This window comes from Streptomyces sp. NPDC057682 (genome assembly GCF_042799575.1).
Lineage (GTDB): Bacteria > Actinomycetota > Actinomycetes > Streptomycetales > Streptomycetaceae > Streptomyces.
This window is the reverse complement of the sequence record NZ_JBHVIN010000004.1, coordinates 366,482-480,260: the sequence shown is the minus strand read 5'-3', so window position 1 is coordinate 480,260 and position 113,779 is coordinate 366,482. Positions and strand designations below refer to the sequence as shown.

Here is a 113,779-nt window from a genome sequence, read left to right as displayed (position 1 = left end):
GGCAACATCGGCACCGTCTCCCCGGGCCGCGCCCGCTACACGATGATCTGCGCCGAGGACGGCGGCATCCTGGACGACCTGATCGTCTACCGGCTCGGCGAGACCAAGTACATGGTCGTCGCCAACGCCGGCAACGCCCAGCTGGTGCTCGACACGCTCACCGAGCGCGCCGCGGGCTTCGACGCCGAGGTGCGCGACGACCGCGACGCCTACGCGCTCCTCGCCGTGCAGGGTCCCGAGTCCCCCGCCATCCTGGCCTCGGTCACCGACGCCGACCTGGACGGTCTGAAGTACTACGCCGGTCTGCCCGGCACGGTCGCCGGGGTGCCCGCCCTGATCGCCCGCACCGGCTACACCGGCGAGGACGGCTTCGAGCTGTTCGTCGCGCCGGAGCACGCCGAGGAGCTGTGGAAAGCCCTCACCGAGGCCGGTGCCTCGCGCGGCCTGATCCCGTGCGGGCTCTCCTGCCGCGACACGCTGCGCCTGGAGGCCGGCATGCCGCTGTACGGGCACGAGCTGACCACCGCGCTGACCCCGTTCGACGCCGGTCTCGGCCGGGTCGTGAAGTTCGAGAAGGACGGCGACTTCGTCGGCCGCAAGGCCCTGGAGGCCGCCGCCGAGCGCGCCGAGAGCGCGCCGCCGAGGAAGCTGGTCGGCCTGGTCGCCACGGGCCGCCGGGTCCCGCGCGCCGGGTTCTCCGTCGTCGTCGGCGGCGAGGTCGTCGGCGAGGTCACCTCGGGCGCCCCCTCGCCCACCCTGGGCAAGCCGATCGCCATGGCGTACGTCGACGCGGCGTACGCCGAGCCGGGCACCGAGGGCGTCGCCGTCGACATCCGGGGCAGCCACGAGCCGTACGAGGTCGTGGCGCTGCCGTTCTACAAGCGGCGCAAGTAGCACCGTGGGGCGCAGGACCCCCGCGCGACGTGACGCAGTCCTGTCTCACACCGTAAGACCACCGTCCATCAGCACTCCCCCGCGTACAGGAGAATTCAGGTCATGAGCAACCCCCAGCAGCTGCGGTACAGCAAGGAGCACGAGTGGCTGTCGGCCGTCGAGGACGGTGTGGCGACGATCGGCATCACCGAGTACGCCGCCAACGCGCTCGGCGACGTCGTCTACGCCCAGCTCCCCGAGGTCGGTGACACGGTGACCGCGGGCGAGACCTGCGGCGAGCTGGAGTCGACCAAGTCGGTCAGCGACCTGTACTCGCCGGTGACCGGTGAGGTCACCGAGGCGAACCAGGCCGTCGTGGACGACCCGTCGCTGGTGAACTCCGCTCCGTTCGAGGGCGGCTGGCTGTTCAAGGTGCGCGTCGCGGCGGAGCCGGAGGACCTGCTCTCCGCCGACGAGTACACCGCGTTCTCCGGCAACTAAAGACCCCAAGGGACCACCTGATGTCGCTTCTCAACTCCTCCCTCCACGAGCTGGACCCGGACGTCGCCGCCGCCGTCGACGCCGAGCTCCACCGCCAGCAGTCCACCCTCGAAATGATCGCCTCGGAGAACTTCGCTCCGGTCGCGGTCATGGAGGCCCAGGGCTCCGTCCTGACCAACAAGTACGCCGAGGGCTACCCCGGCCGCCGCTACTACGGCGGCTGCGAGCACGTCGACGTGGTCGAGCAGATCGCGATCGACCGCATCAAGGCGCTCTTCGGCGCCGAGGCCGCGAACGTCCAGCCGCACTCCGGTGCGCAGGCCAACGCCGCCGCGATGTTCGCGCTGCTGAAGCCGGGCGACACGATCATGGGCCTGAACCTGGCCCACGGCGGTCACCTGACCCACGGCATGAAGATCAACTTCTCCGGCAAGCTCTACAACGTGGTCCCGTACCACGTCGACGACACCGGCGTCGTGGACATGGCCGAGGTCGAGCGCCTGGCCAAGGAGTCCAAGCCGCAGCTGATCGTGGCCGGCTGGTCGGCGTACCCGCGCCAGCTGGACTTCGCCGCCTTCCGCCGCATCGCGGACGAGGTCGGCGCGTACCTGATGGTCGACATGGCGCACTTCGCCGGTCTGGTCGCCGCGGGCCTGCACCCCAACCCGGTGCCGCACGCCCACGTCGTCACCACCACCACGCACAAGACCCTCGGCGGTCCGCGCGGTGGTGTGATCCTCTCCACCCAGGAGCTCGCCAAGAAGATCAACTCGGCGGTCTTCCCTGGTCAGCAGGGCGGTCCGCTGGAGCACGTCATCGCGGCCAAGGCCGTCTCCTTCAAGGTCGCGGCGGGTGAGGAGTTCAAGGAGCGCCAGCAGCGCACCCTGGAGGGCGCCCGCATCCTGGCCGAGCGCCTGGTCCAGCCCGACGTCACCGAGGTGGGCGTCTCCGTGCTGTCCGGCGGCACGGACGTGCACCTGGTCCTGGTGGACCTGCGCAACTCCGAGCTGGACGGCCAGCAGGCCGAGGACCGGCTCCACGAGATCGGCATCACGGTCAACCGGAACGCCGTCCCGAACGACCCGCGGCCCCCGATGGTCACCTCGGGCCTGCGGATCGGCACCCCGGCCCTGGCCACCCGCGGTTTCGGCGCCGAGGACTTCACCGAGGTCGCCGAGATCATCGCCTCGGCCCTCAAGCCGGCCTACGACACGGAGGACCTGAAGGCCCGGGTCACCGCGCTCGCCGAGAAGTTCCCGCTGTACCCCGGCCTGAAGAAGTAGCCGGACCGGCGCGTCCGCGCGTCCGGGAGGGGCACCGCGCACACTGAGAGGTGAGTGCGGTGCCCCGTCCCTTGTCCCCCGCTCTGTCCCCTGCTTTCCGGGCACCCCGCCCGTACCGCACCACCCGGCAGACAACGGCGTCTACCAACCCCTAGGAGTTCCCCGTGGCCATCTCGGTCTTCGACCTGTTCTCGATCGGCATCGGCCCGTCCAGCTCCCATACGGTCGGCCCGATGCGCGCCGCCCGGATGTTCGCGCGCCGCCTGAAGAACGAGGGCCTGCTCGCCCACACCGCCTCGATACGGGCCGAACTGTACGGTTCGCTCGGCGCCACCGGGCACGGCCACGGCACCCCCAAGGCCGTGCTGCTCGGCCTGGAGGGCGAGTCCCCGCGTACGGTCGACGTCGAGACGGCGGACGAACGGGTCGAGGCGATCCGCGCGACCGGCCGGATCAACCTGCTCGGCATGCACGAGATCCCCTTCGACGCCGACGAGCAGCTGGTCCTGCACCGCCGCAAGGCGCTGCCGTACCACGCCAACGGCATGACGGTCTTCGCCTACGACCACGAGGGCGCCCCGCTCCTGGAGAAGACGTACTACTCGGTCGGCGGCGGCTTCGTCGTCGACGAGGACGCGGTCGGCGAGGACCGGATCGTGCTCGACGACACCGTCCTCAGGCACCCCTTCCGCACCGGCGACGAACTGCTGCGCCTGGCCCGCGACACGGGTCTGTCGATCTCGTCCCTGATGCTGGAGAACGAGCGCGCCTGGCGCACCGAGGACGAGATCCGCTCCGGGCTGCTGGACATCTGGCGCGCCATGCAGGCGTGCGTGTCGCGCGGCATGGCCCGCGAGGGCATCCTGCCCGGCGGCCTGAAGGTCCGCCGCCGCGCCGCGACCACCGCCCGCCAGCTGCGCGCCGAGGGCGACCCCCAGACCCACGCCATGGAGTGGATCACCCTCTACGCGATGGCGGTCAACGAGGAGAACGCCGCGGGCGGCCGCGTGGTCACCGCCCCGACGAACGGCGCGGCCGGCATCATCCCGGCGGTGCTCCACTACTACATGAACTTCGCGGCGGGCGGCGCCACCGAGGCCGAGAAGGAGGACGGCATCGTCCGCTTCCTGCTGGCCGCCGGCGCCATCGGCATGCTCTTCAAGGAGAACGCCTCCATCTCGGGCGCCGAGGTCGGCTGCCAGGGCGAGGTAGGCTCCGCCTGCTCCATGGCCGCCGGCGCCCTCGCCGAGGTCCTGGGCGGCACCCCCGAGCAGGTGGAGAACGCCGCCGAGATCGGCATGGAGCACAACCTGGGCCTGACCTGCGACCCGGTCGGCGGCCTCGTCCAGATCCCCTGCATCGAGCGCAACGGCATGGCCGCCGTGAAGGCCGTCACCGCGGCGAAGATGGCCCTGCGCGGCGACGGCAGCCACAAGGTCTCCCTCGACAAGGTCATCAAGACCATGAAGGAGACCGGTGCGGACATGTCCGTGAAGTACAAGGAGACGGCCCGGGGCGGGCTCGCGGTGAACATCATCGAGTGCTAGGGCGTGTGGTGAAAGTAGCGCCCTAGGGCGCTGCTTTCACCACATGCCCCGGACCGCCCCGGGTCCGCTCCCCCCGCGCCTCGGCGGCAGGTCCGCTCAGGTGCGGGTCCAGTGCTGGTTGGTGCCGTTCCAGCAGGAGTAGAGCTGGATCCCGGTGCCGTTGGCGGTGCCGGCTCCGACGGCGTCGAGGCACAGGCCGGACTGGACGCCGACGACGGAGCCGTCGGATTCGAGGCGCCATTTCTGGTTGTCGCCGCCCCAGCAGCCGTAGATCTGGACCTTGGCGTTGTTGCCGGTCCCGGCGGCGTCGAGGCACTTGTCGCCGTAGACCCTGAGCTCGCCGGCGGCGGTGTACGTCCACTGCTGGTTGGTGCCGCCGCCGCAGTCCCAGAGCTGGACCCGGGTCCCGTCGGAGGTGGTGGAGCCCGGCACGTCCAGGCAGCGGCCGGAGGCGACGCCCTTGATCTGACCGGAGCCCGAAGGGGGCGTGGTGGAGCCGCCGTTGAGCGCGTTGAGGACGGCTGTGTAGGCGGGCTTCCTGCTGCCGTCCCCGTTGAACAGCAGCGGCGTGTCGCCCGATCGCCAGGAGTCGGTGTCGCGCACACCCCAGACGGTGATGCCGAGGCAGCGCGGGACGGCCAGGCAGTCGTTGGTCACGTCGGCGTACGTCGTGGCCGACGCGCCCTGGATGTCGAGTTCGGTGACCGCCACGTCCACGCCGAGGGCGGCGAAGCTCTGGAGCGTGGTGCGGAAGTTGCTGTTGTAGGGGCTGCCGCTGTTGAAGTGCGACTGGAAGCCGACGCAGTCGATGGGCACGCCGCGCTGCTTGAAGTCCCGGACCATGGAGTACATGGCCTGGGTCTTGGCCCAGGTCCAGTTCTCCACGTTGTAGTCGTTGTAGCAGAGCTTGGCGGCCGGGTCGGCGGCGCGCGCGGTACGGAAGGCGACCTCGATCCAGTCGTTGCCGGTGCGCTGGAGGTTGGAGTCGCGCCGGGCTCCCGAACTGCCGTCGGCGAAGGCCTCGTTCACCACGTCCCACTGGGCGATCTTGCCCTTGTAGTGGCCCATCACGCCGTTGATGTGGTCGATCATCGCCTGGCGCAGCGAGCTGCCGCTGAGGCTCTGCATCCAGCCCGGCTGCTGGGAGTGCCAGGCCAGGGTGTGGCCGCGCACCTGCTTGCCGTTCTGCACCGCCCAGTTGTAGACGCGGTCGCCTGCGGTGAAGTCGAACTGGCCCCGCTGGGGTTCGGTGGCGTCGATCTTCATCTCGTTCTCGGCCGTCACCGAGGTGAACTCGCGGGCCGCGATCGATGTGTAGGCCGAGTCGCCGAGTTTGCCCGAGGCGATGGCGGTGCCGAAGTAGCGGCCGCTCTGCGACGCCGCGGCGCCGAGCGTGCTCTCGGCGGCGTATGCGTGCGGCGGCGCGGCCAGTGCGCCGATCAGCGCGAACACGCCGACGAACAGGGCTGCCGGCAGACCGCGGAGCCTGCCGCGGCGGGCAGCGGGTGGGGGAAGGGCGTACGAGCCCATGGCTGTGCCTCCAGGGGAGAAGTCGCGGCAGGTCCGCGGGCACGACCGTTCGAGATCTCGAACTGTGACCGCCTTTTCAGACAGGGATGATGAGGCGATTGACGGTGCATCGTCAATGCTCCAGACAAAAGATGTTTCGTTTTACGATTCGAAACTTTCGAGATACCGGGGCAAGAGTCCCTGTTCAGGGACAGACCGCGGACGGAACCTTGACCGGGAGACCCCTCATTCCTACCCTTGTGGCGTCCAAGCGTCCGGGGAGTTTCCGCAAGGTTTCCGAATCTCTTCTCCCGGCAGCTGGCGCGGTGCTCCGGCCACCAGACCGATCGGAGCACCGACTTCTCGGCACACGCGGCCGCCTTCCCACGGTTCCGTCCCCGCACCCAGGGCGGCCACTCCACGGTTCTTCGGGGTCACCCCATCCCGTCCCCCAGAAGGGAAGCCCTCTCCGATGCGGAATCGCCGTCCCCACCCATTCCCCCTGAGACGCCTGCTCACCGTCCTCGTGCCCATGCTCCTCGCGGCCACCTTCCTCGGCACCCAGCCCGCCGCCGCCGCTCCGACCGTCGACCCCGACGCCTCGTACGTGCTGGTCAACCGCAACAGCGGCAAGGCCCTGGACGTCTACAACCTGGCGACGAACGACGGCGCCCGCATCACCCAGTGGACCAGGAACGATCAGAGCCAGCAGCAGTGGCAGTTCGTCGACTCCGGAGACGGCTACTACCGCATCAAGTCCCGCCACTCCGGCAAGGTCCTGGACGTCCACAACTGGTCGACCGCGAACGGTGGCCCGATCGTCCAGTGGACCGACCTCGACGCCACCAACCAGCAGTGGCGGCTGGCCGACGGCTCGGACGGCTATGTGAGGTTGATTTCGCGCCACAGCGGCAAGGCACTCGAAGTCCAGGGCGCCTCCACCGCGGACAACGCCAACATCGTCCAGTACGACGACTGGGGCGGCGCCAACCAGCAGTGGCAGCTCGTCGAGGCCGGCGGCACCACCCCCGGCGCGTGCGATCTTCCGTCGACCTATCGCTGGTCGTCGACGGGCGCGCTGGCGCAGCCCAAGCCCGGGTGGGCCTCGCTCAAGGACTTCACCGTCGCCCCCTACAACGGCAGGCAGCTCGTCTACGCGACGACCCACGGCGCCGCGGGAACGGGCAGTGCCTGGGGCTCGATGAACTTCGGCCTGTTCACCAACTGGTCCGAGATGGCCTCGGCGAGCCAGAACGCGATGTCGTCCGGCACCGTCGCTCCCTCGCTCTTCTACTTCGCGCCGAAGAACATCTGGGTGCTCACCTATCAGTGGGGCGCGGCCGCCTTCTCCTACCGGACGTCGACCGACCCGACCGACCCGAACGGCTGGTCGGCACCGCAGCCCCTGTTCACCGGAAGCATCTCCGGCTCCGGAACCGGCCCCATCGACCAGACGATCATCGGTGACGGGACGAACATGTACCTGTTCTTCGCCGGTGACAACGGCAGGATCTACCGGGCCGCCATGCCGATCGGGAACTTCCCGGGCAGCTTCGGCTCCTCGTACACCACGGTGATGACCGACACGGAGAAGAACCTGTTCGAGGCGCCGCAGGTCTACAAGGTCAAGGACCGCAACCAGTACCTGATGATCGTCGAGGCCCGGGGCGCGGACGAGAAGCGCTACTTCCGCTCGTTCACCGCGACCGGCCTCAACGGCTCCTGGACGCCCCAGGCCGCGACCGAGAGCAACCCGTTCGCCGGCAAGGCCAACAGCGGCGCGACCTGGACCAACGACATCAGCCACGGCGAACTGCTCCGCACCGGCGCGGACCAGACCATGACCATCGACCCCTGCAATCTGCAGTTGCTCTACCAGGGGCGCAGCCCCGGCTCCGACGGCGTCGACTACGGCCTCCTCCCCTACCGGCCCGGCCTGCTGACGCTTCAGCGCTGAGACGGCGTGGCGGGCCGGGCGAAGGGCCCGGCCCGCCACGTTCGCGCGGAGAGGAGCGGTTCGCCGGCCTGACGTGCGTGTCCGGTGGGCGGCGTCCCCGTGCGCCGTCGCCCCCCGGGCCCTCACGCGGGCGCGGCATACCCCCGCCCGCGGACCAGGTCGTGGACGAGGCGGGTGAAGGCGCGGGACGCGGCGCTCTCGTAGGCGTCGGTGCGGCGCAGCAGAGCGACGGTGCGGGTCGGGAGGGGCGGATCGAGGGGGACAGGAGTGAGGTGGGGGTGGTCGTGGGTGACGGCGTCGGGCAGGACGGTGGCCAGGGAGGTGCGCTGGACGATCTCGGTGAGCGCCTGGACCGAGTTGGCCTCGACCGTGATGGGGGGCGCGGCCCGGTACCGGGTGATATAGGCGTCGATATGCGTGCGGGTGGCGAAGTCCCCGCTGAGCAGGGCGAGTTCCACGTCCCCGAGGGCATCGGCCGGTAGCGGTCCGGTGGGCGCGCCCGGCCGCCGGTCGCCGGTCACGAGGGTAAGGGTCTCCTCGAAGAGCGCGGTGGCGGTGACGCCGGGGTGGTGGTCGCCCGTGAAGGCGATGCCGAGGTCGAGGACGTCGTCGAGGAGGGCCGCCTCGACGCGGTCCTGGGTCGCCTCGGTCAGGGAGAGCGTGACGCCGGGGTGGCGTGCGCGGAGTTCGGCGGCGAGCGGGCCGACGAGGTACGCGGTGAAGGTGGGCGTGACTCCCAGGCGCAGATGACCGCGCGAGAGGTCGGTGACGTCGTGGACGGCGCGCTCGCCCGCGGCGAGGTCCCGCAGGGCGCTCCGGGCGTGGGCGAGGTAGACGGCGCCGCTGTCGGTGGGCCGGACGGTGCGGCCGGTCCGGTCCAGCAACTGCACCCCGAGGGTCCGCTCCAGTTGCCTGATCTGCTGGGAGAGCGTGGGCTGGGAGATGTGCAGCTCCTCGGCGGCACGGGTGAAGTTGCCGTGCTCGGCCACGGCGAGCAGATACCGGAGATGACGCAGTTCGAGAGCGGCCATGCCCTCGACTATAGATGGCATCGATAAGGATCAGGCGCAACAGCTCTTGGACACTATAGGAGCTGGTCATGCAGGGTGGGTCCATCAGCCCGCAAGGGGCCGATCACCACCCGAGAGGAGTGACCGTGCGGAACCTCGCCGCCGGCGTCGCCCGGTTCCAGGAGGACGTGTTCCCGGCGAAGGAGGAGCTCTTCGCCCGGCTGGCCGCGCACCACGCCCCGCACACGCTGTTCATCGGCTGCTCCGACGCCCGTGTCGTGCCCGAGCTGATCACCGGAGCGGAGCCCGGCGAGCTGTTCGTCGTCCGGACCGCCGGAAACCTGGTGCCCGCGTACACGCCGGGCGCCGACGGGGTCGCCGCCGGCATCGAGTACGCCGTCGGCGTGCTGGGCGTCCGGGACGTCGTCGTCTGCGGCCACTCCGCGTGCGGGGCGATGACCGCGCTGGCCGAGGACCACGATCTGAGCGGCGCCCCCGCGGTCGCCGGCTGGCTGCGGCTCGCGGACGCCTCGGTGGCGCGGACCGGCGCCCGCGGCGACGTCCCCGCCCTGGTGCGGCAGAACGTGCTCGCCCAGCTGGCCACCCTGGCCACCCATCCCTCGGTCGCCCGCGCCCTGGCGGAGCGGCGGCTCGCCCTGCACGGCTGGGTCTACGACATCGCCACCGGCCGGGTCGAGGACCTCACCCCGGCCCCGGCCTCCGCCACCCCGGCCGCCTGAGCGGCCGCCCCCGTACTCCGCTCCGCGCACCCCCTCCGCGCGGAGCGGCCCACCCCCCACCGGAAGGAACCACCGATCATGGTGCACGCACAGTTCACGCCCACCGCCCGTGAGGCCCTGGCCGACCGCGCCGTCGAGGCCAAGATCCGCAAGGACCTGTCGTGGAAGCGCATCGCGGAGGCCGCCGGCCTGTCGACGGCCTTCACCACCGCCGCCGTCCTCGGCCAGCACGCCCTCCCGGCCGCGTCCGCGAAGGCCGTGGCCGAGCTCCTGGAGCTGGGCGACGACGCGGCTCTCCTGCTCACGACGATCCCGACCCGCGGTTCGATCCCGGACCGCGTCCCGACCGACCCGACGATCTACCGCTTCTACGAGATGCTCCAGGTCTACGGCACCACCCTCAAGGCCCTGGTCCACGAGGAGTTCGGCGACGGCATCATCTCCGCGATCAACTTCCGCCTCGACGTGAAGAAGGTCGCGGACCCCGAGGGCGGCGAGCGCGCGGTCATCACGCTGGACGGCAAGTACCTGCCGACGAAGCCCTTCTGACGGATACCGGCATCCGGCCGCCGCCCCTCCCGCCCGGGGAGGGGCGGCGGCTGCGCCGCTACGCGGAGGGGCTGTCGGTACGGGGCGACGGGGCCTTCTCCGCCGCCGGTGCCGGGACGGTCCCGGACGCCGGCCGGTCCCCGCGCCACGGAAGGAGCGGCGCGCTCGCCAGGCACAGCAGACCCGCGAGGAGCAGGGTGCCGCGCACGCCCGCCGCGGTGGCGATCAGACCGCCGGCGATCATGAAGACGGCCTGGCAGGCCTTGGAACCGACCGACCAGGACGTGCCGACGCGGGACATGTACGCGTCGGGGGTGGCGGCCATGCGGTACGTGGTGAACGAGGGGCCGAACACCCCCGCGCAGAGCAGCAGTCCGAAGTCGACCGTCACGATATAGGCCACGCCGAGGGCGCCGGAGGGCGTCAGGGGCAGCAGGACCGTCCAGAGCGTGCGCGCGGCACCGGACAGCAGCAGGACCCGGCGCGCCCCGAAGCGCCGGGTGAGCGGCGGGGCCAGGCGGGAGCCCAGCACCCCGCCCAGACACGGCAGCCCCAGGGCGAGTCCGTAGCCCCACGGTGCCAGGCCGAGGTCGTCCAGCATGAGGACGGCCATCAGCGGGGACGACATCATGACGGCGCCCCCGAAGACGAGGGCGTTGAGGAACAGCGGTCGCAGCCCGGGGTGGCCCAGGAGGAACCGCCAGCCCGCGGCGATGTCGCGGCCCGTACGGGAGGCTGCCGGGCGCTGCGCCGGGGCGGGTTCGGGTTCCCGGATGCGGCCGATACCGAGGGCCGATCCGAGGAAGGACAGCGCGTCCGCCACCAGCGTCGCGGCCGCGCCCAGGACCCCGATCAGCAGTCCGCCGAGGGGCGGTCCGGCGCTGACGGTGATCCAGTTGGTCGTCTCGAACAGGCTGTTGGCACGCAGCCTGTGCTCGGGCCGGACGAGCGCCTTCAGATGCGCCCCGCCCGCAGCGTCGAAGGCCACGGACGCCGCCGTCTGGAGGATGCCGACCGCGCAGAGCTGGGTGAACGTGAGCGCGTCGAAGGCCATGGCGAGCGGAACGGTCGCCAGCACCGCGCAGCGGACCAGATCGGCGGTGATCATGACCGGCCGCTTGCGCCGGTACTCGACGCGCACCCCGAGCGGGAGGGCGATCACCCCGCTGGCCAGCGCGGACAGGGCGGCGAGCGCGGAGACCTCGACGGGCGAGGAGTCCAGCACGAGCAGGGCGATCAGCGGCAGCGCGCCCATGCCGATCGCGCTGCCCGCCGCGCTGACGGCGTACGCGGTCCACAGCCGCCGGAAGTCCCGCCCGAGTGCTCCGTGCCGGACCAATCGAACCTCCTGGGCGAGCGGGAAAGCCGTCAGCGTACTCGGCGTTCCGCGGGCGCCCGGCCGCCGTCGTCGTCCGGGTGGCGGCCTCCACGACTCGAAAGATTTCGAATGATTGACCGCAACAATCGGAGGGGCTAGCCTGCCGCGTGGTCCGGCGGGCGCACGGACGAGATACGCGTCCGCGTCGGCGGACGCTGTGCGATTCCTTCCGTTCTCCCACTCCGCAAGGGAACACTCCATGAGCCGAAGATCGTCGCTCGTCAGCCTGATCACCGCCGTGGCGCTGGGCGCCTGTCTCGTCGCCGTTCCGCCGGCCCTCGGGGCCGGGGGCGGGGCGGAGGGGACGGAGGGGGATCCCGGCCCGGGGGCGCGGAACGCGCACTGGGTCGGGGCCTGGACCTCGATGCCGCAGCTGACGGAGCCGTCCAACATGCCGCCGGCCCCGTTCACGGGGGACGGCGCGGTGCTGACGGACGCCACGCTGCGGCAGACCGTGCACGTCTCGGCGGGCGGCGACCACATCCGGCTTCGGTTCTCGAACGCGTTCGGGGGCGCGGTGCTGCCGATCACCCGGGTATCGGTGGCGCTGCCGCGGGACGGGCGGGCCGGCACCGACGCGATCCGGCCGGGGTCCTCGCGGCCGGTGACCTTCCGGGGCGCCTCGTCGGTGGAGGTGCCGACGGGGGCTCAGGTGGTGTCCGATCCACTGGACTTCGCGCTCGAAGCGGGCTCCGAGCTGACCGCGACGGTCTATCTGGCCGCCGGTCAGGCGTCCACCGCGATCACCTCGCACCCCGGTTCGCGGACGACCTCCTACCTCCGCGCGGGAAACCATGTGACGGACGCGGCGCTCCCCGGGGCGGTCCCGACCGACCACTGGTACTTCCTCAGCGGGGTGGAGGTCTGGGCCCGGGACACCCTCTCGGCGACGGCGGTGCTGGGCGACTCCCTCACCGACGGGCGGGGCTCCACCACCAACGGCAACGACCGCTGGCCGGATGTCCTCCAGCGGCGGCTGGCCGGCGGCCCGGCGCGCACCTCGGTGCTCAACCAGGCGGCGGGCGGCAACCGGCTGCTCCAGGACGGCCTCGGCCCGAACGGGCTGGCCCGGCTGGACCGCGACGTCCTGGCGCAGAGCGGCGTCGACCGGCTGATCGTGTTCGAGGGCGTCAACGACATCGGCACGGCGGACGCCACCGGCCCGGCGCAGGAGCGGGTGGCGAACGACGTGATCGGCGCGTACGACCAGATCGTCACCCGTGCCCATGCCCTGGGCATCCGGGTCTACGGGGCCACGCTGACGCCGTTCGGCGGGAACACCGGCTACGACGATCCCGATGGCCACCGCGAGCGGGCCCGGCAGACCGTCAACCGCTGGATCCGGACCTCGGGGCGGTTCGACGCCGTGCTCGACTTCGACCGGACCGTCCGGGACCCGGCCGCCCCCCGGGCGCTGCGGGCGGAGCTGGACACCGGGGACCATCTGCATCTGAACCCGGCGGGCTACCGCGCGCTGGCCGGCGCCGTACCGGAGCGGCTGTTCCTCCCGTCCGCCCGTCCGGCGGGCTTCGGCTACCGCTAGGGCGTGCCTTCCGGCCCCGCCCAGGCCGTCCCGGCGGCCGTTCCGGTGCAGGTCCCGGGCCTCTTTGCCGGAACGGCAACAGAACTGGCGGCGGTCACGGGGCGTGGACAGGATCGGTGCCGAGCGGGCCCCGGGCCGACCGGGGGCCCGGCCGGATGCCTTGGAGGAGCCATGCCGCAGCAGTCCGTCCCCGCCCCCGTCCACCGCACCGTGCCCGGCCCGGCCGGGCGGATCCATCTGGTGGAGCAGGGCAGCGGCCCCCTGGTGCTGCTGGTGCACGGCTTCCCCGAGTCCTGGTACTCCTGGCGCCGCCAACTGCCCGCGCTGGCGGCCGCCGGATACCGCGCGGTGGCCCTGGACGTCCGCGGCTACGGGCGCTCCTCGCGGCCGGCGGGCGTGTCGGCGTACCGGATGACCGAACTGGCCGAGGACAACGTCTCGGTGGTGGAGGCCCTCGGCGAGCGGAGCGCGGTCCTCGTCGGCCACGACTGGGGGGCGACGATCGCGGCGAACTCGGCGCTCCTGCGGCCGGACGTCTTCCGCGCGGTCGCCCTGCTGAGCGTTCCGTACGCGCCGCGCGGCGGCCCCCGGCCCGGCGAGGTCTTCGCCGGGATGGGCGGGGAGGAGGAGTTCTACGTCGCGCGCTTCCAGGAGCCGGGCCGGGCCGAGGCGGAGATCGAACCCGATGTGCGCGGCTGGCTCGCCGGTTTCTACGCCGCGTTCTCCGCCGACACGATGCCCGGCCCCGACGCACCGGATCCGCACTTCGCCGCCCGCGCCGGCACCCTGCGCGAACGCTTCCCCGCCGGGCGCCCCGACTGGCTGAGCGAGGACGATCTCGACGTCTACGCGGGCGAGTTCGAGCGGACGGGCCTGACCGGCGCGCTCAACCGCTACCGGAACATGGACCGCGACTGGGAGGACCTGGCCGCCTTCGACGGGGCGCCCGTCACCCAGCCGTCGCTGTTCGTCGGCGGCACCCGCGACGCCTCCACGACCTGGCTGTCCGACGCCATCGCCGCGTATCCGGCGACACTCCCGGGCCTGGTCGGCTCGCATCTCCTGGAGGGCTGCGGCCACTGGATCCAGCAGGAGCGGCCCGAGGAGGTCAACCGGATCCTGCTCAACTGGCTTGCTTCGGCCCCGGTCCGAACCAGCCAGTCCGCCCGTACGGGCGGTTGATCCCATCCGCCCCACGCACATCTCAACTGTTCATAACTGAGCAGGTATTCGTGGCGATCATACATTTTCGGTCACCCATGGCTTCCCTCCCCCGCATACTGGGAGTTCACTGGTCGTGACGAGTGGTGACGCGGCCGCCGTGCACGTCAGGCGGCCCGCCGCCCCGGGCCCCCGCGGGGCCCGGCTCGACGACCCGGCCCTGCGGAGGAAAGAGGACAGCGATGACAGGCGCACCTCCCACGACGCCTCCCCGACGGGATCCGGCCGTCCGGCCCTGCCCTCGTGCCCGAAGAACGCCCGGGGCCCCCCACCGCGACGGCCCGCCCCCCGGGCGCTGATCCGCGCCCCGGCTCCGGCCGTCGCCCCCGGCGTCCCTCCACTCCGCACCGATCCCTCGGGTGCGCGGTTCTTCCGCGCGCCCGTTCCCTGTTCCCATCTCCGACGAGGTGCACCATGAGTAAGCTCATGCTTCCCGCATTCCATATGCCGTTCGACAGCGCGGGATGCCATCCCGGAATCCAGCAGACCAAACGGGCCGCCTGGGAATGGGCGGCCGCCGGCGATCTCGTGCTTTCCCCGGTGGCCCGGAAGAAGATGATCCGGACCCGGCCGGAACTCTGGATCTCGCTGATCTTCCCCGAGGCCTCGCAGAAGCATCTCGACCTCTTCTGCCAGTGGTTGTTCTGGGCCTTCCTCGTCGACGACGAGTTCGACGACGGCCCGGCGGGCCGCGATCCCCGCCTCTGCGAGGGCGCCATCACCCGCCTGGTGGACGTGCTGGACGGCCTGCGGGAACCCGAAGGCCCCATGGAGAACGCCCTGGCCCAGCTCCTGGCCCGCACCTGCACGGGACGGCCCCCGCACTGGCTGCGGCAGTTCCGCCGCGACACGGCCGCCTGGCTGTGGACGTACTACGCGGAGGCCGTCGACCGGGCCGCCGGCCATGTGCCCGGAACCGCCGACTTCGTACGCCACCGACGGGACTCGGTGGCCATGCAGCCGTTCCTCGACCTGCACGAGATCACCGCCGGAATCGATCTGCCGGAATCCGTCCGGAGCCTTCCCGCCTACATCGCCTTACGCAATGCGGTGGCCGACCACTCGGGCCTCTGCAACGACATCTGCTCGTTCGAGAAGGAGGCCCTGCTCGGCTACGAGCACAACACCGTCCGGCTCATCCAGCGCGACCGGGGCTGCACGCTCCAGGAGGCCGTCGACGAGGCCGGTCTGCTGCTCGGGCGGATCGCCGACCGGGTGCAGCGGGCCGAGAAGGAGCTCGTCGAGGAGATCGAGGCGGCCAGCATCCAGGGACAGCCGCGCATCGCCCTGGAACGCTGTGTCCGCGACTACCGGGGCCTCGTCCGCGGCGACTTCGACTACCACGCGCGCGCAGAGCGCTACACCCGCCCGGAGCTGACCGAGACCGACGCGCAGGACTCCCTGTCGCGCAACTTCGCGGCCTGAGCGGCGCCCCGCGCGGAATATCCCCGTCCGGCGGCACGATTTCCGGACATTTCAGCGCCGTACGCTCCCGGCTCTCCGGCCGCTCCCCAGGCGGCCGGAAAGCCGCGTTACCTGAATCAGGCCCTCCCCCGGCTCACGACCGACCGGCCGCCGCCCCGTGCGACGCCTCCCCGCATGGCCCCCCGCACCGGGCCGTGCTCTGCTGGAAGACACGCCCGACGTCCGCACGAGGGCGGGAGCCGTCCCATGGCCACCACACCGTTCCCGATGTCCGGCCCCGCACCGGACGACGACACCCGGCCGGCACCCCCGGTCCGCACCGCGTACGGCACCGTCCGCGGCACCCGCGAGCGCGGGGTGCACGTCTTCCGCGGCATCCCGTACGCGGCCGCCCCCGTCGGCCCGCACCGCTTCCGGGCCCCGGCCCCGCCCGAACGCTGGGACGGGGTGCGCGAGGCCGTGGCCTTCGGGCCGACCGCGCCCAAGCGGCCGTACGCCCCGCCGCTGGACCGGCTGCTGCCCGATCCGGAGGTGCCCGGCGACGGCTGTCTCAACCTCAATGTGTGGACGCCCGCGCCCGGTTCCGCCCGGCTGCCCGTCCTCGTCTGGATCCACGGCGGGGCGCTGCTGCACGGCTCCTCCGCCGTACCGCTCTACGACGGCGCCGCCTTCGCGCGGGACGGCGTGGTCTGCGTGAGCCTCAACTACCGCCTCGGCACGGAGGGCTTCGGACTGTTCCCGGACGCGCCCGCCAACCGGGGGCTGCTGGACCAGATCGCCGCGCTCGGCTGGGTCCGGGAGAACATCGCCGCGTTCGGCGGCGATCCGGACCGGGTGACCGTCTGCGGGGAGTCGGCCGGGGCGATCTGCATCGGCGCGCTGCTCTCCGCGCCCCGCGCCGCGGGGCTCTTCCGGCGGGCCGTGCTGCAGAGCGGCGCGCCCACCGCGCTGCCGCCGGACGCGGCCCGCCGGACGTCCGCGCTCGTCGCCCGACGCCTCGGGGTGCCCCTCACGGCGCGCGCCCTCGCGGCCGTGGACCCCGCCGCGCTGCTCGCCGCGCAGACCGAGGTGACCGCCGGGGGCTCCCCGTTGACCGGCGGGAACTCCTTCCAGCTCGTGGTCGACGGCGAGCTGCTGCCCCGCGACCCGCTCGCGGCGCTCAGGGACGGGGCGTCGTCCGGCGTCGATCTGCTGCTGGGGTCCACCACCGAGGAGTACCGCCTCTGGTTCGTGCCCACCGGGCTGACCGAACGGTTCTCCCGGACCCGGCTGCGGCTCGCGCTGTGGCGGTTCCGGGTGCCGGCCGCCACCGCCCGCACGTACCGGGCGAACCGCCCCGGAGCCACCCCCGGCGAGCTGCTCGGCGCCCTCGCCACGGACCTGCTGCTGCGCGTCCCGCTCAATCTGCTGGCCGACGCGCGGACCGGGGCGGCCGGCTCCACCCGGCTCTACGAATTCGGCTGGCCCTCCCCCGTCCAGGGGCTCGGCGCCTGCCACGGACTGGAGATCGGCTTCGTCTTCGACAATCTGGCCGGGCCCGACGCGGTGGCCCTGGCCGGGCCGGACGCCCCCCGGAAGCTGGCCGCCGCGATGCACACGGCCTGGGTCCGGTTCGCGGAGAGCGGGGACCCCGGGTGGCCGGCCTGGGACGGGAGCCGGCCGGTGATGCGCTTCGGGCCCGGCGCCCCGGCCCTGGTGCACGCCCCGCGCGACGACGAACTGCGCGGCTGGGCCCCGTACCGCTGAAGGCCGCCCGGCGCTCAGCGGGTGGCGATCCAGTGCGGATCGGGCACGACCGTCAGCACCGCCGACACCAGCACGACCGCCCCGAGGGCGGCCCCCTCGCGCAGGGCCGCGCGCCGGGCCCCCTCCGGACCGCCGTCCCGGGCCAGCCTTCGGCGCGCCGCCAGGGCCAGCACGCTGACCACGGCCATCAGCGCGAGCTTGGCCAGCAGGGTCCTGCCGTACGCGGAGGTGAACACCACCTCCGCGGGCAGCCGGCGCAGCGCGCTGCACGTACCGGTCACGGCGAGGGCGGCGTACGGCCAGACGGCCAGCCGGGCGTAGCGGCCGAGGAGGGCGCGGGCCGCGGCGGGGGCGGTGCGCCAGTGGCGCATGGTGCGGAGCACCTGGAGGAGTCCGCCCGCCCAGAGGGAGGCGGCGGTCAGATGGACGACGGTGAGGGCGGCGCCGACGAGCGGGGTGTACGCCTCGGGGTGGGCGCGCAGCGCCTCGGCGCCGACGGCCAGGGCCAGCGGTGCGGCGGCGAGCGCGGGCCGGCGGCTCGCCGCACAGCAGGCCGCGAGGGCGAAGCCGTTGGCGACGAGGAGCAGGAGCCCGCCCTCGCGGGTGCCGTAGGTCTCGACGAGGCCGAGGCCGCTGATCCGGGCCAGGCGCACGATCTGCCCGGCCGCCGCGAGCGCGCCGACGGCCGAGGCGGCGACGGCCCAGGAGGGCGGGAGGGTGCGGGGCCGGCCGGGTACGGAGCGGACGAGCGGGCCGAGCGCGAGGGCGCCGATGTGCACGGCGAGCGCCGCGAACAGGGCGGTCCGGAGCAGGACGGCGGTTCCGGCGCCGGGTATCCGCAGTTCACCGGTGCCTCGGCCGACGGCATCGGTGCCGAGCAGGGCCGCCGCCACGGCGCAGAGCGCGGCCCCCGCGACGACGAGCGCGGCCGTTCTCGGCCGCCGGCGCCCGGTCGCGGGCGCACGGGTCGGGATCATCGCCCGCTCCCCTTCCGACTGACGAGCCTGTGAAGACTCCGACTGGCAACCATGCGAAGGCCGGTCCCTGTCCATGGGATCCTCGGACGTTCACCCGGAAGAAGGCATTGCGGGACGCGCGAACGTTTCTGCGTCGCGGTGCGGGCGACCCCCGGGTTAGGTTCACCGACTGTCACCTCACCGACCGTCACCCCACCGACTGTCCTTCGGGTCCGCATCACCCCCGGCGGGCCCGTCGCTGCGAGGAGAGGCCCCCATGACCCACACGCCGGCCCCCACGGCCGCCCCCGTGCCCGCCCCGCTCCCCGAGCCGTGCGGCAGGGTGTACCGCCGCGACGGACGCACGGTGGTGGCCCTGCGCGACGAGATCGACCTCGCGACCGCCGCGCTCATCGGACCGGCCCTGGACGGGGCCACGGCACAGAACGCACCGGACCTGGTGGTGGATCTGTCGGAGGTGAGCTTCCTCGACTGCTCGGGGCTCAGCCTGCTGTGCCGGGCCCGCAGACGGGCGCTGGACCGTGATGGACGGTTCTCGCTGGTGTGCGACTGCCCGAGGATCCTCCGGCTGCTCCGGGCCGGGCGGCTGCACGATCTGTTCCGTCCGGTGGCCACTCCGGACGAGGTCTTCCGGGGGCCCGGGACCGCGGCGGCGGCCGGGACCTGAGCGGCGGCCCCCGGTGCGGCCGGGGGCCCCGGGCCTCCCGGACGCCGGTGGGTCCGGCCCGGAGGTCAGGCCTTGTTCTGCGCGGCCCAGAACTCCTCGAAGGTGAGAAGGCCGTCCCCGTTGGCGTCGTGCGAGTTGATCACGGCCTGGGCGACCGGCTCGGTGACGTAGGGGTCACCCAGCTGAGCCATGACGCTCTTGTACTCGGCGGCCGAGATCAGCCCGTCGCCGTTCAGGTCGTACCGCTCGAATGCCTTGCGCGCCGACTCGATGTCCGCCACGTTCCACCCCTTCGTATGACTGTCTGACGACGGTCAGATTATCGGGCGCCCCGGATGGCCCGTGCGGGGGCCGGTCCTCGATCATGGGTGGTCCGTCCGCCGTCCGGCGGCGGTCACCGAGCGGGGGAGCACGGAACGATGGACACGGCGGCGCTGGGGCGGGTCCTGGAGGCGGCGGCTCGGGGGCACTTCCCCGCGGCGGACGGCGGCACGACCGTCGTGCCGCAGCCGAACGGCCGGGACGCCGGGGTGCTGGCCCTGACCGCGCATTCGGTGGTCTTCCTCGACGAGGACCCGGCGTGGGTGCGCGCCACGCTGGCCGCGACCCCCGGGGACGCGCTGGCCGCGACGATGAACCCGGCGTTCCTGACCGCCCTGGCGGCCCGGACCGGCCGGCACATGAACACCATCGACCTGCTGACGGCCGCCGCCGCGCTGCCCGGCGGGCCGGAGGTGGAGCTGCGCGAGATCCGCGATCCCGAACACCCGCGGGTGGCACGGGCGATGAAGTACCGCGACGAGGTACGGGTGTGGGGCACCGAGGGCGGGGTGCTGATCCTCGGCCGCGGTGTCGCCGGGCGCTGGGAGACCGCCGTCGAGGTGGCCGAGGAGGCGCGCGGCCGGGGGCTGGGCGTCCGGCTGGCGCGCGCGGCCCGGCAGTTGGTTCCGGACGCGGTGGTGTGGGCGCAGCAGTCGCCGGGGAACGCCCGCAGTGTGCGGACGTTCCAGGCGGCGGGGTTCAGGCCGGTGGGTTCGGAGGCGCTGCTGGTCGCGGGCTGACCGGTGGCCCGGCCCCGTGCGGGCCGGGCCACCGGTCGGGCCGGATCGGGTCATGGCAGTCCGGGTCAGCGGAAGACGCCGGTGTGGCCGAGCGAGTAGCGGCCGGGCTGCGGGTAGACCGCGAGGCCGTGCGGTCCGCTGCCGACCGGGATGCGGGCCAGCTGCTTGCCGCTGGTGGTGTCGATCGCGTACACCTCGGCGTTGTAGCGTCCCGACAGCCACAGGACCTTGCCGTCGGCGGAGACTCCGCCCATGTCGGGGCTGCCGCCGTTCGGCAGGTGCCACTTCTTCGTCAGCTTCTTCCGGGCGAAGTCGAAGACGGAGACCGAGCCCTCGCCCCGGTTGGAGATGTACATCTCCTGGGCGTCGCGGCTGACGTAGAGGCCGTGGCAGCCCTTGCCGGTGTGCAGCAGTTTCGGGGTGGTGAACTTCTTCCCGTCCAGCACCCAGACGCCGTCGGCCATCATGTCCGCGATGTAGAAGGTGCCGCCGTCGGGCGAGAGCTTCACGTCCTGGGGCATGGCCCCCTGGAAGGGCAGTTTCTGCTGCCCGACGACCTCCATCTTCTCGGTGTCGACCTTCAGCAGGTCGCCGGAGAACTCGCAGGAGACGATGAAGTACCGGCCGTCGGCGGAGAAGTCGGCGTGGTTGACGCCCGCGCAGCTCACCGGCAGCGCCTTGGCGGTCTTCATGGTGTGCGCGTCGCGGAAGACGAGCTGGCGGTCCATGGAGGCCATGACGACGGCGTACTTCCCGTTCGGGGTGAAGTACAGGTTGTACGGGTCGGACACGTCGACCGTCTTTCCGGCCTTGCCGGTGGCGGGGTCGATCGGGGTGAGGCTGTCGCCGAGGTCGTTGTTGACCCAGAGCGTCTTCAGGTCCCAGGAGGGCACGACGTGCTGGGGCTGGCGGCCGACCGGGATGGTCTCTACGACCTTGTAGGTGGCGGGGTCGATGACCGTCACGGTGTTGGAGTTGGTGTTGGGCACGTAGACGCGGGAGGGGAAGTCCCGGACGACGGGCGACAGCTTGCCCGGGGCGTCGGCCGCGTAGATGTTGTGGGGGTCGAGCACCGGCGGCATGCCGGGCAGTCCGGGTGGCGCGGCCGGGGTGACGGGTTCACGACGGGCGGGGGCGGCGGCCTCCGTGGACGTGGAGTGCGCGGCCCGGTCGGGGGAGGTTCCGCAGGCGGTGAGCGCGGCGAGGAGGACCCCGCCGAGCAGGGCGGCGGTACGGGTCGTGGTGGGAGGCATCAGGTCAGCAGCTCCGTGGTCGTCACCGCGCGCAGTCCGCGGCGGTCGAGTTCGGCGAGGAGATTGGGCAGCGCGGCGACCGTGTCCGCGTAGCCGAAGTGCAGGCTCACCACCGACCCGTTGCGGATCTGCCCGGTCACCGTGCGGGTGACGGCCGCGGCGCCGGGCGAGGTGAAGTCGAGGGAGTCCACGTCGTACGAGAGGACGTGCGGGTATCCGGCACGGGCGGCGAGCCGCCGGACGAGCGGGGTGGCGTCCTGGGCCCGGGAGGGCCGGAACCAGGTGCCGATGGAGCCGGTGAGCCGGCGCAGCCGCCGGGCGCAGTCGGTGATCTCGGCGTACGCCCGGGTCTCGTCGAGCGCGGAGATGTCGATGTGGTGCTGGGTGTGGTTGCCGAGGTCGTGGCCGCCGTCGAGGACGCGGCGGGCCAGGGCGGGGTGGGCGTCGAGCCAGCTGCCGACGGCGAGGACGGTGACGCGGGCGCCGGCGCGTTCGGCCTCGGCCAGCACGGCCTCGGCGACGGCGGGGTCGCCCTGGCCGTGGAAGGTGAGGGCGACCCGGGCACGGTCGCGGGGGCCGTGGTCGATCTGCGCGGGCTGTCCGGGGAAGCGCCGGGGCGCGGGGGCGGGGGCGTGCGCACCGGTGCCGGGGGACGGCCGGGCCGCCTCCGGGGCGGCGGGGGACGCCACCGCGCGGTCGGCCGGGGCAGGGCCGGCGCAGCCGGAGGCGAGTGCCGTGACCAGGGCGGCTCCGGCACCCGCGCGCAGGGCCTCGCGGCGGCGCAGCGGTCCGTCGGGGACGTTCATACGCGGAACAGTAGAACCGCTTTGCCGGAAATCTCACTATTGGTCCGGTGGCGCCGTGGAGCCCACACGGATGCGCGCGTCCACCCTGCGGACGATCAATGAATCACTCGGGAGAATCCCGGTATGTTCAATGGTTTGCAGGCGAGTGACCCAACACACCTGCGATTCATTGCAGAAATGTCCGGTTCTTTACCTAAATGGGAGCGTTGCGGCTTTGGCGAAGGAGTCATCCGTCTGCCATAGTCGGTGACACGACCCCCTTGACCCGGGCCAGGTCGTCACCAAGCGGCCGTGAACACACCCCCACTTCACGGTCCCCCACACAGAAGCCCCCGCAGGCGCCGCACCACGGCCGTCCGGGGGCTTCTGTGCACCCGGGCGCGCCCGGCTCAGCGGTCGGAGATCCGCATCTCGAACCAGGTGGTCTTGCCGCGCGGCAGCAGATCCACCCCCCACCGGTCGGAGAGCTTGTCGACCAGAAACAGACCGCGTCCGCTGATATCCATCGCCTGGACCGGCATCAGACAGGGAAGACCGCGCGACGGGTCGCGCACCTCGATCCGGATCCAGCCCCGGCGGCGCATCATCCGTAAGCCGAAGACCCGGGCGCCCGTGTGCCGCACGGCGTTCCCGACGAGTTCGGAGACCAGCAGGACGGCATGCTCGGCGATCTGCGGGGAGAGTCCCCACTGCCGCAGCACCACGCACGAGGTGATCCGCCGGGCCGTGGCCGCGGACTCCGGACGGGACGGCAGCCGGACCTCCGCCTCCGTCGGATTTCCGAACAACTCCAGCGCTTTGAACGCCTGTTCGTCCTCGACGGCCGGCTTCATCCGTGCCGCCGTCGCGCTGCCGCGCGGTCGCGGCTGCTCCACACCCTCCAGGCCCGCCATGCACACCATCATGGCGGCACGCGGAGGCCCCGGGGGCCGTTCCGGAGGAATCCCTGACCCGGAATCAGGGATTCCGGTGTGGGCTTCAGGCATATGCCAGCGGCAGAATGCACCCCTTCGGAGCGTCCCTGAACTGCGAAAACGCCAGGCCCGACGGGCCTGGCGACGGCGGACGGAAGGCTGAGCCTTAAGGTTGCCTTAAGGCTCAGCTAATCCGCCCACACGGATGAACGCCGCCGGATCCGTTCCCCACGCGCGTTCGGCCGGGGGCGTCCGACAGGGCCCCGGGGGTCAGAGGAACTCGGCCTTGCCCGGACCGTCCTCCACGAAGCTGCGCATGCCGCGCTCGCGGTCCTCGGTGGCGAACAGCCCGGCGAACCAGGTGCGCTCGATCGTCAGCCCCGTGTCGATGTCCGTCTCCAGGCCCGCGTCCACCGACTCCTTGGCGGCGCGGAGCGCGAGGGCGGGCCCCTTCGCCAGCTTGGCGGCCCAGGCGTGCGCCTGCTCGTACACCTCGGCGGCGGGCACCACCCGGTCCACCAGCCCCATGGACAGCGCCTCGTCGGCCTTCACATGTCGGCCCGTGAAGATCAGGTCCTTGGCCTTGGCGGGGCCCACCAGCCGGGCGAGCCGCTGGGTGCCGCCCGCGCCGGGGATCAGCCCGAGGAGGATCTCCGGCTGGCCGAGGCGGGCGTTGTCCCCGGCGATCCGGAAGTCGGCGCACAGGGCGAGTTCGCAGCCGCCGCCCAGCGCGTAGCCGGTGACGGCCGCGACCACGGGCTTGGGGATGCGGGCCACCGCGGTGAAGGAGTCCTGGAGCGCCTTGGACCGGGCGACCATCGCCGGATGGTCCATCCGCTGCATCTCCTTGATGTCCGCGCCGGCCGCGAACACCTTCTCGCCGCCGTAGAGCACCACGGCCCGCACGTCGTCGCGCCGGGTGGCCTCCTCGGCCAGTTCGCGCAGCCGGTCCTGGGTGGCGACGTCCAGGGCGTTCATGGGCGGCCGGTCCAGCCGGATGGTGCCGACGCCGCCGCTTGCTTCGAGGGTTACGGTCATGCCCCGCAGGTTAACCGGCGCTCACATGAACGGGCCCGGTGCCGTTGGTCACAGCACCGGGCCCGTCCCCGTTCGGTACGGAACGACTACGCGGTCCACTCCGACCAGGCCATGTTCCAGCCGTTGAGGCCGTTGTCCGGCTGGATCGTCTTGTCGTGGGAGTTCTTGACGACCACGACGTCACCGATGAGGGAGTGGTCGAAGAACCACGCCGCCGGGGTGCTCGGGTCGCCGGCGCCGCGGCTGTCCTGGAGGCCCACGCAGCCGTGGCTGGTGTTGGTGGAGCCGAAGATGCCGGATCCGCCCCAGTAGTTGCCGTGGATGAAGGTGCCCGAGGTGGACAGGCGCATCGCGTGCGGCACGTCCTTGATGTCGTACTCACCGCCGAAGCCGACGGTGTCCCCGTTCATCCGGGTCACCTTCAGCTTCTCGCTGATGACCATCTGGCCGTTGTACGTGGTGGTCGCCGGGGCGCCCGCCGAGATCGGGATGTCCTTGATCTGCTGCCCGTCGCGGACGACCTTCATCCGGTGCGTCTCGGCGTCGACGGTGCTGACCTGGCTGCGCCCGATCGTGAAGGAGACCGTCTTGGCCTGCTTGCCGTAGACCCCCGGCCGCCCCTCGACGCCGTCCAGGTTCAGCTTGACGGTCACCTTGGTGCCCGCGGCCCAGTACCGCTCGGGGCGGAAGTCCAGCCGGTCGTTGCCGAACCAGTGCCCCTGGATGTCGACGGCGGGCTCGGCCGTCACCTTGATGGCGTTCTCGACGGCCTCGGGGTCGGTGATGCCCCGGGTGAAGTGGATCGAGACCGGCATGCCGACGCCGACCGTCGAACCGTCCTCGGGCGTGTACTGCCCGATGAAGGTGTTCTGCGGGACCAGCGTGGTGAAGGTGGTGTCCTTCGCCGACTCACGGCCCTTGGCGTCCTTGGCGACCGCGTGCACCTTGTACTTGGTGGCGGCGGCCAGATGGTGGTCCGGCACCCAGCTCGCGCCGTCTGCCGCGATCTTCCCCTCGACCTCGGCCCCCTTCGGGTCCGAGACCTTGACCGTCGCGAGCTTCCCCTGCTCGGCGGAGATCTTCAGCGCCCCGTTCGTGGCGACGGAATCGGCCCCGTCCTTCGGCACGATGTTCACGACGGCCTGCGAGGCGGCCGTGTCGTCGGACCGCGCACCGGCCTTGCCGCCCTTGCCCGCGTCGCCGTCTCCCCCGCCGCACGCCGTCACCAGCATCAGCAACGCACCCAGCGCCAGAGCCGACAGTCCGGTGGCCCCACGCCCCCGTCGCCTGTTGCCCGCCCCGGCCGATGCCCCCGATATCGGCTGCCCGTTCAATGTGGTCGTCTCCCCTCACACGGCCCGGCCGTGCCAAGGTCATGGGAGCCCTCGGGCTCCTGCCCCCGCGCGCTGCACATGCGCGCTCAGCGAAAAGATAATCACACCGACAGTGGGCATTTCGCCTCGCGAATGTCACCGTTCCGTCCCAACTCACCCCGGGAGTTCACCTGGTCGCAGCGGTGCGGACGTCCCGGGCGGTGGATACGGCGACGGCGCGGCCGTGGTGGCCGCGCCGTCGTTGCGCTCCCGCGTACGCCCCCCGAGGGGATCAGAGCGCGGAACCCGCCTTCCATCGTGCCCAGTCCATGTTCCAGCCGCCCAGTCCGTTGTCCGGAGCGACCTTCTTGTCCGGTGAGTTGACGACCTCGACGACGTCCCCGACGAGGGTCCGGTCGAAGAACCAGCCGGCCGGGGTGTCACCGCCGCCGCCCCGGACGTCGCGCAGCCCGATGCAGCCGTGGCTGACGTTCTCCGAGCCGAAAATGTCGTCGTCGGACCAGTAGTTGCCGTGCAGGAAGGTCCCGGAGTCGGTGAGCCGGATGGCGTGCGGGACGTCCTTGATGTCGTACTCGCCGCCGAAACCGACGGTCCGCCCGTCCATCCGCGTCTCCTCGTGCATCTCGGAGACGACCATCCGCCCGTTGTACGTGGTGGTGGTCGGGGAGCCCGCGGTGACGGGGACCGTCGCGACGAGCCGCCCGTCGCGGCGCACCTCCATGGTGTGCGCGGCCGAGTCCACCCGGGAGATCTGCTCCCGGCCCACGGTGAACCGGACCGTCTTGCGCTGGCTGCCGAACACCCCCGGCGCCCCCTCCACATCGCGCAGCCCCACGTCCACGGTCACCTCCGTACCGGGCCGCCAGTACGCCTGCGGGCGGAAGTCCAGCCGGGTCTTCCCGAACCAGTGCCCCACCACCTCGACCGGCGGGTCGGAGCGCACCCGGATCGCCCGCTGCACGGCCGCCCGGCGGGTGACGGGGCTGCTGAACGCGAACGAGACGATCATCCCGGTGCCGACGGTCGAGCGGTTCTCCGGCTTGAAGTAGCCGATGAAGCGGTGCTCGGGGACCACCGTGGTGAACGTGGTGTGGCGCGCCGAGCGCCGGCCCCGGCCGTCCACCGCCACCGCGTCGACGCTGTACTTGGCGGCCAGCCCCAGCCGGCCTCCCGTCCCCTGCGGGGCCCAGGACCGCCCGTCCTCGGCGATGAGCCCGCGCACCTCCTGCCGCTGCGCGTCCTCGATCCGGGTCACCCGCACACTCTCCAGCCGCCCGTCGGGGACCGACACGGTCACGCGCCGGTCGGCCGCGACGTTCCGCGCCCCGTCCTCGGGCGTGACCCGGATGGTGCCGTCCGCCTGCCCGGACTTCCCGCCGATGAGCGTGCCCGTGCCCGAACAGCCGGTCAGCACGGCCAGCGCGGCCAGTACGGCGAGCAGCGCGGCGCGTGCCGGCCCGGTCGCCGGGCCCGTCCCTGCCTTCTTCGCTACGTGGTTCACGTCCCCCCAACGACGGGGGCGGCCGGAGGGAAACGTGAGTGCGGGGCCGCTCGTGGGCAGAAGAGAGGGGACGACGACACACGGGGAGCCGCGGCCGGGACGCCACGCGCCCCCTTTCCGGGGCCGGTCCCCACGAGCCGCGGGAGGCGTGCAGGTGTCGAGCGCAGCCGAGCAGGAGACGGCCCCGAGAACGGGGCCCGGGCCGGGCGCGGGCTCCCCCGTCCCCGTGTGGCCGGGGGCCCCGATGCCGCTGGGGGCCCGGTTCCGGGTGGGCCCCGACGGGGTCGCGGGCACCAACTTCGCCCTGTGGGCGGGAGGTGCGGAGGCGGTGGAGCTCTGTCTCTTCGACGAGGACGGCACGGAGATCCGCTGTCCGCTGACGGAGCTGACCCATGAGGTCTGGCACGGCTTCGTGCCCGGCGTCCGGCCCGGCCGGCGTTACGGCTACCGGGTGCACGGCCGCTGGGATCCGTGGACCGGCGCCCGGTGGAACGCGGCGAAGCTGCTCCTCGATCCGTACGCCCGAGCCGTGGACGGGGATTTCACCCTTCCGGCCGAGGTGTACGGCCATGTGAGGGACTGGCCCGAGCAGCAGGTCGCGGACACCGTGCGCGACGAGCGGGACTCCGCCCCGTACGTCCCCAAGGGGGTGGTCGTCCATGACGACGACGACTGGGCCGAGGACCGCCGGCCCAAGACGCCGTGGGCCGACTCCGTCATCTACGAACTGCATGTGCGCGGCTTCACCGCACGCCACCCGGAGATCCCCCCGGAGCTGCGCGGCACCTACGCCGGGCTCGCGCACCCGGCCGCGGTCGGCCATCTGCGACGCCTCGGGGTGACGGCGGTGGAGCTGCTGCCGGTGCACCAGTTCGCCCACGAGGACCATCTGCTGCGGCGGGGGCTGCGCAACTACTGGGGCTACAACTCGATCGGCTACTTCGCCCCGCACGCGGGCTACTCGGCCAGCGGCACGGCGGGCCAGCAGGTCGGGGAGTTCAAGCGGATGGTGCGGGCGCTGCACGACGCGGGAATCGAGGTGATCCTCGACGTCGTCTACAACCACACGGCCGAGGCGGGCGAGCTGGGCCCGATGCTGTCGCTGCGCGGCATCGACAACCGCGGCTACTACCGCCTCCAGGCCGACGCCCGCCGGTACGCGGACTACACGGGGTGCGGCAACACCCTGCACGTGGTGCAGCCGAACGTGCTGCGGCTGATCACCGACTCGCTGCGGTACTGGGTGACCGAGATGGGTGTGGACGGCTTCCGCTTCGATCTGGCGGCGGCACTGGCCCGCTCGATGCACGACGTGGACATGCTCTCCCCGTTCCTCGCGGTGATCGCCCAGGACCCGGTGCTGCGCCGGGTGAAGCTGATCGCCGAACCGTGGGACGTGGGCAACGGCGGCTACCAGGTCGGGGCGTTCCCCCCGCTGTGGACGGAGTGGAACGACCGCTACCGCGACGCCGTACGGGACTTCTGGCGCGGCGCGCTGCCGGACGTACGGGACCTCGGCTACCGGCTGACCGGGTCGAGCGATCTGTACGCGTGGGGCGGGCGCCGCCCGTACGCCTCGGTGAACTTCGTGACCGCGCACGACGGGTTCACCCTGCGCGATCTGGTGAGCTACGAGCAGAAGCACAACGAGGGGAACGGCGAGGGCAACCGGGACGGCACCTCGGACAACCGGTCGTGGAACTGCGGCACGGAGGGCGAGAGCGACGACGCCGGGATCAACGCGCTGCGCCGCCGGCAGCTGCGCAATCTGCTCACCACGCTGCTGCTGTCGACCGGGGTGCCGATGCTGGTCGCCGGGGACGAGATGGGGCGTACCCAGGGCGGCAACAACAACGCGTACTGCCAGGACAACGAGACCGGCTGGGTGGACTGGTCGCTGCTGGAGGACCCCCGGTGGCGGGAGCTGACGGAGCTCACGGCCCGGGTGCTGGAGCTGCGCCACCGCCATCCGGTGCTGCGCAGACGGGCCTTCTTCTCCGGCCGGGCGCAGGCCCCGGACGGGCTGCGGGACCTGGCGTGGTTCACCGCGCGCGGGACGGAGATGACGGAGGCCGACTGGTACGCGCCGACCGCGACGGTCGGGCTGTATCTGTCGGGGCGGGACATTCCGGGGCGGGACGCCCGGGGCGAGCAGGTGAGCGACGACAGCTTCCTGGCGGTGCTGCACGCCGGGGCGGAGCCGGTGGAGTTCCTGCTGCCGGGGCCGCCGTGGGCGCGGGCGTACGAACTCCTGCTGGACACCGCGCGGGAGGAGCAGTCCTCCGCACCGGGCACGGTCCACCGGGGCGGTGCGGAGCTGACGGTGCCGGCCCGTTCAGTGCTGCTGCTGCGGGTACGGGAGTGACGGGCGGGGCCGCCCGGGGGATCAGCCGAGGATGCCGCGTTCGTAGGCGACGGCGACGGCGGCAGCCCGGTCCTTGGCGCCCAGTTTGGCGAAGAGATGGGTGAGGTGGGTCTTCACGGTGGCCTCGCTGATGAACAGTTCGGCGGCGATCTCCCGGTTGGAGGTCCCCTTGGCGACCAGGGCGAGCACCTCGCGTTCGCGGGCGGACAGCTTCTCGTGGCCGGGCGCGGCGGGGGCGCGGACGGCGGAGACCAGCCGGGAGGCGACGGCCGGTGAGAGCACGGTCCGGCCGTCGGCGGCGGCGCGTACGGCGGTGAACAGCTCCTCGCGCGGGGCGTCCTTGAGCAGATAGCCGGTGGCGCCGGCCTCGATGGCGGCGAGGGTGTCGGAGTCGGTGTCGTACGTGGTGAGGACGAGGACCTTGGAGCGGGCCCGGCGGCGGGTCAGCTCGGTGATGGCCGCGACGCCGTCGCCGCCGGGCATCCGCAGGTCCATCAGGACGACGTCGGGGTCGAGCCGGGCGGTCATCTCGACGCCCTCGACCCCGTCGGCTGCCTCGCCGAGCACCCGGAACTCCGCGGCCGCGGCGAACATCCCGCGCAGTCCGTCCCGTACGACGGGGTGGTCGTCGACGACGATCAGGGTGATGACGCGCGCGGGTTCCCGGTCCATGGGACGCCACGGTACGGGACGGGTCAGTGGTGCGGCACCAGCGGTACGCGGGCGCAGACGGCGGTGCCGAGCCCCGGTCCGGTCTCGACCTCGACCGTGCCCGCGATGCGTTCGGCGCGGGCCCGCATGCCGCCGAGGCCGAAGCCGCCGGTGCTCCGGCGGGCGGGCAGGGCGTGCGGGTCGAAGCCCCGGCCGTCGTCGCGCACGTCGAGGGAGACCTCGTCGTCCATGTAGGAGAGGGTGACGCCGGCGCGGGTGGCGCGGGCGTGCCGCGCCGCGTTGGCGAGGGCCTCCTCGGCGATGCGCAGCAGGGTGGCGCCGACCTCGTCGTGGAGGGGTTCCGCGGTGCCGGTGACGGTGAAGTCGGCGCGCACGCCGGTCCGTTCCGACCAGCCGAGGACGGTCTTCTCCAGTGCGCCCGGCAGGTCGTCGTGTTCCAGCGCGGACGGGAGGAGGTTCTGTACGGAGCGACGGGCCTCGCCCAGGCTGTGGCGGGCCAGGCCGGCGGCGCGGCGCAGGTGTTCGCGGGCGAGTGCGGGATCGCTGTCCTGGGTGGAGGTGGCGGCCTGGAGCTGGGCGATGATGCCGGTGAGCCCCTGGGCGATGGTGTCGTGGATCTCGGCGGCGAGCCTGCCGCGTTCGTCGGCGACACCGGCCTCGCGGGCCTGGACGAGGAGCTGGGCGTGGAGTCCGGCGTTCTCGGCCAGGGCCTGTTCGAGGCGGGCGTTGGCGGACTCCAGGGCGGTGATGGTGTCGGTCTGGGTCCTGGCCTGTTCGGCCTCCCGGTTGCCGATCTGGGCGAAGACCATGGTGAGGGTGGCGTGGACGGCCAGCACGATGCCGAAGACGACCCAGTTCATCAGGGTGGCGGGCGGCAGACCGCTGCCGGACTGCGCGCCTGCCATGATGACCGCGGTGGCCAGCAGTCCGGCCCGCATGGTCCGGGGCCCCAGCACCCGGCCGGCGTCGAAGTAGCCGAGCACGGCGTAGATGGAGAAGAAGGGGTTGCACCAGCTGAGGGCGAAGGCCAGCAGGGTGCGGACGGTGAAGTAGGCGGGGGCCGCCCAGCCGGGGGCCTTCGGGACCCGGTCCTGGTAGCGGGTCCACGCGAGGTGGAGGGCGAGCACCGCCGGGACGAGCACCAGGGCGGCCCGTACGCCCGCGTCGGTCATGACGAGCCCCCGGGTGACGGCCGCGACGGCCGTGGAGAGGGCGAGCAGGCCGTAGGGCCCGTAGCGGAAGAAGCGGTCCCACCACTGCTCGGCCGTCGTCGTCGCACTGCTCATCGGATCCCCCTCGTCCCCCGGACAGTGTGCCCCGTGCCGGCTACTCCCAGCGGAAGGTGCGGACGGCGGCGACGGCCGCGACGGCGGTCCAGACGGCGACCAGGCCGAGCCAGAGCCAGCCGGGCCAGTCGCCGGTGGCGGCCCGGTCCAGGGCCTGGGAGGCCGCGCCGAACGGGGTGACCTGCACGATCCGGCGCAGGGCGTCGGGCATGGCCTGGACGGGCACCCAGACCCCGGCGGTGAACATCATCACGAAGAAGACGACCGAGCCGATCGCGGCGGAGATCCGGGTGGTGCGGGCGACCGAGCAGACGAGCGCGCCGAGGGCCAGGACGCAGGCGACGGCGAGCAGCAGGGCCAGCGCGTAGCCGAAGGGCTGTCCGGGCAGGTCCACGCCGAAGGCGATGCGGCCGACCGCCATCACCAGAAGCGTGGAGCCGAGCGCGGCGACGCCGTGCAGCGCGATCTGCGTGCCGAGCAGCGCGGAGGGGCGTACGGGGGTGGTGGACAGCCGGCGCAGGATGCCGCGTTCGCGGTAGCCGGTGAGGACGGGCGGCATCGCCTGGAGTCCGGCCATGATCATGGCGAGGAGGACGGAGACGGGGACGTAGAGGTCGATGACGCGGCGGCCGCCGAGGTTCTCGTCGGGGTTCCGGAAGGAGGGGACCAGTCCCAGGATCGTCATGAGCGCGGTCGGGAACACCAGGATCCAGAACAGGCTGCCCGGTTCGCGCAGGAAGAGGCGGGTCTCGGCGCGCAGGACCGCGCGCATCGGGCCGGTGGCGGCGGCGCGGGGCGCGGCGGCCGGTGCGGGGGCGGGGTGCGGGTCGGTCATGTCAGGCCGCCTGTCCGGTCGTGCCGCGCGCCTCGGCGGGGGCGGGGTGTTCGGTGAGGTCGAGGAAGGCGTCGTCGAGGGTGGCCTCGGTGACGCGGAGCCGGTGTGCGGTGACGCGGAGCCGGGCGAGCAGCGAGATGACGGCGTTGACGGTCTCGTCGGTGCCGTGGATGACGAGGCGTCCGTCGGTGTCCTCGCGGGAGACCGCGCCGGGCAGGGCGGCCAGTTCGGCCTCGGGCAGCGGTGCGGAGGGGGTGAAGGCGATCGCGGTGGAGCGGCCGGCCCCGGCGATCAGCCCGGCCGGGGTGTCGAGGGCGGCGACCCGGCCCCGGTCGATGACGGCGACCCGGTCGCAGAGGCGCTGGGCCTCCTCCATGAAGTGGGTGACCAGCAGGACGGTGACCCCGCCGTCCCGGACGGACTCGATGAGCTGCCAGGTGTCGCGGCGGGCCCGGGGGTCGAGCCCGGTGGTCAGCTCGTCCAGGACGACGACCCGGGGCGCGCCGACCAGTGCGAGGGCGATGGAGAGCCGCTGCTTCTGGCCGCCGGAGAGCCGGCCGTAGCGGGTGGTCAGCCGGGTGTGCAGCCCGAGGCGTTCGGCGAGGGGGCGCCAGTCGGCGGGGCGCGGGTAGAAGGAGGCGTACAGCTCCAGGGCCTCGCCGACGGTGATCTTCGGCTGGAGTTCGCTCTGCTGGAGCTGGGCGCCGAGCAGCAGGGTCACCCGGTCGTGGTCGGTGACGGGGTCGAGTCCGGCGACCCGGACCGTACCGCTGTCGGGGGTCCGCAGCCCTCCGACGCATTCGACGGTGGTGGTCTTGCCGGCGCCGTTGGGTCCGAGGATCCCGAAGATCTCCCCCTCCTCGACGGTGAAGCCCACCCCGTCGACGACGGCGCGGCCCCCGTAGGACTTGCGCAGTGCGTCCACTTCGATGATTGCCATACGGGGAGCTTCGCGGGCCGGGCCCCGTCCCGGTATCCGCCGTAGCGCTCGGACCGGCATCGTCCGATCGGTTGACCGGGGGCTACGACCGGGGGGCTCCGGGGCTACGACCGGAGGGCCCCGGAGGCTCCGACCGGGGGCTCCGGGGATGTCGTCACGGGGGCTCCGCGGCCGGAAAAGCACGTGAACGATGTCAGTGCCGAAACGTAGGCTCGCTCCTGATGCCCGAAAAAGATGCAGTGCCCAAGGACCGGTCCGCCGCGCGTTCGCTGCTGCGGCTGTGGCCGTATGTGAGGCCCGTGCGGATCCGTCTGTCCGGTGCCGCCCTGATCGCGATCGCCGCCTCCTGCGTCGGTCTGGTGATCCCCCTCGTGCTGAAGTGGATCGTCGACGGACCGGTCGCGGACCGGGACCCGGGCGGGGTGTGGCTGGGGGCGTTGTACCTGCTGCTGCTCGGCATCGCCGAGGCGGTCCTGTTCGGGGTGCGGCGGTGGATGGTGGCGCGTCCGCTGGCCGGGGTCGAGGCGGCGATGCGGGCGGATCTCTACCGCCATCTGCAACGGCTGCCGGTGGCCTTCCACGACCGCTGGTCCTCGGGGCAGTTGCTGTCGCGCGGCACCACGGACCTGATGCTGCTGCGGATGTTCCTGGCCTTCCCGCTCACCTTCCTGCTGGTCAACGCCACCACCATCCTGGTCGGTTTCGTGATCCTGCTGCTCCAGGAGTGGACCCTCGGGCTGGTGCTGATGGTGCCGGTGATCCCGCTGGTGGTCATCTGCTCGTTCTTCGAGGCGAAGTACGCGGTGGTGGCGCGGCGCGCCCAGGACCAGGTGGGCGATCTGACGACGGTGGTCGAGGAGAGCGTGCTCGGCATCCGCATCATCAAGGGCTTCGGCCGCCACCGCAGCCAGGCGCAGGCCTTCCGCGCGCTCTCCGGACGGCTGCGCACCACGGAGCTGCACAAGGCCCGGCTCCTCGCGGGCATCTGGGCCCTCATCACGACCATCCCGGAGCTGGCGATCGGCGCGGCGCTGGTGCTCGGCACGGTCCAGGTCGCGGACGGCGGACTGTCGGCCGGCACCCTGGTCGCCTTCCTCTCCACGGCGCTGGCGCTGCGCTGGCCGGTGGAGTCGATCGGCTTCCTGCTGGCGATGAGCCAGGAGTCGGCGACGGCGACGGAGCGGTTCTTCGAGGTGATGGACGTGGCGGAGGAACGGGAGACCGCCGGGCCCGGGGACCCGGCGCCGGGCACCGCCGCGTCGCGCGCATGCGGGACCGTGACCTCGGAACCGCGGGCCGCCGCCGGGGAGTCCGACACCGGGGGCATGGTCTTCGAGGGCGTCGAGTTCCGTTACCCGGACGCGGCGGAGGACTCCCCGCCCGTCCTCGCCCGCATCGATCTGCGGATCCGGCCCGGCGAGACGATGGCGCTGGTCGGGGCCACCGGTTCCGGCAAGACGACGCTGACCGCACTCGTGCCCCGGCTGCACGAGGCGACGGCCGGCCGGATCACGCTGGACGGCGAGGACATCACCGCCATGCCGCGCGAACGGCTGCGCTCGCTGGTCTCGGTGGCCTTCGAGGAACCGACGCTCTTCTCGGCGAGTGTCGGGGAGAACGTGCTGATGGGCACGGCCGGCGGGGGCGAGGAGGAGTTGCGGGGCGCGTTGTCCGTCGCCCAGGCCGACTTCGTCCACGCACTGCCGCAGGGCACCGCGACCCAGGTCGGCGAGCAGGGGCTGAGCCTGTCCGGCGGTCAGCGCCAGAGGCTCGCCCTGGCCCGCGCGGTCGTCGGCGCCCCGCGCTTCCTGGTGCTCGACGACCCGCTCTCCGCGCTCGATGTGCACACGGAGGCGCTGGTCGAGGCCGCGCTGCGGCGGGTGCTGGCGCGGACGACGGCGATCGTGGTCGCGCACCGCCCGTCCACGGTGATGCTGGCGGACCGGGTGGCCCTGCTGTCGGAGGGCCGGATCAGCGCGGTGGGCACCCACCAGGAACTGCTGCGCGACAACGCCGAGTACGCCTGGCTGATGTCGGGCGCCGACGGCGAGGAAGGTACCGGGACGTCCCCCGAGGGCATCCCGGCCGAGGACGCACAGGACGCGCGGGGCACCGACGCCCCGGCCGGGAAGGGCACCACCCGATGACCAGCACCACGACGGGACGGCCGGCCTCACCGGACGGCGACGGGGACACCGGCGACGACGGGGCCGGTGCGCCGGCACCCCCGGCACGCGGGGACGGCGAGGCGCCCGCGACCGGCACCGGCAGGGCGGTGAAGACGGGCGCACAGGAGACGACGGCCACCGGCACCGGGAAGGCGGCGCCCGCCGTCGCGGGGTCCGGCGGACCCGCCGGTGACCCCTTCGACCGGGACGACCTGCCCGCCCCGCCCGGTGCCACGGGCGCCCTGCTGCGCTCGCTGCTGCGGCCGATGCGCGGCCGGGTCGCCCTGGCGGCGCTGTTCCTGCTGGTGCAGCAGGCGGCGGTGCAGGCCGGTCCGCTGATCGTGGCGTACGCGATCGACAGCGGGGTGCCCGCGTTCCGGGAGAAGGACTACGGGCCGCTGATCGCGGTGGCGCTCGGTTACGCGCTCTGCTCGGCCGGTGCCGGGGCCCTCCAGTACGCGTTCATCCGGGCCTCGGCCCGGGTCAACCAGGACGTGCTGCTGGATCTGCGCGGCCGGATCTTCCGCCATGCGCAGGCGCTCAGCGTGGACTTCCACGAGCGCTACACCTCGGGGCGGCTGATCTCCCGGTCGACCACCGATGTGGAAGCGCTGCGGGAGCTGCTGAGCGAGGGCCTCCAGGAACTGATCGGCGTCGTCCTCTCCTTCGTCTCCATCTCGCTGATGCTGCTCTGGCTGGACCTCGCCACGGGCGCCGTCGCCGTGCTGTCCTTCGTCCCGCTGTATCTGCTGGTGCGGCTCTACCAGCGCCGGGCGGCCGTCATCTTCGCGGGCCGGTCGACGGCGATCGCCGCGGTCATCGTGAAGTTCGCGGAGACGATGAACGGGATCCGGCCGGTCCAGGCCTTCCGCCGCGAGCGCGTCAACGACGAGGTCTTCCGGGCGCTGAACGAGACGCACGAGCGCACCAACGGCGACGCGATGCTGGAGAACGCCCGCTATGTCGTCGGCTCCCGTCTCGTCGCCAACACGGCGGTGGCCGGAATCGTGCTGTGGGGCGCGTACCGCGTGGCGTCCGGGGATCTGGCGCTCGGGGTGCTGGCCGCCGTCGTGCTGTATCTGCGCCGGCTGTACGACCCCATCGACCGGCTCAGCATGTTCCTGAACTCCTACCAGTCGGCGGCGGCCTCGCTGGAGAAGATCGCGGGCCTGCTGGCCCAGACGCCCTCGGTCCCCGAGGCCGCCGAACCCCGCGAGCTGCCGGAGCGTTCCGGTGAACTGCCGGGCCGCGAAGTCGTCTTCGACGCGGTGGGCTTCTCGTACCGTACGGGCGGCGAGGTGCTGCCCCGCTTCGGTCTGACGGTGCCGGCCGGGCAGACGGTCGCCGTCGTCGGCTCGACGGGCGCGGGCAAGTCCACGCTGGCCAAGCTGCTGGCCCGGTTCTACGACCCGACCGAGGGCCGGGTCCTGCTGGACGGCACCGATCTGCGCGATCTGGCCACGCCGGAGCTGCGGCGCGGGGTGGTCATGGTGACGCAGGAGGCGTTCCTGTTCTCCGGGACGGTCGCGGAGAACATCGCGATCGGCCGCCCCGACGCGAGCCGGGCGGAGATCGAGCGGGCCGCGAAGGCGATCGGCGCGCACGACTTCATCGCGGGCCTGCCGGACGGTTACGACACGGACGTCCGCAAGCGGGGCGGCAGGATCTCGGCGGGCCAGCGCCAACTGGTGGCCTTCGCGCGGGCGCTGCTCGCCGATCCGGCGGTCCTGATCCTGGACGAGGCGACCAGTTCGCTGGACATCCCCGGCGAGCGGGCGGTGCAGCGGGCCATGGACACCGTGCTGCACGGCCGCACCGCCGTCGTCATCGCCCACCGCCTCTCGACCGTCGAGATCGCCGACCGCGTCCTCGTCATGGAGCACGGCCGCATCGTGGAGGACGGGACGCCCGCCGAACTGATCGGCGGCACGGGCCGCTTCGCGGGCCTGCACCGCGCCTGGCGGGAGAGCCTGGCGTAGGGCGTGTTCAGAAGGCCCCCGCCCGTACGAACGCCCCGGCCGCACCCGCGGCCGGGGCGTCGCCGTGTGCACGGCCGAGGCGTCGCCCTGTACGCGCCGGGGCGTTCGCCGTGTGCGCGGAACACGCCATGCCGCCGGACCGTCTCGACTGGTGGGAACTTCCCACTTCTTCACACGCTCTTCGCACACGACACAAACGGCCCCACCCCCGCTCCTCGCTCCGCTTTCGGGATTCCGGGCCCACGGAAGGCCGTGCGGCGATGATCGGCGAAACGTCCGCTTAACGAACATGAGCCAACTGACAACGGACGAATTCCGGCCAAGTTGTTGACGCGCTCCTGACAGGACACATGTGCGGCTGACACTCTTCACCCCGTTCTGCGCTTGCCTGCTCTGCCCGGACGGTCACCCAGCCGCCGGTACCCCCCTCGCAGAAGGAGTTCCGCGTGAGATCCACGCACAGCCGTCGTACCGCGACCGGCGCCCTGATAGCCGCAGCCGCCCTCCTCGCCGTCGGCGTCCAGGGCACCACGGCCACGGCGACGCCGTCGGACCGGGCCGAGGCCGCGGCCCCCACGTCGCAGGCCCGCCCCGGCGCCCTGCCCAAGCAGCTCTCCCCGTCCCAGCGCGCCGAGCTGATCCGGGAGGCGACCGCCAACCGCGCGGCCACCGCCAAGGAGCTCGGCCTCGGCTCGCAGGAGAAGCTCGTCGTCCGGGACGTCGTCCAGGACAACGACGGCACCACGCACACCCGCTACGAGCGCACCTTCGCCGGTCTGCCCGTCCTCGGCGGCGACCTGGTCGTCAAGGAGTCCGCGGCCGGCGCCACCCAGGGCGTCTCCAAGGCCTCCCGGGTGACCTCCTCGCAGCTCAAGGCCGTCGACACCACGGCCGACATCGCCCCGGCCGCCGCCGAGAAGCAGGCCGTGGGCCTCGCCAAGGCGGACGGCTCCTCGCGGACCGCGGCCGACAAGGCGCCCCGCAAGGTCGTCTGGATGGCCTCGGGCACCCCGCAGCTCGCCTACGAGACCGTCGTCGGCGGCCTCCAGGAGGACGGCACCCCCAACGAGCTGCACGTCGTCACCGACGCGAGCAGCGGCGCCAAGCTCTTCGAGTGGCAGGCCATCGAGAACGGTGTCGGCAACACGCAGTTCAGCGGCCAGGTCACGCTGAACACCTCGGGGTCGTACAACCTCACCGACACCACGCGCGGCAACCACAAGACGTACAACCTGAACCACGGCACGTCCGGGACCGGAACGCTCTTCTCCGGCTCCGACGACGTCTGGGGCGACGGCACCCCGAGCAACCCGGAGACCGCGGCGGCGGACGCCCACTACGGTGCGGCCGAGACCTGGGACTACTACAAGAACGTCCACGGCCGGACCGGCATCAAGGGCGACGGCGTCGGTGCGTACTCCCGCGTCCACTACGGCAACAACTACGTCAACGCGTTCTGGTCGGACAGCTGCTTCTGCATGACGTACGGCGACGGCAGCGGCAACGCGGCGCCGCTGACCTCGCTGGACGTCGCGGCCCACGAGATGAGCCACGGTGTCACGTCCAACACCGCCGGTCTGGTCTACAGCGGCGAGTCGGGTGGCCTCAACGAGGCGACCAGCGACATCTTCGCCACCGCCGTCGAGTTCTACTCGAACAACTCGTCCGACCCGGGTGACTACCTGATCGGCGAGGAGATCGACATCAACGGCGACGGCACCCCGCTGCGCTACCAGGACAAGCCGAGCAAGGACGGCGCGTCCAAGGACGCCTGGTACTCGGGCATCGGCAACATCGACGTGCACTACTCGTCGGGCCCGGCCAACCACTTCTTCTACCTCCTGTCGGAGGGCAGCGGCGCCAAGACCATCAACGGCGTCAACTACGACTCCCCGACCTCCGACGGCCTGCCGGTGACCGGCATCGGCCGCGCCAAGGCCGAGCAGATCTGGTTCAAGGCCCTCAGCACCAAGTTCACCTCGACGACCAACTACGCGGCGGCCCGCACCGGGACGCTCGCGGTGGCCGGTGAGCTGTACGGCACCACCAGCGCCGAGTACAAGTCCGTGGCGGACGCCTGGGCCGCGATCAACGTCGGCACGCGTCCCGGCGGCACCGACCCCGACCCGGGCACCGGCAAGGTCTTCGAGACCAAGACCACCGTCTCCATCCCCGACGCCGGTTCGGCCGTCACCAGCTCGGTCGCCGTCACCGGGGTCACCGGCAACGCCCCGAGCGCCCTCAAGGTCGGCGTGGACATCACCCACACCTACCGCGGTGACCTGGTCATCGACCTGGTCGCCCCGGACGGGTCCACGTACCGGCTGAAGAACTCCTCGATCAGCGACTCCGCGGACAACGTCCAGACGACGTACACCGTCAACGCCTCCTCCGAGGTCGCGAACGGCACCTGGAAGCTCAAGGTCCAGGACGTCTACTCGGGCGACACCGGAAAGATCAACAGCTTCAAGCTGACCTTCTGATCCGGACGCCGGAAACGCACCACCGCTGACACGACGCGGCCGCCCGGGAGGAGCACCCTCCTCCCGGGCGGCCGCGTGCGTTCCTCAGCGCATCAGCACCCCCGCGCCCTCCGCCGCCGCCGCCGTCGGCTGGGCCACCAGCCCCAGCTCCGCCCCGTCGGCCAGCAGCCGGTGGGCGGGCAGCACCCGCACGGTGTAGCCGTACGGACCGGTGCGGTCCAGGGTGAGCGGGCCCTCGTACAGCCAGCGGCCCTCCAGGTCCTGACCGCCCGCCGGCTTCAGCGGGAAGACCTGGCTGTCGACGATCGCGTCGGCGGAGTCGACCCGGCCGGCCACCGCCTGCACCTCGACCTCGTCCGGTTCCAGCAGGCCGAGGCTGATCCGCACCCGCAGGGCCAGGGTGGAGCCCAGCTCGGCGGTGCCGCCGGAGGAGGCGTGCGGGGTCACCGCCTCGACGTGGTCGACGGCCACTCCCGGCCAGGCCGCCCTCACCCGGGCCTTCCAACCGGCCAGTTCGCGCGCGGCCTTCTCGTCCAGCGAGCGCCGGGCCAGCGCGGCCGGGGTGTACAGCCGCTCCACGTACTCCCGGACCATGCGGTCGGCCAGCACCTTGGGGCCCAGGGTGCCCAGGGTGCGGCGGACCATCTCGATCCAGCGACCGGGCAGCCCGTCGCCGTCCCGGTCGTAGAAGCGCGGGGCGACCCGGTCCTCGATCAGCTCGTAGAGCGCGCCGGCCTCCAGGTCGTCGCGCCGGTCCTCGTCCAGCGCGGCGCCGTCGGCCGTGGGGATGGCCCAGCCGAAGTCCGGCTCGAACCACTCGTCCCACCAGCCGTCCAGGACCGAGAGGTTGAGACAGCCGTTCAGGGCCGCCTTCATCCCGCTCGTCCCGCAGGCCTCCAGCGGGCGCAGCGGGTTGTTCAGCCAGACGTCGCAGCCCGGGTAGAGCTTCTGGGCCATCGCCATCCCGTAGTCGGGCAGGAAGACGATCCGGTGCCGCACCCGGGGGTCGTCGGCGAACCGGACCAGCTCCTGGACCAGACGCTTGCCGCCGTCGTCGGCGGGGTGTGCCTTTCCGGCCACCACGATCTGGATCGGCCGCTGCGGATGCAGGAGCAGCCCGCGCAGCCGGTCCCGGTCGCGCAGCATCAGCGTCAGCCGCTTGTACGAGGGCACCCGGCGGGCGAAGCCGATGGTGAGGACTCCGGGGTCCAGGACCCCGTCGATCCAGCCGAGTTCGGCGGGCTGGGCGCCGCGGCTGCGCCAGGAGGCGTGCAGCCGCTGCCGGACCTCGGTGACCAGCTGTTCGCGCAGGGTGCGGCGCAGTTCCCACAGCCGCCGGTCCGGGACCTCATCCACGGCGTCCCAGCGGCCGGGGGCGGCCGCGGACTCGGCGCGCAGCCGGTAGACCTCGGGGGCGACCCAGGTCGGTGCGTGGACCCCGTTGGTCACGGAGGTGATCGGCACCTCCGGAGGGTCGAATCCCGGCCACAGCCCGGCGAACATCTCCCGGCTCACCTCGCCGTGCAGGGTGGAGACGCCGTTGGCGCGCTGGGCGAGCCGCAGTCCCATCACCGCCATGTTGAAGACGCCGGGGTCGCCGCCCTCGTAGGTCTCGGTGCCCAGCCGGAGCACCCGGTCGGCGGGGACGCCGGGGAGTTCGCCGTCGTCGCCGAAGTGCCGGGCGACCAGCTCGCGGTCGAAGCGGTCGATTCCGGCCGGGACCGGGGTGTGGGTGGTGAAGACGGTGCCCGCCCGGACGGACTCCACGGCGGAGTCGAAGTCCAGGCCCTCGCCGGACAGCTCGCGGATCCGTTCGAGGCCGAGGAAGCCGGCGTGGCCCTCGTTGGTGTGGAAGACCTCGGGTCCGGGGTGGCCGGTGAGCCGGCAGTAGGTCCGCACCGCGCGCACCCCGCCGATGCCCAGCAGTATCTCCTGGAGCAGCCGGTGCTCGCTGCCGCCGCCGTAGAGCCGGTCGGTGACCTCGCGTTCGCCGGGGGCGTTGTCCTCGACGTCGGAGTCGAGCATCAGCAGCGGCACCCGGCCGACCTGGGCCTGCCAGATCTGGGCGTGCAGGGTGCGGCCGCCGGGCAGTGAGAGCACCACCTGGCTCGGGGTCCCGTCGGCCTCGCGCACCAGCGTGACGGGGAGTTCGTTGGGGTCGAGGACGGGATAGTGCTCCTGCTGCCAGCCGTCCCGGGTCAGGCTCTGGCGGAAGTAGCCGTGCCGGTAGAGCAGACCGACGCCGATCAGCGGGACGCCGAGGTCGCTGGCGGCCTTGAGGTGGTCGCCGGCGAGGATGCCGAGGCCGCCGGAGTACTGCGGCAGGGCCGCGGTCACCCCGAACTCGGGCGAGAAGTAGGCGACGGCGGCGGGCAGCCGCTCGCCGGCCTCCTGCCGCTCCTGGTACCAGCGGGGGCCTTCCAGATAGGCCGCGAGGTCCGCGGAGGCCTCGGCCAGCCGGTGCAGGAACGGCTCGTCCCCGGCCAGTTCGGCCAGGCGCGCGGCGGAGACGGCACCGAGCAGCCGCACGGGGTCGCACTCCGCGCTCCGGCCGGCCACCGGGTCGACGGACTGGAACAGCTCACGGGTCTCGGTGTGCCAGGACCAGCGCAGATTGCGTGCCAGGTCGCTGAGCGGTCGAAGGGGATCGGGGAGGACGGGACGCACGGTGAAACGACGAATGGCCTTCACGTATCCCACCTTTACAGGGCACGTACGGATCCGAGCGGACGCACCACGGTGTGCACCGCTCCGTCACCCTCGACGGTAGTGGCGCGCGGGGCGCACCGGCCACGGCGCGCGGACGGTCCGGACGTGCGACCCGGCGGGCGGGGAACCCGGAACCCTCCGGCCCCGTACGTCCCCCTCGCGGATCCAGACACAACCGGCACAGGCGTTATGGCCGATTCCTTCCCCTCGTGCGGCCTTGTGGGCCTTCGCGCCACAAGGAAAGCTGCCGTGTGGCGCCCGACCCACCCCGCGTGTGCCGGTTCCCCGCAGTCCCGCGCATGCGCGGCGGAGCCCGGCGCATTCAGACCGAAACACCTACGCCCGAGTAGTTAACACCTCACCGGATTGGCCCACCGAGTTCCGTGGGAAGGCTTCTCCGGTACCCGGAACGAATGCCTCCCGACCCCTGCCGAGAACGGTCCGCTCCCGTCTCGTACGCGATTCGGCCGCGGCCGTCCGGTGATCCGCCCGGCGGTTTCGTATGCAATCCGCGCGGACCCCGTGCGCATTCGTCCCTGCCCGTGCACCACACCCCACCGCGGCCATTCGAGTGCTATTCGAGTGAACGCGGACAGGAGCGGCCATGCCCACACCCCATCAGTCATCGGCGGAGCGGCTAGAAAGGACCGAAACCCCTCGTCGCGGCGCGCGCAATCCGCATTCCGCGCCGGTCGTGCGCCCTGCCGAGCCCGTGCCCCCGTCCCCAGGTGATTCCATGATCGGTCGCATTCCCGTCCTCGATGTCCGTCCGCTCGTCGACTGCGGCAGAAGGCCCGCCAAGGCCGTCTGCGGCGAGACCTTCGAGGTCACGGCGACCGTCTTCCGCGAGGGCCATGACGCGGTCGCGGCCAATGTGGTGCTGCGCGGCCCGAACGGGCGCCCCGGGCCCTGGACCCCGATGCGCGAACTGGCCCCGGGCACCGACCGCTGGGGTGCCCTGGTGACCCCGGACGCGGAGGGCCGCTGGACGTACACCGTGGAGGCCTGGAGCGATCCGGTCGCCACCTGGCTCCACGCGGCGCGGATCAAGGTGCCGGCGGGGATCGACACCGCGCTCGTCCTGGAGGAGGGCGCCGCGCTGTACGAGCGGGCCGCCGCGTCCGTCCCCAAGCGCGACGGCCGGGAGGCCGTGCTGGCCGCCGCGGACGCGCTGCGCGACACCTCCCGCCCGGCCGCCGCCCGGCTGGCCGCCGCACTGACCCCCGAGGCGGACGCGGCGCTCTCCCGCCATCCGCTGCGCGATCTGGTCACCCGCTCCCGCCCGCACCCGCTGAACGTGGAGCGCCGGCGCGCGCTGTACGGCTCCTGGTACGAGCTGTTCCCGCGCTCGGAGGGGGCCAGGACGGAGCCGGCCGCGCCCGCCCGCAAGGGCCGCAAGGGCACAAGCGCCGCCCCGCGGCCCCGGATCATCAGCGGCACCTTCCGCACGGCGGCCGAACGGCTGCCCGCGGTCGCCGCCATGGGTTTCGACGTGGTCTATCTGCCGCCCATCCACCCCATCGGCACCACGCACCGCAAGGGCCCCAACAACGCGCTCTCCGCCGGGCCGCACGACGTGGGCGTGCCGTGGGCGATCGGCTCGCCCGAGGGCGGGCACGACGCGGTCCACCCGGACCTCGGCACGCTGGAGGACTTCGACCACTTCGTCGCGACGGCCCGCACCCTGCGGATGGAGATCGCGCTGGACTTCGCGCTCCAGTGCTCCCCCGACCATCCCTGGGTGGAGAAACATCCGGAGTGGTTCCACCACCGGGCGGACGGCACGATCGCCTATGCGGAGAATCCCCCGAAGAAGTACCAGGACATCTATCCGATCGCCTTCGACACGGATATGCCGGGCATTGTCGCGGAGACCGTGCGCATCCTGCGTTTCTGGATGGACCGCGGGGTGCGGATCTTCCGCGTCGACAATCCGCACACCAAGCCGGTGGTCTTCTGGGAGAAGGTCATCGCCGACATCAACGGCACCGATCCGGATGTCGTCTTCCTGGCCGAGGCGTTCACCCGCCCCGCGATGATGCGGACGCTCGGCGCCATCGGATTCCAGCAGTCGTACACGTATTTCACCTGGCGCAACACCCGGCACGAACTCACCGAGTACGTCACGGAACTGGCCGGTGAATCCGCCTCCTGCATGAGGCCCAATTTCTTCGTGAACACCCCCGACATCCTTCCCGGGCATCTCCAGGAGGGCGGCAGGCCTGCCTTCGAGGCACGGGCGGTGCTCGCGGCGACACTCTCCCCGTCCTGGGGGGTGTACGCGGGGTTCGAGCTGTGCGAGAACACCCCGCTCCACAGCGGCAGTGAGGAGTACCTCGATTCGGAGAAGTACGAGATCCGGCCCAGGGACTGGGAAGCCGCCGAGCGGGAGGGCCGTTCGCTGGCCCCGCTCCTCACCTCACTGAACCGGATCAGGCGCCGCAATCCGGCGCTCCAGCAGCTGCGCGACGTGCACTTCCACGCCTCGGACAACGACGCGCTGATCGTGTACAGCAAGCGCTCCGGTTCGAACACCGTTCTGACGGTCGTCAACCTCGACCCGCACCACACCCAGGAGGCGACCGTCTCGTTGGACATGCCGCGACTCGGCCTCGAACGGCACGAGAGCGTGCCGGTGCGCGACGAGCTGACCGGCACTTCCTACCACTGGGGCAGGACCTTCTATGTGCGCCTAGAGCCGGGCGTCACGCCCGCGCACATCGCCGTCCTGCGACCGTCCCCGCCGACCGGAGGGTCACCCACACCATGATCGTCAACGAGCCCGTCCACGACACGTTCGAGGACACCCCGGCCAAGGACCGCGATCCCGACTGGTTCAAGCGCGCCGTGTTCTACGAAGTCCTCGTCCGGTCCTTCCAGGACTCCAATGGCGACGGCATCGGAGACCTGAAGGGACTCACCGCCAAACTGGACTACCTCCAGTGGCTGGGCGTCGACTGCCTCTGGCTGCCGCCCTTCTTCAAGTCGCCTCTGCGCGACGGCGGTTACGACGTCTCCGACTACACCGCGGTCCTGCCGGAGTTCGGCGACCTCGCCGACTTCGTCGAGTTCGTCGACGCCGCGCACCAGCGCGGGATGCGCGTGATCATCGACTTCGTCATGAATCACACCAGCGACCAGCACGACTGGTTCCAGCAGTCCCGGACCGACCCCGACGGTCCGTACGGCGACTACTACGTCTGGGCCGACGACGACAAGCAGTTCCAGGACGCCCGGATCATCTTCGTGGACACGGAGACGTCCAACTGGACCTTCGACCCGGTGCGCAAGCAGTACTACTGGCACCGGTTCTTCTCCCACCAGCCCGATCTCAACTACGAGAACCCGGCGGTGCAGGAGGAGATCATCTCCGCGCTGCGCTTCTGGCTGGACCTCGGCATCGACGGCTTCCGGGTCGACGCCGTGCCGTACCTGTACCAGCGCGAGGGCACCAACTGCGAGAACCTGCCCGAGACCCACGGCTTCCTCAAGCGGGTCCGCAAGGAGATCGACGCCAACTACCCGGACACCGTGCTGCTCGCCGAGGCAAACCAGTGGCCCGAGGACGTCGTCGACTACTTCGGCGACTACCGCGCCGGCGGCGACGAGTGCCACATGGCGTTCCACTTCCCGGTGATGCCGCGCATCTTCATGGCGGTGCGCCGGGAGAGCCGCTACCCGGTCTCGGAAATCCTGGCCAAGACCCCGGCCATCCCCAAGAACTGCCAGTGGGGCATCTTCCTGCGCAACCACGACGAGCTGACCCTCGAAATGGTCACGGACGAAGAACGCGACTACATGTACGCGGAGTACGCCAAGGATCCGCGGATGCGGGCCAACATCGGCATCCGCCGCCGGCTGGCGCCGCTGCTGGACAACGACCGCAACCAGATCGAGCTGTTCACCGCGCTGCTCCTGTCGCTGCCCGGCTCCCCGATCCTCTACTACGGGGACGAGATCGGGATGGGCGACAACATCTGGCTGGGCGACCGGGACGCCGTACGCACCCCGATGCAGTGGACGCCGGACCGCAACGCCGGATTCTCCTCCAGCGATCCGGGGCGCCTCTACCTCCCCACGATCATGGATCCGGTCTACGGCTACCAGGTCACCAACGTCGAGGCGTCGATGGCCTCGCCGTCCTCCCTGCTGCACTGGACCCGGCGGATGATCGAGATCCGCAAGCAGAACCCGGCGTTCGGACTCGGCACGTACAACGAACTGCCCTCCAGCAACCCGGCCGTGCTCGCCTTCACCCGGGAGCACGGGGACGACCTGGTGCTGTGCGTGCACAACTTCTCGCGGTTCGCGCAGCCGACGGAGCTGGACCTCAGGTCCTTCAACGGGCGTCATCCGGTGGAGCTGATCGGCGGGGTGCGCTTCCCCGCCATCGGTCAGTGGCCCTATCTGCTGACGCTCGCGGGACACGGCTTCTACTGGTTCCGGCTGCGCAAGGACGCGCCGCCGAGCTGATCCCGCACGACACCATCCAGGCCACGGGCGGGGCGGTTTCCGCCGTCCCGCACGGGGCACCCTTCCCCTCATATCGAGCGCTTCCGCACCCTTCCTGGATCTTCCCGGCGTTTCGATCACTCCGCGTCGAGTCCGTACGGACCATCCTGACCCGACACGTCCCGCACAGCCGGACAGCCCATGCCGCAATCCGGGACACTCTTCGCATCCTGTGGTGTGCCCGGGGAAAGGACGCGATGCCATGTCGGAGGCTGCATCCGCTCAGGTCACCCTGGCGAACAGCACAGCCCTGCTCCCCTCCCTGGGGCCTCTGCTGCACTCATGGCTGCCCCGGCAGCGGTGGTTCGCGGGCAAGGGGCACCCGATCACCGCCTTCTCGCTGGTCTCGGCGACCGAACTGCTGCCCGTGGCGGCGGACGGCGGTCCGGGGCTCCTGCACCTGCTGGTGCGGGCCCACCAGCCCACGATGCCGGCCCAGCCCCCGGCCGACTGCTACCAGCTGCTGCTCGGGGTGCGCGCCGCACTGCCCCCGCTGCTGGCGCCCGCCCTGATCGGCCGCCCCGACCACGGCCCGCTGGCCGGACTCACCGTCTACGAGGGGTTGCACGATCCCCGGCTGGCCGCGCTGCTGCTGGAACGGTTGCGCACCCCCGGCGGCCTCGGCGCCCTCAGCTTCGCGCGGGCGGCCGCCGTCCCCGCGGGTCTGGCCCCCCGGGTGCTGGACACCGAGCAGTCCAACTCCTCGCTGGTGTACGGCGACGCCTACATCCTCAAGGTATTCCGCCGGGTCTTCCCGGGCACCAACCCGGATCTCGAACTGCCCCTCGCGCTCGCCCGCGAGGGGTGCGGACGCGTCCCCGCCCCGGTCGCCTGGTTCGAGGCGGCAGGGCCGGAGCGGCTGACGCTGGGGGTGCTCCAGCCCTTCCTTCGGGACGCCGAGGACGGCTGGCAGCTCGCCCTGCGCGCACTGGCCGCCGGGGACGACTTCACCGCCGAGGCGTACGCCCTGGGCCGGGCCACCGCCGAGGTGCACACCGCGCTGGCGGCGGCGCTGCCCGCCCCGGCGCTGCGGCGCGCGCAGACCGGCCGGCTGGCGGCGGCGATGGTCCACCGGCTGGAGAGCGCCGCGCACGCGGTGCCCGAACTGGTGCCGTACGTCCCCGGGCTGCGCGCCGCCTTCGACGCCCTGGCGGCGGGCGGTGCGGGGACCGGCCGGCCCGCCCAGCGGGTGCACGGCGATCTCCATCTCGGTCAGACCCTGCGCGGGACCGACGGTTTCTGGTCACTGATCGACTTCGAGGGCGAGCCCTCCCGGTCGCTCGCCGAACGCCGCACCCCGCAGCCGCCGGTGCGCGACATCGCCGGAATGCTCCGCTCCTTCGACTACGCGGCCCGTTCGCACCGGCCCTGGAACCCCGCGTGGGCGGCCCGCTGCCGGACCGCGTACTGCGACGGCTACGCCGCGTCCGCCGGCGTCGACCCCCGCGGCGAACCGGAGCTGCTGCGCGCCCACGAGACCGACAAGGCCGTCTACGAAGTGGTGTACGAGGCACGGCACCGGCCCGACTGGCTGCCGGTGCCGATGGCCGCGATCCGGCGCCTGGCCGGAGCGGACGCCGAACCCGCCGAACCCGTCGAAGCGGATACGGAAACCGACTGAGCCGTCCGGCGTCCACTGCCCCGCACCGCCCGGCGTCCACTCCCCCACCCAGCCCGGCGTCCGTCTTCCCACTCAGCCCACCCACGTGTTTCCTTCGCCCTCACCCCCGAGGAGGCCGTCCCCGTGACCGCCCGCAAGCCGTCCCGCAACGTGCCCGAGCCCGTTCCGCCCACCCCCGAGGCCCCGCTCCCGGCGGAACCGGCCGAACCCGCCGTGGCCACCGCGACCACGGCCACCACCGCGACGACGGAGCCCCCGGCGGCGGAGGCCGTCGCGACGAGGGCTCCCGCCGCACCGGCCCGGCGGGGGAAGCGGGCCGCACCGCCCCGCCCGCGCCGCGCCGGCGGGCAGGGGGTCCGGCCCGCCCCGGCGCTCGACGCCGGGGACCGGGCCCGGCTGCTGGCCGGCGAGCACCACGCCCCGCACGATCTGCTCGGCGCCCATCAGATCCGCGGCGGGGTCGCCCTCCGGGTGCTGCGCCCCTTCGCCCGGACGGTGACCGTGCTCGCCAAGGGGCTGCGGACCGAACTGCACGACGACGGGGACGGGCTGTTCTCCGGGCTGCTGCCCATGCCCGCGCTCCCCGAGTACCAGCTGCTGGTGGCGTACGACGACAACGAGATCGAGATCCACGACCCGTACCGCTTCCTGCCCGCGCTGGGAGAACTCGATCTGCATCTGATCGGCGAGGGCCGCCACGAGGAGCTGTGGACGGCGCTGGGCGCCCGGACCATGGAGCACCAGGGCGTCGCCGGGACCCGGTTCACCCTCTGGGCGCCGAACGCGCGGGGCGTACGGGTCAGCGGTGACTTCAACTACTGGGACGGCACCGGATTCCCGATGCGTTCGCTGGGCTCCAGCGGGGTGTGGGAGCTGTTCCTGCCCGGGATCGGGGAGGGCGCGCTGTACAAGTTCGACGTCTGCCGCCCGGACGGTTCGCACACGCTGCGCGCCGACCCGATGGCCCGGCACACCGAGGTCCCGCCGCGCAACGCCTCCGTCGTGACGGCCTCGCACCACGTCTGGCAGGACCAGGAGTGGATGGCCCACCGGGGCGACGTACCGGTGCACGAGGCGCCGCTCTCGGTCTACGAGGTGCATCTGCCGTCCTGGCGGCCCGGCCTGACCTACCGCCAGCTCGCCGAGCAACTGCCCGCGTACGTACGGGACCTGGGGTTCACGCATGTGGAGCTGATGCCGGTCGCGGAGCATCCCTTCGGCGGTTCCTGGGGCTATCAGGTGACCGGTTTCTACGCCCCGACCTCCCGGATGGGCTCCCCCGACGATTTCCGCTTCCTGGTGGACGCGCTGCACCGGGCCGGGATCGGGGTGATCGCGGACTGGGTGCCCGCGCACTTCCCGCGCGACGACTGGGCGCTCGCCGAGTTCGACGGACGGCCGCTGTACGAGCACGCGGATCCGCGCCGGGCCGCGCATCCGGACTGGGGCACGCTGGAGTTCGACTACGGGCGCACCGAGGTGCGCAACTTCCTGGTCGCCAATGCCACGTACTGGTGCGAGGAGTTCCACATCGACGGGCTGCGGGTGGACGCCGTGGCCTCGATGCTCTACCTGGACTACTCCCGCGAGGAGGGCCAGTGGGCGCCGAACGAGCACGGCGGCCGGGAGAACCTGGACGCGGTCGCCTTCCTCCAGGAGATGAACGCGACCGTCTACCGGCGCAATCCCGGGGTCGTCACGATCGCGGAGGAGTCCACCGCCTGGGACGGGGTCACCCGCGCCACCCACCACACCGGGCCGGGCGGCTTCGGCGGCCTCGGTTTCGGGCTGAAGTGGAACATGGGCTGGATGCACGACTCGCTGGAGTACGTGTCGAAGGAGCCGGTGCACCGCAAGTACCACCACCACGAGATGACCTTCTCCATGGTGTACGCGTACAGCGAGAACTACGTGCTGCCGATCTCGCACGACGAGGTGGTGCACGGCAAGCGCTCGCTCGTCGGCAAGATGCCGGGCGACTGGTGGCAGCAGCGCGCCAACCACCGCGCCTACCTGGGCTTCATGTGGGCCCATCCCGGCAAGCAACTGCTCTTCATGGGGCAGGAGTTCGCCCAGGGCGCCGAGTGGTCGGAGGGCCACGGCCCCGACTGGTGGCTGCTGGACCCGTCGTACGCGGCGGAGAGCGACCACCGGGGCGTGCGGACCCTGGTCGGCGAGCTGAACGCGGTGTACGCGCGGACGCCCGCGCTCTGGCAGCGGGACACCGAGCCGGAGGGCTTCGCCTGGGTGGACGGGAACGCCGCCGAGGACAACGTCTTCTCCTTCCTGCGCTTCGACGCACACGGGGCCCCACTGCTGGCGGTCTGCAACTTCTCGCCGGTGGTGCGGCACGACTACCGGGTCGGGGTTCCGGAGGTGGATGGCGGCGCGGTCGCCTGGGCCGAGGTGCTCAACACCGACGAGGCCCGGTACGGCGGCGGTGACGTGCGCAATCCCGAGCCGCTGAAGCCGGAACGGGTGGCGGCCCACGGCCATCCGGGCAGTGTGCTGCTGACCCTGCCCCCGCTGGCGACGGTGTGGCTGCGGCCGGTGTGAGCCGGGCGGAGCGAAGCGGCCGGGCCCGCCCGGCCGCTTCGCCCGTATTCAGACCCCCGCCGGCAGTACGTCCTCCAGCTCCTGGAGCAGGCGGCGCTTGGGGCGGGCGCCCACCATCGACTTCACCGGTTCACCGCCTCGGAAGACCATCAGGGTCGGCGTCGACAGCACGGCGTAGCGGGCGGTGGTCTCCGGGTTGTGGTCCACGTCGATCCGCACCACCTTGAGCCGGCCGCTCTCCTCCCCGGCGACCGCACCGAGCACCGGGGCCAGCTGCCGACAGGGGCCGCACCAGTCGGCGGTGAACTCGACCAGGACGGGCAGCGCCTCTTCCAGCACCTCCCCGTCGAACGTCTCGTCGGTGACCTCGGCGACGTGCTCGGCCTTCGGCATCTGTCATCCTCCCAGTTCGCATCGTGGTTCGGGGCCGTCCGGCAGTGCGGCGGACGCCTCCAGCTCGGCGCGGGCCAGCTGGGCCCCCACCTCCGCCCGGACCGTCCGCAGCTGTTCGATCAGCGTGTCCAGCTCTCCGAGCTTGCGGCGGTAGACGGCGAGCGAGGCCGGACAGGAGTCACCGGCCGGATGGCCGGCGCGCAGGCACTCCACGAAGGGCCGGGTCTCCTCCAGGTCGAACCCGAAGTCCTGGAGGGTCCGGATCTGCCGGAGCAGGCGCAGATCGCTCTCGTCGTAGGTGCGGTAGCCGTTCACCGCCCGCCGGGCGGGCAGCAGCCCCCGCGACTCGTAGTAGCGCAGCGTCCGCGTCGTCGTTCCGGCCCGTTCGGCCAGCTCCCCGATTCGCATGTCACGACGGTAGGCGTTGACGTGGACGTCAAGGCAAGCGCCGGGAACGCGGGTGGGGGCCGGTACGGATGTTCCGTACCGGCCCCCACGATGTTCGCGCTACGCCTTGGCGAGCGAGGGCTGCTCCTCGCCGCCGTCACGGGCCCCGGGTACGTGCGGCTCCGAGGGGCCCTCGTCCGTGATCATCTTCTCGTCGAAGGGCAGCGCCCCGGAGAGGACCCGGTCCACCCTGGCCCGGTCGATCTCCTTGGTCCAGGTGCCGACGAGCACCGTGGCGACCGCGTTGCCCGCGAAGTTGGTGAGGGCGCGGGCCTCGCTCATGAAGCGGTCGATGCCGACGATCAGGCCGACGCCGTCAACCAGTTCGGGGCGGTGCGACTGGAGACCGCCGGCGAGGGTGGCGAGACCGGCGCCGGTGACGCCCGCCGCGCCCTTGGAGGCGATCACCATGAAGGCCAGCAGCGAGATCTGCTCGCCGATGCTCAGCGGGTCGCCGGTCGCGTTGGCGATGAAGAGCGAGGCCATCGTGAGGTAGATGGCGGTGCCGTCGAGGTTGAAGGAGTAGCCGGTCGGCACGGTGATGCCGACGACGGGCTTGCTGACGCCCATGTGCTCCATCTTCGCGATCAGCCGGGGCAGGGCCGATTCGGACGAGGAGGTGGAGAGGATCAGCAGGAACTCGCGGCCCAGGTACTTCAGCAGGGCGAAGATGTTCACCCCGGCCACCAGGCGCAGGATCGTGCCCAGCACCAGGAAGACGAAGAGCGCGCAGGTGACGTAGAAGCCGATCATGATCACGGCGAGGGACTTCAGCGCATCCGCGCCGGTCTCGCCCACCACGGCCGCCATCGCGCCGAAGGCGCCGACCGGGGCCGCCCACATGATCATGGCGAGGATGCGGAAGACGAGGCGCTGGATGTGGCCGATGCCGCGCAGCACCGGTTCGCCGGCCGTGCCGAGCGCCTGGAGGGCGAAGCCCGCGAGCAGGGCGATCAGCAGGGTCTGGAGCACCTCGCCCTCGGTGAAGGCGGAGACGATCGTGGTCGGGATGATGCCGAGCAGGAAGTCCACGGTGGACTCGCTGGCGCCGGAGGCCTGCTTCTCGCCGGCGGCGCGGGCGGCCTCGGTGAGGTGGAGGCTGGAGCCGGGCTCCAGGATGTTGCCGACGACCAGGCCGATGGCCAGGGCGACGGTCGACATCACCAGGAAGTAGCCGAGGGCCAGTCCGCCGACGGCGCCGACCTTGGCGGCCTTGCGGACCGAGCCGACGCCGAGCACGATCGTGCAGAAGATGATCGGCGAGATCATCATCTTGATCAGGTTCACGAAGCCGGTACCGATGGGCTTGAGCTCGACGGCGGCGTCCGGCGCGGCGAAGCCCACGAGGATGCCGAGGCCCACCGCCACGATCACGGCGAGATACAGATACTTGGTGCGGTCCGGCCTGGTGCGGTCCGGCTCGGTGGCGGCCTGTGCCACGGGATCTCCTCGGGTCGTCCTTGTCCCTCCCCCCGTCCCTGGGGGTCCCGGCGACTATCCCGCCGCTTGTGATGCCGGTCACCCTTGCGTGCATTTCGTTCATACGTTTTCGGCCAGGCAGACTGAAGGGATGCGCCTTCCCCGTACCCGTCCGCGCAGTCTCGCCGGGCAGCTCTTCGCCATGCAGGTGGTGCTGGTGGCGGCCGTGGTGGCGGGGTGCGCCTTCTTCGCGTACGTCTCCGGGCGGGACCAGGCCGAGGAGACGGCGACCCGGCAGGTGCGGGCCGTCGCGGTGGCGATCGCGGACTCGCCGTCGGTCCGGGAGGCGATCCGCACCCCGGATCCGTCGGCCGTGCTCCAGCCGTACGCGGAACGGGTCCGCGAGGACACCCGGATCGCGTTCGTCACGATCATGGATCCGCACCGGATCCGCTGGACGCATCCGGTGGCCGACCGGATCGGGGAGCCGTTCCTCGGGCACACCGCGCGGGCGCTGCGCGGCGAGACCTTCTCGGAGACGTACACGGGCACGCTCGGTCCGTCGATCCGGGTGGTCACCCCGGTCCGCGACGGCGGCCGGATCGTCGGGCTGGTCAGCGCCGGCATCACCGTGGACCGGGTCTCCTCGCAGGTGCGGGCGCAGTTGCGGGCGCTGGGGCTGGCGGCCGGGGCGGCGCTGGTGCTCGGCGGTCTCGGCACGTACGTCGTCAACGCCCGGCTGCGGCGGCACACCCACGGGATGAACGCCGCCGAGCTGAGCCGGATGCACGACTACCACGAGGCGACCCTGCACGCGGTGCGCGAGGGGCTGCTGATGCTGGACGGGCAGCGCAGGATCGCGCTGGTCAACGACGCGGGGCGGGAGCTGCTGGGGCTGGCCCCGGGGAGCGTGGGCCGCCGGGTGGCCGATCTCGATCTGCCGGCCCCGCTGACCGGGGCGCTGCTGGCTTCCGAGGAGCGGGTGGACGAGGTGCATCTGACGGCGGACCGGGTGATCGTGGTCAACACCCGTCCGGTGGTGGGCGGGGAGCGGCGCGGCACGGTGGTGACGCTGCGGGACCACACGGAACTCCAGGCGCTCTCCGGCGAGCTGGACTCCGAGCGCGGTTTCACCCAGGCGCTGCGCTCGCAGGCGCACGAGGCGGCGAACCGGCTGCACACCGTGGTCTCGCTGATCGAACTGGGCCGGGCGGAGGAGGCCGTCGGCTTCGCCACGGCCGAGTTGGAGCTGGCCCAGGCGCTGACCGACCGGGTCGTCGGCGCGGTCGCCGAACCGGTGCTCGCCGCGCTGCTGCTGGGCAAGGCGGCCCAGGCCAACGAGCGGGGTGTGGAGCTGGTGTTGGCGGACGACAGCCTGATCGACGACGGGGCGCTGCCCGGGACGCTGCCGGGGCGGGATCTGGTGACGGTGCTGGGCAATCTGATCGACAACGCGGTGGACGCGGCGTCCGAGGCGGTGACCGCTCCGGCGGCCCCCGGCACCGTCCCGGAGCAGCGCACCGCCCGGCGCCCGGCCCGCGCCCGGGTCACGGTGACCGCGCTGGCCGACGACGGGGAACTGCTGCTGCGCGTCGCGGACAACGGCGCGGGTGTGGAGCCGGGCGACGCGGACGAGGTGTTCCGCCGGGGCTGGTCGACGCACGGAGCGGGCCGCGGTCTGGGGCTGGCGCTCGTACGGCAGGCCGTGCACCGCAACGGCGGCTCCGTCACCCTGGAGCGGGGTCCGGAGGGTGGCGCGGAGTTCACCGTGCGGCTGCCGCTGGACCGTGACGGGGACGTACGGAAGGAGCCGGTCCGGTGATCCGGGTGCTGGTCGTGGAGGACGACCCGGTGGCGGCGGACGCCCATGAGCTGTACGTGAACCGGGTGCCGGGCTTCACGGTGGCGGCCGTGGCGCGTTCGCGGGCGGAGGCGGTGCGGGCGCTGGACCGGATGCCGGTCGATCTGCTGCTGCTCGATCTGTATCTGCCGGACGGCCACGGGCTGCACCTGCTGCGCACGCTGCGGGCGGCCGGGCACGGGGCCGATGTCATCGCGGTGACCTCGGCCCGGGATCTGGCGGTGGTCCGCGAGGGGGTCTCGCTGGGGGTGGTGCAGTACGTGCTGAAGCCGTTCACCTTCGCCACCCTGCGGGACCGGCTGGTCCGCTACGCCGAGTTCCGGGCGGCGGCCGGTGAGGCGAGCGGGCAGGACGAGGTGGACCGGGCGCTGGCCTCGCTGCGCGCCCCGCACCCCGCCCATCTGCCCAAGGGGCTCAGCGCCCCGACGCTGGAGGCGGTGACCCGGGCACTGCGGGCGGCCCCGGACGGGGTGACGGCGGCGGCCGCGGGTGCGGAGCTGGGCATCTCGCGGATCACCGCGCGCCGTTATCTGGAGCATCTGGTGACGGCGGGCCGGGCGGTGCGCAGTCCGCAGTACGGCCAGGTCGGGCGTCCGGAGCTGCACTACCGCTGGCTGGCCGAGGAGCACTGAGCCGGTCCCGGAGGGCCCGGCCGTCGTACGGCCCGCCGTCTGGACGTTCCTACGAGCCGTAAACCGGTGCGAACACACCGTAGTCATACCGCCCGTGACCTCCTACATTGGGGCCGTGCACCCCACCCCGCCTTTCAACGCCCCCGCCGCGCGCCGTCTGCGCGAGGCCCTGGGAATGGCTCCGGGCCATGTCGCCTACGGACTCGCCGCCCAGTACGGTCTGCGGATCAGCGCCGAGACGGTCGCCGCCTGGGAGCGGGGCCTCGCCCTGCCGACCGATTACGAACTCACCGCGCTGGCCGGGGTGCTGTGGTGCGCCCCGGGCGAACTCCTCACCGCCGCCCGGACCCTGCGCGAGCACCGGCTGGCCCGCGAGCTGACGGCGGACGAGCTGGCCGCCCGGGTGGGGATGTCCACCGCCGCGTACCGGAAGATGGAGGAGGCGGGGCGCTGGCGGGGAAACGAGCGCCAGTCCGCCGCGCTGACCGAGGCGCTGGGGCTGACGGCGGCGGAGTTCGTCACGGCGTGCGGCCGGGACGAGGAGCTGGCCGAGCTGCTGCGGAGCGCGGTGACGACCCGCTGGCAGGCGTACGTCCGTCCGGCGGCCAAGGCGGTCCCGCTGGACCGGGCCCGGATACAGACCGCGCTGGAGCGGCTGCACACCGACTACCAGGCGCTGATGGTGTCCACGCTGAGCTGGGGCGGCTCCTCCGCCGAGGGAACGGCCGCGACGGGCGACGCCGGCCGGGCGTTCCTGGCGGGCATCGTGCGACGGTTCTGGGAGGCGGCGGAGAGCCGGGGCTGAGGGCCGGAACTGACGGTCGGGAGGGGCCGGCCACCGGGCGGCCGACCCCTCCCCGGCGCGGTCTAGAACACCGACTCGGCCTCGTGCATCCGGTCCACGGGGACGGTCTTGAGCTGGGTGACCGCGTGGGCCAGCGGAACCATCTCGATGTCGTTGCCGCGCAGCGCGGTCATGTTGCCGAAGTCGCCCCGGTGGGCGGCCTCCACCGCGTGCCAGCCGAAGCGGGTGGCGAGGACGCGGTCGTACGCGGTGGGCGTGCCGCCGCGCTGGACGTGGCCGAGGATGACCGGGCGGGCCTCCTTGCCGAGCCGGGCCTCCAGCTCGACGGCCAGCCGGTTGCCGATGCCCTGGAAGCGCTCGTGGCCGTACTGGTCGATCTCGCCCTTGGCGTACGGCATGGAGCCCTCGGCCGGGTGCGCGCCCTCGGCGACGCAGATGACGGCGAACTTCTTGCCCCGGGCGAAACGCTCCTCGACCATCTTGACCAGGTCCTCGACCTGGAAGCGCCGCTCGGGCAGGCAGATGCCGTGGGCGCCGCCGGCCATGCCGGACTCCAGCGCGATCCAGCCCGCGTGGCGGCCCATCACCTCGACGACCATGACGCGCTGGTGCGATTCGGCGGTCGTCTTCAGGCGGTCTATGGCCTCGGTGGCGACGCCCACCGCGGTGTCGAAGCCGAAGGTGCGGTCGGTGGCGGAGATGTCGTTGTCGATGGTCTTCGGGACGCCGACGACGGGCATGCCCGCGTCCGAGAGCATCCGGGCGGCCGTCAGGGTGCCCTCGCCGCCGATCGGGATCAGCGCGTCCATGCCGTAGCGGCGGCTCAGCTCGGCGCAGTTCTCCGCGGCCTCGCGCAGCCGGTCGCGCTCCAGCCGGGCGGAGCCGAGGATGGTGCCGCCGCGGGCGAGGATGCCGCTGACCGCGTTGAGGTCGAGGGGGCGGAAGTGACCGTCGAGGAGGCCCTTGAAGCCGTCCTCGAAACCGATGACCTCGTCCCCGTGCCCGACGACGGCACGGTGCACGACCGAGCGGATCACGGCGTTCAGCCCTGGGCAGTCGCCGCCTGCGGTGAGAACTCCGATGCGCATCGTGCTGTATCTCCTGTTCGCTACCTCCGGGCAGGCCCCGGGGCCTGCCCGGATGCCGTACGGGCCGGGGTCAACGGCATGCTCCCCCGTACCGTAAGTCGGGACGATTGTTCCACGCCGGGCCCGCACCCCGCGCTTCCGGCTGCTCCGGGGGCCCGCGGAGGGGTCGCGGGAACGGCCTCCGGGGCCGGTTCCCCGGGCTTTCGTCGGGGGGCGGCCCCTCCGCCCCCGCAGGTATCGTCAAACGGGCGATATCCGATGAACCGGACATCGTTCCGGACGAGAGACGACGGGAGAGCACGCGTGACGCGCAGCGTGTACGTGACCGGGATCGACCGGGGAGACGGCCGCCAGGTCGTCGATCTGGGCGTCATGGAGCTCCTGACGCGTCAGGTGGACCGGGTCGGGGTGTTCCGGCCGCTGGTCCACGACGACCCCGACCGGCTGTTCGAGCTGCTGCGGGCCCGCTACCGGCTCTCCCAGGACCCGGCGAGCGTCTACGGGCTCGACTACCACGACGCCTCCGCGATCCAGGCGGAACAGGGCACCGACGAACTCGTCTCGCGGCTCGTCGACCGCTTCCACCGGGTGGCCGCCGACTACGAGGTGGTGCTCGTCCTCGGCACCGACTTCGCCGCGACGCAGCTCCCGGACGAGCTGGCGCTGAACGCCCGGCTGGCCAACGAGTTCGGTGCCTCGGTGATCGCCGTCGTCGGCGGCCAGGACCAGAACGCCTCCTCGGTGCGGGCCGAGACCCGCAACGCCTACCGGGCCTACACGGGGCTCGGCTGCGAGGTCGTCGCGATGGTCGTGAACCGGGTGGCCGCCGCGGACCGCGAGGAGATCGCCGAGCGGCTGACGGCCACGCTGCCGGTGCCGTGCTCGGTGCTGCCCGACGATCCCGCGCTCTCCGCCCCGACGGTCTCCCAGATCACCGCGGCACTGGACGGCACGGTGCTGCTGGGCGACGACTCCGGGCTCGCCCGCGACGCGCTGGACTTCGTCTTCGGCGGCGCGATGCTGCCGAACCTGCTGAAGGCGCTGACACCGGGATGCCTGGTGGTGACGCCCGGGGACCGCTCGGACCTGGTGATCGGCTCGCTGGCCGCGCACAGCGCCGGCACCCCGCCCATCGCGGGGGTGCTGCTGACCCTGGACGAGCGGCCCGGCGAGGAGATACTCACGCTGGCCGCACGACTGGCACCGGGCACCCCGGTCGTCTCGGTGGCCGGCGGTTCCTTCCCCACGGCCGGTGAGCTGTTCGCCCTGGAGGGCAAGCTGAACGCGGCCACCCCGCGCAAGGCCGAGACCGCGCTCGGGCTCTTCGAGCGCCATGTCGACACGGCCGCGCTCCTGGACGGGATCTCGGTGGCCCGCAGCGGCCGGGTCACCCCGATGATGTTCGAGCACGAGCTGCTGGAGCAGGCCCGCGCGGACCGCCGCCGGGTGGTGCTGCCGGAGGGCACCGAGGAACGGGTGCTGCGCGCCGCCGACGTGCTGACCCGGCGCGACGTCTGCGACCTCACTCTGCTGGGCGACCCCGACGCGATCCGCAAGAAGGCCGCGGACCTCGGCATCGACCTGGCCGCCACCCGGATCGTCGACCCGCAGACCTCGGAGCTGCGCCAGACCTTCGCCGAGCGGTACGCGCAACTGCGCGCGCACCGCGGGGTCACGGTCGAGCTGGCGTACGACGTCGTCGCGGACGTCAACTACTTCGGCACCCTGATGGTCCAGGAGGGCCTGGCCGACGGCATGGTCTCCGGGGCCGTGCACTCCACGGCGGCGACGATCCGGCCCGCCTTCGAGATCATCAAGACGAAGCCGGATACGTCGATCGTCTCCTCGGTCTTCTTCATGTGTCTGGCCGACAGGGTGCTGGTGTACGGCGACTGCGCGGTCAATCCGGACCCGGACGCCGCGCAGCTCGCGGACATCGCCGTGCAGTCGGCGGCCACCGCGGCCCGCTTCGGTGTGGAGCCGCGGATCGCGATGCTCTCGTACTCCACCGGGACCTCGGGCTCGGGCGCGGACGTGGACAAGGTCCGCGAGGCGACGGAGAAGGTGCGCGGGAGCCGGCCGGACCTCAGGATCGAGGGGCCGATCCAGTACGACGCGGCGGTCGAGCCGAGCGTCGCGGCGACGAAACTGCCCGGTTCGGAGGTGGCGGGCCAGGCGACGGTGCTGATCTTCCCCGACCTGAACACCGGTAACAACACCTACAAGGCCGTGCAGCGCTCGGCCGGCGCCGTGGCCGTCGGCCCGGTGCTCCAGGGGCTGCGCAAGCCCGTCAACGACCTGTCCCGGGGCGCGCTCGTCCAGGACATCGTCAACACCGTGGCCATTACGGCGATCCAGGCGCAGGGCGAGGAGTGACCCGCATGACCACCACCGAAGGCGTCCCGGCCGGCACCGGGGCGAGCCGGGTGCTCGTCCTGAACTCCGGCTCCTCCTCCGTGAAGTACCAGCTGCTCGACATGCGGGACCGCTCCCGGCTCGCGACGGGCCTGGTCGAGCGGATCGGCGAGACGACCTCGCGGCTCGTCCACACCCCGCTGGCCGGCGGCGGGGGCGAGACCCGGGAGCGGCTGGGCCGGATCGCCGACCACGACGCGGCGCTCAAGGCCGCCGCCGAGGAGCTGGCCGCGGACGGGCTGGGCCTGGACTCCCCCGAACTGGCCGCGATCGGCCACCGGGTGGTGCACGGCGGGCTGCGGTTCACCGAGCCGACCGTCGTCACCGACGAGGTGCTGGCCGAGATCGAACGGCTGGTCCCGGTGGCGCCGCTGCACAACCCGGCCAACATCACGGGCATCCGCACGGCGCAGGCGCTGCGCCCGGACCTGGCTCAGGTCGCGGTCTTCGACACGGCGTTCCACACGACGATGCCGGAGTACGCGGCGCGGTACGCGATCGACGTGGAGACGGCGGACGCGCACCGGATCCGCCGCTACGGCTTCCACGGCACCTCGCACGCGTACGTCTCGCGCAAGGCGGCCGAACTGCTGGGCCGGACCCCGCAGGAGGTCAACGTCATCGTGCTGCACCTGGGCAACGGGGCCTCCGCCTCGGCGGTCGCGGGCGGCCGGTGCGTGGAGACCTCGATGGGCCTCACCCCCTTGGAAGGGCTCGTCATGGGTACGCGCTCCGGGGACATCGATCCGGCGGTCACCTTCCACCTCAAGCGGGTGGCGGGCATGTCGGCCGACGCGATCGATGAACTTCTGAACAAGAAGAGCGGTCTGGTGGGCCTCTGCGGCGACAACGACATGCGGGAGATCCGGCGCCGCGTCGACGAGGGGGACGAGCGGGCCGCGCTCGCCTTCGACATCTACGTCCACCGGTTGAAGAAGTACATCGGCGCCTACTCGGCGGTACTGGGGAGGGTGGACGCGGTGGTGTTCACGGCGGGGGTGGGCGAGAACTCGGCCCCGGTCCGGGAGGCCGCCATCGCCGGCCTGGAGGAACTCGGTCTCGCGGTGGACGCGGATCTCAACGCCGTACGGTCCGGCGAGCCCCGGCTGATCTCGCCGGACTACGCCCGGGTGGCGGTCGCCGTGGTGCCGACGGACGAGGAGCTGGAGATCGCCGTCCAGACCTTCGCACTGGTCGACAACTGAGCGGCCCCGCGCCCCTTTGTACCTTCCGCCAGACGGAATATTCCGCAGCGAAACAAACCGATAGGATCCGCCTCATGCGCCGTTCCAAAATCGTCTGCACCCTCGGCCCCGCCGTCGACTCCCATGAGCAGCTCGTCGCTCTGATCGAGGCCGGCATGAGCGTGGCCCGCTTCAACTTCAGTCACGGTTCCCACGCGGAGCACCAGGGTCGTTACGACCGGGTCCGCAAGGCCGCCGCCGAGACCGGCCGGGCGGTGGGCGTGCTCGCCGACCTCCAGGGGCCGAAGATCCGCCTGGCGAAGTTCGCCGAGGGCCCGGTCGAGCTGGTCCGCGGGGACGAGTTCGTCATCACCGCCGAGGACGTCCCCGGGGACAAGTCGATCTGCGGGACGACCTACAAGGGTCTGCCGGGCGATGTCGCCAAGGGCGACCCGATCCTGATCAACGACGGCAACGTCGAGCTGAAGGTCGTCTCCGTGGAGGGCCCGCGGGTCCACACCATCGTCATCGAGGGCGGGGTGATCTCCGACCACAAGGGGATCAACCTGCCGGGTGCGGCGGTCAACGTCCCGGCCCTGTCCGAGAAGGACGTCGAGGACCTGCGCTTCGCCCTGCGGATGGGCGCGGACATGGTCGCCCTGTCCTTCGTACGCGACGCCAACGACGTCAAGGACGTCCACAAGGTGATGGACGAGGAGGGCCGCCGGGTCCCCGTCATCGCCAAGGTGGAGAAGCCGCAGGCCGTCGAGCACATGGAGGGCGTCGTCATGGCGTTCGACGGTGTGATGGTCGCCCGTGGCGACCTGGCCGTCGAATACCCGCTGGAGAAGGTCCCGATGGTGCAGAAGCGCCTGGTGGAGCTGTGCCGGCGCAACGCCAAGCCGGTGATCGTGGCGACCCAGATGATGGAGTCGATGATCACCAACTCCCGTCCGACCCGCGCCGAGGCGTCCGACGTCGCCAACGCGATCCTGGACGGCGCGGACGCGGTCATGCTCTCCGCGGAGTCCTCCGTCGGCGCGTATCCGATCGAGACGGTCAAGACGATGTCGAAGATCGTCGTCGCCGCCGAGGAGGAGCTGCTCTCCAAGGGCCTCCAGCCCCTGGTCCCGGGCAAGAAGCCCCGCACCCAGGGCGGCTCCGTCGCCCGCGCGGCCTGCGAGATCGCCGACTTCCTCAACGGTGAGGCCCTGGTCGCCTTCACCAAGTCCGGCGACACCGCCCGCCGCCTCTCCCGCTACCGCGCGGCCCAGCCCATCCTCGCCTTCACCACCGACGAGTCCACCCGCAACCAGCTGGCCCTCAGCTGGGGCGTCGAGGCCCACGTCGTCCCGCACGTCGACAACACCGACGCCATGGTCGACCTCGTCGACGCCGAGCTCCTCAAGCTCAACCGCTACAACGCCGGCGACACCATGGTCATCACCGCCGGCTCGCCCCCCGGCATCCCCGGCACGACCAACATGGTCCGCGTCCACCACCTGGGCGGCGGCGAGCGCGACTGACCGACCACGGTCACGTAGGCGACACGGCCCCGAGGGCGGTTTCGCCGATCCGTCCGGATCGGCGAAACCGCCCTCGGGCCGTATGACCGACCTCATGAAGCACGTCCTGGAAGGCCGGTAGGAGTTGCGTATTCAGATCACGGCATTCGACGGAGCTCTCACCATCCAGTTCGAGCCTTCGGGAATGGAGTACGAACTCTCCGAGGGGGAGTACTTGGACGTCGCATTCCCGCCCGTTCCCGAGGGGCAGGTGGGAGGTCACGTACACCACTCCCCCGGCATGGTGACCGTCTCCGAACCGATCGGCTCGCCAGGGTTCACACGGGCCTGGAACATGCGGGGCGAGGAGGTCACGACCTGACCCGGTCCGCACCGCACACGACCGTGGGCCGCACCCCCGTCGAAGGGGATGCGGCCCACGGCCGTTGTGCGGCTCCCGGACGGGTCCGGAGGGGGCGGCTCAGCCGCCGTCCCGGGTGAAGTAGTTCTGGAGGCCGGGGACCTTCAGCGTGCCGCCGAACTGGCCGGCCTGCTTCAGCTTCACCTTGGTGAAGAAGGCGAAGGGGACGTTCAGCGGGGGCGGTGTCTCGGGGCTGAACGTGATCGGGATGAGGCCGAAGAGGTTGCCCTTCAGCTCGTCCGTGTACATGGTGACCACGCCGTCCCGGATGGTGGACGTCGAGCCGGACCGGGCCTTCACATGGCCCGTCACACCCGGCTGCGGGCCCACGGTCATCTGGTGCAGGTCCTTGATGTCGATGGACGTGGCGGTGAACTTGAGGACCTTCTTGGTGGTCCCGTCGCCCTTCTCCACCTCGACGATGCCCTTGTAGTCGAGCCCCACCAGGGTGAGGAGCGAACTCTCCAGGACCCACGGTTCGTTGGGCAGGCGCGGGATGCCCGGCTCCAGCTTCGCGTCGGCCAGGGCCTCCGGGTCGGCGGTGGGGCACGGGAAGGCGGGCTTGGCGCCGTCGGGGATGTCCTCGTCCGCCTTGGGGTCGAGCCCCTTGACGTCCTCGTCCAGCTCCTCGACCTGCTTGCCGGCCTTGTCGGCCGCGCCCCGGATGGCGTCGGCGGTCTTGTCGGCCGTCTCCTTCGCCGCGTCCGTGACCTTCTCGGTGGTCTTCTCGACGGGCTTCTCGGCCGGCTTGTCCGTCTCCGGCGAGGCGGTGGCGGACTTCGAGGGCTCCGGAGCCGCGGTGGTGGCGCTCGGGGACGGGCTCGCCGTCTCCTCCTCGTCCGGTCCGTCGAAGAAGTCCTTGATCTTCTCGCCCCAGCCCAGCGGGTCGAGCGGGTTGGTCGTCTTCGTGGGCGTCGGGGACGGGCTCGCGGACGCGGCCGGGGCCTCGGCGCTCTTCTCCTCGGTGGCGGCCTTCGCCGTGTCCGCGGTCTCCGCGGTCTCCGCCGACGGAGTGGCGGTGGGCTTCGGGCTCGCCGTGCCGGTCTCGGCGGGCTCCGGCTTCTCGCTCTCGCCGGCCGACGGGGACGGCGACGGCGTCTTCGACGCCGACGGCGTGGGCTCGGCGGACTCGCTCGGCTCGTCGGAGCGGGTCACACAGGGACCGGGGGCGAAGGGGATGTCCGTGTTGTCGTCGGCCATCGCGAGCCGGGGCGTGAGCCCCATGCCGACGAACACGGCCGTGGGCATCGCGGCCAGCGCGAACGCCTTCTTGCCGCTGGGCATGTGGAGCTTCGTCATGAGCGACTTCTTGGGGGCGGCGTGCCGCGGTCCCCTGCGCTCGGGCAGCCCGCCCTCGTCGAGGGCGTTCGTCCGGTTCTCGTCACCCCGCACGGTGCCCCCCGCCGTCGACCTCGACCGTCGTGTCGTACTGCGCGGACGCCTGTCCGGGAACACCCGTCCCCTGGTACGCGCCCGCGGGCTCGCCCTTGGTGAACGAGACGTCCTGCGCCGTCGCCGCATCGAGCGCTTCCGGCCCGCTCTCGCCGAGGAGCTCCTCCTCGGGAGCGGACTCATCCTCCGGCTTCTCCTCACCGGGCGCCCAGGACACGGAGAGCGCGCCGCCGAGCAGGGCGAACAGGAAGCCGATCAGGAAGCCGCCGATGTTCGCGACGGGTATCGAGATGAGCGCCAGCAGAATCGCCGCGACGCCGGCGAACACCCGCACGATGTGGTGGAACCACATCGTCAGGCCCAGCGTGATCAGCAGGACTCCGATGATGAGCGACCCGGCGCCCGCGGTGGTGGACATGGCCAGCGTCATGTTGCCGAGGTGCATGTTCGCGTACGGGAAGTACGCGATGGGTACACCGCCCAGCATGGTGAACAGGCCCGCCCAGAACGGCCGGTTACCCCGCCAGGTGCGGAAGGTCCGCCGGAAGACCGTGAGGTAGTGCTCGTTCTGCCCTTGGGATTCGGGGCTCATGGAAAACAGCTCCCTGGAACCGGTACTGCTGTGAGAAAGAGGGGGTGGGCGGCCGGGACCCGGACGAGGGCCCCGGCCACCCGGGCGGTGCTTAGTAGCACTCCTTGACGCCCTTGTGCAGCCTCAGGGACAGACCCGGAAGCTTGAACGTTCCTGCCGTGGTGGCCCACGCCTGCTGACGGACGTTCGTCAGCGTGGCCTTCTTGGACCGCTGCGCGAACCCGTACGGGTTGGCCTGGGTGTTGGGCTGGATGCCCGTGGTCCCCTTCACGCCACCGGGGTAGTCGGTGAGCGAGCTCGCCGCCACACCGATGTCCATCTCCTCAAACGTGGCATCGGTGTTGAGCTGCGAGACGTCGAGGTACAGGCCCTCGGCGTAGACCTTCTCCTTGCCGGTACCGGCACGGAGCTGGAGCGTGACATTGCCCAGACCGAACGGCAGGTCCGGAGTCACGACCGACTGGCACATGTTGGTGATGGTCGCGTCGTGGAACCCGGACACGGCGACCGGGGCCGCCTGGTCCTTGCCCTTGAGGTCCTTGCCGACCGCCACGCTGCCGTACTGGACGAAGTCGTGGCCGACCAGCTCATCCGCGCTGACCTTGAACTCCTGGCCGGACACGCTGAACGAAGCGGCCAGCGCACCCTGGGCCAGGCCCACACCCACCGCGGCGGTGGCTATGACGCTCGGCACCATGACGACGGCGAAACGCTTCCATCTCGTGCCACCGCGAACCTGGGAACTCATACTTTTCCTCCTTCTCGGACGTACATCTCCGGCCTGGCATCCTGCCCGACCCGGGATGGGAGAAGTGCTACGTCCTCGGAAAGGAGAGCGCCCGCGAACGGGGCGTGGAACGCGCCCGCTTCACCGGCGATCACCCCCGAGCGACAACCACTGGCCACGCGTGGGCGCGGCCTGATCGGACAGGCCCTGCCGGTCAGCAGGAACCCCCCTGTCCGCGACCGGTGCCACTGCCACCGGCCCACTCGGCGGGGACCCAACGGAGCCGCCGCGCCGACTGGCGGCCGGGGCGGGCGTCATTGGACCGAGCGTGGCCGATCGTGGTCCATTCACGGCCGTGGCACAAGGGGTTCGTTACTCACTGGTAATGGCCCGCTCATCAGCCCGCGACCGGGGGGTACCGGGCGGCCACAGAGGGTTGCCCCGCCCTCGCCGACGAAAGCGGCTATTCGTGAGCGAAAACGGACAGATCGCAATGATCGATTTACTGCCAGTAACAGGGCGTTGTTTTATCAAGATTTGGTAAAGCGAACGGGTCTCTTAGCGCCGGAACGCGAAAAAGGCCGCACCCCCGGTCGGGGGGTGCGGCCGCCTTGTCAGATCAGAACAAGACGCGGGCGAGCGCGGTGCGCGCGGCGCCGACGCGCGGATCGTCGGGGCCGATCACCTCGAACAGCTCCAGCAGCCGGACCCGTACGCGGTCCCGGTCGTCACCGAACGTGCGCCGCACGGTCTCGACGAGCCGGCCGAAGGCGTCCTCGACATGGCCGCCGACCAGATCGAGATCGGCCGCGGCGATCTGCGCGTCGACGTCGGCCGGCTTCTCGGCGGCGTCCTTGCGGACCTGCTGCGGGTCCATGTCCTGGACCCGGCCGAGCAGTTCCGCCTGGGCGAGGCCGAGCTTGGCCTCGGCGTTGGCGGGGTCGTCGGAGAGCACGTTCTTGTACGCCTGGACCGCACCGGCGAAGTCGTTGCCGTCCAGGGCACGGGCCGCCGCCTCCAGCAGCGCGTCGTACGGACCGGCGGGCACCGGGGCCTGAGCCGCGGTCTCGGGACCGGCCGCGTCACCGTCGACGGCGATGCCGGTGAGCCCGAAGCGCTCCTCGCCGACCTGGATCAGCTGGTCCAGCAGCTGACGGATCTGCGGTTCGGCCATCGCGCCCTCGAAGAGGCGCAGCGCCTGTCCGGCGACGATGCCGAAGACGGCCGGAATGCCCTGGATCCCGAACTGCTGCATCAGCATCTGGTTGGCGTCGACGTCGACCTTGGCCAGCAGGAAGCGGCCGTTGTACTCGACGGCCAGCCGTTCCAGGAGCGGGCCCAGCTGCTTGCACGGCTGGCACCACTCGGCCCAGAAGTCGATGACTACGGGGACTTCGGCGGAGCGCTGCAGGACGTCATTCTCGAAGCCTGCCTCGTCGACGTCGATCACGAGGGAGGACGGGGGCACGGCCCCGGCGCCGCCCTGCCGGGCGGCATCGGCGCGGGCCTGCTCGGCCTTCGCCTTGGCCTCACCGGCCGCCTTCACCGCGGCGAGGTCGACGACGCCGCTCATGGACATGTTCCTAGGCTGCATACGTACATCCTCCCCCCTCGGCGCACTGATCCGGAAAGCGATACGGGAACCGCGTCCGTCCGCAGCCCTCGCCGGCATGCGAGGCGCACGGACAGACACGGCCCTTGGGCCCCTGAAAGACCCGGTGCGGCACCCGGTCCCCACCCGGCGCCTATGGCTGTCACTCATTCGTGGCGTATGAACGGTCGAACATCCGTCCTTACGCTACGGGTCGTAGCGTAACTGTCCCCCACCCCCGGCGCACAAGAGTGCCCGGTGATCTGTCTCACGCCCCGTGGGGCCGCTCGGTTCTGGCTACTGGCGGGTATGGTCGCGGGATGCTGAGCCGCAGCCACCCCAAACCCTCGCGAACGGGACGTCCGCGCAGCGCCGCAGCCGACGAGGCGATCCTGGAGGCCACCCGTGCCTCGCTGGTCGACCTCGGCTGGTCGAAGCTGACGATGGGCGACGTGGCGACGCGGGCCGGGGTCGCCAAGACCACGCTGTACCGGCGCTGGGCGGGGAAGAACGAACTGGTCGTGGACGCCGTGGCGGTGCTCTTCGACGAGCTGGAACTGCCGGACCTGGGCAGCCTCTCCGCCGATGTGCAGTCGGTCGTGCTGCAGTTCGCCGCGCTGCTGGACCGGCCGGAGACCCGTACGGCCCTGATGGCCGTGGTCGCGGAGTCGACACGCGACGAGGCCCTGCGGACCCGGATCCGGGACTCGATCGTGGACCGGCAGAAGCGTCTGGTCCTCCAGGGGCGCCGGCGGGCGCAGGAGCGCGGCGAACTGCCCCGGGAGCAGGACGAGGCGTCGGCGGCGCTGACCGCCGACCTGATCTTCGATGTGATCGCCGGCGCGGTGGTGCACCGGGTGCTGGTGAGCGCCGAGCCCGTCGACGAGGACTGGGCCCGGCGCTTCACCCTGCTGCTGCTGGCGGGGCTGGGCGCCGCCGCCGCGGGATAGGTCCCGCCGGCCGTCAGAAGCCCGGCGGCTCCGTGTACGTGCCCCACTCCTCGCGCAGGACCCCGCAGATCTCGCCCAGCGTGGCCTCGGCGCGCACCGCGTCGAGCATCGGGCCGATCATGTTGGAGCCGTCGCGGGCGGCGGCGAGCATCGCATCGAGCGCGGACGTCACCCGGGCGTCGTCGCGGCCCTCCTTGCGGCCGGCGAGGACCCGGACCTGCTCGCGCTCGACCTCGTGGCTGACCCGGAGGATCTCCAGGTCACCGGTGACGGAGCCGTGCGCGACGTTGACGCCGACGACCCGCTTCTCGCCCTTCTCCAGGGACTGCTGGTAGCGGAAGGCGGATTCGGCGATCTCGCCGGTGAACCAGCCGTCCTCGATGCCGCGCAGGATGCCGGAGGTGATCGGTCCGACGGGGTGCTGCCCGTCGGGGTGGGCGCGGGTGCCGCGCTCCTTGATCTGCTCGAAGATCTTCTCGGCGTCGGCCTCGATGCGGTCGGTGAGCTGCTCGACGTACCAGGAGCCGCCCAGCGGGTCGGCGACGTTGGCGACGCCGGTCTCCTCCATCAGCACCTGCTGGGTGCGCAGGGCGATCTCGGCGGCCTGCTCGGAGGGGAGCGCCAGGGTCTCGTCGAGGGCGTTGGTGTGCAGCGAGTTGGTGCCGCCGAGGACGGCGGAGAGGGCCTCGACCGCGGTGCGCACGACGTTGTTGTACGGCTGCTGGGCGGTGAGGGAGACGCCGGCGGTCTGGGTGTGGAAGCGGAGCCACTGCGCCTTGTCGGTCTTCGCGCCGTACGTCTCCTTCATCCAGCGGGCCCAGATCCGGCGGGCGGCGCGGAACTTGGCGATCTCCTCGAAGAAGTCGAGGTGCGCGTCGAAGAAGAACGAGAGACCGGGGGCGAAGGTGTCGACGTCGAGTCCGCGCGAGAGACCCAGTTCCACGTAGCCGAAGCCGTCGGCGAGGGTGTACGCCAGCTCCTGCGCGGCCGTCGCCCCGGCCTCGCGGATGTGGTAGCCGGAGACGGAGAGCGGCTTGTAGGCGGGGATGGAGCTCGCGCAGTGCTCCATCAGGTCGCCGATGAGGCGCAGATGGGGCTCGGGCTGGAAGAGCCACTCCTTCTGCGCGATGTACTCCTTGAAGATGTCCGTCTGGAGCGTGCCGTTGAGGACGGCGGGATCGACGCCCTGGCGCTCGGCGGCGACCAGGTACATGCAGAAGACGGGGACGGCGGGACCGCTGATCGTCATCGACGTCGTGACGTCGCCGAGGGGGATGTCCTTGAAGAGGACCTCCATGTCGGCGGCGGAGTCGATGGCGACACCGCAGTGGCCGACCTCGCCGAGGGCACGCGGGTCGTCGGAGTCGCGGCCCATCAGGGTCGGCATGTCGAAGGCCACGCTGAGCCCGCCGCCGCCGGCGGCCAGGATCATCTTGTAGCGCTCGTTGGTCTGCTCGGCGTTGCCGAAGCCGGCGAACTGGCGGATGGTCCAGGTCCGGCCGCGGTAGCCGGTCGGGTGCAGGCCCCGGGTGAAGGGGTACTCACCGGGCCAGCCGATCCGTTCGAAGCCTTCGTACGCGTCCCCGGGGCGGGGGCCGTACACGGGCTCGACCGGGTCCCCGGAGAGCGTGGTGAAGTCCGCGTCACGCTTGCGGGCCTTGTCGTAACGGGCCTGCCAGCGGCGGCGGCCTTCCTCGATCGCGTCTGCGTCCATACCCCCAATTTACTAGGACGTCCTAGTAAATGTCGATGACCCACCGCCCGGTGCTCGGCACGGGGCGGTGGGGGAAGGTCAGGCGTTCGCGGGGGCCGCGGGCGTCGCGTCCGCGAGCAGCGGCTCGACCTCGCGGACGACCTTGCGCTCGACGAAGAACGCGGCCGTCGGGATCGTGCCGGAGAGCAGCACCCAGGCGAGCTTGCCCATCGGCCACTTCGCCTTGGAGCCCAGGTCGAAGGCGAAGATCAGATAGATGATGTACAGCACGCCGTGGATCTGGGAGACGACGAGCGTCAGGCCCTCGCCCTTGTCGAAGCCGTATTTGAAGATCATGCACACGCAGAGGATCAGCAACATGACGGCGGTGACGTAGGCCATCACCCGATAGCGGGTCAGCACACTGCGTTTCATGCCATCGAGCGTAACCGCCCTCCGGGGGCGATCTTGCAGCGCCCCCGGGCGCGGAACGGCCTCTCTCAGTTCTCCTCGAAATCCTGGGCCGCGATGCGCAGCGGGCGCAGCAGGGCGAAGATCTCGGCGCACTCCTCGGCGTCGTACACCCCGAGGCCGAACTCCATCGCGACCAGATCGCGAGTGGCGGACTCGACGACCTCGCGGCCCTTGTCGGTGATGGAGGCGAGCGTGCCGCGGCCGTCGTTCGGGTTGGGGCGCTTGTCGACCAGGCCGGAGCGGACCAGCCGGTCGACGGTGTTGGTGACGGAGGTCGGGTGGACCATCAGCCGCTCGCCGATCTTGGACATCGGCAGTTCGCCGGCCTTGGAGAAGGTCAGCAGCACCAGCGCCTCGTACCGCGCGAACGTCAGTCCGTACGGCTTGACGACCGCGTCCACCTCGGCGAGCAGGATCTGCTGCGCCCGCATGATCGAGGTGATCGCCCCCATGGACGGGACCGGGCCCCAGCGCTGCTGCCAGAGTTCGTCGGCGCGCGCGATGGGATCGAAGGGAAGACTGAGCGGCTTGGGCACGGCCCCGACCTTACCCATGGGGAACTTGCCGGTCCTCACCGTCTCGAACTTCGGTCCGCTCCTCGCTCCCGGGTACGGTCCCGGCGCCGTCGCCCGTGCCGTTCCCGGTGTCGTCCCGCGGCGCCGTACGGCGTATCCCGATCACCAGCGGCAGCACGCACAGGGTGCCCAGCGCCCCGGATCCCGCGACCACCACGTGCACCGGGAAGAACTCGGCGGCGAGGCCCGCCAGGGCCATGCCGACGCCCTGGAGCGTCATCAGTCCGGCGGTGAGCAGGGTCATCGCCCGGCCGCGCAGGGACTCGGGGACGGCGTCGACGAACCACTGGTCGAGGCCGATGTTGTACGCGGCGCCCACCCCGGCGAGCGCGAGGGCCGCCAGGGTCAGCGCCATGCCGGGCCGCAGCGCGTACAGCAGGAGCGGCAGCAGGCCGAGGGCGGCGACCGGGAGCACGATCCGGGAGCGCAGCCGGGGGCTCAGCACCGAGCCCACGTACAGTTCGGCGGCGATGTGGCCGACCGGCATGGCGCACATCAGCAGGCCCAGGGCGGCGGGCCCGAGGCCGGCCTCGTCCGCGTACGGGGCGGCCAGTGCCTCCGGCGCGACGACGAACAGCGCGGGCACCCAGAAGAGCAGCATCAGCGCGCGGACCCGGCGGTCGGCGAAGACCGCGCGGGCCCCGGCCAGTGATTCCCCGAGCAGGGCGCCGCCCTCGCGTCCGGACCGGGCGGGCCGGTGACGGGTGCCGAAGCGCAGCAGGGCGGCCGAGCAGAGGAAGGTCGCGACGGTGATCGTGATCGCCCCGCGCGCGGAGAGCGCGGCCAGCAGCAGGCCGCCGACGCCGAAGCCGGTGAGCAGGGCGCTCTGCGAGACGATGCGCAGCAGCGAGCGGCCGAGGACATAGAGGTCGCCCTCGCCGAGGATGTCGGTGAGCGCGGCCATCCGCGTCCCGGTGAAGACCGGGGAGACGGCGGCGACCAGGCAGCGCAGGGCCAGGAGCGCGCCGACCGGGGTGCCCGGCAGCACCATGAGGGCGACGCAGGACGCGCAGACCAGATCGCAGGTGACGAGCACCCGGCGGGCCGGGTAGCGGTCGGCGACCCCGGCGAAGAGCGTGCCGCCGACGAGGTAGGGCAGGAAGCCGAGCGCGAAGGTCAGGGCGCTCAGCAGCGGCGATCCGGTGAGGTCGTAGACGAGGACGGTCAGCGCGAGTTCGCTGACGACGACCCCGAGCAGGGAGAGCAGATGGGCGGCGAAGACCGCGCGGAACTCGCGTACGGCGAAGACCGCGCGGTAGCCGCGGGGGGCGGACGGGGCGTCCGCGGGAGAGGAGTGGTCGCTCGGCATGGCGGCAGCTTGGAGGAGCGCGCACCCCACTCCGTAGACTTTCGGCTGACGCCGAATCTTCGTGAGGCCGCCCATGCCGTTCCACCTCCATCTCGACGAGAACGACCTGCTGCGCTGCCGGTTCGCACTCTCCCCGCTCTGGGAGACCCAGGCCGCCGTACGGACGCTGCTGCGCCCGCAGCGGCACGGGTACCACCAGCCCTGGCTGCGGCGGATCAAGGACGCGGCCTCGGGGCTCGACCTGCGGCCGCTCTGGTCGCTGATGACGGACGGGGGGCACAATCCGGACTTCCTCTGCCCGCCCCCGACGGGGCCGTACGCCACGTTCGAGGCCGAGATCGCGGCCGTCCGCGCCACGGCTCCGGAGCTGGTCGCCAAGGATCTGGAGCTGACGCTGGCCGATCAGCCGGGCGCCCCGGACTCCCCCGCCGGACGGGCGCTGCTCGCCGATCCGGCGCGGACGCTGCAGGAACTGGCCGATCTGCTCGACCTGGCGTGGCGGACGCTGGTCGAACCGGACTGGCCGAGGCTGCGCGCCCTGCTGGAGGCGGATGTCGCGTACCACTCGCGCCGGCTGGCCGAGGTGGGATTCGCACGTCTTCTCGGGGAGTTGAGCCCGCAGCTCACCTGGACGGACTCCACGCTGACGCTGAAGGGGATGCGGGGCCGGCACTCCCGGGTGCTCGGCGGGCAGGGGCTCGTGCTGATCCCGAGCGTCTTCGCCTGGCCGGACGTGGTCAGCGGCTACGAGCCGCCCTGGCCGCCCGCCGTGATCTATCCCGCGCGCGGGATCGGCGGCCTGTGGACGGACCCGGGCACCACGACCCCCGACACCCTCGCCCGGCTGCTCGGCCGGGCCAGGGCCGATGTGCTGTGCGCGCTGGACGAACCGGCCGGGACCAGCGCGCTCGCGCACCGGCTGGGCCTCGCCCCCTCGTCCGTGTCGGCGCATCTGTCGGTGCTGCGGGCGGCCGGGCTGCTGACCTCGCGGCGCTACGGCCACCAGGTGCTCTACGAACGCACCCCGCTCGGCATCGCGCTGGCCGCCCCGCAATGACGCGAGCCCCCGCCACGGGGGCGGGGGCTCGCGGTGCGGGCGGGGGTCACTGCGCCAGGTAGCGCTCGACCGTCTCGACCTTGGAGGTCAGTCCGTCGGTGACCCCGGGGCGGATATCGGCCTTGAGGACCAGGGAGACGCGTCCGGCACGGGCCTCGACGGCGGCGACGGCGCGCTTGACGACGTCCATCACCTCGTCCCACTCCCCCTCGACCGAGGTGAACATCGCGTCGGTGCGGTTGGGCAGCCCGGACTCGCGGACGACGCGGACCGCGTCGGCGACGTAGGAGCCGACGTCCTCGCCGACCCCCAGCGGGCTGACGGAGAAGGCGACGATCACGCGTTGACCGTGCCTTCCCGGCGGGCGCGGGCGGCGATCACGCCGTCGGCCTCGTAGCGCTTGAGCACCTTGTCGCCGTACAGACCGCCGAAGGGCAGCACGCAGAGCAGGAAGAAGAACGCGACGCGCTTGAGCGGCCACTTGGTCTTGTTCCAGACGTCCAGCAGCAGGACGACGTAGATCACGAAGAGGACGCCGTGCAGCATGCCGAGCGGCATCATCAGGAAGTCGATGTCGGAGACCCGGCTGAGCACCGAGCCGAAGAGGATCAGCGCCGGGAAGGACAGCGCCTCGGGAATCGAGATGAGGCGCAGCCGGTGCAGGGCGGTGGCGGTCTTGATGTCCACGGGGGCACCTTCGGTGGGAGGACGGTGACTGCTTGTGAACGCGAGCACAAGCGGCCCCCATTGTGGCATCGGCGCTCCGGTGCCCCGGCGGCGGGGGGCGGCCCGGGGCGTGGGCGTTCCGTACCGGATACGTCCGGGTTCCATGCGTATCCGGTACCGAATGCGTATCAGGGGCGGTTCACGGGGCCGGATCGTGCCGTTCGCCCTGTTCCGGCGGCGGGCGCTGCCGCTACCTTCGCCGGGTGGCGATGTTCCGACTCCAAGGCAGCAAGACGCTCGCCGTCGATCTGACCGGCGACGCCGTCAAGGCGAAGAACGGCTCGATGGTCGCGTACGACGGCCGGATGACGTTCAAGAAGATGACCGGTGGCGGGGAGGGCCTGCGCGGCATGGTGACCCGCCGGCTGACCGGTGAGCAGATGACCGTGATGGAGGTGTCCGGCCAGGGCACCTGCTACTTCGCGGACCGGGCGAGCGAGATCAACCTCGTGCGGCTGCGGGGCGAGAAGATGTTCGTGGAGGCGAGCAACCTCCTCTGTGTGGACGCCTCGCTGCGCACCGGCACCAGCTTCACCGGGCTGCGCGGCAGCGCGGCGGGCAACGGGCTGTTCACCACCACGCTGGAGGGGACGGGCCAGGCGGCGATCATGTCGGACGGCTCGGCGGTGGTGCTGCGGGTCTCCGCGCAGTACCCGCTCTTCGTCGACCCGGGCGCCTACATCGCCCACCAGGGCGAACTGCGTCAGCACCTCCAGTCCGGGGTGAGCTTCCGGACGCTGATGGGCGAGGGCTCCGGCGAGTCCTTCCAGATCCGGTTCGAGGGCGAGGGCCTGGTGTACGTCCAGCCCAGCGAGCGGAACACGATCGGGGGCGATGTCTGATGCCGTTCCGCGAGATCAACTCGAAGATGGTCGAGGCGACGGTGGTCCCCGGCCAGAAGATGTTCAGCCAGCGCGGCGCGATGCTGGCCTACCGCGGCGAGGTCTCCTTCACCCCGAACATCCAGGGCGGCCAGGGCGGGGTGATGTCGATGATCGGCCGCCGGCTGGCGAACGAGGCGACACCGCTGATGACCGTCGAGGGAAGCGGCACGGTGATGTTCGGCCACGGCGGCCACCACATCCAGGTGATCACCCTGTCCGGGGACACCCTCTACGTGGAGGCCGACCGGCTGCTCGCCTTCGACGGCACGCTCCAGCAGGGCACCATGTTCATGGGCTCGCAGGGCGGGGTGATGGGGATGGTGCGCGGCCAGGTCACCGGACAGGGGCTGTTCACCACGACGCTCAAGGGCCACGGCGCGGTGGCGGTGATGGCGCACGGCGGGGTGATCGAACTGCCGATCGCCCCGGGCCGCCCGGTCCATGTGGACCCCCAGGCGTACGTGGCGCACCACGGCGAGGTGCGCAACAAGCTCTCCTCCGCGCTCGGCTGGCGCGACATGGTGGGGCGGGGTTCCGGCGAGGCGTTCCAGCTGGAGCTGAGCGGCAACGGTGCGGTGTACGTCCAGGCGTCGGAGGAGAAGCTGTGAGTTCGCCCGTGGTCTTCGACCCGATGACGCTGCCGTCGGACGACAACGTCAACGCGTACACCTTCTGTGTGGAGCTCAAGGGGAGCCAGTGGTTCCTGCAGAAGGGCAAGATGATCGCCTACTACGGGCGGATCGAGTTCGACGGCATCGGGCACGGCCGTTTCGAGCGGCTGGTGCGCACGAGCTTCCACTCACCGCTGCACGCGGGCGACTGGGTGGTGGCCGAGGGCAGCGGGAAGATGCTGCTCGCGGACCGGGCCTTCGATGTGAACAGTTACGACCTGGACGACGGGAACCTCACGATCCGGTCCGGCAATCTGCTGGCCTACCAGCCGACGCTGGCGCTGAAGCAGTCGATCGTGCCGGGGTTCCTGACGCTGATCGGCACGGGGAAGTTCGTCGCCGCGTCCAACGGTCCGGTGGTCTTCATGGAGCCGCCGCTGCGGGTGGATCCGCAGGCGCTGGTCGGCTGGGCGGACTGCCCCTCGCCCTGTCACCACTACGACCACGGCTACATGCGGGGGCTGCTGGGCGGGGTCCGGGCGATGACCGGGATCGGGGGCACCTCGGGCGAGGAGCACCAGTTCGAGTTCGTCGGCGCGGGTACGGTGCTCCTCCAGTCCACCGAGCAGCTGATGGCCGAGCAGCCGACGGGGGCGGTGCCCCCGCAGGCGGGCGTTCCGGGCGGGGGTCAACCCGGCTCCACCCCCCGCATGCCCGGTCAGCTGGGGGATCTCCAGCGTCGCTTCGGTTGGTGAGCGGTAGTCTGCGGAGTGTGACGTCGAACGCCTGCGCCCAGAGGCCTCGCACGCAGGGGACATCGCGTACGTGCGGGGCGTCACGCCACCCCACTTCGTCCGGCTTTCAACTTCTTAGGTAGAATCCATATATGGAGACCGAGACGGCCACCCGCTGGCTGAGCGACGCGGAGCAGTGCGCCTGGCGCACCCACCTGGACGTCAGCAGGCTGCTGACGCACCAGCTGGAGAAGGACCTCCAGCCGTTCGGCCTGACCTACAACGACTACGAGATCCTCGTCAATCTCTCGGAGTCGGACGAGCAACGCATGCGCATGAGCGATCTCGCCGGCGCCACGCTCCAGTCCAAGAGCCGGCTCTCGCACCAGATCACCCGCATGGAGAACGCCGGTCTGGTGCGCCGCGAGAACTGCGAGTCCGACCGGCGCGGACTCTACGCGGTCCTCACCGAGGCCGGATCCGAGACGATGCGCAAGGTCGCGCCGCACCACGTGGCGTCGGTGCGCAAGCACTTCATCGACCTGCTGCCCCCCGAGGCGCTGGCCCAGCTGCACGCCGCGCTCACCCCGGTCGCCGAGCATCTGCGCGGCCGGAGCGGCCGGGGCTGACCCCCGGCCCGACCCCGGGGCCCGTCCCGCGGACCGTGCCGGGCACGGGCGCGAGCGCTACGGCGGGTCCGGGCCGGCCGCCCCGCCCCGCGCTCAGCCGGCGCCCGGCAGCCACAGGGTGAACCGGGCGCCGCCCTCCCGCGCGTCCGCCACCGTCAGCCGGCCGCCGTGCCGCTCGGCCACATCGCGGGCGATGGCCAGGCCCAGCCCCGCACCGCCCTCGTCACGGGTGCGGGCGTCGTCCAGCCGTACGAAGCGCGCGAAGACCCGCTCCCGTTCCGTCTCCGGGACCCCGTCACCGTCGTCGGTGACCTCGACCGCCACCCCGCCGCGCTCCGCGCGCACCGCGACGGCCACCGAGCCGCGCGCGTGCCGCTCCGCGTTGTCCAGGAGATTGCCGAGCACCCGGGCCAGCTGCGCCCGTGAACCGGTCACCTCGAAGCCCCCGCCCTCCGGCACGGACACCGCCACCGGGATCCGGTCGCCGGTGCGCTGCGAGACCTCCTCGTGCATCAGGGCGCCGAGATCGGTCCGGGCGGTGCCCGGCCGCTCCCCCGCGTCCAGCCGCGCCAGCAGCAGCAGATCGGCGGCGAGCGCCTGGAGCCGTACGGTGTCGGCGACCGCACCCGGCACGTCCAGCAGCTCCGGATGGGCGGCCCCGACCTCCAGCTGGGTCCGCAACGAGGCGATGGGGCTGCGCAGTTCGTGCGAGGCGTCGGCGACGAAGCGCCGTTGCCGCTCGACCGAGTCCTCCAGCGCGGTGAGGGTCTCGTTGGTCGTCCGGGCCAGGCGCGCGACCTCGTCGCGCGAGGCGGGCTCCGGCACCCGTCTGCTCAGGTCCCGCGAGGCGGTGATCGCGGCCAGCTCGCTCCGGATGCCCTCCACCGGGCGCAGCGCCCGCCGGGTCACCAGCCAGGTCACCCCGGCGACGACCAGCAGCACGACGGGCAGCCCCACCAGCATCGCGCCGCGCACACTGGCGACGGCGCGCTGCTCGGCGGCGAGCGGGGCGCCCGCGTGGACCGTCAGCGTCAGTCCGGCGCCGTTCGTGGCCTCGACGGTGGCGAACCGGTAGTCCGCCCGCTCGCCGTCGACCGTGGCGGTGCCGTTGACGAAGTCCGGGTCGTCGGTGGAGACCTCGCCCCGGCCCGGATCGGCGCTCGCGGTGGGGCCGTCGTCGTCGCCGTCCCGGTCGCCGTGCCGGTCGTCGTCGCCGTCGTTGTCGTCGTCGTTGCCGGAGTCGTCGCGGTCGGCGCGGGCGGAGTCGTCGCCCTTACCGGTACCGGAGTCGTCGCGGTTGACGTCGCCGTCGCCGTTGCCCTCCGTGGCGGAGGGGGAAGGGGAGGCCGCCGGGACGGGGGTGACGCGGTCGGTGCCGGTGCCCGAGACCGCCTCCAGGTTCTTGGAGACGGCGACCACCCGGCCGTCCTCGTCGGTCACCTGGACCGGACGGTCCTCCTCGTCGCGGACGTCCAGCCGGTCGTACGGCACGTCCAGGGCGAGCTGTCCGGCGACCTCGCGGGCCGTCACCTCGGCCTGGAGCCCCGCCTGGTCGGTGAGGTTGGCGCGCAGCACGAGGAGGACGGCGAGTCCGGCGGCGGCGAGCGCGCACGCGACCACCACCGTGGCCCCGAGGGCGGCCCTGGCGCGTACGGACCTCATGGCGCCTCCAGTACGTAACCGGCGCCGCGCACCGTGCGGATGGTGCCCGCGCCGAGTTTGCGGCGCAGGGCGCTGACGTACACCTCGACGATGTTGGGGTCGCCGTCGTAGGCGAAGTCCCAGACGTGCTCCAGGATCTCCGCCTTGCCGACCACCTGCCCGGCCCGCAGCACCAGGTGTTCCAGGACGGCGAACTCCTTGGCGGTGAGGGCGATCTCGTCCCCGTCGAGCAGCACCCGGCGGGCGGCGGTGTCCACCCGCAGGGCGCCGGCCACCACCACCGGGGAGGCGGAACCGGCCCGGCGCCGCAGCAGCGCCCGGATCCGGGCGACCAGCACCACATAGCTGAAGGGTTTGGTCAGATAGTCGTCGGCGCCGGTGTCCAGCCCCTCCGCCTCGTCGTACTCGCCGTCCTTCGCGGTCAGCATCAGGATGGGCACCTCGTGGCCGGCGGCGCGCAGGGCGGCGCAGACCCGGTAGCCGTTCATCCCCGGCAGCATGATGTCGAGGACCACCAGGTCGTAGCCGCCCCCGCCGGCCCGGCGCAGCCCCTCGGGCCCGTCGTGCACGACATCGACGGCGAACCCCTCGGCGGTGAGCCCCCGGGCCAGGGAGTTCGCCAGCCGCTTCTCGTCCTCCACGATCAACAGGCGCATGTGCCACAGGGTCCCAAACCGAAGCTGAAGAACGCTTCAGGCGGCTTCAGGCTGCCTTCAGCATCGCCCCGGCAGGCTGAGGTCACCGCACACCGCACCCATCGAACGGGGAGGAACCCTCATGAAGCGCAAGCTCGTCGTCGCCGCGGTCACCGCGGCCGTACTCGCCGGCGGCACCGCCGCCACCGCCGTCGCCTTCGCGGACGACGGCGCCCGCGACCACGGCTCCCGCGCCGGCGCGCCCGCCGCCACCCGCGTCACCGCGGCCGAGGCCGCCACCGCCGCGCTGAAGGCGGTGCCGGGCACCGTGACGGAGGTGGAGCTGGAGGACGAGCACGGCGGGCCCGTCTGGGACGTCGACGTCTACGGCACCGACAAGGCGTGGCACCACGTGACGGTGGACACGAGCACGGGCAGGGCCGCGGAGCACCGCTCCGGCGACGACCGCGGGAAGGACTCGGACGACCGCAAGGACGGCAGGGCCCACGACGCCGACGACGACCGGGGCACCCACCACGACGGCCGGGACGACACGGACGACGACGACTGAGCCGGGGCGCGGCCGGCCGGGCGGCCGGGCGGCCGGGCGGCCGGGCCTGACCGTACCCGGGCCCGCAGGGCCCGGGTCGCACCGCGCACGGGTCGCCGGGTCGCACCGCGCACCGGACCATCGAGCCCGGGGCGCACCGCACACGGGCCGCCGGGCCCGGGACATACCGCGCACCGCACCACCGGGCCCCAGGACACACCACCGGACCCAGGACGCACCGCGCACCGACCGCCGGGGCCGCACGCCCCGGCGGTTTTCGGTGGCCGGCGCGGCCCGCACGCCGTGCCGGCCACCGGGGCCGGTCAGACCTCGCCGGTGAGGCCCGCCACCAGTTCGTCCGCCGCCGCGTACGGGTCGAGGCGGCCGGTCACGATGCGCTCGGCGAGAGCGTCGAGGCGGCGGTCGCCGTGCAGGTCGCCGATGCGTTCGCGGAGCCGGGTGACCGCGATCGTCTCGACCTCGCGGGCGGCACGGGCGGTGCGCCGTTCCGCGAGGACGCCGTGCTCCTCCATCCACGCCCGGTGCTTCTCCAGGGCCTCGACGACCTCGTCGACGCCCTCGCCGCGCGCCGCGACCGTCTTCACGATCGGCGGGCGCCAGTCGCCGGGCCCCCGGGACTCCCCGAGGCCCAGCATGTGGTTGAGCTCGCGGGCGGTGGCGTCCGCGCCGTCCCGGTCGGCCTTGTTCACCACGTACACGTCGCCGATCTCCAGGATCCCGGCCTTGGCCGCCTGGATGCCGTCGCCCATGCCGGGGGCGAGGAGCACCACGGAGGTGTCGGCCTGGGAGGCGATCTCCACCTCCGACTGGCCGACGCCGACGGTCTCCACCAGGATCACGTCGAAGCCGGCGGCGTCCAGCACCCGCACGGCCTGCGGGGCCGCCCAGGCGAGCCCGCCCAGATGGCCGCGGGTGGCCATGGAGCGGATGTAGACGCCCGGGTCGGAGGCGTGGTCCGACATCCGGACCCGGTCCCCGAGCAGCGCGCCGCCGGAGAACGGCGACGAGGGGTCGACGGCGAGCACGGCGACCCGCTTGCCCTGCCGCCGGTAGGCGGAGACGAGCGCCGAGGTCGAGGTCGACTTGCCGACGCCCGGTGATCCGGTCAGGCCGACGACGTACGCCCCGCCGGCCAGCGGCGCCAGGGCCGCCATCACCTCGCGCAGATGCGGTGACGCCCCCTCCACCAGGGAGATCAGCCGGGCCACCGCCCGCGGCCCGCCCGCACGGGCCTGCTCCACCAGCGTGGGGACGTCCACCATCACCGCTCCGTTTCCTCGCCGCTCTCCGTGTCCCGCGTGTGCTACTTGCCCGGCACGCGGATGATCAGCGCGTCGCCCTGGCCCCCGCCGCCGCACAGCGCCGCCGCGCCGGTGCCGCCGCCGCGCCGCTTGAGCTCCAGCGCCAGGTGCAGGACGACCCGGGCGCCGGACATCCCGATCGGGTGGCCGAGCGCGATCGCGCCGCCGTTGACGTTCACCTTGTCCGGGGTGACGCCGAGGTCCTTCATGGACTGGACGGCGACCGCGGCGAAGGCCTCGTTGATCTCGATGAGGTCCAGGTCCTCGACGCCGATGCCCTCCTTCTTCAGGGCGTGGCGGATGGCGTTGGAGGGCTGCGACTGGAGCGAGTTGTCCGGACCGGCCACATTGCCGTGGGCGCCGATCTCGGCGATCCAGTCCAGGCCCAGCTCCTGGGCCTTGGCCTTGCTCATGACGACGACGGCGGCGGCGCCGTCGGAGATCTGCGAGGAGGTGCCCGCGGTGATCGTGCCGTCCTTGGCGAAGGCCGGGCGCAGCTTGCCGAGCGATTCGACGGTCGTCTCGGCGCGGATGCCCTCGTCCTGGGAGAAGAGGACCGGGTCGCCCTTGCGCTGCGGGATCTCGACCGGGGTGATCTCGGCCTCGAAGAGACCGTTCTTCTGCGCGGCGGCGGCCCGCTGGTGCGAGAGGGCGCCGATCTCGTCCTGGGCGGCGCGGTCCAGGCCGAGGCGGGTGTTGTGCTTCTCGGTGGACTCGCCCATCGGGATGTTCTCGTAGGCGTCGGTCAGACCGTCGTACGCCATCGAGTCGAGCATCTCGATCGCGCCGTACTTGTGGCCCTCGCGGGACTTGGGGAGCAGGTGCGGGGCGTTCGTCATGGACTCCTGGCCGCCGGCCACGACGACGTCGAACTCACCGGCGCGGATCAGCTGGTCGGCCAGGGCGATGGCGTCGAGTCCGGAGAGGCAGACCTTGTTGACGGTGAGCGCCGGGACGTTCATGGGGATGCCGGCCTTGACGGCCGCCTGGCGGGCCGGGATCTGGCCCGCACCGGCCTGGAGCACCTGGCCCATGATCACGTACTCGACCTGGTCGCCGCCGATGCCGGCCCGGTCCAGCGCGGCCTTGATGGCGATGCCGCCGAGGTCCGCGCCGGAGAAACTCTTGAGGGAGCCCAGAAGGCGGCCCATGGGCGTACGGGCGCCCGCGACGATCACGGACGTGGTACCGGTCGTTCCTGACATGCGGCACAGCCCCTTGGTTTGGTGGTGAACGAGGGTTTACTCGAATGTACTGAGCGGTACCCGACGCGTCATCCGGCTACGAGTGTGATCGCGCGCACGTTGCGTAACCATCGGGCGGGCGCTGCACTGGATCCATGCTGACGCGAATCGACCACATCGGGATCGCCTGTTTCGACCTCGACGCCACCGTCGAGTTCTACCGCTCGACCTACGGGTTCGAGGTCTTCCATTCCGAGATCAACGAGGAGCAGGGCGTCCGGGAGGCCATGCTCAAGATCAACGATACGTCCGACGGCGGCGCCTCGTACCTCCAGCTCCTGGAGCCGACCCGCGACGACTCCGCCGTGGGCAAATGGCTGGCCAAGAACGGGGAGGGCGTGCACCACATCGCCTTCGGCACCGCGGACGTGGACGCCGACGCCGCGGACATCCGGGAAAAGGGCGTCAGGGTGTTGTACGACGAGCCCAGGACGGGTTCGATGGGATCGCGGATCACGTTCCTGCACCCCAAGGACTGCCACGGGGTGCTCACCGAACTGGTCACGTCCCGGAAGGAGCACTGACCCGGGGCACACCCGGCCCGGTAGAGTGGGCCGTTCCGGGCCGGGGCCGGGTCGGGGCCGCGCCGCGTCCCCAGCCGTTGATCTGTCACCATTCCCCGGGGGGCCGTTCGCCGGCGAACGGTTCCCGTGCGGAGTGTGCGACCAGGGTTGGGGTCTCCCCTGCTCGAACGAAGTTGAGAGCTCGGGGAAGGATGGGACCGCGCAGTGCGGGGCTACGAACGCCAGGAGAGCCACCGGGCTGAAGACGACCATCTCTCGCGGTTCGAGGCCGAGATGGACCGGCTGAAGACCGACCGGGAGAAGGCCGTCCAGCACGCCGAGGACCTCGGTTACCAGGTCGAGGTCTTGCGCGCCAAGCTGCACGAGGCGCGGCGCAGTCTGGCGTCCCGTCCCGCGTACGACGGCGCGGACATCGGCTACCAGGCGGAGCAGATGCTCCGCAACGCCCAGATCCAGGCCGACCAGCTGCGCAACGACGCCGAGCGCGAGCTGCGCGAGGCGCGTGCCCAGACGCAGCGGATCCTCCAGGAGCACGCCGAGCACCAGGCGCGGCTCCAGGCCGAACTGCACAACGAGGCCGTGCAGCGGCGCCAGCAGCTCGACCAGGAGCTGGCCGAGCGCCGCCGGACCGTCGAGTCGCACGTCAACGAGAACGTGGCCTGGGCCGAGCAGTTGCGCGCCCGCACCGAGTCGCAGGCCCGCCGGCTCCTGGAGGAGTCCCGCGCCGAGGCCGAACAGGCGCTGGCCACCGCAAGGGCCGAGGCCGCGCGGGTGGCCGAGGAGACGCGTCAGCGGGTCGGCACCGAGGCGGAGGCGGCCCGGACCGAGGCCGAGGCGATCCTGCTCCGCGCCCGCAAGGACGCCGAGCGGATGCTCGGCGCCGCGTCGACCCAGGCCCAGGAGGCCACCACCCACGCCGAGCAGCTGCGCTCCTCGACGACGGCCGAGACCGAGCAGACGCGGCAGCGGACCGCGGAGCTGAACCGGGCCGCCGAGCAGCGGGTGCAGGAGGCCGAGACGCAGTTGCGCGAGGCGCGCGTCGAGGCCGAGAAGGTGCTGAACGAGGCGAAGGAGGCCGCGGTCAAGCGGCTGGCCGGCGCCGAGTCGCAGAACGAGCAGCGCACCCGTACGGCCAAGTCGGAGATCGCCCGGCTGGTCGGCGAGGCCACCAAGGAGGCCGAGACCCTCAGGTCGGAGGCCGAGCAGGCGCTCGCCGACGCCCGCGCCGAGTCGGAGCGGATCCGCTCCGAGGCTGCGGACTCCGCGCGCACCGCGGCGGCCGAGGACGCGGCGGCCCAGCTCGCCAAGGCGGCCCGCGCCGCCGAGGAGGTGCTGTCCAAGGCCTCCGAGGACGCCCGGTCCACCACCCGGACGGCGGCCGAGGAGGCCGAGCGGATCCGCCGCGAGGCGGAGGCCGAGGCGGACCGGCTGCGCGGCGAGGCCGCCGAGCAGGCCGACCAGCTCAAGGGCGCGGCCAAGGACGACACCAAGGAGTACCGGGCCAAGACGGTCGAGCTCCAGGAGGAGGCCCGCCGGCTGCGCGGCGAGGCCGAGCAGCTGCGTTCCGAGGCGGTCGCCGAGGGCGAGCGGATCCGCGGCGAGGCCCGGCGCGAGGCACTCCAGCAGATCGAGGAGGGCGCGAAGACCGCCGAGGAGCTGCTGGCCAAGGCCAAGGCCGACGCCGAGGAGGTCCGCTCCACCGCGAACACCGACAGCGAGCGGCTCCGGGGCGAGGCCGCCGAGCGCGCGGCGGCGCTGAAGAAGCAGGCGGACGAGGTCCTGGAGCGGGCCCGCGCCGAGGCGGACCAGCTGCGCGGCGAGGCCGAGGAGCTGGCGGGGTCGGTGACGGCCGCGGCCGAGGAGGCCGCGGAGCGGCTGCGCGAGGAGACCGAGCGGACCGTCGCGGCCCGGCAGGCGGAGGCCGCCGAGGAGCTGACCCGGCTGCACAGCGAGGCCGAGACCCGGGTCGCCGCGGCCGAGCAGGCGCTGGGCGAGGCCCGTGACGACGCGGAGCGGATCCGGCGGGAGACCGCCGAGGAGGCCGAGCGGCTGCGCACCGAGGCCGCCGAGCGGCTGCGCACCCTCCAGGAGCAGGCGGAGGCCGAGGCCCAGCGGCTGCGCGACGAGGCCGCCGCCGATGCCTCGCGGTCGCGTGCGGAGGGCGAGGCCGTCGCCGTACGGCTGCGGACCGAGGCCGCCACCGAGGCGGAGCGGCTGAAGACGGAGGCGCAGGAGAGCGCCGACCGGGTGCGGTCGGAGGCGGCCGCCGCCGCCGAGCGGGTGGGCACGGAGGCCGCCGAGGCCCTGGCCGCCGCCCAGGAAGAGGCGAACCGGCGCCGCCGGGAGGCCGAGGAGACGCTGGACGCGGCCCGTACCGAGGCCGGCCAGGAGCGCGAGCGGGCCCGGGAGCAGAGCGAGGAGCTGCTGGCCTCCGCCCGCAAGCGGGTCGAGGAGGCCCAGGCCGAGGCGCAGCGCCTGGTCGAGGAGGCGGACGCGCGGGCCACCGAGATGGTCTCCGCCGCAGAGCAGACCGCCCAGCAGGTGCGCGATTCCGTGAGCGGGCTCCAGGAGCAGGCCGAGGCGGAGATCGCCGGGCTGCGGTCGGCCGCCGAGCACGTCGCGGAGCGGACGAAGGCGGAGGCGCAGGAGGAGGCGGACCGGGTCCGCTCGGACGCGTACGAGGAGCGGGAGCGGGCCGGCGAGGACGCGGCCCGGATCCGGCGGGTGGCGCAGGAGGAGACCGAGGCCGCGAAGGCGATGGCCGAGCGGACCGTCTCCGACGCGATCACGGAGTCGGAGCGGGTGCGCGCCGACACCGCCGAGTACAGCCAGCGGATGCGGACTGAGGCGTCCGACGCGCTGGCCTCGGCCGAGCAGGACGCCGCGCGGTCCCGGGCGGAGGCCCGGGAGGACGCCAACCGGATGCGGACCGAGGCCGCGGCCCAGGCCGATCTGCTGGTCTCCGAGGCGACCGCGGAGTCCGAGCGGCTCCGTACCGAGGCGGCCCAGCAGGCGGCCCGGCTCGGCGACGAGGCGGCCGGCGAGGCCGAGCGGGTGCGGGCGGAGGCGGCGGCGACCGTCGGGTCCGCGCAGGAGCACGCGGCCCGGACCCGCGAGGAGGCGGAGCGGCTGCGCTCCGACGCCGAGACCGCGGCCGAGCAGATGCGGGCCGAGGCCCGCGCGGAGGCGGACCGGCTGCTGGACGAGGCGCGCGAGGCGGCCGCGAAGCGGCGGGCGGACGCCGCCGAGCAGGCGGACCAGCTGATCAGCAAGGCGCAGGAGGAGGCGCTGCGCGCCGCCACGGAGGCCGAGGAGCAGGCCGACACGATGGTCGGCGCGGCCCGCAAGGAGGCCGTGCGGATCACCTCGGAGGCGACGGTCGAGGGCAACTCCCTGGTGGAGCGGGCCCGTGCGGACGCGGACGAGCTGCTGGTCGGGGCGCGGCGGGACGCCACCCAGATCCGGGAGCGGGCCGAGGAGCTGCGGACCCGGGCGGACGCCGAGGTCCAGGAGCTGCACGACCGGGCCCGGCGGGAGACGGCCGAGCAGGTCAAGTCGGTCGGCGAGCGGGTGGACAACCTGATGAAGGCGGCCACCGAGCAGCGCGAGGAGGCCGCGGCGAAGGCCAAGGAGCTGCTCGCGGACGCCAACTCCGAGGCCAGCAAGGTCCGGATCGCCGCCGTGAAGCGGGCCGAGTCGCTGCTGAAGGAGGCCGAGCAGAAGAAGGCCACCCTGGTGCGCGAGGCCGAGAAGCTGCGGGCCGACGCCGAGGCGGAGGCCAAGCGGACGGTGGACGAGGGCCGGCGCGAGCTGGATGTGCTGGTGCGCCGGCGCGAGGACATCAACACCGAGATCTCCCGTGTCCAGGACGTCCTGGAGGCGTTGGAGTCTTTCGAGACACCCGGGGCCGGCGGTAAGGGCGCCGGTGCCGGTCCGCCGGGCGGCGTCAAGACGGCGGCCGCGGCGGGCACTCGTTCGAGTGGCAAGCCGTCGGAAGGGTAGTCTCCCGACGGTCTTACGTGGTGCGGCAAGGACGTTCAGCCCTCCGAGTGGCAAGGGTTACGGGGGCCAGCCACTCAAAAGGGGTGTCATTCTCCAGATCAAAAGGGCATCTGCTCGATGACACGCCGTCCTGGCCCCTAGGATTCCCTCTATCACCTCACCGGTCTCACTTCGACAGGAACCCCATGAGTGACCCTTCCTCCCCCTTCGGCTTCGAACTCGTGCGGCGTGGTTACGACCGCGGTCAGGTGGATGACCGCATTACCAAGCTCGTAGCCGACCGTGATAGTGCTCTCTCCCGCATCACGTCTCTGGAAAAGCGCATCGAGGAGCTTCACCTCGAAACGCAGAACGCCCAGGCCCAGGTGAACGACGCGGAGCCGTCGTACGCGGGTCTCGGGGCGCGTGTGGAGAAGATCCTCCGGCTGGCCGAGGAGGAGGCCAAGGACCTGCGCGAGGAGGCCCGTCGCGCCGCCGAGCAGCACCGTGAGCTGGCCGAGTCGGCCGCCCAGCAGGTGCGCAACGACGCCGAGACCTTCGCGTCCGAGCGCAAGGCGAAGGCCGAGGACGACGGTGTCCGCATCGTCGAGAAGGCCCAGGGTGAGGCCTCCGCGCTGCGTGCGGACGCGCAGAAGGACGCGGCGCAGAAGCGCGAGGAGGCGGACGCCCTCTTCGAGGAGACCCGTGCCAAGGCCGCCCAGGCCGCCGCGGACTTCGAGACCAACCTGGCCAAGCGCCGCGACCAGTCGGAGCGCGACCTCGCGTCCCGTCAGGCCAAGGCGGAGAAGCGGCTGGCCGAGATCGAGCACCGCGCCGAGCAGCTGCGGCTGGAGGCCGAGAAGCTGCGGACCGACGCCGAGCGCCGGGCCCGTCAGACGGTGGAGACCGCCCAGCGCCAGGCCGAGGACATCGTCGCCGACGCCAACGCGAAGGCCGACCGGATCCGCAGCGAATCGGAGCGCGAGCTGGCGGCGCTCACCAACCGCCGCGACTCGATCAACGCGCAGCTGACCAACGTCCGCGAGATGCTGGCGACGCTGACCGGTGCGGCCGTGGCCGCGGCCGGCACCCCGGCCGACGAGGAGCCCGTCTCCCGCGGCGTTCCGGCCCAGCAGACCCGCTGACGCCCGGAGCGTATCGGTCCGTTTCGTCCGCGCGCCCGGTTCCGCCTTTGTGGTGGCGCCGGGCGCGCGGCCGTTCTAGCGTGAACGCATGATCGAGCTCGATGGGCTTACCAAGCGCTTCGGCAACAAGGTTGCCGTCGACCACTTGACGTGCCGGATCAGACCGGGGATGGTGACGGGCTTTCTGGGGCCCAACGGGGCGGGCAAATCCACCACGATGCGGATGATGCTCGATCTCGACAACCCGACCAGCGGATCGGTCCGCATCGACGGCAAGCACTACAACGAGCTGTCGGAACCCCTCAAGTACATCGGCGCGCTGCTCGACGCAAAGTCGATGCACGGCGGCCGCAGCGCGTACAACAATCTGCTCTGCCTCGCCCAGAGCAACCGGATCCCGGAGAGCCGGGTGGCCGAAGTCCTCGACACGGTCGGTCTGACGGCGGTGGCGAAACGCAAATCGAAGGGCTTCTCCCTCGGTATGGGCCAGCGTCTGGGGATCGCCTCGGCATTGCTGGGTGATCCCCAGATCCTGATGTTCGACGAACCCGTCAATGGTCTGGACCCCGAGGGAATTCACTGGATCCGCAATCTGATGAAGGCGCTCGCCGCGGAAGGACGGACGATCTTCGTCTCCTCCCATCTGATGAGCGAAATGGCGCTGACCGCCGATCATCTGATCGTGATCGGCCAGGGCCGACTGCTCGCCGACACCTCGATGGCCGATTTCATCCATCAGAACTCCCGTAGTTATGTGCGCCTGCGCTCGCCCCAGCAGGAGCGGTTGCGCGATGTCCTGCACGCGGAGGGCATCGTCGCGGTGGAGGCGGGGAACGGCACGCTGGAGATCGACGGCGGCACCACGGAGTCCCTGGGTGAGCTGGCCGCCCGCCACCAGATCGTGCTGCACGAGCTGAGCGCCCAGCGGGCCTCGCTGGAGGAGGCGTTCATGCAGATGACGGCGGACTCGGTGGAGTACCACGCGCATTCCGAGCGGGGGGCCGCGCCGCCGCCCGTCGGACCGCACTGGGGCGACACCTGGAACCAGCCACCGGGCGAGACCCCGGGGCAGTCCGGACCCGGCACCGGAACGGGGGTGTGACGGCGATGGCTTCGGTTCCCGCGGTCCTGACCTCCGAATGGACCAAGATCCGTACGGTCTCCTCGACGACCTGGACGCTGATCTGCGCCTTCGGCGTCACCGTCGCGATGAGCGCGGCGCTGTGCGCGGTGATGAACTCCCAGTTCGACAGCCTCTCCGACGCGGAGAAGGCGACGTTCGACCCCACGTTCGTCAGTTTCTCGGGGATGATCCTCGGCCAGCTGGCGATGGTGGTGTTCGGCGTCCTGGTCGTCGGTACGGAGTACAGCTCCGGCATGATCCGCACCTCGCTGGCGGCCGTGCCGCAGCGGGCGACCTTCCTCTTCAGCAAGATCCTGGTGGCCGGCGTGCTGGCCCTGGTGGTCGGGCTGGTGACCAGCTTCGTCTCGTTCTTCCTGGGCCAGGCGCTGCTGGGCGACCACAGGACGACGCTCGGCGCGGACAACGTCCTGCGGGCGGTCTTCGGCGCCGGGCTCTACATGGGGCTGATCGCGGTGTTCTCCATGGGGGTCGCGGCGATGCTGCGCAGTTCGATGCTGTCGCTCGGCATCCTGATGCCGTTCTTCTTCCTGGTCTCGCAGATCCTGTCGGCGGTGCCGGGTGCCAAGGAGGTCGCGCGCTACTTCCCCGACCAGGCAGGGTCCAAGATCATGCAGGTGGTCCCGGACGCCATGAACAGCGATCCGGCGCCGTACGGGCCGTGGGGCGGTCTGCTGATCATGGTCGCCTGGGTGGTGGCCGCGGTGCTCGGCGGCTATCTGGTGCTGAAGAAGCGCGACGCCTGAGAGCCGGTACGACGGGGCCGGGGACCGGTGCGGACCGGTTCCCGGCCCCCGCCGCGCCGGACGACCGACTTGGCCGGAACCGTAAAGGCCTGGATATCCTCCTCACTCATACGGGGGGCGTACGGCCGGACGGCCTGTGCCCCGACGACAGATAAGTCGATGGGGCTGGAGCATGATCGAGGCAGTCGGCCTGACCAAGCGCTACGGCGCGAAGACGGCCGTGTACAACCTTTCCTTCCAGGTGCGGCCGGGCGCCGTCACCGGATTCCTCGGTCCCAACGGGTCGGGCAAGTCGACGACGATGCGGATGATCCTCGGCCTCGACCGGCCCACGGCGGGCCGGGTGACCATCGGCGGCCACGAGTTCCGCAATCTGCCGAACGCGCCGCGCCAGGTGGGCGCGCTGCTCGACGCCAAGGCCGTGCACGGCGGGCGCAGCGCCCGCAACCATCTCCTCTCGCTGGCCCAGCTGGCCGGCATCCCGGCCGCCCGGGTCGACGAGGTGCTCGGGGTCGTCGGCCTCCAGCAGGTCGCCCGGAAGCGGTCCAAGGGCTTCTCGCTGGGCATGGGGCAGCGTCTGGGCATCGCGGCGGCACTGCTGGGCGACCCGCAGGTGCTGCTCTTCGACGAGCCGGTCAACGGTCTGGACCCGGAGGGCATCCTCTGGGTCAGGAACCTGATGAAGATGCTGGCGTCCGAGGGGCGCACGGTCTTCGTCTCCAGCCATTTGATGAGCGAGATGGCCCTCACCGCCGACCATCTGATCGTGATCGGCCGGGGCCAGCTCATGGCCGATATGAGCATCAAGGACTTCATCTCGGCCAACTCGGCCGACTTCGCCCGGGTCCGGGTCCCGGACGAGGGCTCCGAGCAGCGGGAGAAGCTCACCACCACCCTCACGGAGGCGGGCGGCCAGGTCATGCCGGAGCCGGACGGGGCGCTGCGCGTCACCGGTCTGCGGCTGCCCCGGATCAGCGATCTGGCCCACGAGGCGGACGTCCGGCTGTGGGAGCTCTCGCCGCACCAGGCCTCGCTGGAGGAGGCGTACATGCGGATGACGCAGGGCGCCGTGGACTACCGCTCGACGGCGGACCAGGTGGCCCACCTCCAGGCACCGCCGCCGGGCGCCTACGGGCAGCACCCGGGGTACGCCCCGCCGCAGCCGAGCGTGCCGGACGTGCCGCAGCAGGGCTGGTACGCCCCACCGCCGCCCGGCCAGAACCCGTACGCGGGCGCTCCCGCCGCACAGCCCCCGGCCCAGGCACCCGCCCAGGCCCCGGCACCCGTACAGGCCCCGGCGGCCCAGGCACCCGCTCCCGCCGCGGCACAGCCCGCGCCGGCCGCGCCGGTCCCGGCCGCTCCCCCTGCCGCCGCCCCCGCAGACCTGACCAAGCGCGACTCCAGCGAGGACCCCCGATGACCACGCCGTCCACGCCGCCGACGCCGCAGGCGGCCTACCAGCAGCAGGCGCCCCAGCAGCCCGTCGCCCCGCAGCCGTACGCCCAGGGGCCGCAGACCGGGTTCTACGCCTCGCCGATCCCGGTGCGCCCGGCCACCCTCGCCGACGCGATCGCCTCCGAGTGGACCAAGATCCGCTCGGTGCGGTCCACGATGTGGACGCTCGGCGTGATGATCGCGCTGCTGCTCCTCATCGGGGTGCTCTCGGCCGTCGCGGTCAGCGCCTCCGACTCGGACATGGGCGGCACCCCGGTGCTCAGCCTGGGATTCTTCGGGGTGCTGCTGGGCTCCATCTGCGTGATCACGCTGGGCGTGATGACCATCGCCTCGGAGTACGGCACGGGCATGATCCGTACGACGCTGACGGCGTGCCCGAGCCGGGGCCGGGTGCTCGCGGCGAAGGCCGTCGTCTTCTTCCTGCTCACCTTCGTGCTGACCACGGTGATGACAACGATCGTCGCACTGCTCCAGACCTCGATCCTGGACGCGGCGGCGCCCAGCGGCAAGGAGTGGCTGAGCAGCACGGTCGGCGTCGGCCTCTACATCGCGACGCTGGGACTGCTCTCGCTGGCCGTCGGGGCGCTGATCCGGCACTCGGCCGGCGCGATCACGATCATGATCGGCGTGGTGCTGCTGCCGCTGGTGCTGGCGATCTTCATGTTCGCCGACTCGCTGCGCTCGCTCCGGAAGTGGCTGCTGGAGTACTCGATCCCCAACCAGCTCAGCATCTTCTACGACAACGCCGTCAGCACGTCCGGCCCGTCCGGCTGGGACCCGCTGTGGATCATGCTCGGGGTGACCGCCGTGGCGCTCGGCGGTGCCTTCCTCGCGATGAACAACCGCGACGTCTGACCGGAGCGGCCGCCCGGCCGGTCAGTACCGAGGGGCGTTCCTGGACCGCTGCACCCGTGTGGTGCGGCGGTCCTTCGCGTTCCAGCAGGCCTTGTGCCAGTGCCGGCGGTCGTCGACGCCGCCGTACTCGGACCAGGCCACCAGATGCGGGACCCCGGAGGGGATCTCCTGGTCGCACCCGGGGCAGCGGTAGCGCTTGCCCATCGCGCTCGCTCCGCTGACCGGGCGGACCGACCACTGCTCGCCCTGCCACTCCTCCGCGCGTCCGCCGCCCCCGTACCGGTCCCCCACGTCGCCGGAGCTGTCGCTGGGACTCTCGCCGCCTCGGGGGCGGTTGCGGCGCGGGGACACGGAAAACACCTCACAGTTCGCGCTGGGCAGGTCCCGTCAAGCGTAGGGCCATCCGGTGGGGACGGGCGTCCCGCACCGCCCGGCGGGCGGCTCCGGGCGGGACCGGTTACCGGAAAATCGCAACAACTTCCCCGCGGACCGTGCCTTTGGCACGTGTCAGGCGTTGGTGCCAGTAGGGGAGAGCCGCGTCGGCCGCAAGGAGGTAATTGGCGATGCGTGTGGGAACGTTCGTACTGGCCGCCCAGTTTCCCGGGCAGGGACCGGGGGAAGCGCTGCACCGCGCGATCCGGTCCGCCGAGGTCGCGGAGGAGTCCGGTCTCGACTCGGTCTGGCTGGCCGAGCACCACTTCGTGCCGTACGGGGTCTGCCCGTCCGCGGTGACGCTGGCGGCGCAACTGCTGGGCCGCACCCGCAGGATCCGGGTGGGCACGGCGGTGAGCGTGCTGCCGAACCACCATCCGGTCGCGCTCGGCGAGCAGGCCGCGCTGCTCCACCTCACCAGCGGCGGCCGTTTCACCCTGGGCGTGGGCCGGGGCGGCCCCTGGGTCGATCTGGAGGTGTTCGGCGGCGGTCTGGCGGCGTACGAGAAGGAGTTCCCGGAGTCGCTGGGGCTGCTGCTCGACTGGCTGCGCGGGACACGGGTGGCCGGCCGCGGCGAGCGGTACGGCTTCCGCGAGGTCGCGGTCGTCCCCCGGGCCGATGAGCTGCTGGACCCGGAGAGCGGGGAGAGCGCGGGCGGACCCGAGGTGGTCGTCGCGTGCACCTCGCCCGGGAGCGTCGGCCTCGCCGCCGAGCAGGGGCTGCCGATGCTCCTCGGGATGCACTGCGGCGACGAGGAGAAGACGGAGATGGTCGCGCTGTGGCGGTCCCGCGCGCTCGCGGCGGGGCACTCCCCGGAGAGGGTGCGGGCGGCGGGGCATGTGTCGGCGGGGGTGGCGCAGATCGCCGACCGCGCCGAGGACGCCACCGAGACCCTGGTGAAGGCGATGCCGGGCTGGCTGCGGCAGGGGCTCGGCGCCCATGTCACCGTCGACCACCGGCACCGGGTGATGCGCGATCCGGTCGACTACACGGAGCTGCTCTGCCGTCTTCATCCGGTGGGGCCGCCCCGGCTCGCGGCGGACCGGCTGGCCGCAACGGCGGAGCGCACGGGCATCACCCGTTTCGCGCTCCTGGTGGAGGGTTCGGGGGATCTGGCGGCCACGGAGGAGAACGTAGCGCGGCTGGGCACCGAAGTGCTGCCGCTCCTCGCATGAACCACCCGCACCGGGTGCTCCCCCTTGACGACGGGAGCCGCCGCCCCGGGCCAGTCGCACCTCCCGCGACCCGGAGCGGCGGCCAGGGCGTGTTCTGAAAGTAGCGCCGTCCGCCCGAGCAGGCGGGACTTTCAGAACACGCCCGAGGCCGTCAGCAGTCCCGCAGTTCGGGCGACTGGTTGAGCAACTGACCCCTCACCGAGGTGAATTTGGCCAGTCGGTCGTCGACCGAGGCGTCCATCGGGAACACCGCGACGCGGTGGCAGTTCTGGAATGCCAGACGCACCCCGAAGTGCCGCTGCAGCGCACCGCGAATGGCATCACTCGCGAGGGCGCGCAGCAGCTGACCACGTGCCTGCTCATTGGGGGGCGGCGTCTGGTTGTCGGCGAACTCCCCGCCGTCGACCTTCAGCTGAGCCACCAATGAGCTGATCATCTCCCACGCGTAGGGCAGGGAGGTCCGGACGCAGTCGACGAAGTCGGCTTCGTCGACCTCGCCTCGCTCGGCCTGTTCCAACAGAGCCGGTGAGACGTCGAGCGACATGGGTTCTCCTCTCGCGACCCCGACCGTGCGCCGAGGTCTTACGGGCAGGGACGGAGGGCGACGACGACGCAGCGTGCACGCGCGGCGACCTCCTGCATCCACGGTAAGGGCGCAGTCCGGGCCGCACCAGGAGATTGGGAACACAACCGGCCAATAACGAAGGGGTTCAAAGGCGGGCAAGCCAGAAAGCGTCACGCGCGAACAGGCGGGGCGGGTCAGATGGGTGAATCGCGCCGGGCACCCGTCGTCGAGTAGCGTTGCCGACCATGCGTCTCGTCATCGCCCGCTGCTCCGTGGACTACGCGGGCCGGCTCACGGCCCACCTGCCCTCCGCTCCCCGTCTGATCCTGGTGAAGGCGGACGGGAGCGTGTCGATCCACGCCGACGACCGGGCCTACAAACCGCTCAACTGGATGTCCCCGCCCTGCACCCTGAAGGAGGGGACGGGCGACGCCGAGGGCACCTGGACCGTCGTGAACAAGGCGGGCGAAAAATTGATCATCACGATGGAGGAGATCCTCCACGACTCGTCGCACGAGCTGGGTGTGGACCCCGGGCTGATCAAGGACGGCGTGGAGGCACACCTCCAGGAACTGCTGGCGGACCGGATCGAGACGCTCGGCGAGGGCTACACCCTCATCCGCCGCGAGTACTTCACCGCCATCGGCCCCGTCGACATCCTCTGCCGGGACGCCGACGGGCAGACCGTGGCCGTCGAGCTCAAGCGGCGCGGCGACATCGACGGTGTGGAGCAGCTGACCCGCTATCTGGAGCTGCTGAACCGCGATCCCCATCTGGCCCCCGTGAAGGGCATCTTCGCCGCCCAGGAGATCAAGCCGCAGGCCCGGGTGCTGGCGACGGACCGGGGCATCGGCTGTGTGGTCCTCGACTACGACGCGCTGCGCGGCATCGAGGACGACAAGCTCCGGCTGTTCTGACGGGCCGTGGGGGGCGCCCGTCGGGCGCGCCCCCACGGGCTCAGGTCGTCGAGGGGCTCGCGGGCGTGGGACCGGTCGGGCCGATGGCCGCGGTGTCCGAGGAGTCGGGCGTCGTCGGCTCCTCCGGGTCCGGGTCGTCCGTGGACGTGGACGGTGACGGGTCGGGGCTCTCGTCCGTCGGGGAGCTCGACGGCGTGACACCGCTGGGCGTCGGCCTCGGGCTCGTGGACTTCGTGTGCGACGGCGTGGGCCTCGGTGACGAGGGGCTGTCGTCCGGCGAGGACGGTGCCGAGGCGGACGCCGTCCCGGTGGCGGAGGGACCGGTCCCGGGGTCGGACGCCGACGCGCTCCCGGAGGGGCCGGGGGTCGTGGAGGCCGAGGCCGAGCCCGAGGTCCTGGCCGACGGGGTGGTCCCGTCCGTGGTCTCGTCGGCGGGCAGATCGTCCTCGGTGTCGCCCCCGTCGGTGACCGACTGCTCGGTCGAGGCACCCGGATCACCCGCCGGGTCGCTGTTCGAGGTGAGTCCGAGGGTCACCACGGTGCCGAGCACCCCGGCGAGCAGAACGCCCGCTCCGGCCGCGACCAGATTGCGCCGGGCGCCGCCGAGCAGCGCGAAACGGCCGGCCGGAGCCTCCCCGCCGCCCTGCGGCGCGGTCTGCCGGGCGATGACGGCGGTCTCCTCCGACAGCGGCTTCGGTACGGAGACGGGGATGACGGCCGGCAGACCGCGCGGCGGCGACGGCTCCCCCGGGCCGGACGGCACGGGCGCGTCGATGGCCGCAGGGCCGCCGGACGCCGCGGCCCGGGACCGGTCCGCGACCAGGGCGAGGGCCCGCCGCCCGGCGACCGCACCGGGCTTGTCGGCCAGCGCCCCGCGCATGCTGACGGAGGTCTCCAGCTCGGCCCTGGCCCGGTCGGGGTTGCCGGTGCAGAGCGCGAGCACGCCCAGCTCGTGGTGGAAGTACGCCTCCTCGGCGACCTCTCCGGCGATCCGGGCGGCCTCCTGGCCGATCCGCAGCGCACGCTCCCAGGCGCTCCAGTGCAGCCCGGCCGCGAAGGCGGGCGAGGCGCTGCGGGCCAGCAGGACGGCCACACTGGTCTGCCCCGCGCCGTCGCCGGGCACCAGCTGCGCCATCGAGGCGAGGATCGCGTCGGACTCGGCCACCACCCGGACCGGGGTGACGGAGGGGTGCCCGGTCCACCAGGCGTAGTGCTGGGCCACGGTGCGGGCGTGCTCGCCGGCACCGTCGCCGTATCCGGCGGCCTCCAGCTGGGCGAGCACCCCGGCGGCCAGCCGGTAGCGGGGGCCGGCCGGGGACAGCAGTCCGCAGCCGGCCAGTTCGCCGAGGGCGGCGTCGGCGTGGGTGTCCCCAACGAGCGCCGGAAGGTGGGCCTGGTGCGGCACCTCGCCGCCGAGCGCCACGGCGAACCGCAGCGTCTGGCGCGCCGCCTCGCTCAGCCGGGAGCCGAGCAGCGCTGCGGGCGCAGCGCCCTCGCCGAGGCTGGGCAGCGGTACGTCGGCGGCCTCCTCCGCTCCCGTCTCCGGTACGGGTTCGTCGGCGGGAGCGCCGTCGCGGTAGCCGAACTCGTCGTACGCGGTGGGGTCGGGGCTCAGCAGGTCGCGCTGGCGGAGCAGGGCGCCGGCCTGGACGAAGCGCAGCGGCAGGCCCTCGGACTCGAACCAGAGGTCCCCGGCCCAGTTCTTCTCCTCCTCGGTGAGCCGGCGTTCGACGACCGTCTCCAGGAGTTCGACCGCGTGGGCGCGGTCCAGGCCGGGGAGGAAGACCTCTTCGAGGTGGGACTCGGGGCCGGGGGCCTGGACGTCGGGCGTCGCGGCGAGCAGGAAGGCGCACTCGGGCGTCGCGTCGAGCAGTTCGTCGAGGGCGGCGCCGCCGAACTCCAGGTCGTCCAGGACGACCACGGCTCCGGTGGTGCGCAGCTTCTCGTGCAGCAGCTCGCGGTCCGGGCGGTGCAGCGGGGCGTCGTGGACCGCGTCGAAGAGGCCGTACAGCAGATCGGTGACGTTGCGCCGGTGTCCGTTGAGCCGGACGACGCCGTCGGGGGCGAAGCCGGCGCAGTCGGCGGCGACGGCGTCCAGGAGCGTGGTGCGGCCGGATCCGGCCGGTCCGGTGAGGCGTACGGAGCGGCCCCGGGCCAGCAGCCGGGTCAGCCGCTCGCGCTCGTCCTCGCGCTGGAGGAGGGGGAGCTGGAGGGCGGGCGGGCCGGGCGGCACGGGGGGTGCGGCACCGCGTTCGCGGTCGGCGCGCTCGGCGGGGGTGCGGCGGGCGGGGGCCGCGGGCTGCTCGCCGGGCGGGCAGGGTTCGACCTCGCTGCCGTCCACCGGGTTCACGGTGAGGAGGAGGTCACCGGATATCAGCGGGATCACACGTGCCTGTTGCGGTGTTTGCTGACCGAAATCCGGAGTGAGCGGATCGCGCGGGGGACGGCGTCGGCCGGTCTCCTCGGGAAATCCGCTGCCGTCGTGGCCGTACTCCTCCGGCCCGCGGTGTGTCGGGTCCATCGCCAAAGCCCCCATAGACGCGTCGAGAACGGGTGCCCCTCCCGGCCTCACACGCCCAAGCTGTCGCTCTCGGTCCGGTGTCCGCCAGGTGGGTCCGTCAATCGGCAGACGGCCGAACCCTAAACCTTCGCACAGTATCTACGAACACCCGGGGTGCCGCGCCGCACCGCAGATCACGGTCCGGTGAGGATTGTGTGGATTCCGTCCGCGTCCCGAGCAGGGCGGGTGACGTCAGACGCGCGGCAGGGACTCCGCGGCGATTCCGCCCTCGATGGCCAGGATCCGGTGCAGCCGGGTGGCGACGAGAAGGCGTTGCATCTGCGGAGGCACGCCGCGGAGCACGAGTCTGCGCCCGGCCCGTCCGGCGCGGCGGTGCGCGCCCATGATGACGCCGAGTCCGGTGGCGTCCCACGAGTCCAGCTCGGTCAGGTCGAGCACCAGATCGCCGACGCCGTCGTCGAGGGCCGAGTGCAGGACCGTACGGGCGTCCGCCGCGCTGCGGACATCGAGGCGGCCCCCGACGGCGAGCTCGGCGTGGTCGCCCCTGATGTGCATATGCGCTCCCCTGGAATGCTCCGTGGCATGGCCGGTGTGTCTGAAACTGTCTCTCCCCCACTGACTGCGGCAGAGACGGTGAAGTTGCCGTCTGTAAGCGAACCGATACCGAATTCACCCCGAGGGGTGACCGGGACCGCGGTGGATCCGTGCCGGATCCACCGGTTCCGCGAGTGCCGCCCGATGGCAGCGCCCTGGGTCCCCGGGTCCGACCGACGACGGAATCGACGCCATGTCAGACAACCGGGGACCGGAAACGATCAGTAGGTGTAGAAGCCCTGCCCGCTCTTGCGCCCGATGTCACCTGCATCCACCATCCGGCGCATCAGCTCCGGGGCGGCGAACTTCTCGTCCTGGGACTCGGTGTAGATGTTGCCGGTGGCGTGCAGCAGGATGTCGACGCCGGTCAGGTCGGCGGTCGCGAGCGGTCCCATGGCGTGGCCGAAACCGAGCTTGCAGGCGATGTCGATGTCCTCGGCGGAGGCGACGCCCGACTCGTACAGCTTGGCGGCCTCGACGACGAGCGCCGAGATCAGCCGGGTGGTGACGAAGCCGGCCACATCGCGGTTGACCACGATGCAGGTCTTGCCGACGGACTCCGCGAACTCCCGCGCGGTGGCGAGGGTTTCGTCGCTGGTCTTGTAGCCGCGGACCAGTTCGCAGAGCTGCATCATCGGGACCGGCGAGAAGAAGTGCACGCCGACGACGCGCTCCGGGCGCTCGGTGACCGCGGCGATCTTGGTGATCGGGATGGCGGAGGTGTTGGAGGCGAGCACGGCGTCGTCCCGGACGATCTTGTCCAGGGAGCGGAAGATCTCGTGCTTCACCTCCAGCTTCTCGAAGACCGCCTCGACGACGACATCGGCGTCGGCGACCGCGTCGAGGTCCGTGGTGGTGGTGATGCGGCCGAGGGCGGCCTCGGCGTCGGCGGGGTCGAGCTTGCCCTTGGAGACGAACTTGTCGTACGAGGCCTTGATGCCGTCACGGCCGCGGGTCAGGGCCGCGTCGGTGACATCGCGCAGCACGACGTCCCAGCCCGCCTGGGCGGAGACCTGTGCGATACCGGACCCCATGAGTCCGGCGCCGATGACGGCGAGCTTCCTGGCCACGTTGGCACCCCTCTGCTTCTTCTGCGACGGTTCTTCGTCCATGCTCTCCGGCGGAGGTTAGTACCCGTGAGGGGTGCTGGGGCGGTGAAGAGATGCGCGTCACGTCTCAAATGACGGACATCACACCGGGAGCCGTCATTCGGCGGCGCGCCGGGCGTAGTTGAGCACCTGTTCACCGAGCAGCTCCTCGATGTCGTCGAGGACGACGAGGGCGTCCCGGGAGACCTCGGCGGCCCGGCGGCCGGACACCATCTCGCGTCCGATGTACGCCATGAGCGTGGAGTGCACCCAGGCGAGCTGGCCGGCGACCAGCACCGGGGTGCGGTCGCCGGGCCCGGCACCGGACTCCTCCAGGAGCGTGGCCTCCAGATGCTCCAGAGCCTCCTGCTGGACGCGCCAGAGCCGGGCCTTGAGTCCGTCGGCGCCCTCGATGACCTCGATGAAGCGCTTGTAGCCCTCCATCAGTCCGACGGTGGGCGAGACGCTCTCGACCTGGTCGCGCAGTTCGCGCAGGACGGCGTCGGCCGCCGACTCCCCCTTGTCCCGGCCCCGGACGTACCGCGAGAGCCGGTCGACGAGGCTGCGGCTCCGGTCGAGGAAGAGGTCCTCCTTGGTCGGGAAGTAGTTGTAGACGGTGTTCACCGAGACGTCGGCGGCGTGCGCGATCTCGGCGATCGTGACGGCGTCGAAACCGCGCTCCAGGAAGAGGCCGCTGGCCACGTCCGAGAGGTGCTGCCTGGTCTGCCGCTTCTTGCGCTCCCGGAGTCCCTCGCTCATGGCCCCATCGTAGGCCCGCACTGGAGCCGCTGAATTTTTGGTGTCATTGCAATTTTTCAATCACTCTGTTTTTGTAGTCGCCATGGCAATCATCAGTACGGCCGGGCTCGCCCGGACCTTCACCACCAAGGCGGGCCCGGTGGACGCCGTGCGCTCGCTCGACCTGACGGTCGGGGCCGGCGAGATCGTCGGCCTCCTCGGCCCCAACGGGGCGGGCAAGACGACCACCCTGCGGATGCTCACCACCCTGCTCGCCCCGACCGGCGGCGCCGCCACGGTGGCCGGGCACGACCTGGTCACCGACCCCGCAGGGGTGCGCCGGGTCTGCGGTCTCGTCGCCCAGTCGGGTGGGGTCGACCCGTATCTCTCGGTCCGCGAGGAGTTGGTGACCCAGGGCCGGCTCTACCGGCTGGGCCGGGCCGCCGCCGAGGCCAGGGCCCGCGAGCTGGCCGGGGAGCTGGGTCTGACCGGACTCCTCGACCGGAAGGCCGTCACCCTCTCCGGGGGCCAGCGGCGCCGGCTGGACATCGCGATGGGGCTCACCCACCGCCCGGCCGTGCTCTTCCTCGACGAGCCGACGACCGGGCTCGACCCGGGCAGCCGCGCCGATCTGTGGGAACTGGTCCGCCGGCTGCGCGCGGACGCGGGCACCACCGTCGTCCTCACCACGCACTACCTCGACGAGGCGGACGCGCTCGCGGACAGGGTGGTCGTCGTCGACCACGGGCAGGTCGCGGCCGAGGGCACCCCGGCCGCGCTGAAGGAGCGGTACGCGGGATCCGCCACCGCCTCGCTCCAGGACGCGTTCCTCGCCGTCACCGGCCGCTCCCCCGCCCCCGCCGACCCCACGCCCGCCACCGTCTAGGGACCGATTCCGATGCTGCTCCACGACACCGCGCTCGTCTTCGGGCGCTACGCCCGCCAGACCCTGCGCTCGAAGTTCCAGATCCTCTTCGGCATCCTGATGCCGCTGCTCTACCTGCTCTTCTTCGGTCCGCTGCTCACCGGGCTGCCCCTGGCCGGCCGGGGCGACTCCTGGCAGGTGCTGGTCCCCGGACTGCTGCTCCAGCTCGCCCTGTTCGGCGCCTCCTTCGCCGGATTCGCGCTGATCATCGACACCTCGACCGGGGTCGTCGAACGGATGCGGGTCACCCCGGTCAGCCGGGCCGCGCTGCTGCTGGGACGGGTACTGCGCGACGCGCTGCTGTTCGTCTTCCAGGCCGTGCTGCTGGTGCTCGCCGCCGTCGTCATGGGCCTGCGCGCGCCGCTGCCCGGGATCCTGATCGGCTTCGCGTTCGTCGCGCTGCTCGCCGTCGCGCTGGCCTCGCTCTCGTACACCCTGGCCCTGCGGGTGGCCGGCCCGCAGGAGTTCGGCCCGGTGGTCAATGCCGTGACCATGCCTGCCATGCTGCTGTCCGGGCTGATGCTCCCGATGACGCTCGGCCCCGGATGGCTCGACGTCCTCTCGCACCTCACCCCGCTGCGCTACCTGGTGGACGCGGTGCGGGACGCGTACGTGGGCGCGTACGCCACGACGCACATGCTGTACGGGGGGCTCGTCGCCCTCGGATTCGCCGCCCTGGCCGTGACGGTGGGCACAGCCGTCTTCCGGAGGGCGGGGGCGTAACTAAGGTGACGGCATGGTCAATCTGACACGTATCTACACCCGCACCGGCGACACGGGCACCACCGCCCTCGGCGACATGAGCCGGACCGCCAAGACCGATCTGCGGATCTCCGCGTACGCCGACGCCAACGAGGCCAACGCCGTCCTCGGGACGGCCCTCGCCCTGGGGCAGCTCCCGGACGACGTGGTGAAGGTCCTCGTCCGGGTGCAGAACGACCTCTTCGACGTGGGCGCCGATCTGTCGACGCCGGTCGTCGAGGAGCCGAAGTACCCGCCGCTGCGGGTGGAGCAGCACTACATCGACCGGCTGGAGGCCGACTGCGACCACTATCTGGAGCAGGTGGAGAAGCTCCGCAGCTTCATCCTCCCGGGCGGCACCCCCGGCGCCGCGCTGCTGCACCAGGCGTGCACGGTGGTCCGGCGCGCCGAGCGCTCCACCTGGGCCGCGTTCGAGGTGCACGGTGAGGTGATGAACCCGCTGACCGCGACCTATCTCAACCGGCTCTCGGACCTGCTGTTCATCCTGGCCCGGGTGGCCAACAAGGAGGTCGGGGACGTGCTGTGGGTGCCGGGCGGCGAACGCTGAACCGGGGCGCTCACCGGGCGGGCGGGCCGTCCGCCTTCTCGGCGGCGTCCCGCCGGCTCTCCGGCCCGCCGTGCGGGGCCTGCTTCGGGAACACCGTGTAGCTGAGGGCGATCACCAGGTTGAGGCCGAGGACGAAGAGCATCCTGCCCTGCCAGGACCGCAGCGAGCTGACGTCGCCGTCCCCGCCGACGTACCAGACCGCCGCCTGGAGGAGCGCGAGGGCGGTCACGGCCGCCACGCTCCACCGCCCGGCGACCTTCCACTCGTGCACCGCCCGCGGGCGGCCGTACTTCGGCGGCTTCACCGGGGGCGGGCCGCCGGCGAAGCGGTGGGCGAAGCGGGCGTCGACCCACCGGATGGTGGAGTGGCCGAGACCGACGGTGAAGCCGATGTAGACCGCGGCCAGTCCGTGCTTCCAGTCCGGGTCCGCGCCGTTCTTCAGATCGATGGCCGTCACCACCAGCAGGACGAGCTCCAGCACCGGTTCGCACAGCAGGACGGCCGCGCCGAGGCGGGGCTTCTTCGCCACGTAGCGCAGCGTGAGTCCGAGGGCCAGCAGCACCCAGAAGGCGATCTCGCAGAGGACGATCAGTGTGACGATCACGGTCCGCTTCCTTTCGGTCCCTTCCAGCGTGACCGCCGCACCGGGCCGGTTCATCGGCCCCGGTGACGAAAGCGCACTGCATCCTTCGATGTAGTCGCGGATCGCCCTCGCCGAGGACGCACCGGCGCGGCGGGGGCGTGTTGGATGGGTGGGTGCTCGCACTGACCCGCCCCCACCGTGACGACGTCCTGATCGCGGTCGTCGGACTGCTCGGCGGAGCGGTCCTGTGGCTGCTCGGTCTGCATATGCAGAACGGGCGCCTCTTCGCCGCGGACTGGGTCTCCCTGCTCCCGCTCGTCGTGATGTCCGCCCTGGCACTGGCCCGGCGCAGCGCCCCGCAGACGGCTCTGGTCCTCGGGACGCTGGCGTTGGTCGCGGACCAGTTCACGTCCGGGAACCTGGCGACCCTGCTGATGTACACGGACCTGATGTACGCGGCGGTGCTGTACGGCTCCCCGGCGGCGGCCCGGCGCATCCCGGTGACCACGCTGCTGATCACGGTCGGGGTCACCATCGGTTTCGTGGCGTGGTTCCGTGACGCCCAGGCGCTGCTGGTCGGCATCGCCACCGGACTGGTGTCGTTCCTTCCGGCGCTCACCGGGGTCAGCGTCCGCAACCACCGCAACGCGGCGGAGACCGCCCGGCTGAGGGCCGATCAGACCGCGCTGCTGGCCGAGATGGACCGGACGCAGGCGGTGACCGCCGAGCGCGCCCGGATGGCCCGCGAGCTGCACGACATGGTGGCCAATCACCTCTCCGCCATCGCCATCCACTCCACGGCCGCGCTCTCCCTCGACGATGCGGCGACCTCGCGCGACGCGCTCGGGGTGATCCGGGAGAACAGCGTGGCCGGTCTGGCCGAGATGCGCCGTCTGATCGGGCTGCTGCGGACCGGGGCGGGGGATCCGGAGCCGAGCAGTTCGCCGACGCTGGCCTCGCTGGACGCGCTGATCGAGCAGCACCGGACGAACGCCGCCTCCAGCGGGCTGAGCTGCACGCTCCTGGACGAGCGCGACGGGTCCGGGCCGCTGCCGGCACCGGTGGAGCTGGCGGCGTACCGGATCGTGCAGGAGTCCCTGACCAACGCGCTCAAGCACGCGGCGCCCGGTGCGGTGACGGTGCGGCTGGGGCAGGACGCGGACCGGCTGACGGTGGAGGTGCGCAGCGTGCTCGGGGAGCGGCCCCGGCCGCGTGCGCCGGGTTCGGGGGCGGGGCTGGTGGGGATGCGGGAGCGGGTGGCGCTGTTGGGGGGCGTGTTCGAGGCGGGGCCCGGGTCCGGTCCGGACGGCTCCCGGGTGTGGCGGGTGCGGGCCGAACTGCCCGTGGACGAGAGGAAGGTGGGGCCGTGACGATCCGGATCCTGGTCGCGGAGGACCAGTCCGCGGTACGGGCGGGGCTGGTGCTGATCCTGGGCAGCGCGCCCGACATGGAGGTGGTCGGGGAGGCCGCGGACGGCGAGGAGGCGGTGCGGCTGGCCCGGGAACTGCGGCCGGATCTGGTGCTGATGGATGTGCAGATGCCGCGTCTGGACGGGGTGTCGGCGACGGAACGGGTGGTGGCCGAGGGGCTCGCGGATGTGCTGGTGCTCACGACCTTCGATCTGGACGCCTATGTGTTCGGGGCGTTGCGGGCGGGGGCGGCGGGCTTTCTGCTCAAGGACACCGAGGCGCGGGATCTGCTGGAGGCGGTCCGCACGGTGGCGGGCGGCGAGGGGCTGATCGCCCCGTCGGTGACGCGCCGGCTGATCGCGGAGTTCGCCCGCTCGGGGCCGGCCCGGACTCCGGCGGCGCCGGGTGCGGAGGTGCTGGACGCGCTGACGCGCCGTGAGCGCGAGGTGCTGGGCTGTCTGGGCGAGGGGCTGTCGAACGCCGAGATCGCGGTGCGGCTGTCGATGGCCGAGGCGACGGTGAAGACGCACGTCAGCCGCCTGCTGGGGAAGCTGGACCTGCGCAGCCGGGTCCAGGCGGCGGTCCTGGCACAGGAGTTGGGGATCTGAAGGTTTAAGTGAGCGGGTCCCCGATCTTTGGTCCAGACCTCTTGACGATTGGTCCAGACCTTCCTAATCTCACCGAGCACACTGCGGTGAGCCCAACATGACAAGACGGGCTCAGGGCGGCGCAGGGTTTGCAGTCCACGGACCACCCCCCGTTTGTCCGGACCTCTCCCGAGGAGCGCACCGTTGAGCACTGAGACCCCCCGCCGGACCCGGTTCAGAATCGGGTCCGGAAAAGCCACCAGAACCAGAGCCGTCGCGGGCCTCTCCGCGCTGCTCCTTCCCCTCGCCGCCATGGTCGGTCTGGCCTCGCCCGCCGAGGCGGCCACCTCCGCCACGGCCACGTACCTCAAGAAGTCCGACTGGGGCTCCGGCTTCGAGGGCCAGTGGACGGTGAAGAACACCGGCACCACGTCCCTCAGCTCCTGGACCATCGAGTGGGACTTCCCGACCGGCACCGGCGTCGGCTCCGCCTGGGACGCCACCGTCACGCACACGGGCGACCACTGGACCGCCAAGAACGTCGGCTGGAACGGCACCATCGCCCCGGGCGCCAGTGTCTCCTTCGGCTTCAACGGCACCGGCTCCGGCAGCGGCGCGGCCACCAACTGCAAGCTCAACGGCGCCTCCTGCGACGGCGGCCCGACCGTTCCCGGTGACAATCCCCCCACCGCGCCGGGCACCCCCACCGCGAGCAACATCACCGACACCTCGGTGAAGCTCGCCTGGAGCGCCGCGACCGACGACAACGGCGTCAAGAACTACGACGTGCTGCGCGACGGCGCCGTCGTGGCCACCGTCACCGGCACCACGTACACGAACACCGGCCTGAGCGCGGGCACGGACTACTCGTACTCCGTGCAGGCCCGCGACACCGCCGACCAGACCGGTCCGGTCAGCGCCGCGGTCAAGGTCCACACCACCGGCACCGGCGGAGGTGACGGCGGCAACGAGACCGGCGACAAGGTCAACCTCGGCTACTTCGCCGAGTGGGGCGTCTACGGCCGCAATTACCACGTCAAGAACCTGGACACCTCGGGTTCGGCCGCGAAGATCACGCACATCAACTACGCCTTCGGCAACGTCCAGGGCGGCAAGTGCACGATCGGCGACTCCTACGCGGACTACGACAAGGCCTACACCGCCGACCAGTCGGTCGACGGCGTCGCGGACACCTGGGACCAGCCGCTGCGCGGCTCCTTCAACCAGCTCCGCAAGCTGAAGGCCAAGTACCCCCACATCAAGATCCTGTGGTCCTTCGGCGGCTGGACCTGGTCCGGCGGCTTCGGCCAGGCCGCGCAGAACCCGGCCGCGTTCGCGGACTCCTGCTACAGCCTGGTCGAGGACCCGCGCTGGGCCGATGTCTTCGACGGCATCGACATCGACTGGGAGTACCCGAACGCCTGCGGTCTCACCTGTGACACCAGCGGTCCGGACGCGCTGAAGAAGCTCACCTCGGCGCTGCGCACCAAGTTCGGCAAGGACTACCTGGTCACCGCCGCCATCACGGCCGACGGTTCGCAGGGCGGCAAGATCGACCTGGCGGACTACGCCGGGGCGGCCCAGTCGCTCAACTGGTACAACGTGATGACGTACGACTTCTTCGGCGCCTGGGACGCGAAGGGCCCGACGGCTCCGCACTCCCCGCTGAACTCGTACACCGGCATCCCGATCGCCGGCTTCAACTCCGCCGACGCCATCGCGAAGCTGAAGGCGCAGGGCGTCCCGGCCTCCAAGCTGCTGCTCGGCATCGGCTTCTACGGCCGCGGCTGGACCGGCGTCACCCAGGACGCCCCGGGCGGCACCGCCACCGGCGCGGCCCCGGGCACCTACGAGGCGGGCATCGAGGACTACAAGGTCCTCAAGAACAGCTGCCCCACCACCGGCACCATCGCCGGCACCGCGTACGCCCACTGCGGCACCAACTGGTGGAGCTACGACACCCCCGCCACCATCGGCTCCAAGATGGCCTGGGCCAAGAACCAGGGTCTGGGAGGCGCGTTCTTCTGGGAGTTCAGCGGCGACACCACCAACGGTGAGCTCGTGACCGCGATGAACAACGGTCTGAAGTAGCCGCGACGCACCGCCGCTGCTGCTAGCACCACCCGGAAATAGCCGCCGGGGAGACAGGTCCGCCCCCTGTCTCCCCGGTCTTTCCTTTGTGCGCGCCCCTCCGCGACCCGGCCCCGCCGGGTCAGTCGCGCGCGGCGCGGTCCACCAGGACCTGGACCCCGTCCAGGATCCGTTCGAGGCCGAAGGCGAGCGGATCGTCCTCCTCCTCGGGCGCGAAGGCCCCGTGGGCGATGGCCCGGGTCAGGGCGGGGAACCGCTCCGCGTGCCGCTCCAGCAGCTCGTCCGTCAGCCGGCCCCACTCCCGGCTGTGCTCCTCGTCGAAGTCGGCCGCCTGCTGGGCGATACTGCGCACCTCCCCGATCAGCAGCAGGACGGTCCGCTGCCGGTCGGCCGCACCCAGACCGGTCGGCTCCAGTACGGCATGGGCGGCGTCCAGCCAGCCGAGCTGGTGCGGGCCCATGATCTGGCGGCGCATCGCCGTCGCCGCGAGCAGCCAGCCGTGCCGCCGGTACACCTCCCAGCTGCGACGGCTCCATGCCGTGAGCCCGGCCCGCCAGCCCCCCGCCTCGGCGGAGAGGTCCGGTACGTCCTCCAGAGCGACCTCGACCATCAGCTCGACCAGCTCCGTCTTGCCCGGCACATAGCGGTAGAGCGCCATCCCCGAGACGCCGAGTCCGGCCGCGACCCGCCCCATCGAGACGGCGTCCAGCCCCTCGGCGTCGGCGACGGCGACCGCCTCGTCGGCGATCCGGCGCGGGGTCAGCGAGGGCTTGGGGCCCCGGGCGGGCTGGCCGCGCTCCCCCCAGAGCAGTTCGATCCCGGCCTTCAGATCGCGCGGCCCGTTGCGCTTGCCCGTCGCGCCGCTCCCGCCGCCCCTGGTCGTGGCCATCACGTACCTCCTCGGTGTTCTCCTGGCGATTGACACCGCCCCAACAACTGTATATACCTTAAACCCAATCGCTTACAGCATAAACAGTTTAAGGGGTCAGCACATGCTCACCACGCTCCTCACCGCCTCCGCCGCCACTCTCCTCGTCGGTCCCGCCGCGGGAATGCTGGGCTACCGGCAGATCAAGCGCACCACCCACGCCAGGACGCTCCGCATCACCGCGCCGAACGGGATCGACGAAGCCGGCTTCGTCCGGATCGGCGGACTCGACCAGTGGATCTCGGTCCGCGGCGACGACCGCGCCAACCCCGTCGTGCTGGAGATACACGGCGGCCCCGGCGCCTCCAACCACATCTTTCTGACCCGCACCCGGGGCTGGGAGAAGCACTTCACCGTCGTCCGCTGGGACATGCGCGGCGCGGGCCGGACCTTCGCCCGGCACGGCGCCGCGGGCCAGGGCCCGCTCACCCTCGACCGGCTGTACGGGGACGCGCTGGAGGTCACCGCGCACATCCGCGAGAGGCTGGGCGTCGACAAGGTGCTCCTGGTCGCCAACTCCTTCGGCACCGTCACCGGCCTCCGGCTCGCCCGCAACCACCCCGAGCTGTACTCCGCGTACGTCGGCACCGACCAGAACATCATCGGGGGCGGCCGCGACCACGGCGCCCACCGGGCCCTGCTGGAGCGTCTGGAGAGGGCCGGGAAGCGCAAGGAGGTGGCCGCCGTCACCGCGATGGGCCCCGACGCCTCCGCCTGGACCCCTCAGCAGTGGTCCGAGCACGCCAAGCTCGTCATCACGTCCGACCCGCTGTCGTACGACACGATGAAGACAGTGGTGGTCCGCTCGCTCTGGTTCTCACCGCTGCACACCCTGCGCGGACTGCGCTCCTACCTGGCCGGGATGACCTTCTCGGAGCGGCTGGCGCCCGAGGCCGTGGCGATCGACGAACAGGCCGAGGGAACCGTGTTCCGGTTGCCGGTCTTCCTCTTCCAGGGGGCGCACGACGTACTCACGCCGCCGGAGCCGGCCCGCGCCTTCCTGGACGCCGTCACCGCACCGGTCAAGGACTTCGCGCTCATCGAGGACGCGAGCCACTTCGCCGCGTTCCGCCACCCGGACCGCTTCCTGGAGCTGATGCTCACCCGGGTCCGCCCGGTCATCGACGCGGGCCGAACGGCGGTCTGAAAGGCCGGTCAGGCCACGTTCACCCGCTGGCCGGGCGGGGCCGCCTCCAGCCAGGCCAGAAAGCCGGTCAGCGCGTCCTCGCTCATCGCCAGCTCCAGGCGGGTCTCCCGGTGGAGACAGCCGAGCACGACGGCGTCGGACAGCAGCGCCAGCTCCTCCTCGCCCTCGGGCATCCGGCGGGCGACCACCTCGATGGCCGATCGCTCCAGGACCCGGCGGGGACGCGGGGAGTAGCTGAACACACGGAACCAGTTCACCTTGTCGCCGCTGTACCGGGCGACGCCGTACACCCAGCCCTTGCCCGACAGATCGGGCTCGGCGGGAACGTTCCACCGCAGACTGCAGTCGAAGGTGCCGCCCGAACGCTGGATCAGCCGCCGGCGCAGTCCGAAGACGAACAGCCCCACAGCGACCAGTGCGACAACGAGCCCGCCCACCCACAGCGCGAGGTACATCTCCACCGACCTCCTCGCGTCATCGAGTAAACGGATAACCAAATAATTCAACCGCACCTGCATCGCCTCAGCCGCGACACGGTCTGGAGGGTCTCCAGAACGGGCCGCGGCTGAGGGTAAAGCCGTTGCGCGGGGCGGCTAGTGAGCCGCCACCGCACGCAGTCGCACCTCGGCGCGCCGCTCGGACGCGGCGTCCGCGTCCGACTGCGCACGCTCCAGCGCGCGCTCGGCGCGCTGGACATCGATCTCGTCCGCCAGCTCGGCGATCTCCGCCAGCAGCGAGAGCTTGTCGTCGGCGAAGGAGATGAAACCGCCGTGCACAGCGGCGACGACGGTGCCGCCCTCGCTCGTACGGATCGTCACCGGGCCCGATTCCAGCACACCCAGAAGCGGCTGGTGACCGGGCATGACGCCGATGTCGCCGGACGTGGTGCGCGCGACGACCAGGGTGGCCTCGCCGGACCAGACACTGCGGTCCGCGGCGACCAGCTCGACGTGCAGCTCAGCAGCCAAGGGTGGCTCCTCGGGTCACCACCCGGCGGTCGTGCCGGGTGTTGGGTCAATTCTACGGGGCGTGGTGAGGGGGACGGGACGCACCCGCCCCCCTCGGTGAGCCGGGGGCTCAGGAGACGCCGAGCTCCTTGGCGTTGGCCTTCAGGTCCTCGATGCCACCGCACAGGAAGAACGCCTGCTCCGGGAAGTGGTCGTACTCACCGTCGCAGATCGCGTTGAACGCGGTGATCGACTCGTCGAGCGACACGTCCGAACCGTCGACGCCGGTGAACTGCTTGGCGACGTGGGTGTTCTGCGACAGGAAGCGCTCGACGCGACGGGCACGGTGGACAACGAGCTTGTCCTCCTCGCCCAGCTCGTCGATACCGAGGATCGCGATGATGTCCTGGAGGTCCTTGTACTTCTGGAGGATCCCCTTGACGCGCATGGCCGTGGAGTAGTGGTCCGCGGCGATGTACCGCGGGTCCAGGATGCGGGACGTCGAGTCCAGCGGGTCCACGGCCGGGTAGATGCCCTTCTCGGAGATCGGACGGGAGAGAACCGTCGTCGCGTCGAGGTGGGCGAACGTGGTGGCCGGCGCCGGGTCGGTCAGGTCGTCCGCAGGGACGTAGATCGCCTGCATCGAGGTGATCGAGTGACCGCGGGTCGACGTGATGCGCTCCTGCAGCAGACCCATCTCGTCGGCCAGGTTCGGCTGGTAACCCACCGCGGACGGCATACGGCCGAGCAGGGTGGACACCTCGGAGCCGGCCTGGGTGTACCGGAAGATGTTGTCGATGAAGAAGAGCACGTCCTGCTTCTGCACATCGCGGAAGTACTCCGCCATGGTCAGACCGGCCAGGGCCACGCGCAGACGCGTCCCCGGCGGCTCGTCCATCTGACCGAAGACGAGCGCCGTCTTGTCGATGACGCCGGACTCGGCCATCTCCTCGATGAGGTCGTTGCCCTCACGGGTACGCTCACCGACGCCCGCGAACACCGACACACCGTCGTGGTTGTTGGCGACGCGGTAGATCATTTCCTGGATCAGCACGGTCTTGCCGACACCGGCACCACCGAACAGACCGATCTTTCCACCCTTGACGTACGGGGTGAGAAGGTCGATGACCTTGACGCCGGTCTCGAACATCTCGGTCTTGGACTCGAGCTGGTCGAAGCTGGGCGCCTTGCGGTGGATCGGCCAGCGCTCGGTGACCTCGGCCTCGGCCTCGGGCTTGTTCAGGATCTCACCGAGGGTGTTGAACACCTTGCCCTTGGTGATGTCGCCGACGGGCACCGTGATGCCCGTGCCCGTGTCGGTCACCGGGGCCTGGCGGACCAGACCGTCGGTGGGCTGCATCGAGATCGCGCGGATCACGCCGTCGCCGAGGTGCTGGGCGACTTCGAGCGTCAGCGTCTTGAGCTTGCCGTCCTCGGCCGGGTCGGCCACCTGGACGGTCAGCGCGTTGTAGATGTCCGGCATCGCGTCGACGGGGAACTCCACGTCGACGACCGGGCCGATGACCCGGGCGACGCGGCCCGTGGCAACGGCCGTCTCAACTGTCGTCGTCATTACTTGTCACTCCCCGCGGTCGCGTCGGCCAGCGCGCTGGCACCACCGACGATCTCGCTGATTTCCTGGGTGATTTCGGCCTGGCGGGCCGCGTTGGCAAGCCGGGAGAGGCTCTTGATCAGCTCTCCGGCGTTGTCGGTCGCCGACTTCATCGCACGGCGGCGGGCGGCGTGCTCGGAAGCGGCGGCCTGCAGCAGGGCGTTGTAGATCCGGCTCTCGACGTACCGCGGAAGCAGGGCGTCGAGGACGTCCTCCGCCGACGGCTCGAAGTCGAAGAGCGGCAGGATCTCGCCCTTGCCGTCCTCGTCCTTCGTGGCACCGAGACTGAGCGGCAGCATCCGGTCGTCGACCGGGTTCTGCGTCATCATCGAGACGAACTCGGTGAAGACGATGTGCAGCTCGTCGACGCCGCCCTCGGCGGTCTCGCGCGTCACCGCCTCGATCAGCGGGGCGGCGGCCCGCTTGGCGTCCGCGTACGTCGGGCTGTCGGTGAAGCCGGTCCACGAGTCCGCGAGCTTGCGCTCACGGAAGCCGTAGTAGGCGACACCCTTGCGGCCGATCACATACGTGTCGACCTCCTTGCCCTCACCGCGGAGCCGTGCGGTCAGCTGCTCCGCCGCCTTGATGGCGTTGGAGGAGTAACCGCCGGCCAGACCGCGGTCGCTCGTGATGAGCAGGATCGCGGCCCGGGCCGGGGACTCGGCCTCGGTGGTCAGCGGGTGCTTGGTGGTGGAGCCGGTCGCCACCGCACTCACCGCGCGGGTGAGCTCGGTCGCGTACGGCGTCGACGCCGCCACCTGGCGCTGTGCCTTGACGATGCGCGAGGCGGCGATCATCTCCATCGCCTTGGTGATCTTCTTCGTGGCGGTGACGGAGCGGATGCGGCGCTTGTAAACGCGAAGCTGAGCGCCCATCGATCAGCCCTCGCCCAGGAGCTTGCCGTCCGAGGTCTCGAACTGCTGCTTGAAGGCCGCGATCGCGTCGGCGACCGACTGCAGCGTGTCGTCGGACATCTTGCCGCCCTCGGCGATGCTGGTCAGGAGGTCCTTGCGCTCGCGGCGCAGGTACTCCAGCAGCTCGGTCTCGAAGCGGCGGATGTCCTCGACCGGGACGTCGTCCATCTTGCCGGTGGTGCCGGCCCAGACGGAGACGACCTGCTCCTCGACGGGCATCGGCTGGTACTGGCCCTGCTTCAGCAGCTCGACCATGCGCTTACCGCGCTCCAGCGAGGCCTTCGAGGCCGCGTCCAGGTCGGAACCGAAGGCGGCGAACGCCTCCAGCTCACGGAACTGGGCGAGGTCGACACGGAGGCGGCCGGAGACCTGCTTCATGGCCTTGTGCTGGGCGGAGCCACCGACGCGGGAGACCGAGATACCGACGTTCAGGGCCGGGCGCTGGCCGGCGTTGAACAGGTCGGACTCCAGGAAGCACTGGCCGTCGGTGATGGAGATGACGTTGGTCGGGATGAACGCCGACACGTCGTTCGCCTTGGTCTCGACGATCGGGAGGCCCGTCATCGAACCGGCACCCATGTCGTCGGAGAGCTTGGCGCAGCGCTCCAGCAGACGCGAGTGGAGGTAGAAGACGTCGCCCGGGTAGGCCTCGCGGCCCGGCGGACGGCGCAGCAGAAGCGACACGGCGCGGTAGGCGTCGGCCTGCTTCGAGAGGTCGTCGAAGATGATCAGGACGTGCTTGCCGTCGTACATCCAGTGCTGGCCGATGGCCGAGCCGGTGTACGGCGCCAGGTACTTGAAGCCGGCCGGGTCGGACGCCGGGGCGGCGACGATGGTCGTGTACTCCAGCGCGCCGGCCTCTTCGAGGGCACCGCGCACGGAGGCGATGGTGGAGCCCTTCTGACCGATGGCGACGTAGATGCAGCGGACCTGCTTGTTCACGTCGCCCGAGCGCCAGTTGTCG

97 protein-coding genes (2 of these 97 cut by a window edge) are annotated in these 113,779 nt (G+C 71.9%); 50 read left to right on the top strand and 47 right to left on the bottom strand.

The genetic code is table 11. The annotated features are described in order from the left end of the window. From gcvT to ACFVDM_RS09675, 4 genes are all read left to right on the top strand, one after another. Positions 1–894: the 3' portion of a glycine cleavage system aminomethyltransferase GcvT gene (gene gcvT / locus ACFVDM_RS09690; RefSeq protein WP_383635317.1), read on the top strand. 222 nt of this gene lie to the left of the window's left edge; 894 of the gene's 1,116 nt are visible here — the last part of the coding sequence; its start codon lies beyond the left edge, outside the window; its stop codon occupies positions 892–894. A 102-nt stretch (positions 895–996) separates the two neighbouring features. After that, entirely contained in the window at positions 997–1,374 is a 378-nt protein-coding gene (gene gcvH / locus ACFVDM_RS09685; RefSeq protein WP_383635314.1) for a glycine cleavage system protein GcvH, read from the top strand. 20 nt (positions 1,375–1,394) lie between these two features. Then, positions 1,395–2,657 carry a serine hydroxymethyltransferase gene (glyA, locus tag ACFVDM_RS09680; protein WP_383635311.1) on the top strand — a complete coding sequence of 421 codons (1,263 nt, stop codon included), beginning with the start codon at positions 1,395–1,397 and terminating at the stop codon, positions 2,655–2,657. Positions 2,658–2,821: 164 nt separating this feature from the next. Continuing rightward, on the top strand, positions 2,822–4,204 hold the full coding sequence (locus tag ACFVDM_RS09675) for an L-serine ammonia-lyase (RefSeq protein ID WP_383635308.1): 1,383 nt from the start codon (positions 2,822–2,824) through the stop codon (positions 4,202–4,204). 96 nt (positions 4,205–4,300) lie between these two features. Here the strand turns inward: ACFVDM_RS09675 and ACFVDM_RS09670 are convergent, their stop codons facing one another. Continuing rightward, positions 4,301–5,734 (bottom strand): endo-1,4-beta-xylanase, encoded by a 1,434-nt coding sequence (locus ACFVDM_RS09670; RefSeq protein WP_383635305.1) that lies wholly within the window; start codon positions 5,732–5,734, stop codon positions 4,301–4,303. Between the two features lie 451 nt (positions 5,735–6,185). Here ACFVDM_RS09670 and ACFVDM_RS09665 point away from each other — a divergent pair, with 451 nt between their 5' ends. Then, a complete protein-coding gene (locus ACFVDM_RS09665) occupies positions 6,186–7,670 on the top strand; it encodes a non-reducing end alpha-L-arabinofuranosidase family hydrolase (protein WP_383635302.1) in 1,485 nt (494 codons plus the stop codon). A gap of 122 nt (positions 7,671–7,792) precedes the next feature. On the opposite strand, the gene cynR is transcribed toward ACFVDM_RS09665, so the two are convergent. Then, positions 7,793–8,701 (bottom strand): transcriptional regulator CynR, encoded by a 909-nt coding sequence (gene cynR, locus ACFVDM_RS09660; protein ID WP_383635299.1) that lies wholly within the window; start codon positions 8,699–8,701, stop codon positions 7,793–7,795. Between the two features lie 125 nt (positions 8,702–8,826). Between cynR and ACFVDM_RS09655 the strand changes: the two genes are divergently transcribed. Beyond that, complete coding sequence (locus tag ACFVDM_RS09655) at positions 8,827–9,420, top strand: carbonic anhydrase (protein ID WP_383635296.1); 594 nt, start codon at positions 8,827–8,829, stop codon at positions 9,418–9,420. 78 nt (positions 9,421–9,498) lie between these two features. Then, positions 9,499–9,969, top strand: a complete 471-nt coding sequence (gene cynS, locus ACFVDM_RS09650) for a cyanase (protein ID WP_383635293.1) — start codon at positions 9,499–9,501, stop codon at positions 9,967–9,969. Positions 9,970–10,027: 58 nt separating this feature from the next. On the opposite strand, the gene ACFVDM_RS09645 is transcribed toward cynS, so the two are convergent. Continuing rightward, positions 10,028–11,308 carry an MFS transporter gene (locus tag ACFVDM_RS09645; protein WP_383635290.1) on the bottom strand — a complete coding sequence of 427 codons (1,281 nt, stop codon included), beginning with the start codon at positions 11,306–11,308 and terminating at the stop codon, positions 10,028–10,030. A gap of 238 nt (positions 11,309–11,546) precedes the next feature. Here ACFVDM_RS09645 and ACFVDM_RS09640 point away from each other — a divergent pair, with 238 nt between their 5' ends. The 4 genes from ACFVDM_RS09640 to ACFVDM_RS09625 all read left to right on the top strand — a co-directional run bounded on the left by ACFVDM_RS09640 (position 11,547) and on the right by ACFVDM_RS09625 (position 17,282). Then, positions 11,547–12,890, top strand: coding sequence for an SGNH/GDSL hydrolase family protein (locus tag ACFVDM_RS09640; RefSeq protein WP_383635287.1), 1,344 nt, complete (start codon positions 11,547–11,549; stop codon positions 12,888–12,890). A gap of 171 nt (positions 12,891–13,061) precedes the next feature. Further along, on the top strand, positions 13,062–14,072 hold the full coding sequence (locus tag ACFVDM_RS09635; RefSeq protein ID WP_383635284.1) for an alpha/beta fold hydrolase: 1,011 nt from the start codon (positions 13,062–13,064) through the stop codon (positions 14,070–14,072). Positions 14,073–14,555: 483 nt separating this feature from the next. Further along, a complete protein-coding gene (locus ACFVDM_RS09630; protein WP_383635471.1) occupies positions 14,556–15,536 on the top strand; it encodes a terpene synthase family protein in 981 nt (326 codons plus the stop codon). 267 nt (positions 15,537–15,803) lie between these two features. After that, positions 15,804–17,282, top strand: coding sequence for a carboxylesterase/lipase family protein (locus tag ACFVDM_RS09625; RefSeq protein ID WP_383635468.1), 1,479 nt, complete (start codon positions 15,804–15,806; stop codon positions 17,280–17,282). A gap of 14 nt (positions 17,283–17,296) precedes the next feature. Here the strand turns inward: ACFVDM_RS09625 and ACFVDM_RS09620 are convergent, their stop codons facing one another. Continuing rightward, entirely contained in the window at positions 17,297–18,259 is a 963-nt protein-coding gene (locus tag ACFVDM_RS09620; protein ID WP_383635281.1) for a CopD family protein, read from the bottom strand. A gap of 256 nt (positions 18,260–18,515) precedes the next feature. Here ACFVDM_RS09620 and ACFVDM_RS09615 point away from each other — a divergent pair, with 256 nt between their 5' ends. Beyond that, complete coding sequence (locus tag ACFVDM_RS09615) at positions 18,516–18,926, top strand: STAS domain-containing protein (protein WP_383635278.1); 411 nt, start codon at positions 18,516–18,518, stop codon at positions 18,924–18,926. Positions 18,927–18,991: 65 nt separating this feature from the next. Here ACFVDM_RS09615 and ACFVDM_RS09610 read toward each other — a convergent pair whose 3' ends face one another. After that, a complete protein-coding gene (locus tag ACFVDM_RS09610) occupies positions 18,992–19,207 on the bottom strand; it encodes an EF-hand domain-containing protein (RefSeq protein ID WP_383635275.1) in 216 nt (71 codons plus the stop codon). Between the two features lie 138 nt (positions 19,208–19,345). Between ACFVDM_RS09610 and ACFVDM_RS09605 the strand changes: the two genes are divergently transcribed. Beyond that, positions 19,346–19,987, top strand: a complete 642-nt coding sequence (locus tag ACFVDM_RS09605) for a GNAT family N-acetyltransferase (protein WP_383635272.1) — start codon at positions 19,346–19,348, stop codon at positions 19,985–19,987. A gap of 65 nt (positions 19,988–20,052) precedes the next feature. Here the strand turns inward: ACFVDM_RS09605 and ACFVDM_RS09600 are convergent, their stop codons facing one another. The 6 genes from ACFVDM_RS09600 to ACFVDM_RS09575 all read right to left on the bottom strand — a co-directional run bounded on the left by ACFVDM_RS09600 (position 20,053) and on the right by ACFVDM_RS09575 (position 26,833). Further along, positions 20,053–21,240, bottom strand: coding sequence for a hypothetical protein (locus ACFVDM_RS09600; protein ID WP_383635269.1), 1,188 nt, complete (start codon positions 21,238–21,240; stop codon positions 20,053–20,055). Beyond that, on the bottom strand, positions 21,240–22,046 hold the full coding sequence (locus ACFVDM_RS09595; protein WP_383635267.1) for a polysaccharide deacetylase family protein: 807 nt from the start codon (positions 22,044–22,046) through the stop codon (positions 21,240–21,242). The genes ACFVDM_RS09600 and ACFVDM_RS09595 overlap by 1 nt, the downstream gene beginning before the upstream one ends. 389 nt (positions 22,047–22,435) lie before the next feature. Next, entirely contained in the window at positions 22,436–22,951 is a 516-nt protein-coding gene (locus ACFVDM_RS09590; protein WP_383635264.1) for an ATP-binding protein, read from the bottom strand. Positions 22,952–23,230: 279 nt separating this feature from the next. After that, positions 23,231–23,998 (bottom strand): enoyl-CoA hydratase/isomerase family protein, encoded by a 768-nt coding sequence (locus ACFVDM_RS09585; protein ID WP_383635261.1) that lies wholly within the window; start codon positions 23,996–23,998, stop codon positions 23,231–23,233. Positions 23,999–24,084: 86 nt separating this feature from the next. Next, on the bottom strand, positions 24,085–25,332 hold the full coding sequence (locus ACFVDM_RS09580) for an Ig-like domain-containing protein (RefSeq protein WP_383635258.1): 1,248 nt from the start codon (positions 25,330–25,332) through the stop codon (positions 24,085–24,087). Between the two features lie 271 nt (positions 25,333–25,603). Further along, positions 25,604–26,833, bottom strand: coding sequence for an Ig-like domain-containing protein (locus tag ACFVDM_RS09575; RefSeq protein ID WP_383635255.1), 1,230 nt, complete (start codon positions 26,831–26,833; stop codon positions 25,604–25,606). Between the two features lie 154 nt (positions 26,834–26,987). On the opposite strand from ACFVDM_RS09575, the gene glgX reads away from it, so the two are divergent. After that, complete coding sequence (gene glgX / locus ACFVDM_RS09570) at positions 26,988–29,198, top strand: glycogen debranching protein GlgX (protein WP_383635253.1); 2,211 nt, start codon at positions 26,988–26,990, stop codon at positions 29,196–29,198. A gap of 21 nt (positions 29,199–29,219) precedes the next feature. Here the strand turns inward: glgX and ACFVDM_RS09565 are convergent, their stop codons facing one another. Genes ACFVDM_RS09565 through ACFVDM_RS09550 form a run of 4 tightly spaced genes read right to left on the bottom strand, consistent with a single transcriptional unit; the run spans position 29,220 to position 32,931 of the window. Next, entirely contained in the window at positions 29,220–29,870 is a 651-nt protein-coding gene (locus ACFVDM_RS09565) for a response regulator (RefSeq protein WP_383635249.1), read from the bottom strand. Positions 29,871–29,893: 23 nt separating this feature from the next. Further along, positions 29,894–31,156 carry a sensor histidine kinase gene (locus tag ACFVDM_RS09560; RefSeq protein WP_383635246.1) on the bottom strand — a complete coding sequence of 421 codons (1,263 nt, stop codon included), beginning with the start codon at positions 31,154–31,156 and terminating at the stop codon, positions 29,894–29,896. A 40-nt stretch (positions 31,157–31,196) separates the two neighbouring features. Continuing rightward, the gene (locus ACFVDM_RS09555) at positions 31,197–31,991 is read right to left on the bottom strand and encodes an ABC transporter permease (protein WP_383635243.1); all 795 of its coding nucleotides are present in this window, start codon (positions 31,989–31,991) and stop codon (positions 31,197–31,199) included. A gap of 1 nt (position 31,992) precedes the next feature. After that, entirely contained in the window at positions 31,993–32,931 is a 939-nt protein-coding gene (locus ACFVDM_RS09550) for an ATP-binding cassette domain-containing protein (protein ID WP_383635240.1), read from the bottom strand. Positions 32,932–33,152: 221 nt separating this feature from the next. On the opposite strand from ACFVDM_RS09550, the gene ACFVDM_RS09545 reads away from it, so the two are divergent. From ACFVDM_RS09545 to ACFVDM_RS09535, 3 genes are all read left to right on the top strand, one after another. After that, positions 33,153–35,078, top strand: a complete 1,926-nt coding sequence (locus ACFVDM_RS09545; RefSeq protein ID WP_383635237.1) for an ABC transporter ATP-binding protein — start codon at positions 33,153–33,155, stop codon at positions 35,076–35,078. Further along, positions 35,075–37,078, top strand: a complete 2,004-nt coding sequence (locus ACFVDM_RS09540) for an ABC transporter ATP-binding protein (RefSeq protein WP_383635233.1) — start codon at positions 35,075–35,077, stop codon at positions 37,076–37,078. The genes ACFVDM_RS09545 and ACFVDM_RS09540 overlap by 4 nt, the downstream gene beginning before the upstream one ends. A 446-nt stretch (positions 37,079–37,524) precedes the next feature. Continuing rightward, complete coding sequence (locus tag ACFVDM_RS09535) at positions 37,525–39,561, top strand: M4 family metallopeptidase (protein ID WP_383635230.1); 2,037 nt, start codon at positions 37,525–37,527, stop codon at positions 39,559–39,561. Positions 39,562–39,645: 84 nt separating this feature from the next. Here ACFVDM_RS09535 and glgP read toward each other — a convergent pair whose 3' ends face one another. Then, on the bottom strand, positions 39,646–42,252 hold the full coding sequence (gene glgP / locus ACFVDM_RS09530) for an alpha-glucan family phosphorylase (protein WP_383635227.1): 2,607 nt from the start codon (positions 42,250–42,252) through the stop codon (positions 39,646–39,648). Positions 42,253–43,006: 754 nt separating this feature from the next. Between glgP and ACFVDM_RS09525 the strand changes: the two genes are divergently transcribed. From ACFVDM_RS09525 to glgB, 4 genes are all read left to right on the top strand, one after another. Next, positions 43,007–45,040, top strand: coding sequence for an alpha-1,4-glucan--maltose-1-phosphate maltosyltransferase (locus tag ACFVDM_RS09525; RefSeq protein ID WP_383635224.1), 2,034 nt, complete (start codon positions 43,007–43,009; stop codon positions 45,038–45,040). Further along, positions 45,037–46,743 (top strand): maltose alpha-D-glucosyltransferase, encoded by a 1,707-nt coding sequence (gene treS, locus ACFVDM_RS09520; RefSeq protein WP_383635221.1) that lies wholly within the window; start codon positions 45,037–45,039, stop codon positions 46,741–46,743. The genes ACFVDM_RS09525 and treS overlap by 4 nt, the downstream gene beginning before the upstream one ends. Before the next feature lie 241 nt (positions 46,744–46,984). After that, positions 46,985–48,403, top strand: coding sequence for a maltokinase (locus tag ACFVDM_RS09515; protein WP_383635218.1), 1,419 nt, complete (start codon positions 46,985–46,987; stop codon positions 48,401–48,403). 123 nt (positions 48,404–48,526) lie between these two features. Then, on the top strand, positions 48,527–50,959 hold the full coding sequence (glgB, locus tag ACFVDM_RS09510; protein ID WP_383635215.1) for a 1,4-alpha-glucan branching enzyme: 2,433 nt from the start codon (positions 48,527–48,529) through the stop codon (positions 50,957–50,959). 48 nt (positions 50,960–51,007) lie between these two features. Here the strand turns inward: glgB and trxA are convergent, their stop codons facing one another. The 3 genes from trxA to ACFVDM_RS09495 form a co-directional block, all read right to left on the bottom strand. After that, positions 51,008–51,352, bottom strand: coding sequence for a thioredoxin (gene trxA, locus ACFVDM_RS09505; RefSeq protein ID WP_383635211.1), 345 nt, complete (start codon positions 51,350–51,352; stop codon positions 51,008–51,010). Positions 51,353–51,355: 3 nt separating this feature from the next. Beyond that, a complete protein-coding gene (locus tag ACFVDM_RS09500) occupies positions 51,356–51,760 on the bottom strand; it encodes a MerR family transcriptional regulator (protein WP_383635207.1) in 405 nt (134 codons plus the stop codon). A 99-nt stretch (positions 51,761–51,859) separates the two neighbouring features. After that, on the bottom strand, positions 51,860–53,239 hold the full coding sequence (locus ACFVDM_RS09495) for a cation:dicarboxylate symporter family transporter (RefSeq protein ID WP_383635204.1): 1,380 nt from the start codon (positions 53,237–53,239) through the stop codon (positions 51,860–51,862). 130 nt (positions 53,240–53,369) lie between these two features. Between ACFVDM_RS09495 and ACFVDM_RS09490 the strand changes: the two genes are divergently transcribed. From ACFVDM_RS09490 to ACFVDM_RS09480, 3 genes are all read left to right on the top strand, one after another. Beyond that, positions 53,370–55,040, top strand: coding sequence for an ATP-binding protein (locus ACFVDM_RS09490; RefSeq protein ID WP_383635201.1), 1,671 nt, complete (start codon positions 53,370–53,372; stop codon positions 55,038–55,040). Further along, positions 55,037–55,711, top strand: coding sequence for a response regulator (locus ACFVDM_RS09485; RefSeq protein ID WP_383635198.1), 675 nt, complete (start codon positions 55,037–55,039; stop codon positions 55,709–55,711). Before ACFVDM_RS09490 ends, ACFVDM_RS09485 begins: the two co-directional genes overlap by 4 nt. Positions 55,712–55,886: 175 nt before the next feature. Further along, positions 55,887–56,516 carry a helix-turn-helix domain-containing protein gene (locus ACFVDM_RS09480; protein WP_383635465.1) on the top strand — a complete coding sequence of 210 codons (630 nt, stop codon included), beginning with the start codon at positions 55,887–55,889 and terminating at the stop codon, positions 56,514–56,516. A 62-nt stretch (positions 56,517–56,578) separates the two neighbouring features. On the opposite strand, the gene ACFVDM_RS09475 is transcribed toward ACFVDM_RS09480, so the two are convergent. Then, complete coding sequence (locus tag ACFVDM_RS09475) at positions 56,579–57,604, bottom strand: ATP-dependent 6-phosphofructokinase (protein ID WP_383635195.1); 1,026 nt, start codon at positions 57,602–57,604, stop codon at positions 56,579–56,581. Between the two features lie 303 nt (positions 57,605–57,907). Between ACFVDM_RS09475 and pta the strand changes: the two genes are divergently transcribed. The 3 genes from pta (at position 57,908) to pyk (ending at position 62,729) form a co-directional block, all read left to right on the top strand. Continuing rightward, on the top strand, positions 57,908–59,980 hold the full coding sequence (gene pta, locus ACFVDM_RS09470; RefSeq protein WP_383635192.1) for a phosphate acetyltransferase: 2,073 nt from the start codon (positions 57,908–57,910) through the stop codon (positions 59,978–59,980). Between the two features lie 5 nt (positions 59,981–59,985). Continuing rightward, a complete protein-coding gene (locus tag ACFVDM_RS09465) occupies positions 59,986–61,224 on the top strand; it encodes an acetate kinase (protein ID WP_383635189.1) in 1,239 nt (412 codons plus the stop codon). A 74-nt stretch (positions 61,225–61,298) separates the two neighbouring features. Further along, a complete protein-coding gene (pyk, locus tag ACFVDM_RS09460) occupies positions 61,299–62,729 on the top strand; it encodes a pyruvate kinase (RefSeq protein WP_383635186.1) in 1,431 nt (476 codons plus the stop codon). 460 nt (positions 62,730–63,189) lie between these two features. Here pyk and ACFVDM_RS09455 read toward each other — a convergent pair whose 3' ends face one another. The 4 genes from ACFVDM_RS09455 to ACFVDM_RS09440 all read right to left on the bottom strand — a co-directional run bounded on the left by ACFVDM_RS09455 (position 63,190) and on the right by ACFVDM_RS09440 (position 67,434). After that, complete coding sequence (locus ACFVDM_RS09455; protein WP_383635183.1) at positions 63,190–64,521, bottom strand: hypothetical protein; 1,332 nt, start codon at positions 64,519–64,521, stop codon at positions 63,190–63,192. Beyond that, positions 64,511–65,113 carry a DUF6114 domain-containing protein gene (locus ACFVDM_RS09450; RefSeq protein WP_383635180.1) on the bottom strand — a complete coding sequence of 201 codons (603 nt, stop codon included), beginning with the start codon at positions 65,111–65,113 and terminating at the stop codon, positions 64,511–64,513. The genes ACFVDM_RS09455 and ACFVDM_RS09450 overlap by 11 nt, the downstream gene beginning before the upstream one ends. A gap of 91 nt (positions 65,114–65,204) precedes the next feature. Beyond that, positions 65,205–65,861: a DUF6230 family protein gene (locus ACFVDM_RS09445; RefSeq protein ID WP_383635177.1), complete on the bottom strand. Its 657-nt coding sequence runs from the start codon at positions 65,859–65,861 to the stop codon at positions 65,205–65,207. A gap of 598 nt (positions 65,862–66,459) precedes the next feature. Then, positions 66,460–67,434 (bottom strand): tetratricopeptide repeat protein, encoded by a 975-nt coding sequence (locus ACFVDM_RS09440; RefSeq protein WP_383635174.1) that lies wholly within the window; start codon positions 67,432–67,434, stop codon positions 66,460–66,462. Positions 67,435–67,751: 317 nt separating this feature from the next. Between ACFVDM_RS09440 and ACFVDM_RS09435 the strand changes: the two genes are divergently transcribed. Then, positions 67,752–68,381 carry a TetR/AcrR family transcriptional regulator gene (locus ACFVDM_RS09435; protein WP_383635171.1) on the top strand — a complete coding sequence of 210 codons (630 nt, stop codon included), beginning with the start codon at positions 67,752–67,754 and terminating at the stop codon, positions 68,379–68,381. Between the two features lie 13 nt (positions 68,382–68,394). On the opposite strand, the gene ACFVDM_RS09430 is transcribed toward ACFVDM_RS09435, so the two are convergent. From ACFVDM_RS09430 to ACFVDM_RS09415, 4 genes are all read right to left on the bottom strand, one after another. Next, positions 68,395–70,095, bottom strand: coding sequence for a methylmalonyl-CoA mutase (locus ACFVDM_RS09430; protein ID WP_383635168.1), 1,701 nt, complete (start codon positions 70,093–70,095; stop codon positions 68,395–68,397). A gap of 78 nt (positions 70,096–70,173) precedes the next feature. Then, complete coding sequence (locus tag ACFVDM_RS09425) at positions 70,174–70,509, bottom strand: DUF3817 domain-containing protein (RefSeq protein ID WP_383635165.1); 336 nt, start codon at positions 70,507–70,509, stop codon at positions 70,174–70,176. 65 nt (positions 70,510–70,574) lie between these two features. Then, entirely contained in the window at positions 70,575–71,084 is a 510-nt protein-coding gene (locus ACFVDM_RS09420; RefSeq protein WP_383635162.1) for a MarR family winged helix-turn-helix transcriptional regulator, read from the bottom strand. A gap of 10 nt (positions 71,085–71,094) precedes the next feature. Further along, positions 71,095–72,432, bottom strand: coding sequence for an MFS transporter (locus ACFVDM_RS09415; protein WP_383635159.1), 1,338 nt, complete (start codon positions 72,430–72,432; stop codon positions 71,095–71,097). 73 nt (positions 72,433–72,505) lie between these two features. Between ACFVDM_RS09415 and ACFVDM_RS09410 the strand changes: the two genes are divergently transcribed. Next, positions 72,506–73,489, top strand: coding sequence for a DUF5937 family protein (locus ACFVDM_RS09410; RefSeq protein ID WP_383635156.1), 984 nt, complete (start codon positions 72,506–72,508; stop codon positions 73,487–73,489). Positions 73,490–73,535: 46 nt separating this feature from the next. Here ACFVDM_RS09410 and ACFVDM_RS09405 read toward each other — a convergent pair whose 3' ends face one another. Next, a complete protein-coding gene (locus ACFVDM_RS09405; protein WP_383635153.1) occupies positions 73,536–73,829 on the bottom strand; it encodes an MTH1187 family thiamine-binding protein in 294 nt (97 codons plus the stop codon). Beyond that, positions 73,826–74,176, bottom strand: a complete 351-nt coding sequence (locus ACFVDM_RS09400) for a DUF3817 domain-containing protein (protein WP_383635150.1) — start codon at positions 74,174–74,176, stop codon at positions 73,826–73,828. Before ACFVDM_RS09400 ends, ACFVDM_RS09405 begins: the two co-directional genes overlap by 4 nt. Positions 74,177–74,424: 248 nt before the next feature. On the opposite strand from ACFVDM_RS09400, the gene ACFVDM_RS09395 reads away from it, so the two are divergent. The 4 genes from ACFVDM_RS09395 to ACFVDM_RS09380 all read left to right on the top strand — a co-directional run bounded on the left by ACFVDM_RS09395 (position 74,425) and on the right by ACFVDM_RS09380 (position 77,073). Then, on the top strand, positions 74,425–75,057 hold the full coding sequence (locus ACFVDM_RS09395; protein WP_383635462.1) for an AIM24 family protein: 633 nt from the start codon (positions 74,425–74,427) through the stop codon (positions 75,055–75,057). Continuing rightward, positions 75,057–75,707, top strand: coding sequence for an AIM24 family protein (locus ACFVDM_RS09390; protein ID WP_383635147.1), 651 nt, complete (start codon positions 75,057–75,059; stop codon positions 75,705–75,707). The genes ACFVDM_RS09395 and ACFVDM_RS09390 overlap by 1 nt, the downstream gene beginning before the upstream one ends. After that, a complete protein-coding gene (locus ACFVDM_RS09385; RefSeq protein ID WP_383635144.1) occupies positions 75,704–76,465 on the top strand; it encodes an AIM24 family protein in 762 nt (253 codons plus the stop codon). Before ACFVDM_RS09390 ends, ACFVDM_RS09385 begins: the two co-directional genes overlap by 4 nt. A gap of 131 nt (positions 76,466–76,596) precedes the next feature. Beyond that, complete coding sequence (locus ACFVDM_RS09380; RefSeq protein ID WP_383635141.1) at positions 76,597–77,073, top strand: MarR family winged helix-turn-helix transcriptional regulator; 477 nt, start codon at positions 76,597–76,599, stop codon at positions 77,071–77,073. Between the two features lie 93 nt (positions 77,074–77,166). On the opposite strand, the gene ACFVDM_RS09375 is transcribed toward ACFVDM_RS09380, so the two are convergent. Continuing rightward, positions 77,167–78,735, bottom strand: a complete 1,569-nt coding sequence (locus ACFVDM_RS09375; protein WP_383635138.1) for a sensor histidine kinase — start codon at positions 78,733–78,735, stop codon at positions 77,167–77,169. Next, positions 78,732–79,391 (bottom strand): response regulator transcription factor, encoded by a 660-nt coding sequence (locus ACFVDM_RS09370; protein WP_383635135.1) that lies wholly within the window; start codon positions 79,389–79,391, stop codon positions 78,732–78,734. The genes ACFVDM_RS09375 and ACFVDM_RS09370 overlap by 4 nt, the downstream gene beginning before the upstream one ends. Positions 79,392–79,512: 121 nt before the next feature. Here ACFVDM_RS09370 and ACFVDM_RS09365 point away from each other — a divergent pair, with 121 nt between their 5' ends. Then, positions 79,513–79,941, top strand: coding sequence for a PepSY domain-containing protein (locus tag ACFVDM_RS09365; RefSeq protein WP_383635132.1), 429 nt, complete (start codon positions 79,513–79,515; stop codon positions 79,939–79,941). A 302-nt stretch (positions 79,942–80,243) separates the two neighbouring features. Here ACFVDM_RS09365 and meaB read toward each other — a convergent pair whose 3' ends face one another. Together meaB and ACFVDM_RS09355 are read right to left on the bottom strand one after the other, a co-directional pair. Next, the gene (gene meaB / locus ACFVDM_RS09360; RefSeq protein WP_383635129.1) at positions 80,244–81,203 is read right to left on the bottom strand and encodes a methylmalonyl Co-A mutase-associated GTPase MeaB; all 960 of its coding nucleotides are present in this window, start codon (positions 81,201–81,203) and stop codon (positions 80,244–80,246) included. A 41-nt stretch (positions 81,204–81,244) separates the two neighbouring features. Further along, entirely contained in the window at positions 81,245–82,447 is a 1,203-nt protein-coding gene (locus ACFVDM_RS09355; protein WP_383635126.1) for an acetyl-CoA C-acetyltransferase, read from the bottom strand. Between the two features lie 134 nt (positions 82,448–82,581). On the opposite strand from ACFVDM_RS09355, the gene mce reads away from it, so the two are divergent. The 7 genes from mce (at position 82,582) to ACFVDM_RS09320 (ending at position 92,333) form a co-directional block, all read left to right on the top strand. Next, complete coding sequence (gene mce / locus ACFVDM_RS09350) at positions 82,582–83,010, top strand: methylmalonyl-CoA epimerase (protein ID WP_383635122.1); 429 nt, start codon at positions 82,582–82,584, stop codon at positions 83,008–83,010. 204 nt (positions 83,011–83,214) lie between these two features. Then, the gene (gene scy / locus ACFVDM_RS09345; RefSeq protein ID WP_383635119.1) at positions 83,215–87,012 is read left to right on the top strand and encodes a polarized growth protein Scy; all 3,798 of its coding nucleotides are present in this window, start codon (positions 83,215–83,217) and stop codon (positions 87,010–87,012) included. A 185-nt stretch (positions 87,013–87,197) separates the two neighbouring features. Continuing rightward, positions 87,198–88,136 carry a cellulose-binding protein gene (locus ACFVDM_RS09340; RefSeq protein WP_383635116.1) on the top strand — a complete coding sequence of 313 codons (939 nt, stop codon included), beginning with the start codon at positions 87,198–87,200 and terminating at the stop codon, positions 88,134–88,136. Between the two features lie 88 nt (positions 88,137–88,224). After that, the gene (locus ACFVDM_RS09335) at positions 88,225–89,238 is read left to right on the top strand and encodes an ABC transporter ATP-binding protein (RefSeq protein ID WP_383635113.1); all 1,014 of its coding nucleotides are present in this window, start codon (positions 88,225–88,227) and stop codon (positions 89,236–89,238) included. 5 nt (positions 89,239–89,243) lie between these two features. After that, on the top strand, positions 89,244–90,023 hold the full coding sequence (locus ACFVDM_RS09330) for an ABC transporter permease subunit (protein WP_383635111.1): 780 nt from the start codon (positions 89,244–89,246) through the stop codon (positions 90,021–90,023). A gap of 172 nt (positions 90,024–90,195) precedes the next feature. Then, entirely contained in the window at positions 90,196–91,443 is a 1,248-nt protein-coding gene (locus ACFVDM_RS09325) for an ATP-binding cassette domain-containing protein (protein WP_383635108.1), read from the top strand. After that, positions 91,440–92,333, top strand: coding sequence for an ABC transporter permease subunit (locus tag ACFVDM_RS09320; protein ID WP_383635105.1), 894 nt, complete (start codon positions 91,440–91,442; stop codon positions 92,331–92,333). Before ACFVDM_RS09325 ends, ACFVDM_RS09320 begins: the two co-directional genes overlap by 4 nt. Before the next feature lie 21 nt (positions 92,334–92,354). Here ACFVDM_RS09320 and ACFVDM_RS09315 read toward each other — a convergent pair whose 3' ends face one another. Continuing rightward, the gene (locus ACFVDM_RS09315; RefSeq protein ID WP_383635101.1) at positions 92,355–92,684 is read right to left on the bottom strand and encodes an ATP/GTP-binding protein; all 330 of its coding nucleotides are present in this window, start codon (positions 92,682–92,684) and stop codon (positions 92,355–92,357) included. Between the two features lie 212 nt (positions 92,685–92,896). On the opposite strand from ACFVDM_RS09315, the gene ACFVDM_RS09310 reads away from it, so the two are divergent. Then, positions 92,897–93,940, top strand: coding sequence for an LLM class flavin-dependent oxidoreductase (locus tag ACFVDM_RS09310; protein WP_383635098.1), 1,044 nt, complete (start codon positions 92,897–92,899; stop codon positions 93,938–93,940). A 151-nt stretch (positions 93,941–94,091) separates the two neighbouring features. Here ACFVDM_RS09310 and ACFVDM_RS09305 read toward each other — a convergent pair whose 3' ends face one another. Continuing rightward, a complete protein-coding gene (locus tag ACFVDM_RS09305) occupies positions 94,092–94,484 on the bottom strand; it encodes an SCO5389 family protein (RefSeq protein ID WP_383635095.1) in 393 nt (130 codons plus the stop codon). Positions 94,485–94,750: 266 nt separating this feature from the next. Between ACFVDM_RS09305 and nucS the strand changes: the two genes are divergently transcribed. Beyond that, positions 94,751–95,422, top strand: coding sequence for an endonuclease NucS (gene nucS / locus ACFVDM_RS09300; RefSeq protein WP_383635092.1), 672 nt, complete (start codon positions 94,751–94,753; stop codon positions 95,420–95,422). 40 nt (positions 95,423–95,462) lie between these two features. On the opposite strand, the gene ACFVDM_RS09295 is transcribed toward nucS, so the two are convergent. The 4 genes from ACFVDM_RS09295 to ACFVDM_RS09280 all read right to left on the bottom strand — a co-directional run bounded on the left by ACFVDM_RS09295 (position 95,463) and on the right by ACFVDM_RS09280 (position 100,384). Continuing rightward, positions 95,463–97,943, bottom strand: coding sequence for an ATP-binding protein (locus ACFVDM_RS09295; protein WP_383635089.1), 2,481 nt, complete (start codon positions 97,941–97,943; stop codon positions 95,463–95,465). Between the two features lie 231 nt (positions 97,944–98,174). Continuing rightward, positions 98,175–98,498: an STAS domain-containing protein gene (locus ACFVDM_RS09290; protein ID WP_383635086.1), complete on the bottom strand. Its 324-nt coding sequence runs from the start codon at positions 98,496–98,498 to the stop codon at positions 98,175–98,177. Between the two features lie 260 nt (positions 98,499–98,758). After that, entirely contained in the window at positions 98,759–99,607 is an 849-nt protein-coding gene (locus ACFVDM_RS09285; RefSeq protein ID WP_383635459.1) for a 3-hydroxyacyl-CoA dehydrogenase family protein, read from the bottom strand. Between the two features lie 135 nt (positions 99,608–99,742). Continuing rightward, positions 99,743–100,384, bottom strand: coding sequence for a TetR/AcrR family transcriptional regulator (locus ACFVDM_RS09280; RefSeq protein ID WP_383635083.1), 642 nt, complete (start codon positions 100,382–100,384; stop codon positions 99,743–99,745). An 82-nt stretch (positions 100,385–100,466) separates the two neighbouring features. Between ACFVDM_RS09280 and ACFVDM_RS09275 the strand changes: the two genes are divergently transcribed. From ACFVDM_RS09275 to ACFVDM_RS09265, 3 genes are read left to right on the top strand one after another with little or no spacing between them, the layout of a single operon-like run. Then, entirely contained in the window at positions 100,467–101,249 is a 783-nt protein-coding gene (locus ACFVDM_RS09275; RefSeq protein WP_383635081.1) for an ABC transporter ATP-binding protein, read from the top strand. Between the two features lie 12 nt (positions 101,250–101,261). Further along, positions 101,262–102,011 carry an ABC transporter permease gene (locus tag ACFVDM_RS09270; protein ID WP_383635079.1) on the top strand — a complete coding sequence of 250 codons (750 nt, stop codon included), beginning with the start codon at positions 101,262–101,264 and terminating at the stop codon, positions 102,009–102,011. 13 nt (positions 102,012–102,024) lie between these two features. Next, positions 102,025–102,597 (top strand): cob(I)yrinic acid a,c-diamide adenosyltransferase, encoded by a 573-nt coding sequence (locus ACFVDM_RS09265; RefSeq protein WP_383635076.1) that lies wholly within the window; start codon positions 102,025–102,027, stop codon positions 102,595–102,597. Between the two features lie 10 nt (positions 102,598–102,607). On the opposite strand, the gene ACFVDM_RS09260 is transcribed toward ACFVDM_RS09265, so the two are convergent. Further along, entirely contained in the window at positions 102,608–103,201 is a 594-nt protein-coding gene (locus ACFVDM_RS09260; RefSeq protein WP_383635074.1) for a hypothetical protein, read from the bottom strand. 152 nt (positions 103,202–103,353) lie between these two features. Here ACFVDM_RS09260 and ACFVDM_RS09255 point away from each other — a divergent pair, with 152 nt between their 5' ends. The 3 genes from ACFVDM_RS09255 to ACFVDM_RS09245 all read left to right on the top strand — a co-directional run bounded on the left by ACFVDM_RS09255 (position 103,354) and on the right by ACFVDM_RS09245 (position 107,267). Then, a complete protein-coding gene (locus ACFVDM_RS09255) occupies positions 103,354–104,550 on the top strand; it encodes a histidine kinase (protein ID WP_383635072.1) in 1,197 nt (398 codons plus the stop codon). Beyond that, complete coding sequence (locus tag ACFVDM_RS09250; RefSeq protein WP_383635069.1) at positions 104,547–105,197, top strand: response regulator; 651 nt, start codon at positions 104,547–104,549, stop codon at positions 105,195–105,197. The genes ACFVDM_RS09255 and ACFVDM_RS09250 overlap by 4 nt, the downstream gene beginning before the upstream one ends. Positions 105,198–105,380: 183 nt before the next feature. After that, positions 105,381–107,267 (top strand): glycosyl hydrolase family 18 protein, encoded by a 1,887-nt coding sequence (locus tag ACFVDM_RS09245; RefSeq protein ID WP_383635067.1) that lies wholly within the window; start codon positions 105,381–105,383, stop codon positions 107,265–107,267. A gap of 121 nt (positions 107,268–107,388) precedes the next feature. Here the strand turns inward: ACFVDM_RS09245 and ACFVDM_RS09240 are convergent, their stop codons facing one another. Continuing rightward, positions 107,389–108,156 (bottom strand): TetR/AcrR family transcriptional regulator C-terminal domain-containing protein, encoded by a 768-nt coding sequence (locus ACFVDM_RS09240; RefSeq protein ID WP_383635065.1) that lies wholly within the window; start codon positions 108,154–108,156, stop codon positions 107,389–107,391. 103 nt (positions 108,157–108,259) lie between these two features. On the opposite strand from ACFVDM_RS09240, the gene ACFVDM_RS09235 reads away from it, so the two are divergent. Next, positions 108,260–109,342 carry an alpha/beta fold hydrolase gene (locus tag ACFVDM_RS09235; protein ID WP_383635063.1) on the top strand — a complete coding sequence of 361 codons (1,083 nt, stop codon included), beginning with the start codon at positions 108,260–108,262 and terminating at the stop codon, positions 109,340–109,342. An 8-nt stretch (positions 109,343–109,350) separates the two neighbouring features. Here ACFVDM_RS09235 and ACFVDM_RS09230 read toward each other — a convergent pair whose 3' ends face one another. The 5 genes from ACFVDM_RS09230 to atpA all read right to left on the bottom strand — a co-directional run. After that, positions 109,351–109,797, bottom strand: a complete 447-nt coding sequence (locus ACFVDM_RS09230) for a DUF2550 domain-containing protein (RefSeq protein WP_383635456.1) — start codon at positions 109,795–109,797, stop codon at positions 109,351–109,353. A 138-nt stretch (positions 109,798–109,935) separates the two neighbouring features. After that, on the bottom strand, positions 109,936–110,310 hold the full coding sequence (locus ACFVDM_RS09225) for a F0F1 ATP synthase subunit epsilon (RefSeq protein WP_383635061.1): 375 nt from the start codon (positions 110,308–110,310) through the stop codon (positions 109,936–109,938). Between the two features lie 109 nt (positions 110,311–110,419). Then, a complete protein-coding gene (gene atpD / locus ACFVDM_RS09220) occupies positions 110,420–111,862 on the bottom strand; it encodes a F0F1 ATP synthase subunit beta (RefSeq protein WP_383635059.1) in 1,443 nt (480 codons plus the stop codon). After that, positions 111,862–112,776 (bottom strand): F0F1 ATP synthase subunit gamma, encoded by a 915-nt coding sequence (locus ACFVDM_RS09215; protein ID WP_383635057.1) that lies wholly within the window; start codon positions 112,774–112,776, stop codon positions 111,862–111,864. Before ACFVDM_RS09215 ends, atpD begins: the two co-directional genes overlap by 1 nt. Before the next feature lie 3 nt (positions 112,777–112,779). After that, positions 112,780–113,779: the 3' portion of a F0F1 ATP synthase subunit alpha gene (atpA, locus tag ACFVDM_RS09210; RefSeq protein WP_383635055.1), read on the bottom strand. 572 nt of this gene lie beyond the right edge of the window; the window shows 1,000 of its 1,572 coding nt (coding positions 573–1,572); its start codon lies off the right edge, out of view; its stop codon occupies positions 112,780–112,782.

What these genes read in the sequence shown, in the direction of transcription:
- ACFVDM_RS09335 (WP_383635113.1), top strand. Translation starts at nt 88,225, where the DNA reads ATGATCGAGCTCGATGGGCTTACCAAGCGCTTCGGCAACAAGGTTGCC.
- ACFVDM_RS09355 (WP_383635126.1), bottom strand. Translation starts at nt 82,447, where the DNA reads ATGTCAGGAACGACCGGTACCACGTCCGTGATCGTCGCGGGCGCCCGT.
- treS (WP_383635221.1), top strand. Translation starts at nt 45,037, where the DNA reads ATGATCGTCAACGAGCCCGTCCACGACACGTTCGAGGACACCCCGGCC.
- ACFVDM_RS09445 (WP_383635177.1), bottom strand. Translation starts at nt 65,861, where the DNA reads ATGAGTTCCCAGGTTCGCGGTGGCACGAGATGGAAGCGTTTCGCCGTC.
- ACFVDM_RS09215 (WP_383635057.1), bottom strand. Translation starts at nt 112,776, where the DNA reads ATGGGCGCTCAGCTTCGCGTTTACAAGCGCCGCATCCGCTCCGTCACC.
- trxA (WP_383635211.1), bottom strand. Translation starts at nt 51,352, where the DNA reads ATGCCGAAGGCCGAGCACGTCGCCGAGGTCACCGACGAGACGTTCGAC.
- ACFVDM_RS09270 (WP_383635079.1), top strand. Translation starts at nt 101,262, where the DNA reads ATGCTGCTCCACGACACCGCGCTCGTCTTCGGGCGCTACGCCCGCCAG.
- ACFVDM_RS09305 (WP_383635095.1), bottom strand. Translation starts at nt 94,484, where the DNA reads ATGTCGCTCGACGTCTCACCGGCTCTGTTGGAACAGGCCGAGCGAGGC.
- ACFVDM_RS09670 (WP_383635305.1), bottom strand. Translation starts at nt 5,734, where the DNA reads ATGGGCTCGTACGCCCTTCCCCCACCCGCTGCCCGCCGCGGCAGGCTC.
- ACFVDM_RS09425 (WP_383635165.1), bottom strand. Translation starts at nt 70,509, where the DNA reads ATGAAACGCAGTGTGCTGACCCGCTATCGGGTGATGGCCTACGTCACC.
- ACFVDM_RS09465 (WP_383635189.1), top strand. Translation starts at nt 59,986, where the DNA reads ATGACCACCACCGAAGGCGTCCCGGCCGGCACCGGGGCGAGCCGGGTG.
- ACFVDM_RS09625 (WP_383635468.1), top strand. Translation starts at nt 15,804, where the DNA reads ATGTCCGGCCCCGCACCGGACGACGACACCCGGCCGGCACCCCCGGTC.
- ACFVDM_RS09630 (WP_383635471.1), top strand. Translation starts at nt 14,556, where the DNA reads ATGCCGTTCGACAGCGCGGGATGCCATCCCGGAATCCAGCAGACCAAA.
- ACFVDM_RS09540 (WP_383635233.1), top strand. Translation starts at nt 35,075, where the DNA reads ATGACCAGCACCACGACGGGACGGCCGGCCTCACCGGACGGCGACGGG.
- ACFVDM_RS09595 (WP_383635267.1), bottom strand. Translation starts at nt 22,046, where the DNA reads ATGAACGTCCCCGACGGACCGCTGCGCCGCCGCGAGGCCCTGCGCGCG.
- ACFVDM_RS09560 (WP_383635246.1), bottom strand. Translation starts at nt 31,156, where the DNA reads ATGAGCAGTGCGACGACGACGGCCGAGCAGTGGTGGGACCGCTTCTTC.
- ACFVDM_RS09330 (WP_383635111.1), top strand. Translation starts at nt 89,244, where the DNA reads ATGGCTTCGGTTCCCGCGGTCCTGACCTCCGAATGGACCAAGATCCGT.
- ACFVDM_RS09340 (WP_383635116.1), top strand. Translation starts at nt 87,198, where the DNA reads ATGAGTGACCCTTCCTCCCCCTTCGGCTTCGAACTCGTGCGGCGTGGT.
- ACFVDM_RS09605 (WP_383635272.1), top strand. Translation starts at nt 19,346, where the DNA reads ATGGACACGGCGGCGCTGGGGCGGGTCCTGGAGGCGGCGGCTCGGGGG.
- ACFVDM_RS09410 (WP_383635156.1), top strand. Translation starts at nt 72,506, where the DNA reads ATGCCGTTCCACCTCCATCTCGACGAGAACGACCTGCTGCGCTGCCGG.
- ACFVDM_RS09525 (WP_383635224.1), top strand. Translation starts at nt 43,007, where the DNA reads ATGATCGGTCGCATTCCCGTCCTCGATGTCCGTCCGCTCGTCGACTGC.
- cynS (WP_383635293.1), top strand. Translation starts at nt 9,499, where the DNA reads ATGGTGCACGCACAGTTCACGCCCACCGCCCGTGAGGCCCTGGCCGAC.
- ACFVDM_RS09585 (WP_383635261.1), bottom strand. Translation starts at nt 23,998, where the DNA reads ATGACCGTAACCCTCGAAGCAAGCGGCGGCGTCGGCACCATCCGGCTG.
- ACFVDM_RS09615 (WP_383635278.1), top strand. Translation starts at nt 18,516, where the DNA reads ATGACCCACACGCCGGCCCCCACGGCCGCCCCCGTGCCCGCCCCGCTC.
- meaB (WP_383635129.1), bottom strand. Translation starts at nt 81,203, where the DNA reads ATGGTGGACGTCCCCACGCTGGTGGAGCAGGCCCGTGCGGGCGGGCCG.
- ACFVDM_RS09440 (WP_383635174.1), bottom strand. Translation starts at nt 67,434, where the DNA reads ATGCAGCCTAGGAACATGTCCATGAGCGGCGTCGTCGACCTCGCCGCG.
- ACFVDM_RS09295 (WP_383635089.1), bottom strand. Translation starts at nt 97,943, where the DNA reads ATGGACCCGACACACCGCGGGCCGGAGGAGTACGGCCACGACGGCAGC.
- ACFVDM_RS09565 (WP_383635249.1), bottom strand. Translation starts at nt 29,870, where the DNA reads ATGGACCGGGAACCCGCGCGCGTCATCACCCTGATCGTCGTCGACGAC.
- ACFVDM_RS09450 (WP_383635180.1), bottom strand. Translation starts at nt 65,113, where the DNA reads ATGAGCCCCGAATCCCAAGGGCAGAACGAGCACTACCTCACGGTCTTC.
- ACFVDM_RS09325 (WP_383635108.1), top strand. Translation starts at nt 90,196, where the DNA reads ATGATCGAGGCAGTCGGCCTGACCAAGCGCTACGGCGCGAAGACGGCC.
- ACFVDM_RS09475 (WP_383635195.1), bottom strand. Translation starts at nt 57,604, where the DNA reads ATGCGCATCGGAGTTCTCACCGCAGGCGGCGACTGCCCAGGGCTGAAC.
- ACFVDM_RS09515 (WP_383635218.1), top strand. Translation starts at nt 46,985, where the DNA reads ATGTCGGAGGCTGCATCCGCTCAGGTCACCCTGGCGAACAGCACAGCC.
- ACFVDM_RS09310 (WP_383635098.1), top strand. Translation starts at nt 92,897, where the DNA reads ATGCGTGTGGGAACGTTCGTACTGGCCGCCCAGTTTCCCGGGCAGGGA.
- ACFVDM_RS09390 (WP_383635147.1), top strand. Translation starts at nt 75,057, where the DNA reads ATGCCGTTCCGCGAGATCAACTCGAAGATGGTCGAGGCGACGGTGGTC.
- pyk (WP_383635186.1), top strand. Translation starts at nt 61,299, where the DNA reads ATGCGCCGTTCCAAAATCGTCTGCACCCTCGGCCCCGCCGTCGACTCC.
- ACFVDM_RS09550 (WP_383635240.1), bottom strand. Translation starts at nt 32,931, where the DNA reads ATGGCAATCATCGAAGTGGACGCACTGCGCAAGTCCTACGGGGGCCGC.
- ACFVDM_RS09380 (WP_383635141.1), top strand. Translation starts at nt 76,597, where the DNA reads ATGGAGACCGAGACGGCCACCCGCTGGCTGAGCGACGCGGAGCAGTGC.
- ACFVDM_RS09240 (WP_383635065.1), bottom strand. Translation starts at nt 108,156, where the DNA reads ATGGCCACGACCAGGGGCGGCGGGAGCGGCGCGACGGGCAAGCGCAAC.
- gcvH (WP_383635314.1), top strand. Translation starts at nt 997, where the DNA reads ATGAGCAACCCCCAGCAGCTGCGGTACAGCAAGGAGCACGAGTGGCTG.
- ACFVDM_RS09265 (WP_383635076.1), top strand. Translation starts at nt 102,025, where the DNA reads ATGGTCAATCTGACACGTATCTACACCCGCACCGGCGACACGGGCACC.
- ACFVDM_RS09590 (WP_383635264.1), bottom strand. Translation starts at nt 22,951, where the DNA reads ATGATGGTGTGCATGGCGGGCCTGGAGGGTGTGGAGCAGCCGCGACCG.
- ACFVDM_RS09365 (WP_383635132.1), top strand. Translation starts at nt 79,513, where the DNA reads ATGAAGCGCAAGCTCGTCGTCGCCGCGGTCACCGCGGCCGTACTCGCC.
- ACFVDM_RS09430 (WP_383635168.1), bottom strand. Translation starts at nt 70,095, where the DNA reads ATGGACGCAGACGCGATCGAGGAAGGCCGCCGCCGCTGGCAGGCCCGT.
- ACFVDM_RS09640 (WP_383635287.1), top strand. Translation starts at nt 11,547, where the DNA reads ATGAGCCGAAGATCGTCGCTCGTCAGCCTGATCACCGCCGTGGCGCTG.
- ACFVDM_RS09500 (WP_383635207.1), bottom strand. Translation starts at nt 51,760, where the DNA reads ATGCGAATCGGGGAGCTGGCCGAACGGGCCGGAACGACGACGCGGACG.
- ACFVDM_RS09555 (WP_383635243.1), bottom strand. Translation starts at nt 31,991, where the DNA reads ATGACCGACCCGCACCCCGCCCCCGCACCGGCCGCCGCGCCCCGCGCC.
- ACFVDM_RS09395 (WP_383635462.1), top strand. Translation starts at nt 74,425, where the DNA reads ATGTTCCGACTCCAAGGCAGCAAGACGCTCGCCGTCGATCTGACCGGC.
- ACFVDM_RS09665 (WP_383635302.1), top strand. Translation starts at nt 6,186, where the DNA reads ATGCGGAATCGCCGTCCCCACCCATTCCCCCTGAGACGCCTGCTCACC.
- ACFVDM_RS09230 (WP_383635456.1), bottom strand. Translation starts at nt 109,797, where the DNA reads ATGTACCTCGCGCTGTGGGTGGGCGGGCTCGTTGTCGCACTGGTCGCT.
- ACFVDM_RS09435 (WP_383635171.1), top strand. Translation starts at nt 67,752, where the DNA reads ATGCTGAGCCGCAGCCACCCCAAACCCTCGCGAACGGGACGTCCGCGC.
- ACFVDM_RS09320 (WP_383635105.1), top strand. Translation starts at nt 91,440, where the DNA reads ATGACCACGCCGTCCACGCCGCCGACGCCGCAGGCGGCCTACCAGCAG.
- atpD (WP_383635059.1), bottom strand. Translation starts at nt 111,862, where the DNA reads ATGACGACGACAGTTGAGACGGCCGTTGCCACGGGCCGCGTCGCCCGG.
- ACFVDM_RS09545 (WP_383635237.1), top strand. Translation starts at nt 33,153, where the DNA reads ATGCCCGAAAAAGATGCAGTGCCCAAGGACCGGTCCGCCGCGCGTTCG.
- ACFVDM_RS09635 (WP_383635284.1), top strand. Translation starts at nt 13,062, where the DNA reads ATGCCGCAGCAGTCCGTCCCCGCCCCCGTCCACCGCACCGTGCCCGGC.
- mce (WP_383635122.1), top strand. Translation starts at nt 82,582, where the DNA reads ATGCTGACGCGAATCGACCACATCGGGATCGCCTGTTTCGACCTCGAC.
- ACFVDM_RS09370 (WP_383635135.1), bottom strand. Translation starts at nt 79,391, where the DNA reads ATGCGCCTGTTGATCGTGGAGGACGAGAAGCGGCTGGCGAACTCCCTG.
- ACFVDM_RS09290 (WP_383635086.1), bottom strand. Translation starts at nt 98,498, where the DNA reads ATGCACATCAGGGGCGACCACGCCGAGCTCGCCGTCGGGGGCCGCCTC.
- ACFVDM_RS09275 (WP_383635081.1), top strand. Translation starts at nt 100,467, where the DNA reads ATGGCAATCATCAGTACGGCCGGGCTCGCCCGGACCTTCACCACCAAG.
- ACFVDM_RS09375 (WP_383635138.1), bottom strand. Translation starts at nt 78,735, where the DNA reads ATGAGGTCCGTACGCGCCAGGGCCGCCCTCGGGGCCACGGTGGTGGTC.
- ACFVDM_RS09415 (WP_383635159.1), bottom strand. Translation starts at nt 72,432, where the DNA reads ATGCCGAGCGACCACTCCTCTCCCGCGGACGCCCCGTCCGCCCCCCGC.
- glyA (WP_383635311.1), top strand. Translation starts at nt 1,395, where the DNA reads ATGTCGCTTCTCAACTCCTCCCTCCACGAGCTGGACCCGGACGTCGCC.
- ACFVDM_RS09490 (WP_383635201.1), top strand. Translation starts at nt 53,370, where the DNA reads ATGCGCCTTCCCCGTACCCGTCCGCGCAGTCTCGCCGGGCAGCTCTTC.
- ACFVDM_RS09280 (WP_383635083.1), bottom strand. Translation starts at nt 100,384, where the DNA reads ATGAGCGAGGGACTCCGGGAGCGCAAGAAGCGGCAGACCAGGCAGCAC.
- ACFVDM_RS09235 (WP_383635063.1), top strand. Translation starts at nt 108,260, where the DNA reads ATGCTCACCACGCTCCTCACCGCCTCCGCCGCCACTCTCCTCGTCGGT.
- nucS (WP_383635092.1), top strand. Translation starts at nt 94,751, where the DNA reads ATGCGTCTCGTCATCGCCCGCTGCTCCGTGGACTACGCGGGCCGGCTC.
- cynR (WP_383635299.1), bottom strand. Translation starts at nt 8,701, where the DNA reads ATGGCCGCTCTCGAACTGCGTCATCTCCGGTATCTGCTCGCCGTGGCC.
- ACFVDM_RS09600 (WP_383635269.1), bottom strand. Translation starts at nt 21,240, where the DNA reads ATGCCTCCCACCACGACCCGTACCGCCGCCCTGCTCGGCGGGGTCCTC.
- ACFVDM_RS09480 (WP_383635465.1), top strand. Translation starts at nt 55,887, where the DNA reads ATGGCTCCGGGCCATGTCGCCTACGGACTCGCCGCCCAGTACGGTCTG.
- ACFVDM_RS09620 (WP_383635281.1), bottom strand. Translation starts at nt 18,259, where the DNA reads ATGATCCCGACCCGTGCGCCCGCGACCGGGCGCCGGCGGCCGAGAACG.